This window comes from Methanolobus sp. WCC1 (assembly GCF_045690315.1).
In the GTDB taxonomy this organism is placed as follows: Archaea; Halobacteriota; Methanosarcinia; order Methanosarcinales; family Methanosarcinaceae; genus Methanolobus; species Methanolobus tindarius.
On sequence record NZ_CP146979.1, the window covers coordinates 2,187,446 to 2,302,788 of the forward strand.

Consider the following 115,343-nt stretch of genomic DNA (forward strand, 5'->3'; position numbering starts at 1 on the left):
CGTGAAAGGATTAAGCTGGAGCATGAGGAGAACATCAGAGCCTTTGAGGCGACCTTTGAGGAGAGAAAGGCTGCGATTGATGCCGAGCGTGAAGAACTCAGGTTAAAGCATGAAGAAAATGTCAGGGCTCATGAAGAGAAGGAGCGTGCTTTCCAGGAAGATATGAATGCTCTTGAAGCTAAGAAAGCTGAGATTAAAGCTGAAAGCGAGAATATTGACCAGAAGCGTGAGGAGAATTCAAAGTTTGAAGCTGAGATGGAAAAAATGCTTGCTGAGATGGAAGATAAAAGAAAAGAACTTGATGAAATGATCGAGAAAACAAACAGTGAGATCGGAAATCATGTTACTATTCATCGTCAGAACCTTGACATTAAGAAGCTTAACAATAAGCTGGAACAGCAGACAATCTACATACAGAGTCTTGAATCATCTGTTGCGGAACTTAAAAGAAACCTTGAGGAAGCAAGGTGTGATGTTAAAAAGAACGAAGTATTCTCACAGATACTTAAAACCAATATGGAACTGATGGACAAACCACAGTCCATATGATGCCACATTTGATGCTATATTATATGTGTGCCTCAGAACTCATAGGGTTCATCACAAATCAGATGTGATTTATCATCATCGGCACACTATATAATTAGTATACTATTTTAATATAAAAAAGAAGTTCAGATGAATTCTTTCATCTCATCAACTAACTTTTTTGCAGCCATTGCAGGATCTTCGGCCTGGTAGATTGCTCTGCCGACTATTACCCAGTCAGCTCCTGCTTTAATGACATCTGAAGCTGAACCACCCTGTGCACCTACACCTGGTGAGATTATTGAAAGATCGTTTCCGATTATCTTTCTTATCTCTGCAACCCTTTCAGGACGTGTTGCCGGAGCTACCACACCTGATGCTTTTGCATCTGCTGCCATCTTTGCGATTCCTTCTCCGACCTGCTGCATGAAATCAAGTGCACCCGGATGGCTCATTTCAGTGACCACATAAATGTCCTTGTTCTCTTCCTTTGCAAGTTTTACAGCAGCTTCAAGACTGTCATGTCCGGTGAATCCCTGGACGATAACTGCATCTGCTCCTGCCTTGAAAACCTGTTCACATATCAGGCGGTTTGTATTAGGGATGTCTGCTACCTTAAAGTCAGCGATTATAGGAGCGAATTTTGAAAGCTGGCTTATCATATCCATTCCGGTTGAAAGTACGAGTGGATAGCCGATTTTGATTGCATCAACATAGCCCGCAACCTTTTCAGATATTTCCACTGCCTCAAGCCTGTCAGTTACATCAAGTGCCAGTATAAGTCCTGTCTTTCTTTCCATGTGATTTTCTCCCTGAAATTTACATTTTTGCAAGTCTGCTCCTTGCTGCTGCAACCATTATCGGAAGTGTGATGGTGGCATCAGAGTGGACTGTTACTGAGCGTGCTGTTTCGCTGACCTTACCCCATGAACGTGCTTCATCAAGTGTTGCACCACTAAGACCTCCTGTTTCAGGAGTGTCCATTGTAAGCTGGATTGCGTATTCGAATTCCTGGTGTGTTATGAGCATAGACTGGAAGATGTAGTTCTTTGGAACTCCGCCGCCGATAAGAACTGCTCCAGGGTCTTTTGCCTCGTAGCAGATATCGATTATCTCTTTCATGTCTGCAAAGGCATCAACGTTGAGCGGGTTGCTCTGTTTGTAGAGCCATGCCTGAAGTCCGATCATTGAGTCCTGGATTGCAGGACAGTAGACCGGTACGTTCATGTCTGCTGCTGCTTTTAAGATTGAGTCCCTGTCCTCTATGTTATTTCCAAGGTGTGTCATGAATTCCCTGATGGATATGGTGTCAGTTCCAACATCTGAGAGTATGGCTTTGAGTTTTTCCTCGAAGTCTACAAAATAAGGTTCGGGAAGGTAGACATCGTATATCCTGTTTATCTCATCGTGTTTGAGTTCGATGTCGTCACATTCTGCACAGCCTTTGTAGTGGTGCAGCCCCATGGATTCCACGATTTCGTGAACCATGTTTGCACCGGTTGTGACCAGCACATCGATGTAGCCGTCATATATGAGATCGGTTACTATCTGACGCATTCCTGCCGGAACCATGGCACCGGCAAGTCCGAAGAAACTGGTTGACCCGTTTGCAAGCATCTCAGTGTAGATGTCAACGGCGTCTGCAAGTTTTCCTGCACCAAAAGCACACCCATCGATTGCATGTACCAGTTCATCAACGCCCATATTCTCTGTGATCTTCGCCTGTCTGATAGGATTTTTCAGTTTTTCTCCATGTGAATGACAATGTTCCATTTGAAAGCCTCTTTAATATAAGCAGAGTTACAGCAACAATATTGATTAAGGTTTCTTAGGCAATCTTTGATTTGATGTGCATAGTACTATTTTAAAAAAGATTTTGTACGTTTTTTGTAGGGATTATATCTTTTTAGTAATGGTATGCATAAATAGATCATCCTCTTCTTCATTTTCTTTTTTCAATTTAGATACCATAATTAATTCAGGATCATCTGGTAACTCTTCACCACAATAAGGACAGATGACCCAATCTGCTTGATAATTCTTAAGTTCTTTATCACAATTTTGGCATACTATTGTGGTTTGAAACTTGGATTGGCAATAAGGACAATAATTAAAATCGGATTGAACCATTTTTTCACAAACACCACACTGAATGTGGACAACAGACTCTTCATCGCCATTGTCTTTTTGCAACCATTCAGATAGTTGGACATAACCTCGGTTTTTTCTAAATCTCAAATCTCTTCCTAATACTGAATTTAATGACGTTTCTGGACTAATTCCCTGTGACACATATCCAACATCTTGTTCCATTATTTTCCATATGTCCTTGTAAAACATTTCTTCTTTACTAATTTTCAATATCTCATAAGCAATATCGGCCATAGATTGGTTTTTATCTATATTCTTGTAGGCTTTCATGTTATCCTCCTTGTACCAAAATGTCAATTACATATATGCATATATGAATATATGCATATGAATATTTTGCAGGACATAATAGAGTAGTTCAATTAAATTTACAACCACATTTTTATAGAGATTACATGAAAAAACATATAATTCTTTTAGCATTCTCAAAATACCTAAAAATTGGCAAATTTTTAAATGAACTGACGATTGATAACAATATTACTCAAAAAAAAAACATCGCAAAAATCTATTTATTTCAATGTCTTACAACTAACGACATATACAAAATTTACTAACCAAGGCATCTACAATGCGAACACCAAAAAAGCGAAGCCGTGAAATTCCAACAATACTAATTAAAAAGATAGCAAGAGATGCATCTAACAATGCAATAATGAATTCGTTTAATTGCGGATTGCCTGTTGCAAGAATGCAAGGCAATGACATTGTTAAAGTTTATCCTGATGGAACTACCGAATTTATCAAAAGACTTGAAAATAGCTCGATCAAACCGGAAAAGAGACGATATCGTATCTAACATAAAACTAATGAGAACATCATAGGAAACTCAAACATGGATTAAACAGAACTGTTCGACCGGCTGGAAGAGCTTGAGTGGGAAGATTTTGAAGTAAAAGAGGCGAAGTCCTCTATTCCTAAGAGCAGTTTTGAAACGGTGAGTGCATTTTCCAATACTAATGGTGGTTGGCTTGTTTTTGGAGTAAAGCAAACGAAGAAGACTTTTGAGATTACAGGTGTTACAGACGCCGAAAAGATCGAGCAGGATTTTACCACCACTCTTCGTGGGGACAAGTTCAACCAGAAAATCAGGGTAAGAAGTATAAAGTATGATTTTGATGGAAAAATCGTGCTTGCTTTTTATGTTCCTGCTTCCGGGTAGAAGCCAGTCTATTTCAATTCGAGGAAAAATACGTTCATACGAACCGGCAGCGGAGACCAGAGAGCAACAGATGCTGAGATCGATGCTATGTATAGAGATTCTTCCTTCGGTTTGAAGGATAAGGAACTTACTGAGTTTACCATTGATGACCTGGATGAGAGGACGATCTCTGATTACAAGACTTATCTTGAGAATGTAAACCCTGAGCACAGATATAACAAATTATCAACGGAACAATTGCTGGAGAAATTACAGGTTGTAGTCAATGGAAAAGTAACAATCGGCGGTCTACTGGTCTTTGGCAATGAAGACAACATAAACCGTATGCTTACTGATTTTAGAATTGATTACCTTGAGATTATGGGTACATCTTATTCGGATGCTCCTACAAGATATAATTACAGGCTTTCTGAGGAAGAGAATCTCTTCCGGTTCTATTTCAGCATTTTTGAACGTCTTATCAAAAAGATAGACCTGCCATTCACATTGCGAGCTGATGGCTTTGCCACTGACAACCAGCCCCAGCTTGTTGCTATTCGTGAAGCTCTGGTGAATCTGCTGATGCACTGCGATTATTTCAGCCTAATGAAACCACGGATAAGAGTTTTTCTCGACAGAATAGAATTCTTAAATCCCGGCAGCCTTCCAAAAGATATCGAATCCATCATAAAAGAAGATTTCACGATGCCAAGAAACCCTATTATCGCTAAAATATTCAGGGTCATCAAACTCTCCGAAAACGCAGGCTCAGGCTTTGACAAAATGTTTAGCGGCTGGAAGTCGTATTATGAGATTGAACCTGAGGTTGCAAGCGATATAGATCATTATAAGATCACTTTCCCACTGGAAAAAGATGTCATTCCTGAAAAAGTGTCGGAGAAAACGTCGGAGAAAACGTCGGAGAAAACGTCGGAGAAAATATTACATGAAGTTCAGAAGAATCAGCATGTCACAATTGCCGAGCTTTCCGAAATAATAGGAGTTACTCCACGTTCCATAGAGCGTAACATTCAGAAGCTTCAGGGTGAAGAAATGCTTAAGCGGGTGGGCCCGGATAAGGGCGGCCACTGGGAAGTTATTGATAAGTGATATTTAAGAACAAAACCAATTAAATCTCATCCACTACTCTTGAATCTTCAAGAATACAATCATAAAGCTCTTTTGTCCAGTCAACTGCGCTCTGGCCTTTGCACAACATGAATTTGTAATCGAAATCGCCTTTTTTATTAAACGCACTTATTACAGAATGGACACTGTCAAATGTGAAATATATAAATTTCATCTCTTTAGTGTAAACATACATGTGGAAAAATTTGTTGTTAATAAAACCTGCAAACTCTTTTTGATATTCTGTTTTTAGCTTGTTGAGTAACTCTTGCGAAACAATGTAATGGAAATTGACATTATTCACAAGAAGCTCTGCGATTATCGAATCGAAATCAGGGTAAAGGATAGTAGTAACCACATAGACATGCGAAGATACATTATAATCAACATTGAAAGATTTATGCATCGAAAATAACTCTGTGATAGGGGGATTTATTATTTCATAATCTTTAAGCTGACCTATTTTATCTAGCAAGTTAGATGGGATGAAATCAAGATTCCGGCTTCCCCAGTAATCAATATCAAGATCTATAATATTGGTTTTTTCCAGTAAAGGGATCATATTGTCAACAACAAGTTTTCCAATGGTTGTTAACTCATAAGTGTCATTGTAGTGCTTAATAAGATAATGCGCTTCCAGAATCTTCATTTGAGGAAGCAATGAATTCCTGTTCGTGTTTATTAATTCCAGAAGAGTAGCCATTTCTTTTGCCCCGTCCTGTAGAGATAATAATACATTCATTCTCTTTTCAGAAGCAAATGCTACATCAAGTAAACGTTTTTTCAGTTAATTCACATCCCATGAAAAAGTATTAAGCATAATCTTATTTGATGCACACTTATGTATCAATTTTATTTAAATAAATCAGTGAATAGTACTTCCGCCTGTTTGCATAATATGAAATTATAAAAAGTATGTATATATATGCCAGATATCCAATTTTCCTAACATTAATCTTCAAACTAAACAGCCTAGCACTTTTAGGATTAGTTGTTGCATATCTCAAACTGCATCCTCAACGCTCTCATCTGCCACAACCCCACATTCATTCCTTTTCTCACTAACAGAACTATAGATATTCATAATTCCCTTGAACACAGAATGACCCTTTGAGGTGATAATGTAATCTCCCCTTTCGTTTCTCTGGAGGATCATTCCTTTGTCTACAAGTTTTTGCAGATGGAACAGGAGATTTCCGCCTCGCAGACCGGTTAGCTTTGAAAGGTCAGTGAAGCTTCTTGAATCAAGAACTAAAGCTTTCATTATTGTAAGACGCTGTTTGTTTGCAAAGGGTTCACAGATATCATCGACAACTTCCTCCATGCTGACATCTGGCAGGTTTTCCACAAAAGTGCCTTCTTTATCATATATCCTGAGTGATGACAGGACATCTATTTGTTTCTGGAAGATGCGGGAAACTTCCTTAAAACAAAGGTCGCAGTCTTCAAAGTGTACGAGTTTGCGGATCTCTTCTAGCTTATTCCAGTATTCATCGATGGTTTCTTTCTCAACCCGTTCTTTATCTATGAGCTGCACGGTCTCGTTCAAAAACTCGGTGAAAGCACCTTTACAGAAATCACGCATATCACAACAGGAGGCAATATTGCTTTCAATGTCCTGGTCGATGCGTTCCTGGATATTGCCAATCATGGTCCGGGAGAAATTATTCCTTATCTCAGAAGAGAGAAGCTCATAACATCTCTGGTTGCTCTGCTCCTGAAACAACTGCATATCTGCCTGTAATTTACGAATACTTTCCTCGATCTGATCCAGTTTTTTAGGATTTATGTTACATGTTTGCTGTGGATGCATCATGTTTCTTCACTTCTTTGATGTCAACGTGTAGTCACTGTGTAATAATGTATTTAATAGTTAGTCAGATGTACAAAACTAAATCTTTGTGTATTCCAATGACGCTAAAGTATATATCAATACCTGACCAATTCAAAATTAGAAAGAAAAAGGCATCAGTTTCAGACGACACATAAAAATGCCTGACAAATGGTCCGTGGGGATTACAGGTCAGGAAGCCTGAAATGGGGGATACCACCATGAGCATAAAAGGCAAAACAATATGGTATATGAGTGTGGACCCTTCAGGGGACAAGAGCAGAACATGTATAGACGAAGGCTATGCCACATTTGACATAGACATTCATCTAATGGAAGAACTCGGTGGCGAATTACAGGAATTCAGTATGTCATTCCGGGAACACAAAAAAGAAGAAGCTCTCAAAGAGATCTATCAGGAATTCGACAGGGATTTCCGGGGAGATCTGGGGCGCGAATTCAAAAAACTCGGAAAAGGTCTTGATTCTAAAGAAGGCTTCCAGAAGATAGTTCGTCTCAACAAAAAGGTTGTAGATTTTACAACCAGGATGAAGAACCTTGACGAGCTCATGAAAGACTTCGATGAATTCGAGCGTCAGGAACACTTCAAAAAGATAATAGTCGACCGTCTAATGACCATCGAAAGTTCCAGGCTCATGAACTGGTATGATGATGTGCTGAGATTTATGAATGAAGTTGAGATTGGAGACATGGTAATTATGCCTCTGAAAGAACGCGGCTCCTTTGCAGTGGGAAAAATAAAAGGAGAATACGAGTTCAAAAATATCGCCCCCGGCATAAAGCATGTGAGAAAAGCCAGATGGAAAAAGCGTATGATCTTCTCCGAAGATCTTTATTCCAGACTTCCACCCATGCAGAATGTTTTCAAGCTGAGTACAGATGCAGAAGCACTGGCACTTAAACTCATCCACGAACAGTGGTTCATTGACAGGGCAGAGTGAGGAGGTCAAAAATGCACTACGGACTTGGAATAGATGCAGGAGGAACATACACCGATGCTGTTATACTGAGAGGAAGTGACGGGAAAATAGTTGATTCCCACAAATCATTCACAACATATCCTGAACTGGAACATGGAATCAAAAATGTACTTGACCATCTTGACCCTGAATATCTCAAACAGGTAAACCTTGTTTCAGTATCAACAACACTCTCAACGAACTCACTTCTTGAAGGAACAGGAACACCGGTAGGACTTGTAGTTGTAGGAGAACACCCACATGAAGAACCATATCCTACAGAAAATATGATAGAAATCGAAGGTGGGCACGACCCCAGGGGCACTGAGGAATATGAGCTTGACCTTTCAAGACTCACACATTTTGCCCGCAGCACAATGGACAATGTATCAGCCTACGCAGTATCAGCTATTTTCAGCACACGTAATCCCGAACATGAGTTACGTGTCAAGGAATTCCTCAAGCGCGAAACCGGACTCCCGGTTGTCTGCGGTCACGAACTGACGCAGGCTCTTGGAGCTTATGAGAGAAGTGTGACTGCAGTGCTGAATGCACAATTAATTCCCATAACATACAAATTTGTCAATTCCGTTGCCATGGACCTTCAAAAAAGAGGAATCCACGCAAGAATTCTTATGCTCAAGGGAGATGGCTCAGTGTACAACATAGAAGATGCACTGGAAAAGCCAGTAGAAACCATATTCTCAGGACCTGCTGCAAGTCTTCTTGGTGCATCCTATCTCGCAAAAGAAGATACTTGTGCTGTAATTGATGTTGGCGGTACAAGCACCGATGTTGCAATGCTAAAAGAAGGACTGCCAGAGATAAGTGAATCGGGTTCCGTTGTAGGTGGCTGGAAAACAAGAGTAAGGGCGATGAAAATGGAGACCTTTGCCAACGGCGGTGACAGTCACATCTGGGTAAAGGACAAGAAGGTAAACATTGGTCCAAGAAGGGTTATCCCGCTTTGTGTTGCTGCCGAAAAATACCCGGATTTCATCAGGAGCCTGAAAAGAAACAGGATACTTTCTCGCCAGATGATGGACAGGCATTATCAGCCAACAACATTCTTTGTCAGGACTGACTATCCTGCAAGAGGACTTTCCGAACAGGAAGCAGAGCTTCTGACTTACATTAATTATGAACCTGTATCCATTAACGATCTTTCAGATACTTCCAATGTACCACCTTCAAACAAGATGCTGGATTCGCTTATACAGAAAAGACTGGTCCAGGCAATCGGATTCACACCAACCGATGCACTTCATGTACTGAAAGTCTACAACCAGTGGAATTCACATGCATCTGACATTGGAGCATTCTATCTGTCCAAATTCAGTCAGATGGGTAAATTCGAATTCTGCTCACTCGTAAGAAGAATGCTTGCACAGAATATGGGTTACGGACTGATGTCCTTTGTTTATCCACATCACCCGAAAGAAGTAATCATGGATGGAGTAAGCGGTGAATATCCGGCAGGATACAGAATGGGAGTACCAACGGTACTACTTGGTGGCCCTGTTAAAAGTTATACTGAAGATTTCACATCCATAATAGGTGGCGAAGTAATTGTCCCGGAACATGCCGAGGTTGGTAACGCTATCGGCGCACTTGTAGGAAAAGGTGTTAAGAAAGTTGAAATGCTTATACGGGCTCAGTCCCCGGACGAACTTGACAGGAATTTCTATGTATTCTCACCCCTGGGAAGACATGGAGTAATAACATATTCTGAAGCAATCGAATGTGCCATCGAGGTTGGCAGGGATATAGTTCTTGACTATGTCGAAAGATGCGGAGTCAGCCGCCGGGAAACCGAAATTAATGTCACAACCAGAACTGCTTCACCGCCGGACTGGACCCATGCCCCCCTCCAGACTACCATCACTGTGATGGGTGTGGGAAATCCATTGATGGTCTTGAAGGAATGAAGGTGATAATATGAAGAAAGATGACGAGTTCTCCGATGAGTATCGGGAGCAGCTCCGGATTCTCTATGAAGAAAACAAGGAAACCATACATTACATGGCTAAATCCGGCACTCTCCGCAGAAAAACCGAAGCTCTTGAGCTTCTGAATATCCTTGGAATCGAACCTTGAAATCACTATATAAATAGTGAAAATTGAATATCAAAAAACGTCAAAACAATAATTCCATCAGCAACTCCCAGGCTGCATAATATAATAATAGATAAATGTCATATTATCTTTAATGAGTGCCATATTTGAAAAGATAATTCCAAAGCAGCGGAAAATGTCAACCAGAATTGGAGGACTGCTGATAATAGTAGGAGAAACTATGTTTCTTTTTTCCCTGCTCAACTTCCTGATGATCACAAGGTTGCAGTATTACAGTTCAGGTGACAGCTTCATGAGGGTTCTCTTTCCTCACTACCTGCTGTTCCTTGCAGCACTTTTTGTTGTGGCGTTTATAGGCATGTGGCTAACCTATGTGTATGTGTTCCCCAGTAAACAGCGCTTTTCTCAGGAGCAGGCGATAAAAGACGACAGAAGTCCCATGTACAATAAGATCCTCGACCTTGAGGATGACATTGATGAACTGAAAAAAGTTGTCTTTGATATGTCAGAGAAAATCGACCGCATGAATCAAAAGGACAATATCCAGTGATAACATCTAGTTTGAGATTTTAAAACCCGGAAAAATGACCATCCAGATAGATCCTATTATTGATGAACCTGCACTTGTGGTAAGCAGCGAAACAAAGTCACTTGTAGTTGCCGATATCCACCTTGGAATCGAATGGGATCTTTACAGAAGCGGATTTTCAATCCCAAGTCGTATGAAATACGGTCTTGAAAGGATGATGGGTTATATCAGTCAGGTTTCTCCTGACAGAATAATTTTGCTTGGAGATGTGAAACACAATGTTCCACAAATTTCATGGCAGGAGAGAGATGAGATTCCACATTTCCTTTCGGTCCTTTCTGACCATGCAGATGTGGAAATATTCCCCGGAAACCACGACGGAGGCATCGAGTACTTGCTGCCTGAAAGGGAGAACATAACAGTACATCCTGCAAGAGGAGCTATTATTGAAGAAGTGGGTTATTTTCACGGGCATACATGGCCTGACCCTGAAATGCTAAAAGCACAGTACATTATTACCGCACACAATCACCCAACTATCCGCCTTACCGATTCACTTGGGTATGCTATGGTAGAACAAAGCTGGATAAGAACTCGTCTGAATCTCCCTGTACTTCAGGAACATTTCAACAGTCTTGAACTTGAAAATGATAGTGATAACTGGAACGACCCTGAGATGATAATTGTACCTTCATTCAATGAACTTTGTGGAGGTGTTGCTTTTAATGAATCACTACATGACGATCTTCTCGGACCATTATTTTCATCACGAGGTGTTGACATCGATAATGCACAGGCATATCTGCTTGATGGGACTCAACTTGGAAAACTAAAAAACATAAGAAAGCTCGAGGAAAGTAAGGTTCGGCCAAGAATGAAACGTAAAGCTGGAAAGAAAGGAGAACAGAAAAGGAGCAGAAAATGAGTTTTGGTAACATCTTCGATTCATTTGATCCGAGAATTCAGGGTGCTCTGGAAAAACAGGGATTTAAGGCTCCAACCGAACCACAGGAGAGAGTATTCCCATACATCTTAAATGGAAATCACACATTCCTGATTGCTCCCACAGGTTCAGGAAAGACAGAATCTGCAGTTCTTCCCATATTCCATGCAATTCTTGCTAAAACCCAGGAGCAGAGAGTCGGAATATCAGCACTTTATATCACACCCTTGAGGGCACTTAACCGCGATATGCTTTCCCGAATACAATGGTGGGGAAAGGAACTTGGTATTGATGTGCAGGTCAGGCATGGTGATACTTCCCAGTATGAAAGACAAAAACAGTCACGCAAACCGCCTGATTTTTTGATTACAACACCTGAGACTTTGCAGGCAATGTTCACCGGGTCACGCCTTAGGAAAAACCTGTCATACGTTACTCATGTTGTCGTGGATGAGATACATGAAATGGCATCTTCAAAGAGAGGAACTCAACTTTCAGTTGGCCTTGAAAGACTTGTGGAACTTTCAGGAGAGTTCCAGAGAATAGGGCTTTCAGCCACTGTTGGTAATCCTGAAGAAGTGGCAAAGTTCCTTGCTGGTTCACAAAGAGAGGTTTCTATTATTTCCGTATCCCTGCTCAAACTTCTTGATTTCAGTGTGGTTTGCCCGCAGGTTACGGATGATGACATAACGCTCTCAAAAAAACTGGCATGCGATGTTAATTTTGCAGCACATATACGATGCGTAAGGGACATTGTTCTGGAAAATGTATCCACACTTGTATTTGTAAACACCAGACAGAGTGCCGAAGCACTTGCTGCCGGATTCAATATGCTGGAACTGCCAATTGGAGTCCATCACGGTTCACTGTCCGTTGATTCACGTATCGAGGCAGAGGAATCATTCAAAAACGGAGACCTACAGGGACTTATTTGTACTTCATCAATGGAGCTTGGAATTGATATTGGTAACGTGGACCATGTTGTACAGTATGGTTCTCCGAGACAGGTTTCAAGACTCCTGCAACGTGTCGGACGTGCAGGACACAGGATACATGAGGTTTCCAGAGGTACTATCATTGCCATGGATGCCGATGATGTGGCTGAGAGCATGGCAATTTGCAAACTTGCGACTGAAGGAAAGGTTGAATCCATTTCTCCTCACATGAATTCACTTGATGTTGTGGCAAATCAGCTTGCAGGAATTGTTCTTGATTTCGGAGATATCGGAATTGAGAAAATATACAGTATTCTGAAGCGAGCATATCCTTTCAGGAATCTTCGAATTGAAGTTCTCAGGAAAGTAATAGCCCAGATCAAAGATTACCGTATGGTATGGCAGGAGGAAGGATCTGATAATATCAGCCGCCGTAGAAAAAGCTGGCAATATTATTATGATAATCTCTCCATGATTCCGGATGAGAAAAAATACGAGATTTATGATATTGTCACCGGCAGACCGGTCGGAGTTCTGGACGAAGCTTTCGTTATTAACTTTGCTACACCTGGTGCGGTTTTCATCACAAAAGGTGACATGTGGCGTGTCATTGAAATGATAAGCGACCGCAACCGGATAAAAGTAGAACCTGTTAGAGGCATGGGAGAAATACCAAGCTGGACCGGGGAAGAAATTCCTGTTCCTTTTGAGGTTGCACAGGAAGTTGCAAACATACGCTCTGTTATTGCAGGTATGATTATTGAAGAAAAGGAAGACAATGAAATTGCCTCTGAGCTGGCTGCTTTGTATCCGATTGATCCAGAAAGCCTTACAGAACTGCTTTCAATACTCAGGGAACATGTTGAAGGAGGATATCCGCTTCCAGACAAAAATTTGTTTGTTATTGAGAATGACGGCGATGCAGTGCTGATAAACACATGCATTGGACACAATGCCAACGAAACACTTGCAAAAGTGCTGACATCACTTCTTGCAGCAAGATATGGAAGCAGTGTGGCTCAGGAAATAGATCCTTACAGGATAAAAATGACATTGCCACGCAGGATAAGAGCTAAGGAAATAGAGACTCTGTTGCAGGGTATTCAGCCGGAACATATTGAACCTATTATAGAGATGACCCTGAAGAACACTTCGCTGATGAAGTGGAAAATGGTACATGTTGCCAGAAAATTCGGTGCTTTGAGCAAGGATATTGATTATGACAGGATAAGCATGAAGAAGTTGCTTGAAATTTATCGTGATACTGCAATGTATGATGAAGTTATCAGGGAAATATTCCATGATATGCTGGATGTCAAAAGGGTCACGGAAATACTTACGAGAATGGCTGAAGGCGAGATCCGGCTTGTGGTAAGCAGGTCAACACCAATCGGCAGTTCGGGATTCTCCATGAAACGTGATCTTGTGGCTCCTGAAAAAGCTGACAGGTCCATTGTTATGGCTTTGAAGGAACGTATTATGAATGACAGAGTGATCCTTTTCTGCGTTCATTGTAAGAAATGGACATCAAGAAGGCAGGTGAAAAATGTACCTGATGAGATTATATGTCCTGTTTGTGATTCCGGGATGGTGGCAGCACTCAAGCCATGGGAAGATGAGGAAATCAAACTTGTGAGAAAGCAGGATAAGGTAACTGCAAAAGAGGATATTAAACGTATACGCAGGGTTTACAGGAATGCTAATATCGTTATGACCCATGGAAAGATGGCAGTTATAGCACTTGCAAGTAGAGGTGTTGGTCCTGAGATGGCAACCCGTGTTATACAGAAAATGAGGCATGATGAGGAAGCATTCTATCGCGATATACTGGTTGCCGAAAGGAATTATGCTAAAAACAAGAGATTCTGGAGCTGAATTGCTTTTACGTGTAAGGTAGCTAGTATAGACAATCTTAATATAAATACAGTACAAATTTAATATGGTTGAAGATTAATGATCTTAAGCCGGGAGGAATATAATGCAATCTTTTATCGTAGAGCACTATTTACAAAAGAAGATCGACATTTACTGTGGTGGTCCTGACAGGTTTTATGGAGTTGTTGAAGCATGCGCAGATGGTGTACTGACCATCAAGGATGAAAACAAATACACACATATTGCTATTGATAAGATAATTGCCATATGGAGCGATGAGAAGAAATAAGCAGATTTAATTCTGAATGGCAGTTTTATTAGAGTTTTTCTTTTCTTATTTTTAATAAATCTGTTGTATTTCGATGACATTTGTTTACTAAATTTCTTATTTGTTAATGGTTATTAATTCGAATTATTTTTCATTTTCTGCATCCCCTGCTTTAATCCAATAGTTTTATATCTGATGTAACGCAAATCAAGGTGACTAAAATCTACTCAACAGAGAAGGATTCATTATGAACATGAAAGAAAGATTACTCAAAGCATTAAAAGGTGAAGAAGTAGACAAAGTACCTGTGTGCACAGTAACACAGTCCGCTATTGTTGAGCTCATGGACCAGACAGGTGCAGCATGGCCAGAGGCACACACCGACGCACAGAAGATGGCAGACCTTGCAGTCGCATCATACGAAGTATGTGGTCTTGAAGGTGTAAGAGCTCCATACTGTCTTACAGTACTTGCAGAAGCAATGGGCTGTGAAATTAACATGGGTACAAAGAACAGACAGCCTTCAGTCACAGGTCACCCATACCCAAAGGGTGTTGAAGACCTTGCTATGCCAGAGGATCTCCTTAGCATAGGCAGAATTCCTGCTGTAATGGAAGCAATGAAGATCATCAGAGAGAAGGTAGGAGACGACGTACCAATCATCGCAGGTATGGAAGGTCCAGTTACCCTCGCATCTGACCTTGCAAGTGTAAAGAAGTTCATGAAATGGTCCATCAAAAAGCCAGAAGACTTCGAAAAGATCCTCGACTTCGCATGTGAGGCATGTACTGCATACGCAAACGCACTCTTCGACGCAGGAGTAGACGTAATCAGTGTACCAGACCCAGTAGCATCCCCAGACCTTATGGCTCCTGACACATTCGACAAGATGCTCAAGCCAGTTCTCCAGAAATTTGCTGACGGTGTAAAGGGACCAATGATTCTCCACGTTTGTGGTGACGTATCCCCAATCATCGAAATGATGGCAGACTGCCACTTCGAGTCCATCAGTATCGAAGAGAAGGTAAAGGACCTTGCAGGCGCAAAGGCAAAGGTAGGAGACAAGGTCACTATCTGCGGTAACGTATCCAGTCCTTTCGTACTTCTTGCAGGCGACGAAGCAGCTGTCAAGGAAGCAGCAAAGACCGCTCTTGACAACGGAATCGATGTCCTCGCACCAGGCTGTGGAATTGCACCTGACACACCAGTTGCAAACCTTAAGGCAATGGTCGAAGCAAGAGACGAATACTACGCATAAATTCTTTAACAAAGCATGCCATAGTTTACTATGGTCATGCACTATTCTTTTTTTGCATAATTTAAACTGATTTTGCGTTCATTGCTTTCGTTTTTAGTCTTCGGCGTTAACATAACTCTTTAATATAACCTGAGCACATCTTTTATTGATCAAAGGTTATTTGCACATTTCATACGTCTTTTCAAATTTAACTTTGGTTCCTTTGCATTGTAAAACAGGAGATATATTATGCACTATAGTCTAGGAATTGATGCTGGTGGCACGTATACTGATGCGATTCTTGTAAGAGATTCAGATGGAACGGTAGTAGGTTCAGGGAAAGCACTTACAACATACCCGGATCTTGTTGAAGGAATAAAAAATGCCATTGATACCCTCGATTCTGAATATGTAAAAAAAGTAAATCTGGTGTCAGTTTCAACAACTCTTGCTACCAATACAGTACTTGAAGGTACAGGAAGTCCTGTTGCTCTTATTCTTGTGGGCGAACATCCTGTAAAAGGAGATTTTCCTGCAAAACATGTGCTTTCAATCTCCGGAGGGCATAGTTACAATGGAGAAGAAATTCAAAAACCAGATATCGCTGCAGTAAAAGAGTTTGCTGAAAAGTATAAGGATGATGTTTCAGCTTTTGCTGTATCTTCATTTTTCAGCATAAGAAATCCGGAACATGAACTTGAAATTACCGATGTTCTACACAAAATTACAGGACTGCCTGTGGTCTGCGGTCATGAACTCTCACAGGATCTTGGAGCATATGAACGTGCTGTTACAGCATCCCTTAATGCGCAACTTCTTCCAATATCCCATAAATTTATCCTTTCTGTAATAGACGAAATAAAAAGAAGAGAAATAGATGCACGTCTATTAATGTTGAAATGTGACGGAACAGTTGTTGGTTTAAAAGATGCGCTGGAAAAACCAGTTGAAACGATATTCTCAGGTCCCGCTGCAAGTCTTGTGGGAGCTTCCTTCCTTTCTGGATTTGACACATGTGCAGTTGTAGATGTTGGTGGAACCAGTACTGATGTATCTGCCATTAAAGACGGTATTCCTGAACTTTCAGACACGGGTGCAGTCGTAGGAGGATGGAAAACCCGTGTCCGTGCAACCAGGATGGAGACATCTGCCATGGGTGGCGACAGTCATGTCTGGACACGCAACAAAGTAATCCATATCGGACCACGAAGAGTAATTCCTCTCTGCCTTGCATCATCTAAATTTCCGGGATTTCTGGATAAACTTAAAAGAAATCTTATTCCTAAGAGAAGTACTCTTGACAGAAATATCCAGCCTACAAAGTTTTTCATGAGATCCGGTTTTGAACCTAAAGGACTTGAAGATTCTGAAGCTGAAGTCCTCAAAGCTATTGCTAATGAACCAATGAGTCTGGATGAAATTGCTGCAATTTCAACTCGCTATCCTTCTACTGTTATACTGGACTCACTTATACAGAAAAGGCTAATTCAGGCTATTGGATTTACACCATCGGACGCACTTCATGTTTTAGGAGAGTACAACTCATGGGATACAAAAGCATCAGTAATTGGGGCTGAAAAACTTGGAAAACTGAATAAAATGACTGACGTTGAATTCAGCACAAAAGTAAAGGAAATAGTTGCAAAGAACATGGCTTTCAACCTGATGACTTACATCTTGCCTGATATAGAGATAAATGGCATTAAGAAAATTGTTGATGGAAAATTCAATGCCAGATTTAAAGTGGACATTCCGGTTGTTCTTCTTGGTGGTCCCGTTGTAGCGTATAAAGAAATTATGGAAGGCATAATTGATGCGGAAATTGCTGTCCCTGAACATGCCCAGGTTGGCAATGCTGCCGGAGCTCTGTTTGGGAAAGGAATCCGAAGGATAGAACTTATCGTAAGACCGGTATCAATCAACGATCTTGATGCAGGGTATTATGTATTCTCTCCTGAAGGAAGAAATAGTTTTTCAGATTATCGTGAAGCTGTGGAATATGCGGAAATGCATGGAAAGAATATGGTTGTTGAATACATGGGAGAATGCGGAGTCAGCAGAGACAACCTTGATATAAACATGACAAAAAAAACATTTTCTCCAGAGGACTGGAAACATGATCCTGTTGAAACAGTGATACAGATAACGGGCATAGGTTATCCCAAGAGATTCATAAAATAACCCATTTATTTTTTATATTAAATTGGATTTGAGATACTAATTTCAGAATTGATTCGTACTATAACTAGTTTCAAAATTCTAAAAATAAAATATACTTAACAGTAAGTGAAACTCAAACAACTAAAAAAAGAAAAAAGGAACAAGTTCCTTAAGAACTTGTTTCGCTTTTAGACTTAGAACTTGTAGTTGTCGTCTGGTCTGAATACAGCGACTTCTGCCTTGTACTTCTCGAGGCTGTCACTCATGAAGGTGTCAGCTTCGTCAGTCATTGCGTCAAGTGCTGCCTTTGCATCGTTGAGTGCACCGATCTCGAACTTGGACATGACAAGTTTCTTGCTGTCAGCATCGTTCAGGATGTCACAGCATGAGATTGCTGCGTTCTTTGCACGGAGGTAAAGGTCGTCTCCGTCCTTTGCGATTGATTCAGCTACCTTGTATGCGTTGTCGTATGCGAGGACGTATCCCTGTGGGTCTCTGTACTTGTCAGAGAGTACGAGGATGTCACGGAGCATCTTTGCGTTTCCGGTCTCGGTTGCTACGTTGAGCATTGCTGCATCGTAGTTAAGGGACTCGGACCAGCACTGTACTGAGGTACCACCGAATTCACCGTGGTATTCTACAGACTCGTTTGACCAGAGGTCACAGCACTGCATGACAAGGTTACCCATTACATCAGCGTGTGCACAGGTTGAGGTCTTTCCTTCCTGAGCGATTGGGCATCCGGTGATTGCTTTTACGATTGTGTTCTCGTATCCACAGTCCTTTCCTGGACCCTGAGCACCTGCTTCATATCCTGCAAGTGTCCTTGGTGCGGAAATTGCTCTTGCGATGATTGCAATGGTGTGTGCAAGGTTCTTGTCAAGGAGACCACCTGCTATGAACATAGCGGTGTTTGCCTGTGAACAGTCTGTGTCACCAGCTGCAATTCTTCCCTTCTTGTCTGCGATCTTCCTGATGTCTTCCCAGATCATGGTCATGTCAATTGAACCGAGGCAGCCAATTGCATATACGAGACCAGGAATATCGTTCCTGAGGATTGCGTAGTCGAGAATTTCCTTACCGCCCATTGTTTCGATGGACAGGAAGTCTGCTCCTGCATCTGCTACAGCTTCGAATGACTCCATAAGGGTGTCATACTTTGCGCCGATAAGTGCAAGAAGGTCACGGTTCTCACGGATGTCACCAGGTGTGTGTCTGAGACCACATTTGATTCCGTATTCTTCGTGGTATTCTTCGAGGATTGTCTTCTGGACGTGAGCGATTTCTCCTCCCCAGTCTGGGTTGTTGGTCATCTGCTCGACGTGTTCTGTCTCGAGTGAGACTGCAGGGAAACCGATCTGGACTGCTCTTGCCATAATGTCGGTTGTGAGTCTGCGGTATTCAGAAACAAGTTTCTCCTTGGAGACACCAGCTTCTGGTCTTGGTGCATAGTTAACTTCTGCTGTAACGTATCCAGCACCTACTTCTAATCCGAGCTCTGCTTTTACTGGGTAGACTGACTTACCGAAGATCATGTCGTCAGCTGCTTTGTATGCAAGTGATGTGTATCTTTTTACCATTTCTGTCACCTCTGTTTAGTGTTTGTGGAACTGCTCCTTAAGCTGTGCAAGACCCTTTCCTGAAAGGATTGCGTCTGCCATCTTTGGTGCGTCTGCTGCCTCTTCACCATAGATTCCGAGCTCGTACTGTGTTACGAAGTCCTGGTTTACTGCTCCGCCACCGCACTGGAATGGTATCTTGATACCGGACTCGAGGAGTCTGTCGTTGACTTCCTTGAATGCGTACATGGTTGTGGTCATCAATGCTGTACCGGTAAGCATCATTGGGCTTTCCTTCTTTACAGCTGCGATAACTTCGTCGACTGGTACATCACGGCCAAGGTCAACTACTTCGTAACCAGCTGCTCTGAGGAGTGCTGCTACAATTGACTTACCGATGTCGTGTACGTCACCTTCTGCTACGTGGCAAACAACCTTTCCTTTTGGTTTTGGTGCTGCGCCACCCTGTTCCTTACAGAATTCGATACCTTCAAGCATTGCATCTGCTGACATCATTACGTTTGGCAGGAAGATGACACCCTGGTCGTATAAGTCTGTGACGATCTTCATTCCTACCATAAGCACGTCGTCGATGAGTGCTACTGGATCTGCTCCGCCCTCGATTGCCTTCTCAAGACCTTCGATTACGTCGTCTTCTTCTCCATCAAAGATTGCTGCACAAATTGTCTTTCCAGGCTCTGCGCTTGGATACATCTCAGCTGCCATCTCTTCAGGTGTCTGTGCTTTTTCTTTAGCAACATTGTACCTAACTAATATTTTGCTTGGGTCTACATCCATCTAATTCTACCTCCTTAGATCTAGATTGACTTCCTGCTGCAACGCTGGCATACATTCAAACGAATTATGCTTTTGTAAACAGCAGATGGATATCTGTTGACATATGACATTTTTACATTCAGCAAAAGTCTCCACAACCATTTGCTAATATGTTTTAGTCATTTGTTAACTTCATCTTTCCACATAACCACGTATTCTAGATAGCTATATAAACCTAGCGGTTTCGGACATTTATAATAATAAAACAATATCAAAACAAAGCATAATTTTACACAGTACCACTAGATTTCATTTTTTATGACTAATGCATCACAAAGTGCCTGATTATATTTAGAATGTAAACCGAGTTTTTTATGATTTTATTTACATTAATATAAAAGTAAATAAGAGAGTGACAGTTAACTTTAAATAGGACCGCACATTTTTTCCAATTTTGCAGACATAACTAAAGTTTCCTTGTCGAAATTGAATTTGTTAATCATCTAAATATAAAAAAGTAAAAAACTATTTTATTTAATATGTGTGCCTTTTTGCCCAATAAATTTTAGTTGCATAAATAATTATTTTAGACAATTAATTCAATATAGATTTTTGTTACTAATTGTTAACCGTTCGATTTAAGTATCGTCAAAAGTCGAAGTGTACAAAGACTCGATATAGAAATATTAGAACAGTTCACAAAAATGCATGTAATGCGTTATACTTATATATTACATATTTTAGGACAGAGGTCCTACGAAAGAAACAAAGAAAATGAAGAACACAAAACACAGATTCAAAATGAAATGGTAACAACAAAACTGAATATACTCCTAAAAAAGATAGCAGCAAAGATAATTGCTGCAATAATCACTCATAATCAATTGTTATTGACTAAATCTATTGGTTTGATATGCCCATGATCATGATCATGATCATGAGGCTTGTTGTGCTTGAAAACTATATTCTGGTCGCCCAGTTTTTCAGAAATAGTATCATTTACTATATTCACAAGCTTGTCACGGTCAATACTTGAAACTGCCGAGAGAACCTTTAGTCTTGGCACTTGCCCGGTCTCCGTATCAATGACTTCCATGGTAATATCCTGATCATATGCCGTAAGATTAGTCTTTACAGTATTAGAACCGGATTCAATGAAGAGCTTAATGTGCCCCACAAATTCAGGACTGAGCTCTATAACCTTAGATTTTAGAGCTGTCATAATATCCCTGGCTGTTGCCTGTGCGACATCTGTGGCAATGCGACCATCCAGTACAAACTCAGTAGCATAACTGGCTATACCTGAAGCCTCAATGGAATCCATTGTCTGCTCTACAGGCTTCCCTGTTGCCTCATCAATGACCTCAGTATCCGCACTTGTGGTCTTTAACTCATGATGACCATGCTGACTGGGAGCATCGCCCATTGCAAGTTCGACAAATTCAAACCAGTGTTCATCTTCCCGGGAGGATGAAAGGAGGAGCACTTTTGCCTTTGGATTTAATTGCTGCACAGAGGCTTCAAGAATAGGCAAACGTATATCGTCAACAAGATCGATCTTATTAATACATAAGATTTCAGCATCAATTATCTGACGCATTGCAAAATTCTTTGCTTCCTTCATCAGTTGCTTAAACCTGCTACCATCAATCAGTGTTACAAGAGGTTGAACTGTGGTATTCTTCAGGTCCATCAGATCTATTTCATTCTTGATTATCTGTGGGAATGCAATTCCTGTTGGCTCTATTAATATGACATCAGGCTGGTAATCCCTGTTAAGAATGGTCAAAGTTGTTTTCATATTAACTTTAAGAGAACAGCAAATGCAACCACTTGTAAGCTCAGTCATATCAAGACCATATTTGGAAATGACATCACCATCAAGACCTACTTCACCAATTTCATTGACAATAACTGCAACCTTCTGGCCGGCTTCACTAAATTCTTTTCCTAAACGAATAATGGTGGATGTTTTTCCACTACCTAAAAATCCACCAACAACGAGTATTTTCATAAATTATTCCTTCTAAAAATTGAAAGAAGAGAAAGCAAATTAAGCATTCTCCATTACAACCAGATTCTCCCACCTGAATGTTTCCTTGGGGCAGGCATTAATGCATCTCTTACAGTTTGCACCATCACATAGATCTGAACTGATCATGACAACGCCTTCATCATCAATGGTGATCGCGTCATTTGGACAAACTTTGATACATTTTGGACATTCTGGACAGTCGACCTTCATTGTAAGATATGTACCGACCTGTTCAATGACCTGAAGTCCTTCCGGACCGAGTACTGGGATATCTTTTTCAACAACCTTGGTGACAGTTGTTTCTTTCTCAGGAAGGTCAATCTTTGGAAGTCCCTTCTTCTTGAGGAATTTCTTAAGCATCTTGAATGGCATTCCTTCTGTCCAGTATGATATCTCCTGGATGTATGCTTCCTTAAATGCCGGATCTGTTGCAAACATTACGTGATTGCTGACAATCTTTGCTGCAATGTCCTGGAGTTCCCAGAGCCTGTCCTCTGAAAGAAGGATTTCCCTTGCAACAATAAGTGAAGTGTTACCTATCTGGATAACTTCGTCAACATCAAATGGAACCATACCGACCTGGTGTGCCTTGACAGCGTCCATGTAAGTACCTGCAGCACCGGACATGTATGCCTTCTTGACATCAGAAACCTCAACACCTGCTGCATTACAGAGTGCAAGGTGACCTGCACGGATAGCACCGATTGCAAGACCCGCTGCTTCGACATCGCTCTCAAAGAACTTGATTTTGTCCTGGAGATAGAGGATGTGGTCCGGTGTGTTGATCTTTGGAAGTGTGATAATTCCATCCTTCATTCCTGCTTCAATTATTGCAATAACACCTGTTCCGGTAATTCCCTTTGCCTTAATGGAATCCTCTTCAATGATATCCCCATTGTTAGGGTTGATCAACTGTGCCTTGACAGTATTCATTTCGTCGTCAAGTACATAGTTACGCATGTTTTTACCTTCAAATTCAACATCCGAAATTACAAATGGAGATGCAAGGTTACCGTATTTGATCTGCTGACCTTCAAGAGCAGGACCTGCTGCGGCGGAGCCTGTATAGATGGTACCTTCATGGATAAGAGCCATTTCAGCATTTGTTCCGTAGTCTGTTGCAATTGCAGTTTCCTTTGTATCAAGGAATCCTGATTTGATAATAAGTGCAAGAGCATCGGCACCAACTTCATGCCTGATTGCAGGTGGAACAACAAGCTGTGCGTTTGGATATACATCCAGCCCCTTGATTTCTGAACAATCAATGATCCTGGCACTTCTGTCTGATTCCTGAATGTTCAGTCTTTCCTTCTTCCTTTCTCCTGCATATGCAAGGTCATCGATTGGGATTCCCTGGAAAATTGAAAGCTGTATAGGGTTTCCACAAATGGACATTCTTTCAAGTTCTTCCGGTTTAACTCCCAATGTCTCTATAACATGCTTTACAGCATTGACGTGCAGACCCTGAGCAAGATCAAGACCATAAGTGATGGCAAAGTCCAGGTGGTCCATAACGTTTGCCCCAGGGAGCGGGTTACGGAGAGTTATAACTGTCTTCTGGATATCACCAGTGTCAAGATCTATTTTCTGTGCTCTGATACCACTGGTACCTATGTCTATTGCAACTCCAAGTTTCATTTGAATCCCTTTTAATTCCTTTTTAAATTTAATAACGTAGTATCTGTGTCCGAACTTAAAAATATATGTTGCGGTATTTTTTGTGTCTGTTTGGCATTATTTAAACTGATTGAAGTACATCTTAAAACCGCTGAGATTTAACAGTACCGTAGAATATCCATACATGAAAATAAAACCACATGAATAATAGTGATGATTGAAATATTCAGGTTTTGCATTTCCACAAACACAAAAAATAATAAAATATGACCTATAGATGCTGTTTTATTAGTTACGGCAGATCCGCTTGCCTTTATCAGTCAACTGATATGCCTTTGAGCCTGAAATATCATCATTATCAGAACAGGAAGATGCCGCAGTGCATGAACAGCATGCAGAAGACTTTGGAATGGAATTATTACATATCTCCCGTACATACCCCATATGTTGCAGCATGAGAAGCCGGTCCCTTATGTCATTCTGTTTAACGCCTAATTTGTCCGCAGCTTCCTGGAGAGTGCAATTGTCTATGAACAGCACCTTCAGCGTTTCCTTAATCATTTTAAATCCACCCTGATATTAGTTCCCGGAACTGGTTCAAAAATATCCTTCCATTTAATATATGCAAAAAGCGGCAGAATTGCAAGATATATACCAGGCCTCATATCGCTGAGAGGCGTCCATCCTTCAAATTCCTCATTCATAAGAAGATGAGTCTCAAGCAAATTACCCGTGCACACAAGCAAATATATGAACGCAAATATGAGGGCAAGAAGAATTCCCACATAAGCATAGGATATACCTTCATAGACTCCTGAACGCATTTCCAGTACACCGTAGATAAAGACAGTTCCAATAAGTAACAGAACAAAAGAGCCAATAATATCCGCCGGCACAAAAAGAACGTTGCTAAGTGGAATTGAAAATTCAGAACCAAGTATTATCTTACCGGTTCCAGCTGCCAGCTGCAGCAGTCCCATTATAATATAAAGTGAACCGCAGATAACTGAAAAAATCATCGGAACTTTTGTATCCGGCTTTTCTTCCATTACTGAATTAATATCCAAGCAGAACACCTCCCTGATATATTACAAATGCAGTGATCCATGCAACAATAATTCCGTAAAAAATTGCAAATATAGTCCATTTCCATGAACCGGTCTCTTTTCTGATAACCCCTACAGTTGCCACACATGGCATATACAACAAACTGAAAGCCATAAGACTGAGGGAATTCAAAGCAGTTAAACCGGAATCTGCAAGTAATCTGTCACTAAGCACATCTGAATTGTCACCGGCTCCGTAAAGAACACCCATTGAAGCAACAACTATTTCCTTGGCAACAAGTCCGAATATTAATGCAACTGAAATTTTCCAGTCAAAACCAAGGGGCTTAAGAATGGGTTCTACTGCATGACCGAGTGAGCCTACATAACTATCCTCACTTCCATATTGCACGCCCCATGGAAACGATGCAAGTGCCCAGATTACCACAACACCTACTAGTATAATAGTACCGGCTTTCTTGATGTACATGAACCCATTGTCCCACATGTGTATAAGACTTGTTTTCAAAGTCGGGACTCTGTAAGGGGGAAGCTCCATGATAAATGGCGCAGGTTTGCCTTTAACAACTGTTGCCCTGAGTAACTTGGCAGATATTATGGCAATAATAATCCCCAGTACATACATACCAAATATCACAGTGCCTGCCTGCCTGCCAAAGAAAGTTCCTGCAAACAATACATATATAGGAAGTCTGGCTCCGCATGAAACAAATGGCACTACTAATATAGTGATAAGTCTGTCCTTTTCATCCTCTATGCTCCTTGCAGCCATTATAGCAGGCACGTTACATCCGAATCCCATAAGCATCGGGATGAATGACTTGCCATGCATGCCTATCTTATACATCAGCTTGTCCATAATAAACGCTGCTCTGGCAAGATAACCGCTTCCTTCCAGAAGTGATAGCAGGAAGAACAATATGAAGATATTTGGCACAAATACAAGTACAGCACCCACACCACCGATGATACCGTCACCTACAAGGGATGCGAGCCATGCAGGTTGAAGACTTGATGACACATAATCTGCAAACCATGTTGATGCAATGTCAATCATATCCATAAAAGGGGTTGCAAAGGCAAATGTCAGCTCAAATGCACCCCACATAAGTGCTAAAAATATTGGAATACCAAGGTACTTGTTGGTAAGCACCCTGTCAATCATATCAGATTTTGTAAGTTTGTCGTTGGCACGGGTACACATCTGAGGAAAGACAGTATTGATTGCAAGATAGCGCTTATCAGCGATTTCAGCTTCATATTCCTCCTGATCAATGGAATCGATTATCTGCATTACCCGATCATAAACAGGACTTTGTGAGATCTTCCCAGCAACATTACTATCTCCCTCAAGAAGGCGTATGCTTAACCATCTGAGTGGATATCTGATGTCTCGCGTTTCATCCTCAGCAAGTACTTTCTCTATCTCAAGGATTTTGTCCTCAATCTCATTTCCATATCCTATTTCGTGACCATGATGTTGCTGGATCTCTTTTTGTTCAATAACCTTATCCAGAAGATCGCAGATACCTTTTTTCTGGCTGGCAACAGTCCTTATCACAGGAGTTGCAAGAAGCTCTTCCATCTTATCTATATAGATACGGTCGCCTCTTTCCTCTGCAATATCACACATATTGAGTACAATGAGAATTTCAGAACCAAGCTCCATGAGCTGGGTTGTAAGATAGAGATTCCTTTCTAGATTGGATGCATCCACTACCTGAATGACAATATCCGGTTTCTCCTCAATGATAAAATCACGGGCAACTATCTCATCCATTGAATAAGCAGTAAGGCTGTAAGTGCCCGGCAGGTCTATGACTTCGATGTCATAATCTTTGTACGAGACCCTGCCACTCTTTTTTTCCACGGTGACACCAGGCCAGTTACCCACATGCTGCCTGGAACCTGTCAGCGCATTAAATAGCGTAGTCTTACCTACATTAGGGTTTCCTGTTAATGCTATCTTTATTTTCCTGCCTTCCATGAAATATCCCCAGGAACTGTTATACTATAAGTTACAATATACAATAATGACACAAAACATCTAAAAGGTTTGGAAAATAGCCAGTTCAGAGCTTGGTAATGAATATCTGTTTTGCTTCTTCTTTACGGATAGACAGGTGGTAACCTTTTATATTATAATCCATGGGATCTCCAAGAGGAGCATTCCTGACAAGTTCAATCTCAGTTCCTGCAACCATTCCCATATCCATGAGTTTTCGCCTTGCAGTGCCTTTGACCCTTACCTTTGTTATACTGGCTTTCTCTCCGGGTTTTAGCGTATCCAGTGTGGTCTCCTGATCTTCGTTCAAGTCATTACCTGTCCTTTTTAATGGTAGCTCTAACCTGTTTTTTGTATATAGCAATTTCGCATTACCTAAATTGTTTCAGTATACAAAAAACAAAAGATATTCACATTTATAATAACAACCATTAGAACACTACAGAGAAATATAATAAAAAAAGAAAATGATAAAAGAATTTCAATAGCAAATTACCGGAATTTATCACTTGTCATGAGTTTTACCATGAATGGGGCAGGTATCTTTTGCAGATGGACTGCAATCAATGTACTTGCCTGTTTCACAATAATAGTTGAAATGGTCCAGCCAGTATGGCCATTCATCCTTCATATTCATAAACTCTACGAACTTGGTGAGCGTTTCAAATGTTTCCGGTGCCAGTACATGCTCTATCTTACAGGCATCCTGATCTGCAATTTCCTTATCCAGACCCAAAATGAGTAAAAAGTCTTTAATGACACCGTGCTTCTCCATGGTGCATTTTGCTATTTTTTCACCTTCAGAAGTAAGTGTGACACCACCGTATTTCTCATAATTGATGTAACCCATCTTGGTAAGCTTCTTGAACATTCCGGTGACACTCGGAGAACTAATATCAAGTTCCCTTGAAACATCCTTGACCTGTGCATAGCCTTTTCTTTCAATTATCTTCTCGATGACCTTCAGATAATCTTCAGTTCTCTCAGTTGTCATTTCAAAACTACCCATGGATTTTGTAAACAGGTTGCCCTTCAATCTAATAATTGTAGGTTATAATTTTGTATACTACAGGTAGTATTTTAAGTTTACCAATTAAACCTACAAAAAATAGTTAATATAAAAATAAGTACCGGATAAAAAAGGATAGAAATACAGAACGATGCTGTATTAACATCGTTCTTTATTCAGGTATTTTTCAAGCCTGTCCATACCTTCCTTTATGTTCCCGAGGCTGTTAGCATAGGAAAAACGTAAATGTCCTTCGCCACCCTGACCAAAATCAATACCAGGAGTAACGGCAACCCCAATATCCTCAAGTATCTGCCTGCTAAGTGCAAGTGAATCCTCACTGAACTTACGAGCATCTGCAAGAACATAATAAGCGCCTTTGGGCTCGACCTTTATATCAAAACCAATCCCCCTGAGCCTCTTAATAAGATAAAGACGTCTCTCGTTGTATGTCTTTACCATCTCCAGCGTCTGCTCCTGCGGACCTTCTAGAGCGGCAACACCTGCATGCTGGACAAATGCATTTGTGGAAATGAAAAGGTTCTGCTGCACTTTCTGCAAGGTTCTGACATACTGCTTCGGTGAAATCAGATAGCCAAGCCGCCAGCCGGTCATGGCATACAACTTGGAAAAACCATTAAGAACAAAGGCATTATCAGTATACTCTAATATAGTATGATCCTCACCTTCATAGACAAGTCCCTGATAAATTTCATCAGATATAACTGGGACATCGCCTGCAACCTTTGCAATCCTCTGCAGAGTTTCTGCGGGCAGCACCTGTCCAGTAGGATTAGATGGGGAATTGATAAGAATCGCTTTTGTTTTAGGATTGATATGTGTGGCAAGCTCGTCCGGCTGTAACATGAAACCATTGTCCTCATTAGTGTAAATGAAATCAGGCACTCCACCAGCAGTTGTTACAAAATTCGGATAACATGCATAATGCGGATTTGACATTATAATCTCATCACCCTGATCAATAAGTGCAAGGAAAAGCAAGAGCATCGCAGGACTTGTACCTGAAGTTACAATTATCTGCCCGGGATCAATATCCACATCAAACCTGTCTTTATAGTTCTTTGCAATAGCCTGCCGCAGTTCTATAAGCCCCTGGCTGTGTGTGTATCTTGTATTACCTGCGCACATTGCAGCCTTTGCAGCATCACAGATATGCGAAGCTGTTGGAAAATCAGGTTCACCTATCTCAAGGTGGATTATGCTTCTTCCCTCTTCTTCAAGCTGTTGTGCCCTTTCCAGTACCTCCATTACGTAAAATGGAGGAATGTTTGCGACTTTTTCAGATAACATGTTACTCATCGTCCGCGCAAGCTATGTGCGCATTACAGAAAATAAACAGATTCAGGATTGGAACAGAACAATAAAAGATTTTTGTTTCAAAAGCTTGCACAGAATGCCTCAGCCTTTGGTGATGCATTCATATTTTACATCAGCCCTCTGGATATCAGGCACATCTCCCCAGAAACCCATGAACTCACCCTGAATAACAATTGCTCCTTTTATTCCTTCGACATTCTTTACAACATCAAATGAATCTTCAACTGCATCCCTCCCGACATCAGTAGCATTTCCAAGAGCAGTTGCCGCAGCATCTGCAAGGGATACGTCATCTGAAAATACAACCGCAGCATCCGCCATTCCGAAACTTATGGAAGGACCAACACTACCGGAAGATGTGCATACACCTGTGATTAAGTCTCTTGCTTCCATTACAAAACCAAGATTCTTTAGAGCGGAATTACCTGCATAAATACCCATAAGTACAGGCCGATCGTTGATAATAGCAATGTCACCGCCGTTATCCACAATAGCAAACTTAGCCCCGGCATCAACCATAGCTTCCACCGCAATGGCAGATATCGTGCCTGCCACGGCACTCATTGGTCCGATACCCATGGCATTTCCTGCGTTTATCAGCCTGCTGACAACTTCAGGAAAATCACCATTGTGGTCATAAGGCTCAAGAGTACTCTGGAAAAAAGGGTCATATGCAATAAATGATTCAAGTTCCCTGCGATTTTTCCTTATTGATTCACGGGCAACTTCAATATATACTTCTGAGTCTGCCTGAATTGTAACAATGGTCTCCTTCAGCCTGAAATACTCTTTCATAACAATGCATCCGGTAAAAGAATAAAAAAAGAATGTATCACTTGTTATTGCCAAGTGATAAAGCGTTGTGGGGACACATATCTACGCATGTTCCACACTGGATGCATTTTTTATCATCTACAACCAGACTGAAATCTTCTGCAAGAGAGAAAACCTTTGTCGGACAGACAGAAACACATGCACTGCACTCAACGCACTCATCCTCATCCCATTTGATAGGTATATCCAGCTTTATGACCATTGCACCTTTATTTGTCAGTGCCTTACACATTTCATCAAACCTATCCGATTCAACATCCGCAACGACTTCGCCGTGGGAACGGTCAAAATGTGCCTGGGAGATGTTCAGCAGTACACCAGTTTCCAGTATAGCTTCCGCCATTATTGGTTTTGTGAGTATATCACTTGAAATATTGATCTTGATCTTCAAATCTATGACCTCCTGGCATACAATTTGCTGATATCGTCACTTGTAATCATACCTATGACATGTCCGTCTTTATTAATTACAGGCATTGCGGAAACCTCATTCAGATCGAGCCGCCTTGCAACTACCGCCACCTGTTCATCCACATTTGCAGTTATGACCTTGCGGGTCATTATATCTTCCACAAGATCGAATTTGTTGAGAGAAACCGCCTTTGCGATATCCCATGCAGTAATAATTCCTGCCAGAGTCCTGTCATCATTCAGCACAGGGAGATGGTTAAATGAAGTATCCTGTATAATCTTTGCCGCATCATAGACACTGGCATCCTTGTTTATGGTCACCACATTTACAGCCATAATATCGGAAACAATAGCAATACCTTCTGTCTGCTTCATTGGTTTTGCAGATATGTGTTTTGGAAGCCGCTCAACAGGTATTGATACGAAAAACTCCCCTTTTGCTATCCAGTCTTTAAGTTCATTTGCAATTATCCTGGATTTCTTGAAACTTGAAAGCGAAGATGTCGGAACTTCCTTTCCATTGATATCTACAAAGCCACTGCGAAGTTCCTCATAGGTCACATCCCGTATTGCCGGCCTGTCCCTGCTTGGGATACCATAATCCAGAATTTTGGTAGTTACACCCGCATCACTCACCGCAGTTGCCTGGGCTATCTGCTCATTCAGTATTGGAATTGGAACACCCATTCCAACGTAAAGTGAAGTACCGTAACCGGTGAAATTTGCAGCCCTGATATAATCGGTACTCATTTTCTTAAGGTCACCCTGAACCATTAGCGTACCAAAACCTCCGCCGGATGAATGCTGGGTTCCTTCTCCGACTATGTAACCCTGGGCACCTCCGAGGAATATTCTTGTGCCGGTACCGATGGTCATGTAATCCGGATCATTTGATAATGGTGAAAGAACACCGGCACCTGAGTAAGTGACGTTTCCAAATGAAGGGAGTAAGGATCCCATATAAGTGTGAATTGTGCTCCGGGTACTGTTTGTCGCAGCATTATATTTCTGATATGCATTACGAGGGTTCATCATGATGGCCTGGTTCATATCATCAAGGGAAAGTGTGGTATCAAGAACCTTTCTGGGATAACAGTCCGTTCCATGGGACATTGAATGAAGATGCACGGACTTACCGCTTATCAGGTCTTCAATTACATGGGCGCCACCGTAATCCATGCCAAGTGTTTCAGAGATCTGTGTTGCACCGATAAAAGCGTCAACTGCCGCAACACCAGTATACGCCTCCACGTCATTGAGGAAGACCTTTTGCATCTTGATAGGTGGTTCTGAGTGACCGAAGTTCAGCCAGACACCCGATGAACACATAGCACCAAATGTCCCGGTAGTTACAACATCAACTTCCTTTGCAGCCCCTTCTGCACCAAGTTCACCTACAATGTGAACCATTTCCTCGGCAGTGACCACATTGACACTTCCATCTCTGATCTTGCTATTGATCTCGTGAATTGTTTTCTTAACCATGCCATATACCTCTAAAGCATAACAGTAATTTTTTGATACCTATATATTACTTATGGTAATTAGTAATCATAGATACCATTCAGGAACAAATAATGAGATTTAATTTATCTGCGCAATTCCTAATTAAAGTTATGACTCAGACATACCGGCAACAGTAACAGTAAACCAGAAAGTAGTGCCGACACCGGTGCAATTGTCTTCAACATGAATATCCTCACCATGACATTTCAATGCCATGCGGGAAATTGCAAGGCCAAGGCCATGACCACTTTTATGCGAAGTGTCAGCTCGTCTGAACCTGTCAAATATCTTAATTTTATCCTCATCAGAGATTCCAGGCCCTTCGTCGGATATGCTTACTTTCCATTTGCTGACTTCCTGTTTAATAGCCACATTAATTGTACCGCTGTCAGGAGAATATTTTATAGCGTTTGAAAGCAGGTTGTAGAAAACTTCCTCGATAATTGGATTAATATGTGCATCACACTGCCTGGGACAGTCAAACTCGACATTGATAGCTTTTTCAGATACTTTTGATAACAGCCGTTCAAGGGCACTATAATAAAGCAAACGAAGATCAAGTTCTTCAATACTCATATCTGAAGCACAATTCAGTTTTGCAAAAACAGCTGCAGAGTCTATTGTCTTTTTCAATTTGGCCGTACTGCTTACAACATGCCCCAGAAGATGCTTTTTTTCATCGTCAGTTTCCAGTTCCTCAAGATAAGCTGCAAATCCTTCTATCAGAGAGATGGAACCAATAAGATCATGACTTGTAACATCTGCAAACATATTTTTGATCTCGTTGGAGTATTCAAGCTGCTTTGCACGTTCTTTTATTGCGTGTTCAAGTATGCGGCGTTCACTGATGTCACGACCGATTAGCACAATATAAGCAATACCTTCATCTTCAACAAACGAGAAGCTTATCTCGACAGGAATTAGCAAGCCATTCTTTGCCAATAATTCAAATTCAACTACAAGATCACCATCCTCAGCCACGTTACCGATAAGTTCATGCATATCATGCCCATTTATAAAGCAACCTGGATCAAAGATATCCTGATCTAGCATCTCAGCTTCCGTGAAACCAAGGTCCTGAAACACCTTGTCACTAACATAAATGAACTTCTTTGTGACAGCATTGAGCACCATTATGTAATCACTGGACTGGTTTATCAGATTCCTGTAAAGTTCCAGCGACTTAAAAGAATCCCTGAGTTTGATTTTTTCAGCAAGGATATTAGCAACAGATTGCAGGAAGTTTACATCATGTTCAGTGAATTTCCGTTGTTTATCAGTGTGGACGCACATCACACCATACATATAACTCCTGTCGCCGATAATAACAGTGACACTGCTCACAATATTGTGTTCATGAAGAAAACGAGGAATGAAGAACCTATCCTCTGTTCGCATATCATCTACTACAAGTGGTTTTCCGATTAAAGCCGTATATCCTGAAGGAGAGCCCAGATCTTTATCCACGAGTGCGGAACCCACACACCACTCGCTAAAACCGTATCCATACCTCATCAGGAATTTTCCATCCTGAAGTAGTTCCATAATAAGAGAGTATTTTACATTCAGGGCTTGTGCTGCTGTTTTTAATGCATAATCCATTAATATGTTGATATTATTGCATGAGAGAGCTTTTTCTCCGAGTTTTGAAAGCACTTTCTCCCTGAGATACATATTTTCAATTTTGTCTTCATCGAATGAATAATCATTTTCATAAGTATACTGTGATGCATCGGCTCGTATAATGCAAATTTTTCCACATTTGCTTTTACATTTATCAGGGAACGAAAATACGTCACACATCAAACATTTGAGATTTCCATGTTTATCTGCCAGTCTGAATTTGCGTGACTTTCCGTTTTTGCCCAAAGGTTGAGATGATAAAAAGAAATCACGGAGAGAAGCCTAATCTTCCCTGGAGCTTAAGTCTGGCTCAGTATGTTCCGGACTTAAAATATCTTCTGCCGTGAAACCCGTAAGGTCACTCAGCACTTTGTTGGAACAAAGCACCCTGTTATGCTCATCCAGATAGATTACCCCAATATTTAATCTGGTGAACAGATCCTGATCGGTATTCTGCAACAATAACGGCACAACCGAGTCATTTATGTTTTCTGAACTCGCAGACATTTACATCCCATTTATTATATTTCAGCAGACTAACTAGTGTACACGCGTAGCTCATAAATACATTGTGGTCAACGATTACAAAAAAAGAGATAAAGCCAGATAGCTTTAATCAATATGCACAGAGCGGGAAATGCCCAGTTCTTTCATTTCCATTATTACTTCAAGGACACCATTATGATATCTTGCTTTTGCAGAGTCAGGATCAACACTTGAAGGAAGATCTATACTTTCTTCATACACCACATCTTCGTTTTCCGCACTGATCTCAAGTGATGTTTCAGTAACATTAAGATTGATATCCTCTTTCCTAACATCCTGAAGCTCAATCATGACATGTACTTTTTCGTCTATCTCAAATACGTCCATGAGTGGCTTTCTTTCATTTACCTTAAACTGCTGAATAATGGATTCTTCATCATCGTCCTCATCTTCATCATCTGAGAAGATGTTTCCAAATTCCCTGATCTCAGGCTCCTCACCAGGATGACGGGATACTGAAAAACCATAGAAGAAGGGCTGCTTTTCAAAATCTTCGAAGTTAAGACCGAACTTTTCCATCATCTGATCGATGATGTCTTCTATATCGGTAAAACTGCCTTCGTTAAAGATATCGTCAAAAAAACCTCTCTTTTTTCTTTTATCAGCCATAGGTATACTCCGCTTTGCTAGGTAGATAGAAGTCGCACTATTTATTCTTTGGGAACTATTTCTTTCTTTTGGAAGGGGAAGTTTCAGGCATAGTATATAAAAAACAGTAATCAATACTTATATTAACCGTGTCAATATAATTTGTAAATGTAAGAGAACAGGGAGAGGAACCAGATGGAAGACAAATCAAAAATTCAACCTTTTATTGTCGAACATTTACTTGGGAAAGATGTCATAGTATATTGTGGCGGCATTCTCACATTCCGTGGAAATGTTAAAGCATGTAGTGACGGAGTCCTTACCCTTGAGATAACTAAAGACCGGTATTCCCATGTTTCTGTGGACAGTATAATTACAATAAAGTACGATGAAGATTCCTGAATCTTAATTGCTGTTTTTTGAGAGAAAAATTATAATCTTAAGTAAGTCTATTTTAATTAGACTAGTTACTGGAGTCATGATAATGGACATGGATTACGATGCTTTTATAGTTGGTACCGGAGTTGCAGGCTCTTCACTCGCATACAAACTTAAGACGGCAGGGATGAAAGTTGCCATTGCAGATAAAGCAGGCTTTGGCGGCATATGTGCTTTTCACGGATGTATTCCAAAGAAGATACTCAGTGGCGCAGCCGAAATCGTAGACAGTGGAAGACGCATGCACGATAAAGGTGTTAACTGTAACTCTAAACTTCAGTGGAGTGACATTATCCGTTTCAAGGATGAGCTTGTCCATTCATATACCGATCCTAAAGAAGCAGCTTTCAAAAAGGCAGGTATTGATACATATCATGGCACGGTAAGCTTCCATGACCACAATATCTTACTTGTGGGTGAAAAACTCCTGTCTGCAAAGTATATATTACTGACAGTCGGTGCAACCTCAAGAAAAATAGACATAACCGGTGCAGAATACCTGACCACAAGTGATGAGTTTCTTGATCTGGAATCTTTGCCTGAAAAAATAATCTTTGCTGGAGGAGGATATATTTCATTTGAATTTGCACACATAGCTGCAAGAGCAGGAGCAGATGTAACTATAATTCACAGAGGAGAAAATCTGCTCAAGAACTTCGATCAGGATCTCGTCAACATACTGGTGGATGCATCAGAAAAAGTTGGTATTAAAGTAATAACCGGACAGGAACTCAGGGAGATCAGAAAACATCAAAACAAAACTGAAAATATTGAAAATACTGAATCAAACGATATTAATTCCAAATTGGAACTGGTCACCTTTGATAAAAAATCCAAAAAAGAAGTCACTCACAAATGCGACATGGTGGTCCATGGCCTTGGACGGGTTCCTGACATTGAAGGACTTGAAACTGAAAAAGGCGGCGTGAAACTTGAACATGGTGCAATTGCAGTGAATGAGTACCTGCAGAGTATTTCAAATCCAGCAGTTTATGCTGCAGGAGATTGTATTTTACCTGGACCTGCGCTGACTCCGACTGCAAGTCTTCAGGCAAATGTGGTTGCTTCTAACATAATAGACGGCAACAAACATACAGCAGACTATACAGGCATTGCATCTGCCGTTTTTACAATTCCAACTCTTGCAGCAGTTGGGTTGTCACAGAAGAATCTCACAGAAAAACATAAAGTACTCTCCAGCGATCTCAGTAAATTCTATTCTGCAAGAAGGACAAATCTGGGATACTCTTATTCCAAAGTAATTATTGAAAAGGATACGGAAAAGATAGTTGGCGCACATCTTATCGGACCTGCGGCAGATGATGTTATTAATATCTTTACCCTGGCAATTAAAGCAGGACTTACACTTCCAGATGTAAGAGAAGCAATGTATGCATATCCTGCCAGCAGTTATGATGTGAAATACATGCTCAGATGAACACTGGATTCTTTTCCAGGTTATTTTTTCTTCTAAGATTTTACTCCTGAATAGCAGGCACATCAAATGAACGCAGGCGCGTGGACAGAATTACTACACAGGCAATTATGGCTGCCGTCAGAAGGAAAGACCATATTCCTACAAGTTCGTAAATAAAACCTCCACCTATCAGACCGAAAATACCGGCAAAGCTCATTACACTGCCTGAAACTCCCTGTACCAGTCCCTGATTATCTTTTCCTGCTAGTCTTGCAAGCATTGATTGTATGGAAGGCCACATCAAGCCGTTACCCAGAGCCAGTAATACTGCTGCCACATAGGTGAAGAAGGTATTTCCCAATAGCAGTACCACAAAGTTCAGGCCGAGAATAAAACTACCCCCGAATATCATAGTGGAATCTCTTGCTCTTTTTGACACATATGAAAGAACAGGCCCTTCAACAATTACAAGCACGATACTCAGGAATGAAAAAAAGAAACCCAGCTCTGCAATACTCCATTGAAGATAATTTGCCGCATGGACAGGGAATGCAGTATAAAAGGTATTGAAGCCCAGAAAGAGCAGGAAATAAATTATGAACATCAAGCGTAGAGACTGCATTTTCCAGACATCCCTGATGCCTTGTTTATGATTTTCACTTACATTATTCCCACCAATTGATTCAGGATTGAAAGTTACATTACTGTTATTTGTATCCTGCATATTGCTACGTGTTTCCGGAATATACAGCGCTATCATTATCAGTCCTGCAAGAGCTATTAAAATTGCAGCCATAACCGGGAGAGCTTCACCATATATCGTCACGCTCAAAAGACCTGCAAGCGCCGGACCCAGAATAAAACCAAGATTTGTAGAAACCGATAGTTTGCCGAAATTACTGCTGCGGTCGCTATCAGTACTGATATCGGCAATATAGGCGTTTGACACGGAAACGTTGCCACCGGTCAGGCCATCCAGACCTCTTGCAAAAAAGAGTATAAGCAGAGGTATGGTAATCATGAATTTTCCAAGAAGATCCGAGTCAACGTTAGTCAGTATTGTTACCGGAACAAAAAGTGCAATGAAAAACAAAATCCACGAGAACAGGGTTCCCGCCTGGCTGACAAACAGGACTTTTTTCCTGCCATAAATATCAGACCATTTACCAAGAAGAGGCGAACCTATCAATTGAAAAAACGGATACATTGAAGAAAGAAGGCCATATACCAGAGCATTACCTCCAAATCTTTCAACCAGAAAAATAAGGAAGGGAAGAACTAGACTTACCCCCATGGTACCAATAAAATTCACCATGAGAAGAGGATACAGAGATATTTTGTCTTTATTCTCATCCGGCATTTGTTAATATTTTTAGGGTGCGGCTAGTATATGATTTTTTTGTAATCCGAAAGAAAAAGCAAAAAATTAATTTTGATTAGTTGCTTTTAATGTATCCATGGAAGAACTATACCTTACTGATTGTTACCTGAAAGAGTTTGATGCAACTGTTGAAAGTGTAAAGGATGACAAATTTGTGGTTCTGGATAAGACTGCATTTTATCCTAAATCCGGCGGACAGCCGAATGATACAGGAAAACTTGTCAGGAAAGATGGAACTGAATTTCCTGTAATCTTTGCCGGTAAATTTGGAACAGATATCAGCCATGAGGTTTCAAATCCAGGACTTAAAGCTGGAGATAAGGTAAAGGGAATAATTGACTGGGACAGAAGATACCGTTTCATGCAGTATCATACTGCGTGTCACATTCTTAGCGCAATTATTCATAGTGAGACTGGTGCCATGATAACCGGAAACCAGCTTGGAGAGGATAAGACTCGTGTGGATTTCAATCTGGAAGACTTTGACCGCGAGCAGATAGCATCATATGAAAGCAAAGTCAATGAGATTATTGACCGCAATATCCCTGTTAGTATTGATATTATGCCACGCGAAGAAGCTTTCAGCATTCCTTCAGTTGTCAAACTCAAGGATGCATTCCCTCCTGAGATTGAAGAAATAAGAATAATCAGCATCCCTGATGTTGATGTGCAGGCATGCGGAGGAACACACATTGCAAATACCGGAGATATTCCACACATATCAATCATAAAAGCTGAAAATAAAGGAAAGAACAACAGAAGAGTATATTTCAAATTTGCAGATGAGTGAGAACTCATTCAGAATCGTGGATGTCAGGATTAAACAGGGGAATGGTGATGTGCACTGTTGTCCCCACTCCTTCTTCACTTTCAATTTCTATTGCTCCGGAATGCAACTCCACAATATTTTTTGAAAGATAAAGACCAAGGCCATTTCCGCCATAAATACGAGTGGCTGACCCGTCTACCTGATAAAACCTGTCAAATATCCTATCCATACATGAGCCGGGGATACCTATTCCATGGTCAGTTACAGCTATATGAGCATCTGCCTCTGATTCAGTTATCTTAATGATGACTTTAGACCCTTTTGAAGAGAATTTGACAGCATTGTCGAGAATGTAAACAAAAAGGTATTTCAGGAATTCACAATTTCCGTAAACAAGATGCATGTCAGCCGGACAGTCTTTAATGATACTGATCTCTTTTTCCTCAGTTTTCATTGAAAGGCTTGTAATTGCATTTTCCATGACATCTTTCAGGTATATAGGTGACAGCACATGATATTTTTCAAAATACAGGGAATTCATATTAAGTAATGATTCTATCAGCCTTTCCAGACGTTCGGAATTGGAAACAATAATCTTCATACACTGCTTCTGCTTGTCTTCCAGCTCACCCAGAAGACCCTCATATATTACTTCACTATATCCTTTTATGGATATGAGAGGAGTTTTTAGTTCATGAGTAATATTGGCAACAAACTCATCTTTCATCCTGTCAAGTGATTTCAATTCCTCATAGGCGTTGCGAGTCTCGTTAAGAAGACGTATATTCTCCACAGTTATACCTATCTGGCGACCCACATTACCCAGTATGTTAAGATCAGATTTTGAGATAACAGTATCCTGATCAGGCAGTAATAAAATAACACCTACAAGGTTCTCACGGGCCATAATAGGGATATAAACCAGTTTGCCGATACATTCGGAATTGATGATCCATTTCAGGCATCCCTCTATCTCATCAACTTTTCCCGTAATCCATGTTTTCTTGGCGTCCGGAATCAGTTTGAACAGAGGATCATCTTCCTTTAAGCAATCTAATCTTTCTACAATCTTATCCCTGAAACCTGTAGAAGAGCATAGATTAAAACTGTGCTCAGTGGAATTAAAAAGATAAACAGAACCTGCAGAACATCCAACGTATGAGTTTATTTCTTTAAGAATATCCCTGAGGAAATCCTCCATTTCCATTGAACTTGCAGCTATCATGGCTGTGGACTGGAGTATCACAAGATTACGATTCTTTCTTTGTAAATCCTCATGGGCAAGAGATATTTCTGTTATGTCCTGGGTTGTTCCCTGGAAAAGCATTTGCCTACCCTCACTGTCCCATGTAACCTCACCAAGAGAATGAAGGATACAGATGCTTCCATTTTTTTTTATAAACCTGGTTTTAATGTCAAATTTGTATCCGGGTATGGAAAGTGCCAGTTCTACGCATGAAGTGAAAGCTTCCCTGTCTTCCGGGTGCATTCTTTCATAATAGTGTTCTCTTCCAATGTTTATTTCATCAGGAGAGTAACCCATTAAGTGATACATTTCTTCCGACCAGAAATGTTTCTTTGTACGCATGTCTACCTCCCAGCTTCCCACATGCGAAATTTCCTGAGCCCTTGACAGCCTTTCACGATGCATAAGTATAGATTCTTCTGCTTTTTTTCGTTCGATACTGTCGATAAAAATATCCCCGACAACTCTCATGAGCTTTATATAATTCTGTGGCCATTGTTTTTTTCGCCCAATGGTATCAAATCCAAGAAAACCAATCATTTTCCCATCTGACTGTAAAGGTATGGAAAGTACGGATTCTATGCATTCCTCCTGCAATACTGTTTTTTCCTTACTGGCAGAAGGTGGTAATTTAGATGTATCGGGTATATGGACAATCTCCGGACTGGCCATTTTTTCCATCCACCATGGGAAATCGCGACCAGGGTAATTGTAAATTTTTCTGTTGTCATCATTATTAGTGTGCCATTGATATACCATATCATTGGAGTCCGGTTCCTGGGACAGTAATATTAGATAACTGCGATCAGCATCTGCAAAGTCTGCCATTTTTTTAAGTGACTGCTTAATAGCATTATCAATATCTTCTGATTTCTTTCCAATGAAGTTTGAAGAAATCTCTGCAACAAGGTTTTCAAACCTTAACTGGGACAGGAGTTCATTTTCTGCAAAATGACATTTCTGAGCCATTTTTGAAACTGTCATCCCAAAAAGAAGAAAACCAAGGAATACAAAGGATCTGACGTAAAAGTCATAAAAAGTCTCTTTTTCTTCAATTGAAAAAGGCAGTATATTCACGGAAAAGAGTAGATGGGCTATGTAAGTATCTGCAATTAAAAATGTCAGACCGAAACATATTGAAATCAGGATTATACTTACGTCTTTTCTCATATACGTTCCTACTACAGAAAGAAAAATTCATTTCAGCATGATTCATGCTTTAATTCTTTTTCAAGGGCATTTAGGCTTACATAAGGCAAATATAGAATATTTTATATATAGCTTCCTATTTAATCCCGATTAAAAAAATAAGCAGTGTGAGTAACAAATAAAAAATATGACGGAGTAAAAAGAGAGACCATTAATTACATTGAACTGATTTTAGTCACAAAGTGCATATTTCTTTACAATTCTTCTTTATATTATTACGCACTTAAATTCTTAAAGAGACAAGTATATGTAAAATGGCGCATTTACAAAGTAGGTTAAAATAGGTTGAGGTCACTTGAACGAAATAAAACCTTAAGGACATTATGTAGAAAAAGATATAATTGCATTTGTCCTTTAAACCTATAAAATCAAAATGCGCAATAATTATTGCACTTATCTGCGGAGATAGACAAAATGAAAGTACTAGTCAGTGATCCATTATCAGAACAGGGATTAACAATACTTCAGCAGCATTTCACAGTTGATGTTATTACAAAACTTTCCGAAGAGGAACTTGTTGAGAAAATACCGGAATATGACGCGCTTGTCATAAGAAGCGGAACACAGGTTACAAGAAAGGTCATCGAGGCTGCCGACAAGATGAAGATAGTAGGCAGGGCAGGCGTTGGTGTAGACAATGTTGATGTAGAAGCAGCAACAGAGAAGGGAATTATAGTAGTCAATGCGCCTGAAGGTAACATGCTTTCTGCCGCAGAGCATACCATTGCCATGATGATGGCACTTGCAAGGAATGTGCCACAGGCTGATGCATCCCTCAAATCCAAAAAGTGGGAACGCAGCAAATTCATGGGAGTTGAAGTCAATGGAAAGACCCTTGGTGTAATCGGACTTGGACGTATTGGTGCTGAGGTTGCCAAAAGAGCACAGGGAATGAATATGAATATCCTTGCATACGATCCTTTTGTCTCAGATGAGAGAGCAAAGGAGATGGGTGTAAAGATGATGTCCGTTCAGGAAATCGCAAAAGAAGCTGATTTCATTACAGTTCACACACCACTTACAAAAGATACCAGAAATATCATCGATACTGAAGAATTTGGCATGATGAAAATCAACGCAAGAATCATCAATTGTGCGCGTGGAGGTATCATTAATGAAGAAGCTCTTGCAGAAGCTCTTAACAGTGAGAGAATAGCAGGTGCAGCAATAGATGTTTTCACCAGTGAACCACCGTTTGACGGACCACTTATTGACTGTAAGAACATTATAGTTACTCCGCATCTGGGCGCTTCAACTAAGGAAGCACAGATAAATGTGGCTGTTTCCGTTGCAGAAGAAGTTGTGGCTGTACTTAACGGAGGAACTGCAAAGAATGCAATTAACATTCCTTCCGTAAAACCAGAACTTATGACAATGCTTGCTCCTTATATCCAGCTTGCTGAGACAATGAGCAATGCATGTGCGCAACTCCTCGGTAAAAACTACGAGAAGATTTCAATATCATATAACGGCGACATTGCTGAGAAAGATACAAGACCTGTAACTGTGGCTGCTATTAAAGGAATGCTTCAGGTTGCACTCGGTTCTGCAGTAAACTATGTGAACGCAGGTGCCCTTGCCAAGTCCAGGAAAGTTGAAGTTATTGAAAGCAAATCCGAAACCACAGAAGAGTTCAGCTCCACAATAAAGATAGAAGTCACTATGGGTGATGAGAAAGTATCTATTGGTGGTACTGTTGTTGGTGGTAAAGGAAAGATTATCATTGTCAATGGAGAGCATGTAGATATTGTGCCGGCAGGACATATGATTGTTGCAAAACACGTTAACAAACCAAATGTCATCGGACCATGCTGCCTTGTACTTGGAAAGAATGACATTAATATATCCGGTATGCAGGTAGGAAGAGCTGAAATAGGAGGAACTACCATAATGGTGCTTAATGTTGATTCAGAAGTACCTGAGGGTATATTGAAAGAGATGAGAGCGGTTGAAGGAATTATCGATGCTAAGCTCATCAAATTATAAGAATTGAATCCAGAAATTATTATAAACTAAAAGGATGGTAGCAGTTAAAAATGATGCGAAAGCGAATATATCATCGATTTCCGCACAGGACTGTGGAGTTTGAACAAAAATACCGCTACCATTCGGACCTTCCTTTTTTTGTGAAAGTGATGGCAAATATGGATGGTAAGTTCGGTATGTTCGTTACCGAATCAGTAACCAAGAGAGGACACCGTATCCAGGCTAAAAGGGAGATAGGTGTGGAAATTGTTGCAAATGGAATAGACTTCTCGCCTCTCAATTATGATACTGTTGAAGGAGTGCTTGATACACTTGACCCTGAAGGTATTGTGGATTTCAGAATTCACCTGAGATACAGCTACCTTGATGGAAAGTACAACCGCGTACCTTTCCGGGGAGATATCTATCTTGTAAGGGCCATTCTTGAGCATGAACTGCTTGTCCTGCAGATAAATCACATAGACGGTCCGAAGAGAACTGAATGCGGCAGAGTTGCTGATACCATTATTGATGAACTTCGCAGAGGTTCCTGATGGACGAGCTGATGCTTGTTGCAGCAACCCCTTTCAAAAGAAATAATAAAAAATCCCTGTCAATTAAGGATTTTGAATTCGTGCTGTCCTTTGATATGAAATGGATGGCACCTGACGCTGCATCTAAAATAAGGGATAAAGCAATAGGGGCACACTTACTAAAGTTTGAAGGGGCAGAACTGATTCCTGCATTTGATATTTCAAAAATAGAGATACCTCATGGATTCAAACCTTCTGGTTCTTTGTTTCAGGAAAGATCAATAATAGAAGACATTATTGCCATGATCGTTGCCAGCTGCGGAAAGAATACTAAAGACACTATAGTAATGATCAATAAGAAGCAGGAGGAGCTTGGAGACCTTGTTGACATAGAGGTAGCAGGACTTCTGGTTGCAAGAGAAATTGGATGCAATATTGATTCTATTTATGACCGTGTTTTTGATAAAGTATTTAGAACCGGGGAAAAATCCACATAATCTTTATGTACTATTAATGTTATTCAGACACCAGTCTGAGTTTACAGACCCTATGTTCTTACTTAACTGACACCTAACGGATGTTCGAACGCACATCGTGCGTGAGTGAGACAAACTCTTGCGGAGGAACATTATGAGCAAGACTACAAACGTAAAAATCCAAAGAAAGACAAACCCTCGTACTCCTGTGCTCATTGCAGCACTGAAGGAAGGGTCACGCCTGAACGAAGTCGCAATCTGGAGAGATGTGGCTAAGAGGCTGGAAAAACCTGGCAAGAATTATGCACAGGTAAACCTCAGTAAGATCAACAGGTACGCAAAGGATGGAGAAACTGTCCTTATTGCAGGAAAAGTACTTGGTGCAGGACTCCTTGAAAAGGAAGTCACCGTTGTTGCATACAACTTCAGCGCAACTGCAATGGACAAGATCGCAGAGGTTGGCGGCAAATGCCTGACCATTGAACAGATCATGGAAGAGAACCCAAAGGGTTCAGGTATCAAGATCTTGCAGTAGGTGAAGAAGATGACAATTATCGATGCAGAAGGACTTATTATGGGCAGGCTTGCAAGTACTGTTGCAAAAAAGCTGCTTGCTGGTGAGAAGGTCGAGATCGTCAATGCTGAAAAGGCAGTAATCTCTGGATCAAAGTACACCACAATGAGAGAGTACGATGAAACACTGAGAAGAGGAAAGCCTGAATTCGGTCCTTATTTCCCAAAGAGACCAGACCGCATTCTTAAGAGAACAGTAAGAGGTATGCTCCCTTACAAACGTGCAAGGGGAAGAGCAGCAATGGCTAACCTTAAGGTATACGTTGGCATTCCAGTGGAACTCGAAAACAAGGAATGTATAAAGATTGAAGAGGCAAACATGGACCGTCTCAGTTCAAACAAGTACCTCAAACTCGGCGACCTCAGTAAGAAACTCGGTGCTAAGTTCTAAGAAGGAGGAAGATCATAATGACTACTAAAGTTATAACCTCATCAGGTAAAAAGAAGACAGCTATTGCACGCGCAACAGTGAAGAAGGGAACCGGAAAGGTGCGCATCAACAAGAAGCCACTGGAAATCTTTGACCCGGAATTTGCAAAACTCAAGATCACAGAAGCGGTTATGCTTGCAGGCGAGACTGCTGAAAGCGTGGACATAGATGTAATAGTAAAAGGCGGCGGAATTATCGGTCAGGCAAGTGCTGCAAGAACTGCAATTGCAAGAGGCATTGTAGACTGGACCAATGATACAGCCCTCAGAGATACTTACATGGCATACGACCGTAATCTCCTGGTTAACGACTCCAGACAGAAGGAAACCAAGAAGTTTGGTGGACCAGGTGCACGTGCCAAATATCAGAAATCATACAGGTAGGCGAAAAGATGTTACCAGTTCGATGTTTCAGCTGTGGAAAAGTTGTCTCAAACGTTTGGGAAGAATACAAACAGCGTGTTGCTGAAGGTGAAGACGCGGCTGCTGTACTGGATGACCTTGGTGTTGTTCGTTACTGCTGCAGAAGGATGATCCTTTCACACGTCGAGCTAGTAGATACACTTGCCCCATACCAGTAAGAGGGGACCACAAGGTTGCCTGGACCATCATACGACGTATGGGACACATGTATTTGCTACGCAAAAATACGTCGGAAACTGAGAAAAAATCTCAGTGGTCCATGCCCTTCAATAAACCATACTGGTTTGATCTGAAACAATATATGACCACATTCGGAGGGATTCCGAATAAAATTTATTTATCAGGGTTATCATTGACCGCATTAATGGCTATTCATACAGGAACACTTTTTGGAAGCAATAGGGGTAGCTATCTATAAATGGGCTGTTGATATTTCTATATGTATTTTGATCAGGTGATCTATTGACTACTGAACACTACACCAGGTATGAAAAGGCAAGAATCGTTGGTGCGAGAGCACTTCAGATTTCAATGGGAGCTCCGGTGCTCATCGATGATCCAAGCATGAACTCATTATTCCTTGCCAAGAGAGAATACGAACTTGGGGTAATCCCAATTACTGTTAAGAGAGAGATTTAATTTTCAAATTTATTAAGGTGATTTTATGGATTCAATTGAAGAAACTACAACTAATGAAGTTACTACTGAAGAAACAATAACCGAGGCAGGAGAGGAAGCGAAAACAACTTCCCTTGTACCTATAGACGAGTACCTTGCAGCAGGCGTACACATCGGTACCCAGCAGAAGACCGAGAACATGATGAAATTCGTGTACCGTGTCAGAACAGATGGTCTTTACGTACTTGATATTCAGGCAACCGACGAGAGAATAAAACTTGCAGCTGCATTCCTTGCAAATTACGACCCACAGAGAATACTTGTGGTTTCCGCAAGACAGTATGGCCAGTTCCCTGCAAAGATGTTCGCAAAAGCAATCGGTGCGAAGTCAATGGTAGGAAGATTCATACCAGGAACACTTACAAACCCTAAGGTCGAAAACTTCTACGAACCTGATGTAGTAATCGTAACCGACCCAACCGGTGACGCACAGGTAATCAAGGAAACTGTAAATGTAGGAATTCCTGTTGTCGCACTCTGTGACACTAACAACATGACATCAAACGTTGACCTTGTAATCCCAACAAACAACAAGGGTAGAAAGGCACTTTCACTTGTTTACTGGCTGCTTGCAAGAGAGATTGCAAAGTCCAATGACTCAATGTTCACTTATGAACTTGAAGACTTTGAAGCAGGAGTCTGAACTGACAACTTGTTAAAAGCATACTACATATAATCAAAAACCCTTATAGAATAATATAGGGTGATCAGTAGTATGAGACAAACAACCGTTGCCGGTCAATTCTACCCGCAAAATCCGAAGAGTCTGAAAAAGGAACTTAGCAGATGCTTTAAGGATGTGGCCATCTCAGAGGAGCCCATCCTTGGTGCTGTCGTACCTCATGCCGGATATATCTATTCCGGAGAAGTGGCAGCGCATGCATATGCCCGGCTTCCAAAAGCAGACACATACGTCCTGTTTGGTCCGAATCATACAGGATATGGGTCTGCAGTAGCTCTTTCCCAGGACAGCTGGACAACTCCCCTTGGAGTTATCGAAACAGACAGGGAGATAGGAAAGCAGCTAGCCGGATCCATAATAGACTTTGATGAGCTTGCACATCATTTTGAGCATTCCATAGAAGTGCAGATACCATTTTTGCAATATCGTTTTGGCAATGACTTTTCAATACTTCCAATATGCATGGGACTTCAGGACGAAGAAACTGCAATGGAAGTAGGAGTAGAAGTTGCCCGTGCAGTAAAAGCTACCGGAAAGAAAGTGGTTTTTATAGCATCCAGTGACTTTACACACTATCAGCCGGATTCTGTTGCAAAAGAACAGGACACTTACCTGATAGAAGCCATACTGGATATGGATATTCCTGAGTTTTATAGGCGCAGGGAAGAAAGGAGTATTTCTGCATGTGGGTTTGGACCGATAGCGTCCATGCTTGCAGCTACAAAAGAGCTGGGTGCAAGCAAAGCCTCACTTATCAAATATGCAACCAGCGGCGATGTAAGCGGGGATACATCAGGAGTTGTCGGATACGCAGCAATCACTATTGAATAAGGTTGTCAAGGCTTGTATTCATAAACTAGATCATAACAGTAAATAAAGGATCAGGAAACCTATGATCACATGCTCAGCACCCGGAAAAGTTTATCTTTTTGGTGAACACGCAGTAGTATATGGAGAAAGCGCGATCTGCTGCGCTGTTGAGCTTCGCACAAAAGTAAGTGTGGAAAAATCTGATGAAAATGAAATAATTATCGAATCTATTCTGGGACGAACTGGACTTGACCATGATACCCATCCTTATGTTTCTTATGTCATCGAAAAAATGCGCAGGTTTGCAGATATAAAAGGTGTACGGATAATTATAGAATCAGAACTTCCAGTAGGATCGGGCCTGGGATCATCTGCAGCAGTCACTGTTGCAAGTATCCAGGCATTGAATCACCTTTATGAATGCGGTCTTTCCCTTGAAGACATAGCAAAAACAGCACATGAAATTGAAAAAATGGTTCAGGGCAATGCAAGTCCTACTGATACATACGTCAGTACCATGGGCGGCGTTGTAATGATTCCACAGAGGAAAAAACTGGATCTTATCAATTGTCCTATTGTTGTAGGTAACACCCACAAATTTTCTTCTACAAAAGAACTTGTAGGCAATGTTGCAAAACTACGCAGCGATTTCCCTTCTGTTATTGAACCAATACTTTCCAATATAGGACAGATGTCCATACTGGCTGAAAAACTGGTTTCTGAAGGCGACTACAAAACTATTGGAAAACTCATGAATATAAATCAAGGGCTTCTGGATGCCATTGGTGTTGGAAGTGCAGAGTTATCCTCACTGGTATATGCTGCCCGTGGAAGCGGTGCCATCAGTGCCAAAATAACAGGTGCCGGCGGAGGAGGGTGCATGGTTGCACTTGCAGGAGAAAATAATGCGGAAGATATCGCAAGAGCAATTGAGAATGCCGGCGGAGAAGCCATAATTACAAACAATACAAAAGAAGGCGTGCGATTGGAGTCATTGCATGGATAACAATAATATTACTATCCTGAAGATAGGCGGTAGTGTCATCACAGATAAAAGTGCTGATGATGGTACTGCAAGATTAAGTGAAATAGAAAGAATAGCAGCTGAGATCTCAGGTTTTGAAGGAAAACTTATCATTGTGCATGGTGCAGGATCATTCGGACATCCGCAGGTCAAACGTTTCGGACTTACCGGTAAATTTGACCATGAAGGTTCCATAATTACACACATGTCAGTAAGGAAACTCAACACAATGGTTGTTGAAACCTTAAACTCTGCAGGAATTAACGCATTGCCAGTACATCCTATGGCATGTGCAATATCAAGCAACAGCCGCATAAAGAGTATGTTCCTTGAACAAATAGAGGAAATGCTTGCTAATGGATTTGTACCCGTTCTTCATGGCGACATGGTAATGGACACCGACCTTGGGACTTCGGTCCTGTCCGGTGATCAGATTGTTCCGTATCTTGCAATACAGATGAAAGCATCAAGAATCGGAATTGGAAGTGCAGAAGAAGGTGTGCTTGATGACAAAGGAGGAGTAATACCCCTAATCAACAACGAAAATTTTGATGAAATTAAGGCATATCTCGGTGGTTCTGCTAACACCGATGTTACCGGCGGAATGCTGGGAAAAGTACTTGAGCTTTTAGAACTAAGTGAGCAGTCAAACAGCACTTCTTATATATTTAATGCAGGCAATACAGGAAACATATCAGATTTCCTCAGTGGTAAGAATATTGGTACCGCAATAGGAGCCGGGACTATATAAAAAAGGCATTTTATATACATATTATAAAGGTATTAATCATGAGCACATCCAGAAGAAAGATCGAGCATCTAGAACTATGCGCTGCAAGTCCGGTAGAATCAAGGAAAACAGGAGCAGGGTTTGATGATGTAATGCTTGTTCACAGGGCACTACCCGAAATGAACATGGATGACATTGATACATCGATCCGTTTTCTGGAAAAGGAAATGAACGCACCTTTCATGATAGCCTCCATTACAGGAGGACATCCTGAAACTACCGCAGTTAATGCCGCTCTTGCTGAAGCAGTTGAAGAACTCGGACTGGGAATAGGTGTTGGCAGTCAGCGTGCTGCCATTGAAGATCCATCCCAGGAAGAATCATTCAGTATTGTAAGAGATAAAGCACCCAGTGCATTTGTTTATGGTAACATCGGTGCAGCCCAGATAAGAGAATACGGCGTTGAAGGTGTTGAAAAGATAATAGAAATGATAGATGCGGATGCTATTGCAGTTCACCTGAATTTCCTTCAGGAAGCAATCCAGCCAGAAGGTGACAGGGACGCATCAGGTGCTCTTGAAGTAATAAAGGATATTTGTTCACTGGCAGTACCGGTCATAATTAAAGAAACCGGTGCAGGCATTTCACATGAGGACGCATTCATACTAAAAGAAGCGGGAGTTGCTGCCATTGATGTTGGCGGTGTCGGAGGCACAAGCTGGTCAGGAGTAGAAGTATATCGTGCCAGGGAAAGAAAAGACACAGAATCTGAAATGCTTGGAGAATTATTCTGGGATTTCGGAATACCCACTGTTCCAAGCATAGTGGAATGTAGTGTTTCACTCCCGGTAATAGCAACCGGAGGCTTAAGAACTGGACTTGATATTGCAAAATCACTCGCTCTTGGGGCTTCAGTTGCAAGTGCTGCCCTTCCTTTTGTCGGACCAGCCTTACAGGGAAAGGATGCAGTAGTTAAAAACATAGAACATATGCTCAAAGAAATGGAAGTTGCAATGTTCCTTTGCGGATGCAGGGATCTTAAGGATCTGCATCTTGCACCGACAGTTATCAGTGGCTGGACACACGAGTATCTGGAACTGCGTGGTTTTAATGTAAAGGACTTTGCTCTGCGCTCAACTAACAAGGATTTCCAGAGAGTTTAACATTCATCAATTTACAGGGAAAATTTAAATAAATTGAATTTAATAATTAGAGGTTAATATATATGACAGAAATCGGAATTATTGCAGTCGGCGGATACAATGAAATGGGCCGTAACATGACTGCCATCAGGATCGACGAAGATATTATCATCGTCGATATGGGTCTTCGTCTTGACCGGGTTCAGATACATGAAGATGTTGAAACAGATAAAATGCATTCACTTGAACTTATCGAGATGGGAGCCATACCAGATGATACCATCATGAAAGAAGTGAACGGTAATGTACGTGCAATAGTCTGTACACACGGACACCTTGATCACATTGGTGCTATCCCAAAGCTGGCACACAGGTATACTGCACCTATAATCGGAACCCCATACACAACAACACTCATAAAGCATCAGATAGAGTCTGAGAGAAAATTCGGAGTAAAGAACAATATCGTATCTCTGGACGCAGGTGAATCACTGGAGATTACAAAAGAAATTTCCATTGAATTTGTTAACACACAGCATAGTATAATAGACACGATTTTCCTCGTAATCCACACCGTAAGCGGATCAATCGTCTATGCATGTGACTTCAAGCTTGACAGGACTCCGACACTTGGAGAAGCTCCTGACTTTAACAGGCTCAAGGAACTTGGGGAAGAAGGTGTTATAGCATTGATTACAGAGAGCACAAACGCAGGACGCAATGGAAAAGCACCTTCCGAGATGATCGCACATTCCATGCTCAGAGATGTACTCCTTGAGACGGAAGAATCCGATGTCGGCATGATTGTTACTACTTTTGCATCACATGTTGCCCGTGTTAACTCCATTGTCAAGTTCGCTCAGGAAATGGGAAGAATCCCGGTCCTTATGGGAAGTTCCATGGAGAGATATATCGCAACTGCTCACCAGATGGGTTACATTGAACTTCCGGAGAATGTCGAAATATACGGAAACCGCAGGGAAATAGACAAAGCTTTTGCAAGGATAATGGAAAAGGGCAAGAACAAATACCTTCCAGTGGTCACAGGCCATCAGGGTGAACCAGGTGCTGTGCTTGGAAGAATCGCAGCAGGCGAGACACCTTTCAAAATTGACAGGGGAGACCGCATTATTTTCTCTGCAAATATTATTCCAAATCCAATGACACAGGCAAACCGCTATGCTCTTGAGACAAAATTGAAGATGCGCGGAGCCAGGATTTACGATAATGTCCATGTTTCAGGGCACGCATACCGTGAGGATCACTGGGAACTTCTCAGGATGCTTAAACCAGAGCATGTTATCCCTGCACATGGAACTATACAGATGCACAGCGAGTACATCCAGATGGCAGAGGATGCCGGATACGTGCTCGGTGACACTCTTCACCTTCTGAGGAATGGAGAAGAGCTCTACATAGATGAAGAGTAAACTAAAAATAGGGATGTTTATGGATCTTATTGAAGAGATTAAAAAACGTTCATCACATGTCGATAAAGGAATAGAGGAATACCTTCCTATTGACAAGCCGTATGAACTTTACAAGGCAGCAAGATATCTCCCTGATGCAGGTGGTAAAAGACTGCGCCCTGCAACAGTGATACTTGCAGCAGAAGCTGTTGGTTCAGATCTTGAAACAGTTCTTCCTGCAGCAGTGGCAGTCGAGCTGGTCCACAATTTCACACTTGTCCATGATGATATCATGGACAGAGACGATATTCGTCGTGGAATGCCGGCAGTCCATGTAAAATGGGGAGAAGCAGGAGCCATCCTCGCAGGAGATACTCTTTATTCAAAGGCTTTCGAAATACTTACCCATGCACCGGCAGAAGCACCTGAACGCAACCTTAAATGTATTGACATTCTTTCCAAGGCTTGCAGGGATATCTGTGAAGGTCAGTGGATGGATGTTGAGTTTGAGAACCGTGACGATGTCACAAAGGAAGAATACCTTGAGATGATCGAGAAGAAGACCGGTGTACTCTACGCAGCTTCCATGCAGATAGGAGCAATTCTTGGGGGAGCACCCGAGGAAGTATCAGATGCATTCTATGAATGTGGAAGGCTCATAGGTATTGCATTCCAGATCTATGATGATGTCATTGACATGACTACTCCTGAGGAAGTTCTGGGTAAGGTAAGAGGCAGTGACCTTATGGAAGGCAAGAAGACCCTTATTGCCATACATGCACTTAACAAGGGTGTTGAGCTTAAGATATTCGGCAAGGGAGAAGCTACAACAGAAGAGATCAATGAAGCAGTGCACCAGCTTGAGGAAGCGGGCTCCATTGATTATGTAAGAGACCTTGCACTTGACTACATTGCAAGGGGCAAGGAACTTCTTAACGTTGTTGAAGATTCTGAATCTAAAACAATACTCAAAGCAATTGCAGATTATATGATCACAAGATCATACTAATCTGTCCTTCTTTTTTTCTATTCTCATTTTTTTTGCATAGCTGTGGCAATGTCTGGAGAAACAATAATGATTAAAATAATAGCAATCGCAAAAAGCAAAATAAGAAATTGAAACAAAAATAAAAAAAGAGAATTGAAATCAGGATTAATTATCCTGCTTTTCAATTACTGCCTGTGCTGCTGCAAGTCTTGCAATTGGCACACGGAAAGGTGAACAGCTTACATAGTTCAGTCCGATGTTGTATCCGAACTTAACAGAGCTTGGTTCTCCACCATGTTCACCACAGATTCCAATTTTAATATCAGGTTTTGTGGAACGTCCTTTATCAATACCTATTTTCACAAGTTCACCAACGCCTTCCTGATCAAGGACTGCGAATGGATCGCCTGGAAGAATGGAGTTCTCAATGTAGAACGGAAGGAACTTGCCTGCATCATCCCTGCTGAAACCAAATGTAGTCTGAGTGAGATCATTAGTTCCGAATGAAAAGAATTCTGCTTCCTGTGCAATCTTGTCTGCTGTGAGTGCTGCCCTTGGAAGCTCTATCATGGTACCTACCATGTACTCAAGTTTGCAGCCTTTTTCAGTCATTACAGATTCTGCAACTTCCACAAGGTCTTTCTTTGTGGAACTGAGTTCATTTACATGTGAAATAAGTGGAATCATAATTTCAGGAACTATATCCATTCCGCCTGCCTTAAGCTCACATGCTGCCTCGATAATTGCTTTGACCTGCATTGCGTAAATTTCAGGATATGTGATTCCAAGACGGCATCCACGATGTCCCAGCATAGGGTTTGTCTCTTCCATGGACTCTACACGTTCCAGAATCTTGTGAATACGCTCGATCTCTGATTCACTTGCACCTTCTGTTTCAAGGGATGCAAGTTTCTCTGCAATCTCATCATGTTTTGGAAGGAACTCGTGAAGTGGTGGGTCAAGAAGACGGATTGTGACCGGGAAACCTTCCATAACCTTAAAGATTCCAATAAAGTCCTCTTTCTGCATTGGAAGGAGCTTTTCAAGAGCTGCTTTCCTGGTTTCTGTATCTTCTGCAAGGATCATTTCCCTTACTGCAGGAATACGGTCTTCTCCAAAGAACATGTGCTCTGTCCTGCAAAGACCGATACCTTCTGCACCGAAGTCTCTTGCTACCTGAGCGTCATGAGGTGTGTCCGCATTTGTTCTGACACCCATTTCCCTTACCTCATCTGCCCATGCAAGAAGCGTATCAAGTTCACCGCTTACACCAGGAGTTACAAGCTCAACCTCACCGAGAATGAGACCACCTGTACTTCCGTCAATGGTCACATAGTCCCCTTCGTTGATTGTGACATCACAAACAGAGAATGAACAGCTTGCCATATCGATGCTTACTGAGCCACATCCTGCAACACATGGCTTACCCATACCTCTTGCAACTACTGCTGCGTGTGAGGTCATTCCACCTCTTACGGTAAGGATTCCCTGTGCTGCATCCATGCCGCCAATGTCCTCTGGTGAAGTTTCAGTACGTACCAGAATTACTTTTTCATTGGCTTTTGCCATTTCTTCGGCATGCTCTGCAGTGAAAACAACTTTACCCACGGCAGCGCCGGGGGATGCTGGAAGGCCGGTTGCAACAACTTCATATTCGGCCTGAGAATCAATTGTAGGATGTAGAAGACGATCGATCTGTTCGGGGGAGACTCTTGTAACTGCTGTTCGTTTGTCAATGAGACCTTCATTGACCATTTCAACAGCAATTTTTAACGCCGCCGCCGCCGTTCTTTTACCAGTACGGGTCTGCAGCATGTATAATCTGCCTTCCTCAATGGTAAATTCGATATCCTGCATGTCCTTGAAGTGATCTTCCAGTTTCATGTAGATCTCTTCAAGTTGAGCGTATGCATCAGGCATGTTATCCCTGAGAGTGGATATTGGTTCCGGGGTCCTTATACCTGCAACAACATCCTCACCCTGTGCATTCATTAGATATTCACCAAAGAAGCGCTTATCCCCGGTTGCCGGATCTCTTGTGAATGCCACACCGGTCCCTGATGTTTCGCCCATGTTACCGTAAACCATAGACTGCACGTTAACGGCTGTACCCCATTCACCTGGAATGTTGTTAAGACGCCTGTAAGTTATGGCACGCTGGTTGTTCCATGAATTGAAAACCGCATCGATTGCCATCTGAAGCTGCTCGCGTGGATCCTGTGGAAAATCGTTTCCGGTTTCCTTCCTGATAATTCCCTTGAACTCTTCTGCAAGTTCATTTAGGGCAGCTGCATTCAGATCAGTGTCTAGTTCAACACCAAGGTTCTTCTTCTTAGCGCTGAGAGCAGATTCGAATTTCTCATGCTCAATGTCAAGTACGACATCACCAAACATGGTGAGGAACCTGCGGTAACTGTCATAGGCAAACCTTTCATTACCTGTCTTCTTAGACAGGGCTGTGACGGTATCATCATTTAAACCAAGGTTCAGAACAGTGTCCATCATTCCTGGCATGGATACTCTTGCACCGGATCTGACAGATAGAAGTAAAGGATTCTCGTTGTCCCCAAATTTCTTGCCAGTTGCCTTTTCGAGCTTTATTATTGCTTTGTTTATCTGGTCTATAACCTCTTCAGGATAAACCCCTTTTTCAAGATAAAGTAAACAAACTTCTGTTGTTATAGTAAATCCTGGAGGGACAGGGATTCCCAGATTGGCCATCTCTGCCAGGTTAGCCCCTTTGCCACCCAGCAGATCTTTCATACTATTTTTACCTTCAGTTTCTTCGTTTCCGAAAAAATATACGAATTTGTTATCTGCCACCGAATTTCCTCCATGCATAAGAATATGATGGACATTCATTACTATTATTAAGTCGATGCCCCAATTGTTCTTTTACAACTTTAAGGTTGTGGTCTGTGATTAAGTGACATAGTCATCACATAATTATTTAAACGAGAACATAAAAACGACATTGGAGTCATTAAACACAAACTATGATCAAAATCCTGTATCAGGAGCATATTGACTCTGTTCAGGCATAATCTGGAGGATTATAGATATGTTTTTGTACTAAAAAAACTGATATTAAAATGCTTACGATATCTTTATATACTATGAATAGAACATATAGTACAAAAACCTAAATACAATAAACGAAAGCATATGAAAAGATTAGGTCAGATCCTGCATATTTCTAAGCAGAATGAAATCGTCGTCAGAGGCGATGAAAAACAGTTTTCCGGGTCAATGAAGGACTTGCCGCGAATAAACTCTTTTGTTCTTGACAAATCCATAAAACCCATCGGAAAGGTTTCCGGCATATTTGGTCCAGTGGATCAGCCTTATTTTACTCTGAAGCCTGACAAGCGAATTGTAGCTTCCGGATTGGAACGACTTGTAAATGAACGAGTATACGTTCAATGAAGGATTGCAGGTTATATGATATATTACTTATGCTGTGAGCTGTGAATGATTGAGGATACACATATCAAATATATTTTCATGAGAGATTCTTTAAAGGTGAAATGAATGGTCGAAGTAGAAAGGGTACGATATTCCGATACTTCCGAAAGGGAGAAGATACGTGCAATGATTAAAGCACGTAAAGAGAAAGATAAGAGTGCTGAAGTCGAAAAAGCAAAAGTTCAGTGTCCTGAGTGTGGCAGCCGCAACCTCGTACAGGACTACGAGAGAGCTGAACTCGTGTGTTCTGACTGTGGACTCGTAGTTGACGCAGAATTTGTTGACGAAGGACCTGAATGGCGTGCTTTCGATCATGACCAGAGGATGAAACGTTCCCGTGTGGGCGCACCAATGACCTACACCATCCACGACAAAGGTCTGTCCACAATGATCGACTGGAGAAATCGTGACTCATACGGTAAATCCATTTCATCAAAGAACAGGGCACAGCTTTACAGGTTGAGAAAATGGCAACGTAGGATAAGAGTAAGTAACGCTACGGAAAGGAACCTTGCGTTCGCTCTGTCCGAACTTGACCGTATGGCATCAGCTCTTGGTCTGCCAAGAACTGTGCGTGAAACCGCTGCTGTAGTTTACAGAAAAGCAGTTGACAAGAACCTCATCCGTGGAAGAAGTATTGAAGGTGTTGCAGCAGCAGCACTTTATGCAGCATGCCGCCAGTGCAGTGTTCCAAGAACACTTGACGAGATAGGAGAAGTATCAAGGGTAAGCAGGAAAGAGATTGGAAGAACATACCGTTTCATCTCAAGAGAACTTTCACTGAAACTTATGCCAACCTCACCAATAGACTATGTACCAAGGTTCTGTTCAGGACTTAACCTCAAAGGTGAAGTACAGTCCAGAGGTGTGGAGATTCTCAGGCAGGCTTCCGAAAAGGAACTTACCAGTGGCCGTGGCCCAACTGGCGTGGCAGCAGCAGCAATTTACATTGCTTCAATCCTTTGTGGCGAGCGCCGTACTCAGCGTGAAGTCGCTGATGTTGCAGGTGTAACAGAAGTCACTATCCGTAACAGGTACAAGGAACTTGCCGAAGAGCTTGACATAGAGATTATTCTCTAAAACAAATAATAATTTGATAGTCGACAGAGGAAGACTGTACAACCTCTTCCTTTGTTACATACACTTTTTTACAAATCTTTTTTAACATTTAACTGACTTAAGCAGTGTAGACTATGTTAGAACTGCTGGAAATGCTGACAATAGGATTTGTCCTAGGACTTACAGGTGCACTTGTACCAGGACCCATGCTTTTTGTGACAATAGATACATCCCTGAAAAGAGGATGGAAAGCAGGTCCCAAAATCTTTGTAGGTCATGCAATCCTTGAGTTCATGGTATGCGTTCTGATAATCTACGGTATTACAGCAGTGAGTGACAGCACTGTAATGGCAATATCATTACTTGGTGGAGCCACCCTTGTGATATTTGGCCTGATGACAATGAGAAGTGCAAAAGGAGCAGCAGATTCCATGCATGAACACGACAAAGGCACCTCTAAACCTGTACTTGCAGGAGTTGTCACATCAGCATCAAATCCTTATTTCTGGATATGGTGGCTGGCAGCGGGAAGTGCACTTGTGCTCCGGGGAATGGAGATCGGTCTGATAGCAGTTGTGATGTTTATGGCAGGACACTGGCTCGCTGACCTTGGATATTTCACTGTTGTTTCCGCATCTTTCAGCAAGGGAAAGAAACTCATGTCACCAAAGATTTATGAAAGGGTACTGCTATCTTGCGGACTGTTCCTTGTCCTGTTTGGATCATGGTTTATCATAGGTACATAATATGAATAGAAGTTGCATTAAAGTTCTGAAGAAAAAAGGCGAGCCAATACGCAGGTTACTGCTGGAAATGGACCTGCTGGACAATTCCGCACGAATTAGTTCAAAAGAAGATTACCTTTTGCTTCCACTCACACGAAAACCAGAAGAAGTAGAGCTAAAGGAATTACCCGGAGAGTTTGAACTTACCGAGCATGAGTTTGAGGAGCAGAAAGGCCAGCTTAAACTTGAAGAACTGCTGGACGTTGTACCTCACTTTGAAATAGTCGGAGATATTGCGCTTATTGAGGATGACGTTGCTGAACCTGAGAAGGTTGCAGATGCAATCATGAAAGTGAAGAAAAACGTCAAGACTGTACTTGCAGCCCAGAGTCCTGTTGAGGGAGAGTTCAGAACCCGCAGGTTCAGGACTGTTGCAGGGGAGGAGAGGACATCAACAATTCACAAGGAATACGGTTCACGATTTTACATCGACCTTGAAAGAGCTTATTTCACACCACGCCTTGCAACTGAGCGTTCACGCATCCTTGACCAAGTTAAAGAAGGCGAAACCGTTGTAGACATGTTTGCAGGTGTTGGCCCATATAGCATTATGTTCGCCAGGAAAAGCCCTAACATTCGCGTGATTGCAATAGACAAGAACCCGGATGCTGTTGAGTTCCTGCGCCACAATGTTGAACTTAATTCAGTTCCAAACGTGGAAGCCATAGAAGGCGATACGAACCTTGAAGCTGAAAAATATGCCGGTATTGCAGATCATGTGATTATGAACCTGCCTCACAATGCTAATGATTTCCTTGACGCTGCTGTGAAACTTTGTGCTCCAAACGGTATTATTCACTATTACGATATTACTCCAGAGGACGACCTTTTTGAGAGTTCCCTGAAACTTATCGATGAAGCAGCAAAAAGAGCAGGAAGAACTACTGAACTTGTAGAGTCACGAGTCGTCCGGTCCTATGCTCCCCACCAGTTCAATGTCTGCATTGAAGTGAGAGTGCTCTAGCTGATATTAGTAAAGCTTAAGCGAAATTATTAAATCATTATATAGAATTATACTGTCGTTCAGTTTTGCCTCTGTGGCTTAGCGGTATAGCGGCTGATTCGTAATCAGCAGGCCGAGGGTTCGAATCTCTCCAGGGGCTTGAAATCACGGGGTTAAAAGCCCCAACTTCTTATACCTTTTAATTACAACTCAATAGTTGTATAAAACTAATTTGTGCGAGGGTTACCCAGCTTGGCCAAAGGCGATGGGCTTAGGACCCATTCTCGTGGGAGTCCGTGAGTTCGAATCTCACCTCCAACACTTGATTTATCTTAGTACACTATTCTTAAAAATGGATATTTTGAATATTGTATTCTTGATATTTAGTTCAAATTAAGACTTATTCAAAAGCATAGGAATATTCAGGATATCCAAATATATCCATAATATCAATCTTACTAAAATCAATTGTTTCAATAGCACAACTTGTAGTAACTGAATAATCTACTTTTCTTTGATTAATCATTAGAGATGTAAGTTGCCAACAAATTTTAATTATCTTATAACTTCTCTCATATGAGTATTGTTTAGGAACAATCCTGGGAGTTTCTTGATTTTTAGTATTTAAATATACAAAACCGGGGACAATATCAACAATCTTTTCAATTCCTTCTTTTTCATTGACTAAGTTTAATCTAAGATCACCACTAATAAGCCTTAATCCATGCTTATATGAATTATATTCATCCTTGTCAAGCATTTCATTTGCACATAATATCAGAATTTTTGATATTGTTTGAATAGCTTCTCTTACCTGAGTTTGCTCTACGAATTCATCTGGACAGTTTTTGAAAAATAAAAATTTAATTGTTTCAAATTCATCCATTTCAGAGGCCACTGAGATATCAGCTTCGGCGACCTTAGCAACCATTTCATTAAATTTTGGAAATTTGTAGTTAGTAAGCCAAACCCATACATTGTCTGGTTGCTTAATTAAGGCAAAAATTAGAGCAAATATTGATTCAAGAGCATGAAACATAGAAAAATGAATTTCTGCCTTTAAGTGTGCTCTGATAGCCTCGTAATTGCTAAACTGGACACCATCATTCCCTTGAACAATATCAAACACAGGAACATGGTTATCTATAATTCCTTTTAACAATGTTGCTTTTTCAAAAATGTAGCTATGTTGGAAAGATGTAAAGAGTAATTTATCATAAGTGTCTTGTGTCATTTTTTCATCCATTATTTAAACATTCGAACAATAGTACCTGCAATTGAAAAGAACACAAAAGCAACTACAATAACATATGTTACTGACTCTATAAAGGTTAAAACTAGCCAAGTAGTGAAGCCTCCTATCATATCTAGGAAACAGTTAATTATACTTCCAATAGAACCATGCCCCGTTTCATTTGCATACTCAGCTACTATTAAAAGGAAAATTTGTGTTGAAGTTGGGACTAGAAGGAGGATAAATCCTACAAGAAAACCTATTAAAAGTGAAGGATTATCCAATAAATCATCAAAGTTTACCATTACAACCTCTAATAGTTACATATTCATTTTTTGTATCCTATCATTCAAAGTCCTTTTTGAACATCCTCTTTTTTCTCAACCTACTAAAAATATACCATTTATTCAATTTCTTCTTGAGATTCTGAATTTTGTTCAATGAGTTTAATGTTGAATTTATGAGCAAGTCGTTTTAGAACTTCTTTTCTGTTTTCATCATCTTGAGCTTCATACATATTTATAAGTGGTTCTGATTCAGTCTTAGAGATATAATCATCTGGAATAAAACTCTCATTTTCATCATTTCTTAGAATTATATCTATTATTTCTAAACAATCAAAATTACCATTTTCTTCAATTGCATCTGCAAATGAAGTTTGTAGTTTTGCTTTTTCGTTTATAAGCAAGGTATGATAATTCAAAAAGCTATGATTACATTCACAGAATTCTTTTGTAACAATAAAATCAGCATCTAGCAACAGTTTAGTGAGTTTATCCTTGTAACGTTTTTGAAAACTTTCTCCCAGAAGATTCACAAGACTAATCCATTTTCCTTTTTGCCAATCATCCGCTCTGTTTTCGTCTTTACTCCACTGTTGAGCAAAGTCAAAAAGTGCATCTAAATAGGTATTTTCAAGTGAAAAGTCTGATTTTTTATTTTTAAGTTCTAAAGCCAGTAATATAGGATTTCTGTTATCAATAAAACAGGTATCCCACTTGTCTTTATCTACCTTTCTTATCAGTATTGTAAGGATACGAATCATATCATTGTTTTTTGATTTTCTCAAAATTGCAAGAAGTGCTTCAGAATACTTAAAAACATCTAAATTAGAAGTGATTTTTACTTCTTTTTCTATCGCCGAATGCTTAAGGAATTGTGCTACTATTTTGTCCTGCATATCAGAATCTTTTATAATTTCTATGGCGAATTGCAATTTTTCAAGTACTTCAGTACATGTGAATAATTCTGATATGTCTTCTTCGAGGGCTAATTCAATAATTGCGATGACAAGTTGATTTTCTTTCTTTTCAGCCATATCCCATACAAGATTGAGCTGATCATATTCATTGAGAAGTCTTAGCATTTCGATTGCATTGGCTTTATCATTTGTTAGCCATATAGCCCTCATTGATTGCAATCCATTCTCAGAATTCACAATTGGTGGAACAATTTTAATGTCATGTAATTCGTTTCCAAAGTAATGTGCCATTAGTAAAGCTGAAGATAATTTTACTTCAGTGTTTTGTTGTGTGTGTACAAAATTATGGAATTGACCATTTCGAAGGATCATCTCTATTACTGTACGAGAAGCTTTGTCATGTGTAGTGAGCAATAACAAAATATCGGGTATTTCCTTTGAAGTTTCATCATTAATAGAACCATTATTTTGTGATAGATGTTTTTCACATACATTAGCAAGTTCTTCCCAACCAGTAATTCCTGAGTGAATACAATATGATAATAGTTCTTTTGTTCCAGATAATACCGTACCATTAGCTGTTTTAATTTCCTTTGATATCACTTTAGAAGGTATTAGCCACAGATATGCATTTATTCCTTCTGTTTTAGCTGCTTGGGCCCATTTAATCCAGTTATCAACGCTAATTTTAGAGGATGTATATGCTTTTGTAATATCTCCTAGGTTTTCAGCGATATTTTTCAGGAATTTTACATTATCTTCAAAACTAAAATTTTCTTCTTCTTCAATTTTTGATTCTAGGGTTGTTAGAACAATATTCCATATATTTTCAAGAAATACAGTATCTGTACTCATTTTTATGATAGGCAAATAGTCTTCAATATTTCCATCTTTTGGAAGGGATGGTATATTTTTTGAAAAACCTTCCTTTATTTTCAATATAAATTTGCCACAGTGTGTTTTCTCTTCTTCCCATAATCCACTATAAACTGCTTTCGAATAATTGAACGAATCACTTGTTACAGTGGTATTGTTTATGTGATAATCAAATACCGGCCAAAATCCTTCTTTGTGAACTTCCACTAAATGCGTTAATTCACTTCCAGCTGCATTTAGCAAGGCTTTTTCAATTTCTGGTTCCAGAAGTAGTTGGTGTCCTTTATCAGGTTTCACTCCATAAATAATCCCTGCCATATGTTTATTACACTCAGGCGGTAAAAAATCTTTATCTTTAAATATAGGTAATTCAGCATTTATCAGCATGGTTTTAATTGACTGAGTTGAGAAACCTTTTATGTACTTGTACATTGCATAATATGCAATGCTTTTTACTGGAATTTCGTTACTTACATGCAATTTAAGTATCCCTACTTGGTTGATGTAGTTTTTAATTTCACGAGGTGTTGGTGTGTCAGTAAGATTTTCACGTGTTAATTTTAATACCTCTAACACGTTTTCTTTTTCGCTGCTATCCCAAGTTTCAAATGCCAGATTCAGCATTTCATTTGTAAACTTTTCCCACCCTGTAAAGATTGGTTCAGGAACCTCTACACGAATTTGGAAACATTTACCGAAAAATGATTTTGCACATGCTCCCAAATTGGGCTCAGGAGAACCAGCTTCTAATATTCTTCCATTTTCCCAGAGCTTAGAAAGTCCATACATATCATAAGGTACAATTATCCAAATATTCTTATAGAAATCGCAATCTGATTTTGTAGGGTTTCTTTGTTGAAGAAATGTTTGAAGGGTTGACCAGATTTTTAATGAATCTTCTGCATCAATACGATCAAGATTATCAACAACAATTAGCAGTTTACTATTATTTTTTTCATGGAAAATTTCAGTTAATATATTGGCAAAATAACGCTCAAATTCAACTGAAGAACGCTCTTCTTCTTCTGATATTTCTTGTGTTGTAATGATATCACTATTGCTTTCTAAAAAAGCCCAGTTTTCGTCTTTAAAAATACATTTCCCTTTGTCTTTAAAAATCACTTTCCATGTGATTTTATCGCGCTTTTTCAAATGAATTGCATACCCTGCAAGTACCCACAATGGCATAAGCGATAAGGCTGCTCCTAGCAAAAAAATCCATTGTATATTTCCATTCAAATTCAATGATAGTTGTAATGTATCTGCTCCTGAAACAAGACCTGCACCCAACGGGACAAAAAGGACAGCACCTGCGAGCAATTTCCCCAATGTTGTTCCGTATTGTTTAGTAGTAGTTTCAGTCGTACGCTTACGATTTGAAATTTCCTTTTCTAAATCTTTAAGCTTCTGCGATTTAGTATTGAGTTGTGAAATAAAAGATTCCAAAAATATCCTTCTTAAATGGTCGCCTTCATGTGCCCATGCGTCAAAATAAAAATAGTGGAATAATTCAGGTTCTTCTTCAATTTTTCTTTTTAGTATTGAAATAACAGTAGATTTTCCCGACCCCCATGATCCTTCAACTCCGATTGTAAATCCCCTATCATTATTTTTTATTAATTTGTACAATGTTTTAGCTACATTTTCATGAGTTTTATCTTCAAAAAAATCGGTGTCAACAACTTCATCTTCAAGCAAATTGAAATCATAATTTTTTGTTTCCATGTCAGTCATCTTTTATCCCTTGATTGTTCCGATTTTTTGAAAGGTAGCAATACAAATCAATGTTTTAAGGAACTCATTTTCTACTTTATGTCAATTCAATATTTTATACAGTATTTCTTGTAATATTATTTTTTCGATAAGATATTGCTATGAATATCAAACATTTTTCCAAACATACATATTAAAATCATGCAACTGGTATGTATGTAATCGGGCTCAATCGCTTATTAATTACTCCAAACACCCATAAAAGAAGTAAAGTAACAATTATCCTTAGGATAGGGCACATAGACGGTTTCCGTCCTCGCTGCTCCTGCTGTACTGCTGCGGGCGGAGCACCGCCTTGCATTGGTATTTGACGCATTGTCGTCCTGTGCTCCTGTTGGTGCTCGGACCACAGTGCTTCAAGATGGCTGGTGCACCGATGCTCTCAGGTTCGCATCCGTGCAAAAAGCAATTAAAAATAGGCGATGATTATTTTCTAGAAACAAATCTTATCAGACACTCTCACCCTTCTCACTCATCCTTAATATTCTCCAGAATATCCTTTTCCATCTCCTCCAGAGTATCACCGGAATCCCACAGGAAATTAGGATTACGCTGGGACATTCTCTCTACCTGTTGTTTTCTGAAATGTTCGCCACTGGCATTAACAAAACCTAGCAGTATTCCAAGTCCTATGAAAACGTAGATAATGGTGAATATTTTACCAATATCAGTTGCTGGGGCTAAATCTCCGAAGCCTATTGTTGTCAGGGTTATCACAGAGAAATATAGGGAATCAAGCCAGGTCCATCCTTCTATTGAATGATAGGTTACAGTTCCCAGAGTCAGGGTAAATATAACAAGCGTGAAAATGCTTCGAAATTCAGGCTCCTTGAACATATTGAAGAGCGAACGAATGAATATAAAGAATGTCAGAACAAATGATAGCATGATTCTCTATTACTCATTCTTTTTTCCTGTCCAAATACTATTCGCTGTTTCTTTTAAATTATGTCAATCGGTGAATCATGTAAACATGAACTATTTATAATTTTACAGCTTACTTTCTCTGGGAGTTACAAACACTTCTCTGCAAGTGGTTATTGAACAAAATATTTAACATGTTTATTAATTTCAGAACATATGACAACGTCTTATAATACCTATTCAGGAGGTAAATTGCATTATGGTTTTGATAAAGCAGTTGAAACTATCAATAAAGCCATAAGCGATAATGTCCCTGAAAAAAAGCTTAATATTGCGATACTGTCCTTACCCTACGGAGGAAAATCCCAGCTTGTGGAAGATATAATTCAAACCTATCCTAGTCAGACAACGAGGACTACTTTTTCATCGGTTCCCAAAAACAAATCAGATATTCCCCTTCCTGATAAAAAAGAAAGGATAATGATATTTGATAACTGTCATTACCTGTACACAAGAAAGATAGGCGGCTTTGATACAATAGAGGAATTCCTAAACAAAATGCTGTTACAGGACAACGGAATTTGTATCACCACATGGAACATACATTCATGGAACTATCTCGACCAGGTACTAAACATAAGCAAATATTTCTCTGTTAAGATCACAATTCCTTCACTTGAAAAAGAGGAAATGAAAGACTTTTTACTTCAGGATAATAGTGATATCGAATTTGTAGATGATACTCAGAAAGAAGAAAAAAACGTTATTGAAATAGCCAGAAAACCGGTACTTGAAAAGATAACAAAAAGCAAATTACATTTGTATAGTGTACACATCAATTATTCTTACCTGCTCTCTTTGCTACAGAGAAATAATGATGAAAGTCCGGAATCGGTAATACTCAGAGAAATAACAAAAATATCTTATGGTAATCCGGGACTTGCAAAGAAAATATGGACCAAATGGCTTGACAATAACCAGATAAAAGTGAGCAGCACCACAGATGCCCATATTGACATTGATCTTGACAATACCGGGCAGTTCATTCTGGCCCTGATAATCTCATACGGCCATATCACAAAAGATGAAATCGCAGACTCAATAAGCTGGGATTGCAGTGGAAATTCCACGGAAATAAACAAAGTTTTCTTCCAGTTGTCAGATATGGATCTCATTGTCAAAGATGATAACTATTACAGCATAAAGCCTGAGAAAATGTATTCTGCAATTAGTTATCTGGAAAAAATAAGGCAGGTGTGGTAATGGCAGAATCCAACATCGAATTATTAATTGAAAATTTTCAGGGAATTGACTTTACTTCCATATTACTTTCAGTTGCCATATTTTTCATTGCGTTTCTAATTACAAAGATAGTCGCATCCCTTCTCAGCTACATCTCTGAAAAAATATGGAGACACAGGCTTCATCTAAAAACAATAATCCCCATAATTAAAGTCTTCATTTACCTCTTCGCTATCTATTATATTCTTACAGCAGTCTTTGCATTCTCAGTAAGTCAGGTAATGATATTGATGGCACTTCTTGGTGCAGCAATAGGTTTAGCACTAAGGGATTATTTAGCGGATCTTGCAGCTGGTTTTGTCATAGTAATGGAAAAACCATATCAGGTAGGGGACAGAATTGAAATAGGAGAATATTATGGTGAGGTAACTGACATAGGTTTAAGATCCACCAGACTTGTAACTCCCTATGACAATACTGTCTCAGCTCCTAATAACCTGATATTTACAGAATGTGTGGCAAGTGGCAATGCAGGCAGTTCGGAAATGATGGCCGAACTTAACGTGTATATTAACAACAACTCTGATGCTGATCTGGCCATTAAGATATTAAGAGAAGCAGTTGTCACTTCCCGTTTTGTTTACATCTCATCTTCAAGACCTGTCATAATGCTCCTTAACGACCATCCGTTTTACAAAATCATCACAGCAAAGGCTTATGTAAATGACCTTCGGGATGAATTTGTTTACAGATCGGATGTAACAAGAAGAGCATGGAATGAGTTCCATAAAGCCGGGATTAAAGCTCCTGAGTTAAATATATTGGGATATGAAAATCGTGACTTAAAATTAAATAACCGGAGAGTCCATAGAGACAGTAATTGAGATGACAGCTATTGAACAGACAAACAACTCATACCATCACCCTGAAGCGACATTCTTCATCTCCGGCAAGTACGGTTTTCTCCATAACAATTTCAACATCCCTGTCAAGTCCAAGCCTGAACTTCTTTTTGAGATTTCCCATTGTACAATAGCAGAGTGTCTTAGAAGCACCTTCCGGATTTTCATTTACAAGCGGACAGTAGCATTTGTCAAAAACCACATACACATTTCCATTTTCAAATATTACGCGCCACTCTTTTGAGAGGTTTTGGAGAAACTCAGATTCATCCCCTGACGATTTTTTTATTTCCAATAGTTTTTCATCATTAAGGTGGGTGAAAGGACAGTCCGCTCCACATGCTTCCATTATTTTGATCTTTGTTGCTTCATCCAGTTTTTCGTCCAGAGTTACAAGTAAATTCTTAATCCAGCTATCCATTGAGATTCTCCGAAATTTCAATAATATCATGAAAACTAAATGTCAATTTTAATTCAATTTTAATTAAAGACTACATATTAAAAAGATTTATAATATCTGCCTGTATTTTTATAAATGGTGGTATAGATTGAATTCCAATACAAAGATAGCGTTAGTTATCTCATCATATCTACTGATGATGCTGGTTATTGCCCTGTTGGCGGGTTTTAGTTCACTTTGACATCTAAATAAGTCCTTGCAGACTTTTAGATGGAAATCCGTATGATTAACATGTGTTTCGGATTCTTCACATTTTCCGGAAACAATGCGGACACTAGCTATATTCAAATAAGACAGTGATAAAAAATACTTTTTTAATTAAAAATATGAACGGTACTGATAAGAAAATCAATATCTGGGCAATTAAATCAGTAAATTAATATAATTGAGAGTTCAAATGTAATAATGGATATGGAAAGTCCGGCAGGAAAATTTAACTCTGCGGATCGTTGAAATAGTGTAAGACGTGATCAGTTTATTAATTGTGGGTTGGAATTCTGTAAAAAGAAGATATATTAGCAAAGCTGATGTCATTATTTGGACTCCTGAAACTGGTTTTACATGGTTATGAAAAACGAAATAGTTGGAAACATGAGCAATCGTAAACACTGGTAAATATACATGAAAACAGATTTGTCAGGATACAGGACATTATTTGAAAAAAACCATACTCCGATGCTGCTGGTAGATCCGGACAGTATGGACATAATTGATGCAAACAGTGCAGCCTGCCAATACTATGAGTCATCCGCTGAAGAGCTGAGCCGGATGAAAATATTTGAAATAGTTTCTCATTCCGGGGAGAAATGCAGTCATTTTATCAACAAAGCACTCAACGGACAGCAGGACCAGTTCATCTGTACTTGCCGAATCCCATTTAAAGAAAAACATGATGTTGAAATTTCTACAATACCAATTAAAATAGAAAACAAATACATTCTCTGCTTCAGTATTACTGATATAACAAGAACAAAAGAAGCAGAAAAAGAGCTTCATATAACAGAAAAAAGGCTAAAAAGCCTTGTAGAAATCCTGCAATCAAAACATGAATCCATCCATGAAGCACTGGACTTTGCACTTGAAGAAGCTATAAAATTAACAGAAAGTGAAATCGGTTACATTTTCTATTATAGTGAAAAAGAGAAGCTATTCACTGTAAACTCATGGTCTGAGAAGGCAATAGATGGTTGTGACGTTGAAGAGATAAAAACTGTTTACAAGCTGGAAGATACAGGAATCTGGGGGGAGCCGGTAAGACAACGCAAACCTATTATTGTAAATGACTTCCACAAACCTAATCCCCTTATTAAAGGATATCCGCAAGGTCATGTCAGAGTTAATAAATTTATGAGTGTACCCATTTTCAGGAATGGAAAAATCGTTGCTGTAATAGGAGTTGCCAACAAAAAATCCGATTATACAGAAAATAACATTCTCCAGCTTACTCTTCTCATGGATTCTGTTTGGAAGGTCATAGGACAGATAGGTGCAGAAAAAGCCCTGAGAGAGAGTGAAAAGAAGTACCGTGGTCTTTTTGAGAATAACATCAGTGGTGTAGTCATTACTAAAGCAATTACAGATGAAACAGGTCATCCTGTTGATTTTGTTTTTCTTGAAGTAAATGAAATATTTGAAAAAGATACCGGGCTTAACGCCGAAAAAATAATAGGAAAACGTGTAAGTGATGTCTTTTCTAATATTGACAAAGGAGAAAACAGCACTTTTGGCCTGCACGTGAAAGTCGCACTTACCGGACTTGCCGACAGTACAGAAACGTATTCTACGGATTTAAAAAAATACTTCAATGTAAATGCATACAGTATCGAAAAAAATGTTGTTGTAGGAGTATTTCAGGACATCACAGAACGTAAAGAAATGCAGCAAGAACTTGCAGAGAGCAAGGAAAAGTACCAGATGCTCTCAGACCTGACCTACGAAGGTATTGCTATTCATGAGAATGGGATTGTTCTTGAGGCAAATGAGGCTATACATCGCCTGACAGGATATACAAATGAAGAACTTATAGGCAGGAATCTTCTGGAATTACTTGCTCATCCTGATGATATTGACAAAATAAAACAGCAGATGAAAAAGAATTCTACTAAGCCTTATGAGGTTCGCACTATCAGAAAAGATGGAACTGTAATCATAACTGAAATTGAATCCCATACTATTACATACAAAGGAAAGAAGGTCAGGGTAGCTGCGGCAAGAGACATAACCGAACGTAAGACTGCTGAGAACAAGCTGTTTGAGAGTGAGGAAAAACTAAGGTTGTTCATAGAACATGCACCTGCTGCATTGGTCATGTTAGATCGCGATATGCGACATATAGCTGTTAGTCGCCGATGGGCTGACTTGGTAGGTCTTAGCACTGAGGAAATTATTGGGACACATCATTACGACCTGTTACCTCATCTACCGGAATACTATAAGGAAGCACATCGTTGTGCATTAAAGGGAGAGAACATTCGCAGAGATGATGATCGCGTAGAGATGCCTGATGGATCAATCCATTGGAGTTCTTGGGAAGTGAGACCATGGAAAACAGCTGATGGCACAATAGGTGGCATAATTATCTTTTCAGAAGACGTTACCGATAGAAAAGAAACTGAAATCGCACTCAGGGAAAATGAAGCTATTCTCAGTGAAGTCAGCAAAATAGGAAAAATCGGTGGATGGGAACTGGATGTTGAATCAAATAAAGTCAAATGGACTAAAGAAATTGAGGTAATCCATGGAAAAGAAGATGCTTCCGACCCTGCAGAAAGCCTGAAACTTTTCCTGCCTGAATCCAGAAATATACTGGAAAAAGCGCTTAATGATGCTATTGAAAATGCTGAACCATATGATCTTGATCTGGAAATGATTTCTGGAAAAGGCGAATACAAATGGGTAAGAGCAATTGGAAAAACTGTAATAGAAGGTAACAGGGTTGTAAAATTAACAGGCACATTGCAGGATATAACCACACTTAAAGAAGCCGAATTAAAACTGCTTGAAAGCGAAGAAAAGTTGAAACTTTTCATTGAGCATGCTCCTGCTTCCCTTGCAATGTTTGACAGGGATATGAGATATATATCTGTTAGCCGCCGTTGGAGGAATGACTTTTCTCTTAATGACCGGGAGGTTATCGGAATATCACACTACGAAATATTCCCTGAAATCAAAGAGGAACTGAAAAAGATCCATCAGCGAGTCATAGAAGGAGAAATCATTAGTGATGAGGGTAGTCGTTTCCAACGTGGAGACGGAACCATACAGTGGATACGATGGGAAGCAAGGCCATGGAAATCAACTAATGGCAACATTGGTGGCATTGTAATATTCTCAGAAGATATCACAGAGAGGAAAGAAATAGAGCAGGAACTTAAAGAAAGTGAAGAACGGTTTAAATCCCTGCATAATGCTTCCTTTGGTGGAATAACCATTCACGATAAAGGAGTGATACTTGATTGCAATCAGGGTCTTTCAGATATAACAGGCTATTCACATGAAGAACTCATCGGAATGGACGAGCTATTTTTGATAGCCGAAAGCCACAGAGATATGGTCATGTCCAAGATCCTTGCAGGCTACGAGAAACCTTATGAAGCAATGGGACTTCGAAAAGATGGAACTGAGTATTTCCTAAGACTTGAAGCAAGGAATATACCCTACAAAGGAAAACAAGCAAGGGTTGCCGAGTTCAGGGACATTACAGAGCAGAAACTGGCTGAAAAGGCTTTGATTGAGAAAACCGAAGAACTTGAAGTATATTTCACATCCAGTCTTGACCTCCTGTGCATTGTTAACACAAAAGGACAATTCATCCGTCTGAATCCTGAATGGGAAAATGTACTTGGATATCCCATCAGCGAACTGGAAGGTCGTTACTTCATAGACTTTGTACATCCTGATGACAAAGAAACTACCATTGGAGTTCTTACTGATCAGGCCAGCCAGGGAACAAAGGTTCAAAGCTTTGAGAACCGCTACCGTGCCAGGGATGGAACCTACCGCTGGATAGAATGGCGCTCTGCCCCGATAGGAGAACTAATCTACGCAGTAGCAAGAGATATTACAAAGCGGAAAAAAGCAGAAGAAAAACTGCAAGAGAGTGAAGAAAAGCTTAGACTGTTCATTGAACACGCACCTGCAGCCCTGACAATGCTTGACTGTGATATGCGGCACATAGCCGTGAGCCAGAGATGGCTTGAAGATTTTTCCCTTGACATGGACATTATAGGTAAACATCACTATGAAGTAATGCCTTATATCAAGGAAAAATGGAAAGAAGCACATCAAAAAGCGCTGAACGGAGAAGTGGTACGCAGTAATGAGGACTTTTATATCAGAGATGATGGTCGTATGCGTTGGCTTCGCTGGGAGCTCAGGCCATGGAAAGCAGCCGACGGCTCGATTGGTGGCATTATAATCTTTGCAGAAGACATCACTGAACGTAAGGAATACGAAGAAAAGCTTCGGGAAAGAGAATCACTTCTTACCAGAATGGGAAATATTGCAAAGATAGGCGGATGGGAGCTTGATTTGCTTACCAACAAACCCAGCTGGACACCTGAAGTTGCAAAGATACACGAACTGGACGTAGATTCAGTAGCAAGTACTGACATGGGATTGTCTTATTATCCTGAAAAATCAAGGGAGATACTTGAGAAATCATTTAATAAACTCATCAAGGAAAGTGAACCTTATGAACTCGAACTTGAATTTATAACAGCTAAAGGAAACCACAAATGGGTCAGAACAAGTGGTTTTCCGAAAATCGTAGATGGGAAGGTTGTGAAAGTAACCGGAATATTGCAGGACATTACAGAACGTAAGAGTGCAGAGAAAAAACTGCTGGAATATGCCGAGGAACTGGAAGATAAGAATATAGAACTTGACAAAGCCCTTGTAAAGGCGGAAGAAGCCACCAGAGCTAAAAGTGCTTTCCTGGCTAATATGTCCCATGAAATACGCACACCAATGAATGGAGTCATAGGAATGACAAACCTTCTGCTCACTACAAAACTGAATGAAGAGCAGAGACACTATATTGATACTGTAAAGAAAAGCGGGGAATCCCTTCTTGAACTTATCAATGATATTCTTGATATCTCCAAAATAGAAGCCGGAAAACTGGAAATCGATGTAATCGATACTAACCTTCAGGAAATACTGGAAGATGTAGCATCAATTCTGTCTGTAAAAGCAAATAGCAAAGGACTCGAATTTATATGTATAGCTGACCCTGATGTGCCGGTAAATATCAAAGCAGACCCTGCAAGACTGAAGCAGATACTGATAAATCTTGGTGGAAATGCAATAAAATTCACACATGAAGGTGAAGTTGTCATCAGGGTCAGCCTTGAATCTGAAAGTGAAGATGCAGAAACACTACGTTTTTCTGTCAGGGATACAGGTATTGGAATTCCTGATGAGAAAAAGGACCTCCTTTTCCAGAAATTCAGCCAGATAGATGCTTCAACAACACGTTATTACGGAGGCACAGGACTTGGCCTTGCGATTTCCAGGGAACTTGTGGAACTGATGAACGGTGAAATAGGTTTTGAAAGTAAGGAAGGTAAAGGTTCGGAGTTCTGGTTCAAACTAAATGTTGAGAAATCTCCTGCAGCTGAAATACAAGACAGATACTATTCGGGAATTGAAGATATTAGTGTCCTGGTAGTTGATGATAATAAGACTAACCGTGAAGTCCTGGTAAAGCTGCTTGATTCGTGGAATATGAAAGTAGATGAAGCAGAGAATGGGCCTTCAGCAATTGAGAAGCTTTTTAAAGCACATGAAAAAGGAGAAGATTTCCACATAGCTATACTGGATATGCAAATGCCGGGTATGGATGGAGTTCTGCTTGGACGTATTATTAAATCAGACAAGGATTTGAATGGGACATCATTAATAATGTTAAGCTCTGCAGGACAAATGCCTGATAACTGGGAGCAAAATAAAAGTAATTTTGCAGCCTGTCTTTCAAAACCCGTTAAATCTTCAGTTCTGTTTACAAAATTGTCTTCGCTGTTATCTGAAGACAATAAAGGAGAAAAAGACAACATTGTTAAAAACTGGGAGAATAGTGAAAAATCCAGTATAGATAGCAGCAAAGCAAGGATACTGCTTGTGGAAGACAATGTGATTAACCAGCATGTTGCCCAGAGTATGCTCCGCAAACTTGGCATTACAGCAGATGTTGCAAATAACGGGCTGGAAGCCATCGAAGCCCTGGAAACAATACCTTATGACCTTGTTTTTATGGACATACAAATGCCTGAAATGGATGGACTGGAAGCGAGTAAGCACATCCGTAATAAGCATTCCTCGGTCATCAACCATGATGTTCCTATCATTGCCATGACAGCACATGCAATGAAAGGAGATGACGAAAAATGCATAGAAGCAGGCATGAATGATTATATGTCAAAACCTATTAATCTGGAATTGCTTGCAGCAAAGATAGACAAATGGCTGGATAATGAACCGGAAAAGGATGATGTAAACAATTCCCCGGATGAGCAAAAAGAAGAACCAAAGATATTTGACTACGATCTCTTTATGGAAAATATCATGGATGATATGGTCATTGCCAGGGGAATCATTGATATCTTTAATAGAAATGCTCCTCGCCAGCTTGAGGAACTGAAGAAAGCCATTGATGAAGAGGAAATTGAAACTATCGTCAATAGTGCACATTCACTAAAAGGAGCATCGGCAAGTGTTGGAGGAATGGCACTTAGTGACATATCTTCCAGAATAGAGATGCAGGCAGGTACCGGTGAGATGGGTATGATCCTGAAAATGCTACCGGAACTGGAAAAGAGTTATGATCTTCTTGTTCAGGAATTGGAAAAAATATAAACCTGTACAAGCTATTTTAAATTCAGTTTTAAAAAAGAATCTACAAACAACAACTCAAGCTGAGCTGTCGTTTGTGTTTATTTCTGTTGTTTGTATTCTTACACGGGATTAGACAAATGCATTTTCCGGGAATGAGGCAAACATGTCATTTGCTTCCGGAGAATCATCAAAATCTAAATCCTCTGTTATTGTTGTCTTCGTTGAAGCAGTAGTACATGACGCATCTATACGGAACTTGGAAACTACAGACTGCATGTTGGAAGCAACATTTGCAAGACCTTCTGCGGCTTTAGCAAGCTCATGCATGGAAGCCGTCTGTTCCTGGACTGAAGCGGAAGCTTCCTGTGCTCCTGCTGCAGACTCTTCTGAAATGGCAGATACTTCTTCAACAGAACTTGTAACCTCCTCTATGGAAGCAGACTGTTCTTCTGCAGCCGCTGCAATTTCCTGAACCATTCTCACAATGGTGTTTCCGGCTTCAACAACATCACCAATTGCAGCCACAGACTCATCCAGAGACTCTGCTCCTGTATCGACTTCCTCTGCACCCTTTTTCATGGATGAAACTGCTTCATGGGTTCCGGTCTGCATCTGGCCGATGAGTTCTGCAATTTGTTTGGCAGCATTACCTGAGTCTTCAGCAAGCTTTCTAACTTCATCAGCCACAACAGCAAATCCTTTTCCGTGTTCTCCTGCCCTTGCAGCCTCAATGGCAGCATTCAAAGCAAGCAGATTTGTCTGGTCTGCAATGTTAGTGATGAGGTTGACAATTTCCCCAATCTGTTTGGACTTTTCATCAAGTTCATTGATTACATTTGAAGAATCACCAACAGCGGATTTTATGCCTGTCATCTTTAACTTGAGATCCTCAGACATCTTACCCAGGTTTTGTATCAGGTTGTTAGACTGTACAGCACTTTCTGCAGCACTGCTTGAATTGCAAGCAACTTCCTGAACAGTGCGGCTCATGTCAGCCATCGCCTGGGAAACCTCTTCAGCCTTACCGGACTGAACCTGTGTTCCCTTTGAGATCTCAGTCACTGTTGTTGTTAATTGTTCCGCAGTAGCTGTTAACTGTTCGCTGGATGAGGACATCTGCTGTGCTGTAGCAGAAATATTTTCTGCATTTGAAGCCACAAGTGAAACAACTTCATTCAGGGATACTCTGCAATTCTCCACACCATCGGTCAACTGTACAAAGTCACCGACTCCCCTTACTTTTACTTTTCTTGTAAGGTCGTTGGAGGCCATTGATTCCAGAACATCACATGAGTCTCTTATAATGGACTGCAAGGAATCACCAAATCCATCAAGTGTATCACTTAACTGTTTGAAATCTCCCTTTGCATCAATTGATACCCTGGTATCAAGATCACCATCTGCATAAGCATTGATAACCCTTGCAGTTTCATTGACAGGGCCAACAACCGCATCAAGACAATTATTGACACCTTCAACAATCCTGCGATAATCACCCTGATGCATGGATGCATCGGCACGGGTACTAAGTTCACCATTGACTCCTGCTTCTGCAAGCATATTGGCATCCATTACAAGAGCATTGATGGCGTCGATACACTGGTTAAGATTGTTCTTGATAGTGTTGAAATCACCATTATAGTTGTCAGTAATCCTATCGGGGATTGCGCCGCTGGATATGAAATCAACATAATCGGCAGCAACATTGAGAGGACCAATAACAGCATCAAGAGTGCGGTTTACACCTTCAACAATAGCACGATAATCACCCTGATGCATGGAAGCATCGGCACGGGTTTCAAGTTTACCCTGAACAGCAGCCTCTGCAAGCATATTAGCATCGGATATCAGCGCGTTGATGGCATCGATACACTGGTTAAGATTGTTCTTGATGGCGTTAAAATCACCATTGTAATCATCAGTGATCTTCTCAGGAATATCTCCCTTGGATATACGGTCAATGTATTCGGCAGAAACATTAAGAGGACCGATGACAGCATCAAGAGTGTCATTGACACCTTCTATTATCTTTCTGAAATCACCATGATGTCTTGAAGCATCAGCACGGGTATCAAGCTTTCCTTCAATGGCAGCTTCTGACAGCATATTGGCATCAGCAATCAAAGCCTTGAGATTGCCTCTTACTTCTTCAACCGTGTCGTTTATGAAAGCTTTCTTACCAGGGAATTGTTCAAGCGGAGCTTCAAAGTTTCCTTCTCCGAACTCTTTTACACATGCCATTGCCTTTTTCTTCACAGAAATGTGGCCTGCGACCATATCATTGACACCTTTTGCCATGCTGGCATAAACTCCTTGGAACTCGTTAACAGGCATTTCAATATCAATATCCCCGGCATCGTGCTCACTACTCATACGAGACATTTCAGCTACGAACATATTGAGTTCATTAATCAATTGGTTAAGGTTGTCCTTGATCTCACTGAAGTCACCATTGTAATCATCGGTAATCTGCTCAGGAATATTTCCGTGTGCTATACTGTCAACATATTCAGCAGCAACATTAAGTGGGCCGATGACAGCATCAAGAGTGTCATTGACACCTTCAACGATTGCACGATAATCGCCACCATGTCTTGAAGCATCGGCACGGGTATCAAGTCTTCCTTCTACCGCTGCTTTTGAAAGCATGTTAGCATCGGAAACAAGGGCATTGACTGCATCGATACATTGGTTTAGATTGTCCTTGATCTCATTGAAATCTCCATAGTATTCATCGGTGATCTTTTCAGGAATATCTCCCTTGGAGATGCGGTCGATGTATTCGGCTGAAACGTTGAGCGGACCAATTACAGCATCAAGAGTGTCATTAACACCCTGGACTATTGCAAGGTAGTCACCCTGGTGTTTGCTGGCATCGGCACGGGCATCAAGCTGACCTCTGACAGCAGCAGCAGAAAGCATATTAGCATCTGAAACAAGAGCATTGATAGAGTCGATACACATATTCAGATTGTCTTTTATTTCGTTGAAATCACCGCGATATTCATCTGTGATCTTTTCAGGAATTTCTCCTTTGGAAATGCGGTCGATGTATTCAGCTGAAACGTTAAGAGGACCGATGACAGCATCGAGAGTGTCATTGACACCATCAATAATACGTTTGAAATCCCCATTATGCTTTGATGCATCGGCACGGATGTCGAGCTGACCTTCAACAGCAGCAGCAGAAAGCATATTAGCATCTGAAATGAGTTCATTTACAGAATCGATACACATATTAAGATTATCTTTTATTTCGTTGAAATCACCGCGATATTCGTCTGTAATCTTTTCTGGAATATCTCCTTTGGAAATGCGGTCAATATATTCGGCTGATACGTTAAGAGGACCGATGACAGCGTCAAGGGTATCGTTTACACCATCGATTATAGCCTTGAAATCTCCCTGGTGTCTTGAAGCATCGGCACGGGTGTCGAGCTGGCCTTGAACAGCAGCAGCAGAAAGCATATTGGCATCATCAACCAGTGCATGTACTGAATCAATACACTGGTTAAGATTGTTCTTTATTTCATTGAAATCGCCTTTGTATTCATCAGTAATAGGTGCAGGAATATCACCTTTGGATATCCTGTCAATATATTCGGCGGCAACATTGAGAGGACCGATAACAGCATCCAGAACCATGTTGAAACCTTTTGGAATATCGATAAAGTCAACACCTACATTGGTTTTTGCCCTTTTGTCAAGCTTACCGTCAAGGGTGTCCTGTGTCAATTTCTTAAAGTCGTCTACTATGTCATTGATGGACTTTGATATAAGTCTTGAAATGAAAAGTGACATTATAATACCAATCAGAATCGCCAGGAATACCATACTTATTACTGTGGTAACAGCACTGTTCATTTCACTTTCCATCTTTTCTTTCTGGTCAGCACGGGCCTGGGTTGTTATTGTTTCAACGGCAGCCGCACTCTGTACCATACTTGTCCTTGCTACTTCCTGTTCCTGGGCATAGGAAACATAGGCATTGAAATCAGTTTTATATTCAGCTGCTGCTGCGGCTATTGCCTGGGCAGCTTCTTTGTCAGCAGTGTTCTGGAAACGTGAATCAAGAGTATTTGCTGTGACAATAATCTCGTCCATTATATTGTTGACATTTGTCACATATTGATCTTCAAGGTGAACCATGAAACGTAATCTTTCACCACGTGATTCAAGGTTTAACTGGATAATCTCATTGATGTATTCTATATTTTCAAATTCTTCCGTGAGAACTGCAGCTCCGGCGTTCTGTTCCAGTGCCTGGACATAATCCGCATCCTGACTTTCCATCAGGTTAACTGCCATTTCGTCAAGAAGCAGACCCTGCTGAACTAAAACACTTTCAGCTTCTGTCTTCTGGTTTTCAAGTGCTACATAATTGTTGAATGCGGTATCGTATGCAAGAGCAGCTGTTTGCACATCGTCCATTTGCTGATCATTAACGGGGTCAGCAAATATCTCTTTTGAAGCTTCAGTCTGTGCTACAATTTCCTCAACATGTGCATCTACTTCTACAACATAGGCCGGATCCTGTGTAAGTTGATAGTTTTGCTCAGATATACGGGCATCTTTCATGAATTTGACAAGCCGGTTCATGTCGTCCGCCTTGACAACCCTGTCATCTACATTCATCATTCCATTATAACCACTGTATCCCACTATAGCGGTTAATATTAATAAAACTGCAAAACTCCCTATAAGGAGATTATTTATTTTTATATTCTCAAACATGTTGCCTCACCAAATACCAACAGATGATTTTGATTTGTACCGAAATTCAGTGTTAACTCAGTAAATATTTAATGTACATAAGTTCAACTGTTAATCAGTTAAGATATGTATCCAACTAAAAATATATAAATGTTGCAGTATGAAAATAAAACTATATAACTCACAAATTTTAGAATATACCAAAAGCACATCAAAAGAGAATTACTGTCAAAACACATCAGTACCATTCAAGCTGTATCAGAAAATCTACACATAAATTATACTATTATATAGTACACATACTTCTATAGAGAATATACAACATAAGTATAAGTTCGATCTGAACCTCCATTCATTCATGGAGATATGCAACAAAGGAAAGGAGTTTGTACACTGTAACAGTAAAAATTTTATCCGTATAAACTCTTATTCTGATAAGTGGTTACGTATCATGAAATGCAATCGTCACACCGGGGAGGATGTCTTTATGTATTTCTCACTGGACGAAATGGCATTCATTCAGAAAGCTACTGCGTCTTTTCTGGATGAAGAAAGCAGGACAGGAAATCCTGAATAAAAAAAGTTGTTAAAGAGATAAGCATAATGCTTATGCTCTCGTTATTTTCTATTATATATTACTCTGAGATTTAGTCAATCTTATCAAATTTGGATGCAGGTGCACCGCAGACAGGACAGTTATCTTCAGGTTTGCCTTCGTGGGTATGTCCGCAGACGCTGCAAACGTAGTAATCTGTTTCTTCGTTGCTGCCAAGTTCTTTAAGGGCTTTTTCGTAAAGAGCTGCGTGGGTTTTTTCCACTTCGTTTGCGACCTTGAAACTCCAGAGAGCCTTGTCATCGCCTTCCTTTTCTGCTTCTTCAATAAAGGAAGGGTACATACTCTCAAATTCATAAGTTTCGCCATTGATAGCCTCTTTCAGGTTATCCTCTGTTGAACCGATGCCACCCATACGTTTGAGGTGATTTAGTGCATGGATTGTTTCAGCAGCTGCTGCAGCCCTGAAAAGTTTAGCTACCTGAGTGTATCCTTCTGCATCAGCTTTTGCTGCAAAGGCCAGGTATGTCCTGTTTGCCATTGATTCACCGGTAAATGCTGCTTTAAGGTTATCTTTGGAACTCATAATTATCTCCTTTAATGTTTCTCAGCCTGATTAGGTGTTCCCGCATATATCAGATTAACGCTGTGACAGAGTAAAAATAGGAAAAGGCATTAAAAGTGATTCAGCAAGATAATTTCAATAATGAATTTATTGCCTGACTATTATATGCCGCAACTCATCAAATAAGGAAAGATAATAATAGAGAAGAAAATTACAGTCAGTATATAATGTGTCTTAATAAAAAAATGGGATTAAATGCTGAGCATGTATCATCCACATTTATTTAAAATAATAGTAGAAATATATGAAATCTTTTTGCTTACTGTACAGCAAAATCTGATTTTATAGACAAATATATATAAAATAAAATCGCATCATAATGTGATTGGGACTAGTGTGCAACAAAAACACATGACATGGTAAATAGTCACTTAATAGTGTTTCTTGTGTTAGAAAAGACAAATATCTAATATATTATTAGATATACTTCTGACAACAATAATCAGGAGTATAATATGAATTCGGTGGGTATTACAGAGGGTGGATTTGAATCTTCCCATTACATAGTAGGCATAGGAGCATCAGCAGGTGGCCTTGAAGCCATTGAAGAAGTATTCAACAGCATGCCTTCCAATACTGGAATGGCATTTGTGATAATACAACACCTTTCACCTGATTATAAGAGCCTGATGGTGGAACTACTATCTAAAAGGACAAAGATGGAAGTGTTAAGGGCAGAAGAAGGGATGCTTGTAGAACCAAACAAGATATATCTTATTCCTCCAAAGAACAATCTCACTATTTTTCACGGCAAACTACTCTTAAGCGAGCACGATAATCACAGGGTTCCGAATTTCCCAATTGACATATTTTTAGAATCGCTGGCTGAAGACCAGGGAAATAAAGCCATTGGCATAATCCTCTCGGGAACCGGCAGTGATGGTATGCGGGGAATAAAAGCCATCAAGGAAAAAGGTGGCATGGTGATGGTCCAGAGAGAAGATTCCGCTAAATTTGACGGTATGCCAAAGAGTGCTATATCTACTGGAATCGTAGACTACGTACTGACAACAAGGGAAATGCCTGAACAACTCATCTCCTTTATTGAGCATCCCTATGCAAGCAACCCTGCAGAGACGAATGTACTTCTTTCAGATCAGAAAAGCATGGGCAAGCTCTTTTCCCTTTTAAGAAAAAAACACAAAGTTGACTTTACACATTATAAGATGAACACGGTTGTCAGAAGGGTAGAACGCAGAATGGTTGTAAACCATATTTCCGAATTCAGGGATTATGTGGGATATCTGGAAAACAATCCACAGGAGATAACAAATCTTTACAAGGAACTGCTTATAGGAGTAACTCATTTTTTCAGAGACAAAGATGCTTTTGATTACATAGCCCAGAAATCTATTATTGACATTATTAACAAGTCCGGCGAAAAAGAGATCCGCATCTGGGTGGCAGGATGCTCCACCGGTGAGGAGGCTTACAGCCTTGCAATTATCCTGAAAGAAACAATGGAAATGATTGGCAAACACATCTATGTTAAGATTTTTGCAACTGATGTTGACGAAGATGCAATTCTTAAAGCAGCCAGCGGTCGTTATCCTGAAGCAATAGTTTCTGACGTAAATCCTGAAAGACTCCACAAATATTTTATTGCAACTGATAATGAATTCCGTATAAGTAAAGAAATAAGGGAAATGATAGTTTTTGCAAAACACGATGTTCTTATGGATCCTCCTTTCCCGAATATTGATCTTATAAGCTGCAGGAACCTGCTCATATATCTCCAGCCTGTGCTTCAATCCAGAGTACTTGAACTTTTCAATTATTCACTAAAGCCCGGTGGAATACTATTCCTGGGACCCAGCGAAACCACAGGTGATATGTCTGATAACTTTGAGCCTATGAACCATAAATGGAAAATATATCGTTCAAGAGGAAAGGCAAAGACCCTTGATATCCAGAAGATCCGCAATATAACGATGGATGTTTCCAGAGCTAAAAATGAATACGTTCCGCAAACCAGAACATGGAAACAAACACAGGATGAAAAGTTGCTTGAAAGGATCATGGATACTATACAGGATGAATATCTTCCTGTGACCATCATAGCAAATGAAAGCATGGAGATCGTATACACAATAGGCGACACAGAAGGATATTTCAAGGTCCCTTCCGGAAAAATGGTATTCACTATTTCAAGAATGGCATCAAATGACCTGTCCATACCTATTACCACTGGTCTTCAGAAAGTATTCAACACCAAAGAAGAAGTCAGATATAAAAATGTAAAGGCAAGCATAAAGGGAGAAAAAAAGAAACTCGATATTGAGATTAAACTCCTCCCTTCCCGAAATAACCAGACTCCTCTTGCTGCAATTATACTGAAGGAGAATATAATTCCTGTACAGGATCAAAACCCTGATCAAAATGAATATGATATGGAAGAGATCGTTGAGCAGCGTATATCAGACCTTGAACAGGAATTACAGTTTACCCGCGAGAACCTGCAGGCAACCATAGAGGAACTCGAAACATCAAATGAAGAGCTTCAGGCAACAAACGAGGAACTTTTTGCAAGTAACGAAGAACTTCAGGCTACAAACGAAGAACTTCAGTCTGTTAATGAAGAACTGCACACTGTAAATTCAGAGTTCCAGGCTAAGATAATAGAACTTACTGAACTAAATCAGGATATGGAGAATCTCATGGCAAATACTCAAATAGGAACATTATTCCTTGATGAGAATCTTGAGATCCGTAAATATACCACCATGATCGAAAAGATCTTCCACCTGGTAGACAACGATATTGGAAGGCCACTGGAAGGAATCGCCAATAAAGTAGTTGATATTGATCTAATCACCATTATAAAGGATGTACATGAGAACAACAGAAGTTATGAGAATGAAGTTCACACAAAGGATGACAGATGGTATTTCCTAAAAGTTCTTCCATACTTTATATCAAATGACAAATATTCCGGTATAGTTCTTACAGTAATAGACATAACCACTCTCAAAAAAACGCAGCGTACCCTTGAAAAGAAAGAAATGTGGCAAGAAGAAGCCGCATCTATCGCTAAAGTAGGAGGGTGGGAGATCGATACATCTACAATGAAAACAATCTGGACTGAAGAAGTTTACAGAATACACGAAGTAGAACCTGATTTTGATCATGATGTCCACAATGGAATTGATTTCTACCATCCTGATGACAGGCCTATAATTGAAAACGCAGTTAAAAATGCCCTTGAAAAAGGGAAGCCTTTTGATCTTAAGCTGCGTCTCATAACCAATAAGGGAAAGATAAAATGGGTCAGAGCAATAGGAAAAGCAGAAAAAAATGAAAATAAAATCGTCAGGGTTTACGGGGCTTTTCAGGATATCACAGAACAATCAAATATGATATCGGAGCTTGAAAATGCAAGAAATAAGTATGATGTACTTTATGAAATGATAACAAGCCCGGCAATTGTCTGCAATTGTGAATCTACCGGTAAATGTGATATCAAGGAAATTAATTGTGCCGCAGAAAATATCTTTTCCGTTAAGCGAGAGAATGTAGTTGGGAACAAACTGTTTGAATTGCTACCGGATAAGGATGGGACCTTAGAGGAATTGATTCTCAGTGTAAAGAAAAATGGATTGCCTTCTCACATTGACTCATATACATTTGATGTTGAAAATACCAACGGAAAGTATGAAATTTATATGTACATGCTTCCCAATGGAGAAATTGTAATTATATTCTATAGTATAGATTAGGGAAAAGACAGTTGTACAAATATGATGAAAATCTGAAAATTGATAATCGAAATGGGGCACTTATATGGATAAGAGCTTAGAGGATTTGAAAAAAGAAGCACACACAAGACTTAACGAGCTGGAAAAGGAGGAAAATGTAAAAGAAAATCCTGATGAAAACATACAGGCAATCCTTCATGAACTACGTGTGCACCAGATAGAACTGGAACTTCAGAATGAGGAACTGAAAAGATCACAGGAGGAACTTGTTCTCCAGAGAGAGAGTTATTACCAATTGTTCCATCGGGCCCCCATTGGCTATGCACTACTGGATGAGAACGGAATGATCCGAAAGGCTAACCAGTTGCTTTGCGAGCTTATCGATCTTTCACAATGTGAGAATATGTGTAATCCCCTTTCAAAGTATATTGTAGAGGAAGACAGGTCTGCATATATGTCCCGTTTTAAGGCTTTTTTTAAAAAACCTGAAGATAAAACGCTGGAACTGCGTTTTAAAGGCAGGGAGGGAAATATACTTTACATGGAGATGAGAGGGAGAAAAGAGATCAAGGAACACTTTGGATTCTTCAGCATTTATGAACAAACTCCTATGATACTCATAACGTTCAATGACATAACAGAGCGCAAAAATGCAGAAAAGGCTATTGTCAATGCAATGAAAGCAGCAGAGGAAGCAAACAATACTAAAAGCTGGTTCCTTGCAAATATGAGTCATGAGCTGCGAACGCCTCTTACTTCCATAATAGGATTTTCTGAAGCAATGGAAAGGGGAGAGACCGGCGAATTGAATGAAGAGCAAAGGCGCTATATGGGGTATATAGAAGAAAGTGGTAAACATCTGCTTAATCTTATAAATGACTTACTTGATATTTCTAAAGTGGAAGCCGGAAAGATGGAACTTAGTCTCGAACAGGTCAATATGAACGAACTATTAAAAGAAATAGAACACATGGTATATCCTATAGCCTCGTACAAAGAGATTAATCTGAATTTTAAACAGGAAGAAAACAACATCACTTTTGAGGGAGATATGTGTAAGCTAAAACAAATTATGTTGAACCTCATTAGCAATGCCCTGAAATTTACTCCCGAGCAAGGAGCAGTAGATGTCACCGGGAAATCAGTTGATCATAAAATAGAGATATCGATAGAGGATACAGGTATCGGAATTCCATCTGAATGCCACGAAAAAATATTTGACCCTTTCTCACAGCTAAATTCTTCCTTAAGTAAAGACCAGAAAGGTACAGGCCTTGGTCTTGCTCTTGTAAAAAAATTAGTAGAACTACACGATGGCACAATTAAGCTTGAAAGCGAAGTTTCCAAAGGAAGTAAGTTTACATTTTCAATTCCAAAAACCGGTAAACTGTTTAATGAATTTGAATGAATTCTCTTTCATAAGAGATTTATTTAGGGAATGCGATCTGTTTTTGTGAATATTCCTGTACCTGTAATCTTATTTTTTCTACGTCCTTTTCTATCTTATATGCATTTGATCGAAAAGTTATTGTAAATTAATTTACATCAAATATTATTAATTTTAGATATATTTCATCATTTCAAGAATAAATAATTGGGAAGAAAATTATGAAACTTAATCAAAAAGCTGTAAATTCAATAATGAAATGGCTAATTCTGGCATTAGTTGTGCTGATAGTAATTCCTTTCACATTTAAAATTGGCCAATTGCTCTGGGGGATAATACTATTGTTTTTTGCGTTCTGGGTGAATATGCTTGTTGATTGCCTGCAGAGAAATGAAACTGAATTTCCCGTGAAAGGGCAGAATGAAAAACTAATCTGGTCAATGGTCCTGATATTTCTTAACCTGATAGGAGCATTTCTTTATTTTGCACTTGTATTCACAAAATACAATGAAACTGCTGACCCCAAAAACAGTAAAAATGTGAATTGATTATGCGAAGAAATAAGACTTGACTGTCCATACAACTCCGATAAGCACCATGAACATTCCGGTCAGCCCCACATTGAAAATGACAGATGGAAGCGTATGAGGATTTCCGGTTGGATTTCCTGCTGCATCACATGCACTTTCAGTAAGGTCAATTCCTGCAATATTGCACATTGACAATATGCCCGCAACAAGAAAGATAATAACGAGCCCTGCTGCTACCATGTACATTGGCGTTTTTAATTTCATCTGCCCCGTAATGGTATTCAAATAATATAACTCTTTACAAGTACATCCGGAAGTTGTTTTTACCGAATACCAAATATTACAGATTACAAAGAATACAGGAAAAGGGTATCGTATGTGGGGGTGTATGTTGTTATGATCCTAATCTCACCGTTCCATGTATTCGATCGGGAGGCAGACCACCTTTTAAGATTGAATCTATTGAGGTGATCTGCCCTGATGAGACCACCCCCACGTCTGATACATATAGTTCAAACCATTCTCTATATAAAGTTTATGAAATCTTCCGCAGGGGGTCAGCCAGAATTTTTAAGCCCGTAAGTAGAAATTACTAAATTAATGTGGAAATATGCAATCAAATATAGATATGTTGTAACTAATAATCATTATATACTTTTGAAGCCTATAATTATAATTGATAGTGGCTGGAGATTAACAATGAATAACGATGCAATCATCAGTGCCAAAAAGGTAGGACTGATGTTCTTCCTGTACACACTCATGCTGATGGCAGTAGTCGTAATAGCAGGACTTGTCAATACCTGACATCTTACGACTTAAATAAAAAGTATGCACCCAATCAATTGAGTGCTAACTGGAAACTTTTTATGATTTTAATTTACTCATGCAGTTGGAACTACGTAAGGAATTTCCTCATAAGGCTGGATTACCACAAAACCCTGTCCTTTGAAAGCCATCTGTATACTTTCACCACTTGACCTTCCAACCAGTGTTTTCAGGGAAATATCCGTTTTTATATCAGGCTGCAGGTTTCCTGACCATGCAACCGTTGCATTCGGATCGGTAAATACCGGCCTGTCAGGAGTTACCATTAATGTCAACGGGTCGTAGTGTGTTGTAATAGCAACCATTCCGGTTCCTTCAAGCCTTACGTTGAAAAGTCCGCCGGCCATCATTCCAGCCACCTTTTTCATCATTTTGATGTCCCAGTTGATACTTTCTTCAAAAGCCAGAAGGTCATTTCCATTCACATAAATTGCCTCGCCTTTGAGGTTGAGTATGGATATTTTCTTACCGCCGTCTGCAAGGTAAACTTTACCGGCACCCTCGGCTTTTGTAAGGGAAACACCCTCACCGGTAACCGCTTTTTTCATCATCTTTCCAAGGCCATGTTCCAGCACACCTTCGCGGGTAAATTTTACATCACCAAGGTAAGCAACCATTGAACCTCTTTTGATCCATACACGACCATCAAGGTTCACTTCAAGCATCCTGTCACGTTCAAGTTCAAACTTGCCCTGTCCAAGATCTTTCTGACCTGTATTCTTTACAAACTCATCGATGGAATATCTTGATATATCAATCCCTCCATCATTGAAAATATTGTTTATTAGTGATATACTTTTTCAAATGAAAATTTATAGATTCAAGCTTCAACAGTAAGTTAACAGCGATAATTAACTTTTTACAGTCATTAATTTGATATACTCTCCTAACTAATAGATTAATAACCAATACAAGGAGTGTGGAAAATATGGTTAAAGTTACTTTAGTACATTCGGAATGGTGTCATTTTTGTCCTACTGCAAAAAAAATATGGCGCGAACTTAAGGAACAGTGTGATTTTGAGTACGAGGAAGTAGAACTGGACACTCCTGAGGGAAAAGAACTTGCAAAGAAGTTCAAGATCCGCTCAATACCTACAACAATCATTGATGATAAGGTTGCATTTGTAGGAGTTCCTGACAAAGCCCAGGCAAGCAATGTTTGTGATGCTAGCTGATCAATATGTATGATCTTGTGATTATTGGCGGAGGGCCTGCGGGAATGACAGCAGGCATCTATGCCGTGCGCTACGGTCTGGATACCCTTGTGCTGGAAAAGAACGTTGTCCCCGGCCAGATAGCAACCGCTGACAGGGTTGAGAATTACCCCGGTTTTCCTTCCATATCAGGAATGGAACTCATGAACAAGTTCAGGGAGCATGCAGAGCAAACTGGTGTCAAAACCCAAAGTGCAGATGTAAAAACCGTCAAAGATGAAGGTGACAAAAAGATTATTGTCACTGACAACGGCGATTTTGAAGCTCTGGCAGTAATCGTTGCAACAGGAGCAAATCCAAGACGACTTGGTGTTCCCGGTGAAGATGAATTCCTGACAAAAGGTGTTTCCTATTGCGCCACATGTGACGGTCCTTTTTACTCGGGACTAAATGTCATCGTAGTAGGTGGAGGAGAGTCTGCAGTTACCGATGCACTCATACTTTCCGATATTGCCGAGAAAGTCTATGTGGTTCACAGGCGTGATGAACTTAGAGCCTGTTCTCTTCTTCAGAAAAGAGCTTTTGATAAAGAGAATATCACATTCATCTGGGACACAGTTGTTCAGGAGATAAAGGGCAGCGACCTTGTTGAAAAAGTGGTCCTCAGGAATACAAAAACAGATGAACTGACTGAAATGGAAATTGATGGCCTTTTCATCTATGTTGGTATTAACCCAAACACATCTATGGTGGATGTAGAAAAGAAAGGTGCAGGTTTCATTGTAACCGATGATAAAATGGAATCCTCTGTTTCCGGCATTTTTGCAGCAGGTGACTGTCGCAGGACTTCCATGTGGCAGGTTGTTACAGCAGTCTCAGATGGTGCGGTTGCAGCCATATCGGCACATGAATACATTACAGCTGTTAAATATGAAAATTAGGTTCTTTCCACAAAATAGAAGGTGAGTAAAATGACATGCGGTGAAGAATTAAATGGTTCGATTTGCCTGAATATATGCCCGGATTCCACGGCTGATGATCTGGAGCCCATAGCAACTGCTGTACACGCCCTGATAGGCATACCGACTACGATTCGCAGTCTCAATTGCAAGGGAATTCGTATGGAAAGAGGTATGATAATTGATAGAGACTACACAGGTCCGGTACTAGAAGAGGTCATGAGGATAAACCAGAGTATCAGGACAGTACCAAAAGAAGGTGTTTACAAGGGTAAGTCGGTCATGGTTGCTCCGATAAGAACACTCGGCGGGGATGCCATTGGTGCTATAGGTGTTGTTGATCTTGTTGCAGCCCTTGACATACTGGTGATGTTCAGGGAATATCCAGGTATAATTGACGAAGTGGAAGAATCAAGAAAAAGAATTCAGTAAGAAATTATTGCCTTCATTCTTTATCTTGGTTTCTTTTTTATACATTTTTGCTGCTTTTTGATTATCCGTGCTGGTAGCTAATCTTCTGAGTTTTGACTTTGATGAAATCAAATCCGATTCAAATATTCCTGTTTCCTGCCGTATTTAAATCTAAAAGAATATCAGTTTTACAATAGGTACCTTCACAAATATTAGGCATACCAAAATAAATAAATACTCACAACACCTAGTAGGGGTTGCTACCATACAACATAACACCTGCCAATAAACAAAAATTGGTTATCTATTGCAACCAGATTGGTCATTTTCCTTAAGCAGAACACTCTTCTCCAGGTGTTGTATGGTAGCCTTCAAACACAAAAAAAATAAATAATAAATAAAATTTCAGAAACAGTCTAAAAGGAGTAAAATTATGGATTGGAGACTGCCAAGAAGAACACAGCAACGTTTCAGACATTTCAGAGTATGGCATGATGCAGAATATTACTCAGGTTCTGAAAAGTGAATAACTTGCATCTGAAAGAAACGGATAAACAGTATCAAAAACAAGAGGTGTATTCAAGTGAAAAAGGTAAGTGATGATTTTTTAAATTCGTACATGCGTGGCAACATGCAAGTTTTACGCCATCATATCTATGAATACCAGAAAGGTCTGAGGCATTTGATATTACATACTTCTACCACAGACTTAGAAAATGAGATAACTGACCTGCTTGAAAAAAAGAATGTCAACTATCATATCCAGAAAGCTTCGGATAAAAAGATCAATGTCTTTTTTGGTGATAGGAGATGTATCAGTGTTCTCAAAAAGATAGGGAATAAAAGTCTTTCAGATTACACTCCTGAGGAAGACTTTATACTTGGAACAATGCTGGGTTATGATAGAATACAGCAATGTGACCGATACCTCAAAAGAAAAAGCAAAAGTCAAAGTGCAGGAGTCTATTTTACTTGCGATCATCGGCATGTATCAGCAAGCTGTCAGCAGGAAATCCAGATTTGATCATTGAATACGTTGAACCTGAATAATAGTTCAATCAGTTCAATCAAAACTTTTTCATATTCTGGAACTTGATTGCCCTGCTTATTACAAAAGCTACGATGGATATTGCTATTGAAAGAATTACAACCATCAGTACGTTCCCGTTTTCTGCTGCCTTCATGAGACTATAGAAAAGAAACGCACTCAAAACCATACCAACAACCAGCAGTACCGCTGCCGGCATACCGTATATCTTACCAAGTGGCCCTTCCATAGTCAGAACAACATTTTATCCATATTATAGTTTTCTATTTATTGCGAATCCATGATGATTATGATATAGTCTATTTAGGAATAATCATCTGAATTTAGCATAAGTATTTATACGTACAATTTTATTAAACTTAAAATGACTAATTAGTCAATTAATGAAAAACAGCGGATGAAATGAAATTGGGAAGAAACTGCAATGAGAAAAAGTACCTACCTAAAACTTGCTACTAATATCCTGGTACATAGTAAGATCAGAAGCTGGCTCACCATAATAGGTATTGTAATAGGCGTTGGATCAGTTGTTACCATAATGGCACTAAGTGACAGTATGGAAGCAGACATGGAAGAGAGATTAGCTGATCTGGATCTTACACTTATCACAGTGACCCCGGGTTACACGCAGGCAATGTCAGGTTTTAGAGGCGGAGGAGGTGGCTTTGGAAGCAGCACTTCATCCTCGGATGCAGAACTTACAGATAAGGATATAATGGCGATAAAGCTGGTAGAGAACATTGATTACATCTATGGCCAGATAGCAGACAGTGGTCTGGAAGTCTACTTCATGGGTGAAACTGCAGACCTTTCTGTAACAGGAGTTGATCCTCAGGTCTGGCAATATACTGTGACTTATGAGCTGGAATCCGGAAGATTGCTTGAAGCCACCGATAATAACGTTGTAGTCATAGGTTACAGGATAGCTCATGAGATGTATGACCAGGAGATTGGCCTTAACCGCTTGCTTGCTATTGAAGGAAGGTCCTACAGAGTTGTAGGAATACTGGCAGAAGGGGAAAGTGATAGTGCTATCATTATGCCCATAGATTCTGCAGTAGATATCATCGATGATGCTGAAACGGACGTATTTGACAGTATTGTTGTAAAAGCTGATGATGTGGATAATGTTGAAACGGTTGTAGAGGACATCGAAGAGAAACTCATGATCTCAAGGCATGTTATGAATGATGATGACCGTGATTTCAGTGTGTCAGATTCATTATCAATGGCAGAATCCTTCAGTGAGATGATGGCATCGTTTACAATATTTTTGGGAGCCATAGCAGGTGTATCACTTGTAGTAGGTTCTGTGGGTATTGCAAATACAATGTTTACATCCGTACTGGAAAGGACAAAAGAAATAGGAACCATGAAGGCTATTGGTGCAAAAAATAGTGATATTATGATGATATTCCTCTTCAACTCCGCACTTGTGGGCTTTGTGGGAGGAGTACTTGGTATTGTTTTAAGTCTGATACTGACATCATTTTTCCCTTACCTCGGACTTCCAATGACACGTTCATCCACAGGAATGACAGTTGCTCCTGACCTGATGCTGCTTGGCATCGGTCTTGCAATGTTTATAGGAATTATTTCAGGAATTATACCTGCATATAATGCATCAAAAATGAAACCAGTGGACGCATTGAGGTACGAATAATTAAAAGTCAATCAGATGAACAAAGATATACAAAAAGTATTTATAGAACAAATCATTTTTATTAACATAAAATGACTAATTAGTCAACTCCAGAGATTATCCATGAAAAAACAGGTTGAAGACAAAAAAGCAGCTCTTTTAGAAGCTGCCCTGAAGCTCTTTACTGAAAGAGGCTTCCATGGTACATCCACAGCCCAGATCTCAAAAGAGGCAGGAGTAGCCACAGGCACTTTATTCAACTATTTCCCTACAAAAGAAGATCTCATCAACGGCCTGTATTTTGAGGTTAAAGGTGAACTAAGCCGTGAAATGGGAAAAGATGTCCATATACAGGAAAACTATAAGGAAAAACTAAGGAAAATGTGGTATAACCTGGTAGAATGGGGGCTGGAAAACCAGAATGAATTCCTTTTTGTAGGACAGTTCTGTTCTTCTCCTTACATCACAAACCATACCCGTGAAGTAGTTATGGAAGAGTATATTTTCTTCCATGATCTTGTGAAAGAAGGATTAGCAAATGGTGAGCTGGGAGATTACCCTGAAGGAATGATAATTTCAATGTTCTATCAGTCAAGCAGGACAATAGTAGAATTTATTCTTTTTTCAGAACCACAGGATAAGAATAAAGCTATTGAAGATGGATTTCAAGTTGTATGGAATGGGATTGCCAAAAAATAATATTTTTTTCTCCACATATATGAGTGACCGGTCACTCATATAACATTAAGAAGCATACACTTTCATAAAAATCATTGAAAATTTGCACATATAGAAAGGAGAGTTAATGAAAATGAGAAAGCAGACTACTATTTTGCTTGTTTCCATTCTGATGTTTTCTTTAATTGCGGGATGCATCACAGATGACAGCGCATCAGAAACTGATTCGGAAAGACTGGAAGCCGATAGCAACAATCCAGGAGAAAATTCTCAGATGACAACTGCTAAGGATAACATGTCAACTGAAGTTCCTAAAGTCTATATGACCACTGACATCAGTCCGGAAGGCTTAATTGCAGTTTATGAAGCAATGAACCGTGATCTTACCGGAAATGTTGCAGTCAAGCTTCATAGTGGGGAACCAGGCAGTGAAGATAACAATTATCTCAGACCTGAATTTATAAAAGATCTGGTTCAGTTAGTGAACGGTACTATTGTTGAAGCCAATACTGCTTACGGTGGCGGTAGGGCTGAAACAGCAATGCATAAACAAGTTATGATAGATCATGGATTCACAGCTATTGCTCCAACAGACATAATGGATGAAGAAGGTGAAATGTCGCTTCCGGTAAGTAATGGAAAACACCTTGACGAATTCATTGTTGGTTCACATTACTCAAATTATGACTCATGGTTAATTCTTTCTCACTTTAAAGGTCATGCAATGGGCGGTTTTGGAGGTGCCCTAAAGAATGTGGCAATAGGTATTGCATCAGCTAATGGAAAGACAAGTGTACATGGTGCAGGAAATTATGACGATGTTAGTCAGATCTGGGATGCCTTCAGAGAAACACCACAGGACGATTTTTTGGAATCGATGGCAGAAGCCAATGGTGCATTCATGGATGATGTTGGAGATAACGTAGCCTACATAAATGTCTTAAACAGGATCTCTGTTGATTGTGATTGTGTTGCCAGTCCGGCTGAACCAACTATGGAAGACATAGGAATCATGGCGTCCCTTGATCCTGTAGCTCTTGATCAGGCTAGTGTTGACCAGATTTACACAGCACCTGACGGAGAACATGTAATTGAGAGGATTGAGTCAAGAAACGGTACACATATCCTTGACTATGCAGCAGGAATTGGCATAGGTAGTCAGGAATATGAATTGGTGAATCTGGATGCTTGACATACTTCAGAGAGAAGTCATATATCTCTGGTATTATTCCAGCGTCCTGTTCAACCAGATAGCAATATACTGGGTCTTCGGTATTATCCTGGGCTCAGTAATTTCCGTATTTGGGAAAGAGAAAATCCACAGATTGTTCGTTTCCATACAGAACAAACGCCTTGGATTATTCGGAGTGATTCCGGCAAGTCTGCTGGGAATCGCCTCCCCTCTTTGTATGTTTGGTACTATTCCTATTGCAGCTTCATTCTCTGAAAAAGGAATGAGAGATGACTGGCTTGCTGCATTCATGATGAGCTCTATTTTGCTCAATCCTCAACTGCTCATTTACAGTGCCGCTCTTGGGAAAACTGTTTTTTCCATACGTTTAGTTTCATGCATTATTTGTGGAATTCTGGCCGGTCTCTTTGTCAGGTTATTTTTCCGTGAAAAAGGATTTTTCAATTTTTCAACTCTTGTGCTGCCGGAAAACAGGGATATCGACCCCAATATGCTGATGCGACTGATAAAAAATATCTGGAGAAATATCAGGGCAACAGGAGCTTATTTTTTTCTGGGTATCTTGCTTTCAGCAATGTTTCAGCGTTATGTATCCCCTGATGCATTTGCCAGCCTTTTCGGGAGCCAGCAGGGATTTGGAGTATTGCTGGCAGCAACCATAGGAGTACCCTTATACGTATGCGGCGGAGGTACTATTCCTTTACTACTGGAATGGCTGCAACATGGAATGAGTCTGGGTGCTGCTGCAGCTTTTATGGTAACAGGGCCTGCAACGAAAATTACGAATCTTGGTGCTGTGAAAATAGTACTGGGTAAAAGGCAATTCAGTATCTATCTGGCATATACGATTTTGTTTGCAATTATAACAGGAATTATTATAGATATTGTTCTGTAATATCCTATAGTGGAGAATAAAAACAAGGTGTTAAAGAAATTGGTGTTCTTGTGATTCAAAAAATAAAAAAGATCAAACTCAAAAAGGTCGTATTACATTCATTCCTGCTTTTGCTTCTGTTTTTTGCCGGAATAATAGTATTCATGAATGTAGCTCCGGCTTTTGGAGGAGATCCAACATCAGAGCAAAAAGAAGCATATCAACAATTAAGTAACTATGCCGACGGACATTTTGTAAACGAATTACCAACAAGTGTATTCGTAGATTCGCCAGATACATCATCAAATGATTCTTCAGGTTCCGAAGTCGTAAACCGTGATCCTGCAAATCCAATCCCTGTTTCTGCGATAGACTGGAATCAGGTGAACAGTAAAAACGATAGTCTGACCTGGTTGGGACACTCCGCTTACCTGCTGAGTATTGATGACAAAAAAATATTGCTCGATCCTATGCTGAGTCCTGTTGCTTCACCGGTTTCGTTTGTGGGAATTAACAGATATGAATACACCGAAGATATCATGATGAATATCATTGATGAAATGCCACCAATTGATGCAGTACTCATAACACACGATCATTACGATCACATGGATTACCAATCCATTGTAAAATTAAACAGCAAAGTATCTCACTTCTTTGTTCCTCTTGGATGTGGTGCTCATCTGATAAGATGGGGTATCCCGGAGGAAAAAATCACAGAACTCAACTGGTGGGAAGAAGCGGAGTATCAGGGTTTGACTGTTGCTCTTACACCATCAAGACATGGCTCAGGAAGAGATCTATTCAGCATTGATACTACTTTATGGGGTGGATGGGTAATTCTGGGAAGTAAAAACCGGGTATATACCAGCGGAGATGGAGGATACGGTCCGCACTTTGAGGAAATTGGAAACAAATACGGACCTTTTGACATCACCCTGATGGAAGGTGCCCAATATGACCGGAGATGGGCTGAAATTCATATGGTGCCGGAACAAGCAGTACAGGCTCATCTGGATGTCAACGGTGAAACCATGATGCTGATGCATTGGGGAGCATTTACACTGGCTAATCATGCCTGGAATGAACCAATAGAAAGGGCAATTGAAGAAGCAAACAAAAAAGAAGTGGACATAATTGCTCCGATGATCGGTGAGACAGTTTTGTTAGATTCAGAGATGGAAACATCTCCAGCTTCGTGGTGGGATTTCTGAAACGATACAGGTTTCTCCCGATGTACCGATAAGTTGAGACCGATAAAATGTATTATGAAATTTTATTGTTTTTCAAGTATATTCTTAAAAACCATCGGACCAATGAAAGCAAATCCGATTCCTATTAGAATTCCACTACGTATTCCACTTGCTAAATCATGAGAAAAGTATCCTACCACTGCACATACAGTTAGGATTAGAATGAAATACATTATTTTTTCTTTCGTTCGATATATATTCATTTAAGAAACCCCATACATCACAAGATAATTTTAATTTTATCCTTTTTATGTAAGAATGATAATTTCCTTACTATAAAGAAGTAGTGGCAACATTATCCTGACAAAACCACTGAATTTATCTTTGAGTCTATTTCAATATGTTCCTTAAAACATTTTCTAACGTAGTAGAAGGTATGAACTATCCAATAAATACACTATTTTTCGGACAAAGCATCCAATATGCTTATCTTTATATACCAGCAAACATAATATACTAATGACTGATTAGTCACTCGTGGTTTGCTTATTATTCAGCTACCGGCATCCACATACACATGACTGATTGCTCAATCACATGGGTGGTGAATATGATGCAGGTTCTGAAAAAAGCTAGAAACGAAAATGATGTTCCAAATTACAAAGTAGAGAAGAGGAGTTAAAATATGGCAGAAAATATTCAATCAAAGGGTTATGCTGGAAAAGATGATTCAGGAAAATTGTCCCCCTGGTCTTTTGAAAGAAGACCTGTAGGCGATAGTGACATACTGATAGACATTAAATACTGTGGTGTTTGTCATTCAGACATCCACCAGATCAAAGGACACTGGGGACCACAACAATATCCACAGGTACCAGGCCATGAAATTGTGGGTATTGTTGCTGCTGTCGGGAAGAACGTAAAAAATTTCAAAGTAGGTGACCGTGCAGGTGTCGGATGTATGGTTGACAGTTGTATGGACTGTGAAAGCTGCAACAATGGTGAAGAACATCATTGCGACAAGGGTGAAACTATAATGACCTATGGTTATCTGGAAGAATCATCACCGACCGGAATAAGCCAGGGAGGATATTCCCAGAATATTGTTGTCACCGAGCATTTTGCAATAAAGATACCTGATTCTATTAAACTTGAGGAGGCTGCTCCATTACTGTGTGCTGGTATTACTACTTATTCACCTTTAATGAAAGCTAGTATCAAAAAAGGAGATAAAGTAGGAGTTGTAGGAATTGGTGGACTGGGACACGTAGCTATTAAATTAGCAGTATCAAAAGGTGCCGAAGTTTATGCCTTTACAACTAGCGAAAGCAAAAAAGAAGATTGTCTTGCATTCGGAGCAACAGACGTTATCGTTGTAAACTCACCAGAAGACATGCAGCCATTAAGGGGTAAACTGGATTACATGATATCCACAGTTCCGTATGCTTACGATATGTCATCATACATTGACTGCGTAAAGCCATACGGATACTTCACTCAGGTAGGACAACCAATTGGCGGAGAACTCACGATTAACAACTTCAATATGATCTTCAACAGAGTGAACTTCAATGGATCACTTATTGGTGGAATCCCGGAAACTCAGGAAGTAGTTGATTATTGTGCTGAAAACAAGATCTATCCTGAAATTCAGATGATAGAGCCTGAAATGATCAATGAGGTATGGGAGAAGGTCGTAAATAAGGAAGCTCGCTATCGATATGTAATTGACATGTCAACCTTATAATAGGACCACACCAGGTCCTTGCTTTTTTTACCATGAAAGGATGATAATTTCAGTGTAAAGATTTTTCCTGAATTATCCAACAATAAAAGTGAGGTTTAATAATGAGTTTAAGTGAAACAGCAAAAAAGAATCTGGAAGAATTATTCCCTGAAAATAAGTCGGATTTGAATGCAACCGATCCGGAACTTATGGAAGTTTTCAATAATTTTACATTTGACGAAGTTATCAGCTATGGGAATTTGGATACAAAGACCAGGATGATGGTAATTCTGAGCTCCATGATAGCAAGCCAGACCTTGAGTGAATATAAAGTAATGCTCGAAGGTGCGCTTAACATTGGTGTAACTCCAATAGAGGTTAAGGAGATTGTATATCAATCCATACCATATGTGGGATTTGCAAAAGCAGTTGACTTTGTCCATGCCAGCAATGAAATACTGAAAAACAGAGGGATTGAACTGCCATTAGAAGGTCAGTCCACGACTTCACCTGAAACACGGTTTGAAAAGGGACTGGAAGTACAGAAGCAGATATTTGGCCCTATTATCGATCAAATGTATGAAGCAGCACCGAAAAATCAGATCCACATTCAAAAATATCTGTCTGCGAATTGTTTTGGTGATTACTACACCAGAAAGGGTCTGGATGTAAAAATGAGAGAACTCCTTACCTTTTCCATGCTCCTGTCGCTGGGAGGATGTGAGCCTCAATTAAAAGGACATATTATGGGTAATCTGAATGTAGGAAATGATAAGGAAACACTCCTCAGCACAGTCACACAGCTTTTGCCATATATCGGATACCCACGAACATTGAATGCTATTGCAGCTTTGAACGAGCTGATACCGGAATAAATTTCATGACAAATTATGGAGAAAGTTTAATGGATGAAAAAAAGTTGAATAAAGACATTTTTGAACGTGACAGGTCAGGAGAAACAGTTTCTATAGATGACCCTGAATTTCCAAAGTTAAAGGAAGTTATGCTTCGAACTGCAGAACTAACGACCAGACTTAACACTTCATATCATGATGAGGATGGAGCTAGAAGTCTGATAAGTGAAATAATAGGTTCAAAGGTTGACGAATCAACCAGAGTAACTCCTCCATTCTATACCGATTTCGGACGGAATATCAAGCTCGGTAAAAATGTGTTTGTCAACCATGCATGTACCTTTATGGATAGGGGAGGGATAACTATCGAGGACGACACCAAAATAGGACCAAAAGCCAATCTTCTTACATCCAATCATCCATTGGATCCGGCACATAGAAAAGAATTGGTATCCACTCCCATATGGATCAAAAAGAATGTATGGATCGGTGCTGCTGCAACTATCTTACCAGGTGTGACAATCGGAGAGAACTCCGTAGTAGCCGCTGCAGCTGTAGTTACACAGGATGTGCCTCCTAACACTGTTGTAGCTGGTGTACCGGCAAAAGTAATCAGAACATTGTAATGCTTAGTATTATATACTAGTATTGAATATATGATTTTGACTGATTAGTCACTCCACGATATACATATTAGTTTATCTTATACTAAAAACGATGACTGATTACTCAATCACACACAAAAATAGAGAGATAACAAAATGACAAAAAATACAAAAACCAGATTACTTATGCTGAGTTTTTCTTTGATGTTCATTTTTGCTACAGGATGCATAAGTGATTCTGATAGTGAACTTGAAGATGACACAATATTCCCAAGAGGAAATAATGTTGCCGGAAGTCCACTTGAAGACAGTTTTACAGGAGACGTATGGGTGGAAATGCTTGTGACTGACGATACTTACAACTCTCCTTCATATAACGTGATATTTTCAAAAGGGGCAAGGACCGACTGGCATTCCCATCCAGGAGGACAGCTTCTGTTTGTTACCAGCGGAGAAGGTTATTACCAGGAAGAAGGTGAACCGGCAAGATTACTGAAATCTGGTGATGTTGTGGAAATTCCACCAGATATCGTACACTGGCACGGTGCAACAGCAGATAGTACATTTGAACATGTCGGAGTAACCACCAATCCAGGTGCAGGTGCTGCAGAATGGTTTGGAGACGTTACAGATGAACAATACAATAATTTAGTAATTACTACAGAACAAAATTCAGAGGAAGATAACATGGTAGAAAATAACGAACAGGGAAGATATGATCCTGGAGATCTTACATTCGAACTAAGTGAAAACGTAATTTTAGAAGAAGTCAGATTCAAAAACAAATTTGGAGCTGAGGTTTCGGGACACTTATACGTGCCGGTAGACATAAACAGGTCAGAAAAATATCCTGCAATTATTGTCGGAACACCTTACGGTGGAGTAAAGGAACAGGGAGCAGGACTCTATGCCCAGGAACTGGCACAGAGAGGCTTTGTTGCCATGGCCTTCGATGAATCCTATAATGGTGACAGTGGTGGAGAACCAAGACATATCTCATCCCCGGACCTATTTGTTGAGGATTTCAGTGCAGCGGTTGACTTCATCGGTACAAGAGACTTTGTAGACAGAGAAAAGATCGGAGTTATTGGAATTTGTGGCAGTGGAGGATTTGCACTTACTGCAGCTCAGGTTGACCCACGTATAAAAGCAGTTGCTACTGCAAGCATGTACGATATTAGCAGCATGTTCAGAGATGGATTTGCATATTCATTGACCGATGATCAGCGTGCTGCATCTTTAGCCCAGATGGCTGAGCAGAGATGGGTAGACTTTGAGAACGGAAGCCCATTGGTTCCTGTTGGATTCCCTCGTGAACCAGCAACAGAAATCCCAGAAGGAATGGATCCTGTTACAAGTGAATTCTTTGAATACTATGCTATGGAAAGAGGATTCCATCCAAATGCAGGAGCATCATTTACTGCAACAAGCGGTATGTCCTTCATGAACTTCCCTCTGATGAACTACATTGAGACAATTTCCCCAAGACCAATTCTTTTCATCATGGGAGAGAATGCTCATTCCAGATACTATACTGAAGAAGCATATGAAAAAGCAGCCGAACCAAAAGAGCTTGTAATCGTACCAGGTGCAAGACACATCGATCTGTACGATGGCGGAGACAATGACTATATTCCATTTGACAAGCTGGAATCATTCTTCAAAGAAAACCTGAACTAAAAGCATATGGAAAAATAGAAAATCATTTTCCTATTTTTCCAAATTTTATTTTTCTATTATACTAACAAGTGAGGATCTGGATATGACAAATCGCGAAATAAAAAACGGAACTAAAATCAACATGCATTTTGGTAGCACAATCATTCCTGGAATACTAAATGATAGTGAACCTTCCAGGGAACTCATCAGCAGACTACCATATACAATCCATGCCAGCAGATATGAATTTGATGTTTGTGGTGTAATGGATGAACCATTGTCATTCAATGATGAAGACCTGATCCCCGGATGGAAAAATGGTGATATTGACTTTACTACCCAGGGAGATTATTTTACAATTTTGTTTGATAATGAAGAAAATTGCTATGGTGAATTTGTAAATCTTGGTGTTATTGACTGTGAACCTTCTACCATGGATTCATTAAATGGCAGCTTTGATATTTTAATAGAACTGGCCTGATAAATTACTTAGACATAATAGCTACAATTAGAACTAGTGAGGAATAAACAATGAAATACATGAATAAAGAAGAATTTGAAAAGGCAAATATGTTTGGAACAGGCGTGCCTAATGAGATGTTTGCACAATATTTTATAGGAGATTCCTTCCTGAATCCGTTGACAAAACCCGGAGAAACTCCAGTGTTTTTAGCAAATGTAACCTTTGAACCTGGATGTCGCAATAACTGGCACATACACCATGCTGAAAGTGGTGGTGGACAGATGCTTATTTGCACTGCCGGAGAAGGCTGGTACCAGGAAGAAGGAAAAGAAGCAGTTAGTCTGCATGAAGGTTCTGTAGTTTATATTCCGGCAGGAGTGAAGCATTGGCATGGTGCAAAGGCCGACAGTTGGTTCTCCCATATTGCTTTTGAACTACCGGGAGAAAACACCCGGAACGAATGGTTAGAGACTGTTAGTGATGAAGAGTTTAGTAAACTATAGTACTCTTTATTATCTCATCCTTTCAGTAGTCTTTAGAATATAGTGGAAGTCGTGAATACTTTAACCAGCCCGGGGAGTACGGCGAAGCCGGCACTTCCAAAAAAATGCTATGAATAGATGCATAAAAAATGTATTCACTTCACCTCTTTTTCTGCATACCGACAATTTGGCATAGAAGTTCAAAGTAGTATCCCAACATAGCTCGTTTTCACTAATTTTCAATAACTGTATTATTTTAGTTATCTTTAGAAATGTGGAGTCGAAAAGTTCCGCCTGCGGTGGGTGGTTGTATTGTTTTGTTTTCTACAACACCTAAAATGTAAAAAAGGGACATGCCTTTGCAGACATGTCACTAAACACTAACACATTACTTATCTATATCATCAGGGACAGCATGCACAAAAGGCTGGCCTTTCATTGCAGATTCTATTTCACTCTGGAGCTCATGCACGTAGTGCTGGCCTCTCATTGCAGACAACAGAGCTGCTATTGCTGAAAGGAATGCACCTATGATGAAGGATACTCTGAGTGCTGGCATGAAAGCCTGTTGCAGAGTCTCCGGGAACCAGTAGTTGCTGGTCAATGTATCGACCACTGATTGTGGTATGGATGCTACTACACTGCTGTCCATTACGTTCAGAATGGTACCCATTGGATTGTATCCAAGGAAAGCTGAGAATAATGCATTGGTTGGGGATATCTCTGATATCTGCTCTGCAAGATTCTGCATAACCGGTGCAGTCTGTGTTGATGCAAAACTTGTGAATGACTCATGTATTGCATTAGGGAACGTTCCCTGGAGACCTACAATTACGATAGTGAAGAAGAGTCCCATGCTCAGTACCATAGCTGAGTTCATCAGGGTCGACATCATACCTGAAGCAACTCCCCTGTCCTCGGCGGGTACCGAGTTCATAATGGATGAACTGTTTGGTGAACTGAACATGCCGTTACCTATTCCCATAAGGAAAATGAGGATTCCAAGCTCCCAGTAGTCGAAATTGTAAGGCAGCATTGCAAGACCCAGAAATACAACTGCAACAAGTGCCATTCCGCCAGTAGCTATCCATCGGGGTCCGTATTTGTCCGAAAGCATTCCTGATATCGGACCCATTATGATAAAACCGATGGTCAGCGGAAGCATGTAGATGCCAGCCCAGAGAGGAGTGTCCTCAAAACTATAACCCTGAAGTGGCAGCCATATTCCCTGAAGCAACAGTATCAGCATGAACATTATGCCACCTCGTGCAATGGCAGCCATGAAATTTGCAAGGTTTGAAAAAGCAAAAGCCCTTATCTTGAAGAATTCGAAGCGGAACATTGGGTTCTCTGCTCTGCGCTCTACGAATGGGAACGCAAGAAGCAATATAATTCCTATTGCAGAAGTAATGTGCACAAGCGGACTGTTCCATCCCATTGCATCCATAATTCCATCATGTTCGTAAGGCATCAGACCATAGGTGATACCCACAAGAAGTGATGTCAACCCACCGATGAAGAATACGTTTCCAAGTATGTCTACGCTGGTCTTCTTTGCCTTGAAGGAAAGCTCTTCCATTTTCCAGTATGCCCAAATAGTTCCGATCAGGGCAAATGGGATATTCACAAGGAAAACATAGCGCCAGTTATAGGTTACAAGTATGCCTCCAAGCAGGAGTCCGATAAACTGGCCTGACATGAGAGCTACTGTATTGATACCAAGTGCTTTTCCCCTTTCACTGCTGGGAAATACATCGGTGATTATGGCAGGACCGTTAGCCATGGTCAGTGCGCCTCCTACCGCCTGCACAAACCTGAAGAGTATAAGTTCTATCGCTCCGGTACTACCGGTTCCGGGTGTTAGATAGAGCATAACCGAACCGATCATGAATATGAAAAATCCAAGTCTGAAGAGTCTTACTCTCCCATAAATATCAGCTAGTCTTCCGATACTGAGAAGGATCGTAGCCGTTACAAGTCCATATCCCATCAGTATCCATAACAAGTATTGGAATGCATCCGGTTGCATAGGATCGAGATGGATTCCATTAAATATCGCAGGAAGCGAGATGAGTATAATACTACTGTTGATAGTAGCCATAAATGATGCAAGTAACACGGTAAGTAATGCCGTCCACTTGTATGAGATACCATGTCCCTTTTTATGAAAGATAGTCTCTGTTTTTGCATTGTTTTTGTTTTCCAAACTATTACCTTCTGTAAATCAAAATATTATTCAGAAAATCGTTATCGAATCATCTATAACTGTAGTTGCTTTTTTAAGAACATACCACTATCCGGATTATTCGCAGTCTCCTTCTGTGATGTTATCGATAAGCATGGATATTTCATTGAGAAGATCAGCTTTTTTCCGGGCCATTTCTTCCAATGCCACTGACCCTTCAGGTGTGATCGTATAGACTTTCTTACGATCAATTTCCTCACTCATGACAAATCCTTCTGATACCAGATAATCCAATATCGGATAGATCGAGCCCGTGCTTGGCTTCCATCTTCCTTTAGAACAAGTTTCTATGGTTTTGATTATCTCATAACCATGGGTGCTTTCCTTACTTATCACAGTCAAGACAATGTATTTCAGAAATGCCCTTCTGATGTCGTTATCCATATTATCATCCATATAGTCTATAGTAGTCGTCTGCCGCTATATCGGTACACGATATATCGTCATATGATATCCAACTGTACAATATAGAATATAAATATTGCGGACATGAGTGAGCAGTCAATCATAACCTATATATATGCAAAGTCCCAATGTAAGACTGACTGTTCAGTCAGTCATGGACTGTGATTTTCAAAATAACTCTAATCAATAGCAGGGAAAAAAGGTAAAAACATGAGTCAAAAAACTAGTGAATTTAAGGACTTGATACTGGATGAAGAGCGTGCTCTGTATGCCATACAGAACGCTACGATCTCTCACTGTACCTTTGATGGTCCTGCAGATGGCGAGTCTGCTTTGAAGGAAAGCGCAAACATATGCGTTTCGGATTGTGACTTCAGACTCCGTTATCCATTCTGGCATGTGAAAAATGCTCAGGTAGAAAATATACGGATGACAGATACATGCCGTGCTGCACTATGGTACAGCGAACAGGTGACAATAAAAGATAGTCATATGGGAGGCATCAAAGCTGTACGGGAATGTAAGGATATAACTATTGAAAACTCAACTATTGTTTCACCGGAGTTTGGATGGTTATCACACGGACTCGTAATAAAGGATTCAGAGCTTGAGTCTGAATATCCATTCTTCTACAGCACAGATATCCTTCTTGATAACTTTGCATTAAGTGGTAAATACTCATTTCAGTATGTGGAAAATGTTGAAATCAGAAATTCCCGTCTGGATACAAAAGATGCTTTCTGGCATAGCAAAAATGTCACTGTTTCAGACAGTATTGTAAAAGGAGAATATCTTGGCTGGTACTCTGAAAATCTCAAACTTGTCCGATGCAAAATTATCGGAACCCAACCTCTTTGTTATGCAAAAGGTTTGGTTCTTGAAGATTGCGAGATGATAGATTGTGATCTTTCGTTTGAATACAGCGATGTTCATGCTACAATCACAGGTTCGATTACAAGTGTAAAAAATCCACATAGCGGGCATATCATTGCAAATTCTATTGGCAAAGTGATACTGGATGATAATCAACTGACAGACGATTCATGTGCTATCGAGGTCCGGGAAAAACTGAATAATGAAGAAACTCAAAATTCAGATAACTGTGATGAAATATATATTAAACAATGCAAATGCGCCTGTTCAGGAAATGTAACAAATTGAGGATTTATCTATGAAAATTACTCCGGAACAAAATGAAAGAAAAAAAAAGATCTTGATTTATTCAGGAGTATTTTTGCTGATGATTTTAGCAATTGGATGTGTTGAACAAAATAACATGGATCAAAGCACCATTGATAATCAATCAGAAGAGGAGCAGGATGAAATTATCCATGAAGAGGAGGAAACAAAAATGCAGATAAGTGTCCAGGCAAATGGAGAAACAACGATCTTTGAGCTTAATGATGGAAAAGCTGCAAAAGATCTCTATGAACAATTACCCTTAACCATCGATGTTGAAGATTTCAGCAATAATGAAAAGATATTCTATCCACCCAAAAAACTCGAAACAACTGACACACCCATGGCAAATGCAAAAGCAGGAACTCTTGCATATTATGCTCCATGGGGAAATGTTGTAATGTTCTATGAGAAATTCGGCTCTGCTGGTGGTTTGTACGAGTTAGGCAAAGCCGTATCAGGTGGCGAACATATCAAGAATATGTCAGGAACGATTGTCATAGAGAAAGCGTAAACGAATAAAGGATTTCTTAAAATAATACAGTAAATAGAGAGGACAATTTTAGTGACTACAAAAGAGTGTACATGTTTTGATAAAAACACAAAGAAAATTCGCATAGGTACTTTTTCGCATTCAAGCGATATACGTAAGATTGCAAGTCTGATCAATGAAAAGGTGTTCAGGAAATCTGAATAAAATTTATTTTTCACAATAAAATGAGTGATTGAACAATCAAAGCAAATATATACTAATAAAGCCAAACATGACTGACTATTCAGTCAACAGACATTCATGTCGCAAAATATAACTGAAAGTCAAAGATTCGGGAGAACTAAAGATGTTATACAGGAAAATGCCAAAGAACGGAGATGAGCTTTCGATACTGGGATTCGGATGCATGCGTCTTGCTTCAAAAGAAGATGGCAGTATAGATGAAGACAGAGCCACCAAACAGGTACGCGATGCAATCGACCAGGGAGTGAACTATGTTGATACAGCCTGGCCATATCACATGGGAGCAAGCGAACCTTTCCTGGGTCGTGCTCTTGCTGATGGATACCGTGAAAAAGTGAAGATCGCAACAAAACTTCCATCATGGCTTATAGAGAAACGTGAGGATATGGATTACTATCTGAACGCCCAGCTTGAGAAGTTAAACACCGACCATATAGACTATTACCTCATACACGCCCTTGTTGGTGACCTGTGGGACGATATTGAAAAATTAGGTATCGTTGATTTTCTTGACAAGGCCAAAGCTGATGGTCGTATCATTAATGCAGGTTTTTCGTTCCACGGAGCATCAGAGGATTTCAACCGCATAGTTGATGCTTATGATTGGGACTTCTGCCAGATCCAGTACAATTATCTGGATGAAAAGAACCAGGCAGGTAAAGCCGGATTGGAATACGCAGCTTCTAAAGACCTTGGAGTTGTCATAATGGAGCCTCTTCGTGGAGGAAGCCTTACAAAAACTGTACCGCAGGCTGTGGATGAGATATGGAACGAGGCATCAATAAAGAGGACACCTGCAGAATGGGCTCTGCGCTGGGTATGGAACCATCCTGAAGTTACAGTGGTTCTTTCAGGTATGAGCGAGGAAGCTCATGTTGAAGAGAATCTCAGGGTTGCAGGGGAAGCACATGCAAACTCACTTACAGAAGAAGAAATGCAACTTGTGAAGAAAGTGGAAAACAAATACCGTGAGCTGATGAAGGTAGAGTGTACCGGTTGCCAGTACTGCATGCCCTGTCCGGCAGGTGTGAATATTCCACTTTGTTTTGAGATGTATAACAATCTTTACCTGGAGGAGGATACTGACACAGTAAAATTCATGTATGCTGCACGTACAGGCGGTGCTGTTGGTACAGGTGGAGGCGAGTTTGCATCTCTATGTATCCAGTGCGGACAGTGTCTTGAGAAATGTCCACAGCACATTGACATACCAGATGTTCTTGATTCTGTGGTAAACGAACTTGAAGGAAACGACCTTGAGCAGAGAGTTTCAATGGCAAAGGAGATGTTCAAGCAGGTATGAAAGCGGAGATAGTTCGAAATATCAAAAACCAAAATGAGATATTGTTCAAACCTACTTTAATAAGCTGATAGGACAATATCTCTATTTTCTTTGCTGATTCTCAAATTCAGTTATATATTAATAATCCAAAATAGGAGTGAATATAAATGGATCTCAAAAGCATATTGAACAAGCTGAAAAATAACGAGATGGATCTCGAAACTGCAGAATCCGATATCCGCTCCATGGGCTATGTCCCGGTCACAGACATTGCCAAAATAGATATTTTCCGCAAGCATCGCACAGGCATAATGGAAGCAATCCTTGCAGAAGGCAAAGACCCTGCAGATGTTGTGCAAATTGCAAAAGCACAGGTGGATGCAAGTGGAAGAGTTCTCATTACAAGACTCAGTGGAAGCCACAGGGAAATGATTGAGGCAACGTTTGATTCCGAAAACCTTGAATGGGATCTCCATTCAAAAGGTGTAGTGGTCCACAATGGCACACCTGCACCTAGAACAGGAGGAGTTGTTGCAATAATAACAGCAGGAACTGCTGATATTGATGCAGCTGAAGAGGCAAGAATGGTAGCTCATGAGATGGGCTGTGAGACAGTAGCAATCTATGACGTAGGAGTTGCAGGATTTCACAGGTTAGTATCTGAAATGCAGATTCTCAAGGAGAAAAAACCGGATTCCATAGTAGTTGCAGCAGGAAGGGAAGGTACTCTGCCAACTGTAGTTTCAGGTCTTATGGATGTGCCGGTTATAGGTCTTCCGGTATCCACAGGTTACGGAGCCGGTGCAAAGGGAGAGGCTGCACTGCTTTCCATGTTGCAGTCATGTTCCGTACTTTCAGTTGTTAACATAGATGCAGGATTTGTGGCAGGTTCCTTTGCAGCAAGAATCGCCAACAGGGTTGCTGAAGCAAGACAAAGTAACGATAAAAAGTGACATTCCTGTTTAACGTTTATAATTTAAAACATACAACTTCAAACATATAATCCGGGAAAGATAATATGAAGTCCCTTATATTTGATCCGTTCTCAGGTGCAGCCGGTGACATGATACTTGGAAGTCTCATTGATCTTGGAGCAGATGCTGCAAAGATATGCGAGATAATTGAATCAGCAGTTGATGTAACCGTATCTGTTAACAGGGCTAATAAGCAAGGTATATCTGCCACCGACGTTAAGATCCATGTACCCCATGAGGAACATTCCAGACACTATCATGAACTTGTGGATATAATCAAGTCAGCAGGACTTCATCCTCAGGTTGAAAAAAGTGCACTTGATGTGTTTACTATTATGGCTGAAGCCGAATCAAAGGTACATGGTGAACCACTTGAAACAATTCATTTCCATGAAGTCGGGCAGAATGATGCCCTGGCAGATGTTATCGGCTCCTGTGCAGCAATCCATGAGATTGGCGCTGAAGCGATATTCTGCACACCTGTCAACGTTGGCGGCGGAAAGGTAAAGGCTGCACACGGACTTATGGCTGTTCCTGCACCTGCAACACTTGAAATCCTGTGTTCAGGAAATCTCTTATCTTATGGTTCCGGTAAAAGAGAACTTCTCACACCAACCGGTGCCGCTTTACTATCTTATTTTGCAAAACCCATTGAGAACTTACCAAAAGGAAAGGTTCTTTCAATTGGTTACGGTGCAGGTGATGCTGATACTGAAGACCCGAACGTCCTTAGAAGTATGCTTGTTGAAATGGATGACATTCTCACCAAAGACCAGATTGAAGTTCTGGAAACTAATGTTGACGATGTTACCGGAGAAGTTCTTGGAAACCTGTTCGACAAACTTCTCGCAGCAGGTGCAAGAGACGTTGCAATCACACCAACCATCATGAAGAAAGGCAGATCAGGCCATATTATAAAAGTTATCACAAAATCCCAGAACAGCGAACGTGTCGCCAGGGAAATCATGAAAGAGACCGGCACACTTGGAATTCGTGTAATCCCAACAGTACATCGTTTTGTAGCTGACCGCAGGATGGACGAAGTAAACATCCATCTCAAAGGTGAGGTATTTACCAGTGCGGTAAAAATCGCACAGGATAAAACCGGAGAAGTCCTGCATATTTCTGCGGAGTATGAGGACTGTCGGGAGATTGCTGATAAGGTAGGACTGCCGCTGAAAGAAGTTATTCGCAGGGTTGAAGAAGAGGCTTGGGGAAAGTTTGGATTATAACTTCACCCTTTCTTCAAAACGATATTTTGCGCAGACATATTATTCACTAAGTTTTTCTAAAGCAATAATCCATTCATTAAAGTGTCTACATTTATTTTGAAGAGTTGGCAATCCTATGTTTTCCACAACAATCGGACCAATTGTTGCTTTATCATATTCTGGTATTTCTTTTAGTATTCTTTTTGAAGGAGCCGTTGTTGCATTATCGTTAATTAATTCAGGGTTTCCATTATTTTCAGCCAACATCTTCTCTAAGTTCTCAATTTGACTTTCATGATCAAAATATTCAATATCAAGCATTTTAGGGCATGCAAAAATCAAAGTTTCAAATTCGTGAAGTTGAATATATGGTATAAATCTTTCATCAGCAATGTCTTCTTTGAATTTATCTTCTAGAATTCTAACTTTATCATACGGATCTCTTTCTTTTATTGCACTGTCATATCCAGGAAAATCTTTTGGCAAGGCATATAGATCAAACATGGTTGTAAATCTGCATTCTGGATTGTTATCTTCCCTTATCCATGATTTAATATCTTTTTTGACTTTATCATATTTTGATAGGCCACCACGATTGGTATAATTTGTTCTTTTATCTCTGCTTGTCATAACTGCCCGAGGAGCAGCTGAAATATTAAATTCAGACAAATGATTACTGAGTACATGTTTAACAAAATTCTCTTCAGTTTGCCCTTCTACAGTGATATTAAGCCGCACAAAATTCATGGACGACCACCAAGTACGTTTTTCTCCCACAGTTCAGAAAGACTATACCTTTCTATCCATTCTTGCAAAGAATCTTCATTCAGTCTTTTAAAAGTACTTCTTTGTTTTTTATCATCTCTTTCAATGATAACAATTTCACTGGAATTGAATTCATCCACAAGTTTTGGAGACTGAGTAGCAAGAATAATCTGACAGTTTTTTGATGCAATCCTTATCATTCCTGCGAGAGAAGAAATGGCATATGGATGAAGACCTAATTCTGGTTCATCAAGAATAATAACATTGGGTAATGTTTTTTCAGGTTGTAGCAATAATGCTGTTAAAGCCATAAAGCGCAAAGAACCATCTGAAAGTTGATGTGGTCCAAAACGATAGTTTTTTGTCCTTTCTTTCCAATCAAGCCTTATATAGTTTGCATTCATTTGCGATGGATTTAATAAAAAATCACCGAATTGTGGTAGTATTTTTTGAATATGCCTAACTATACGTTGATAGTATTTTTCTGTCATTTCATTGTTTTTCATGGCGTAAAGAAATGCTGCTAGATTTCCCGCATCGCTACGAAGAAATTGTTCATCTCCTACATATCCAGGATTACGTATTTTGGCTGTGCTGGAGGTATCATGGAATTGATATACCTGGCAAGAATAAAGTAAACTATGTATAAATTTACTGGTTTTCCAGTTCTTTTCCTTCTTTTTCGTATAATCTGCTAGTTTACTCTCATTGTGTCCTGCGCCCAAATCAATTTTAGCAGGGAATTTTTTACCTTTATTTTGCCAAGTAAGTGATTCTTCAGTAAAAATAAGAGTTCCACCACTTGCTTGTGATAATACAAAATCATATGTGTCTTTATCACTTTCTTTTTTTTCAAATGAAATTGAAGCTTGTAAACGTGGAGTTGTTTCTGAACCATAATACAAAAGAGAATCTGCATAGCCATGTTCCCCAATAAACTGTTGCAGACTACCAGTTGTCATATAATTAAGGAGCTTGAAAAATGAGATCAGATTACTTTTTCCTGCACCATTAGCACCAAGAAGGACCGTAATATCTCCAAAATCCATATTTATGCCTTCACCATCTATAGATTTGTAGCCTTTCAGTTCGAGAGTTTTCAATTTCATTTTTACTCCATTACCAGTGTTTTTCATTGTTTGCATTCCTCCTTGTTTTGTGTGTTTAACATAATAAAAGGTCTCATTTATTGTATATCTTGAAAGGCTTGTTTACGATTTCTAATTCATAATTTTTAAAAATGTATTAGGTTTTATTTATACTTTTTAACTACAAAGGTATAATGTTCTATCTATATGTATTCTAACCAGAAACTAGTATTTTAGTAGTAACATAGTTAACTATATTAAAACAAGCAAAACCAAGCAGTTCCAATCTAACCACAAACAATCTAAACCATCCCGGCAATTAGGAATTCAGATGATAGACGACGTTGTGAAGTTATTCAAGGAAATGGACAGCAAAGACCTGCGTATACTTGCAGGTATTGAAATAGGCATGAAGCACTTTGAATGGGTGCCTGCTGAAGATATAATGAAATACACTCGCCTTTCACACTCAGCACTTGAGTTCAAACTTAAAACACTCATCAAAAACAACATGGTAATCGCCACCTATCAGCCATATGAGGGGTACCAGATATACTTTGACGGTTATGATACATTGGCTCTTAACACACTTGTTAAAAGAGGGACTATCAGCGCCATTGGTGATGAGATTGGTGTCGGGAAAGAATCCGTTGTTCATGAAGCTGTAAAGGAACCGGAACTTGCATTTGGTGAAGCTCAGGGTGTTATTCTTAAATTCCATCGGGAAGGCAGAACCAGTTTCAAGAGTGTCAAAAGGACACGATCACACCTTGAAGGGAAGGAACACTTTTCATGGATTTATGCAGCCAGGCTTGCAGCAAAAAGGGAAGCTGCAATTATAAAAAAGCTTTATCCGGAAGTTTCCGTTCCAAAACTGCTGGACAACAATCGTCATGCACTTGTCATGGATGTGGCAAAGGGAACACTCCTTTTCAAAACAAAACTTGAAGACCCGGAGTGGTTCTTAAATGAAATACTCAGGCAGGTTTCCCTTGTTTATGAAAAAGGTTACATTCATTCTGATCTGAGTGAATACAATATTTTTGTCAACGAGAACGGGGTTCAGTTCATTGACTGGCCACAGTACGTAGAAATAAGTCACCCGCATGCTGAAGAACTTCTCGAAAGGGACGTAGCCAATGTCCTGAAACATTTCAAGCGAAAATACAGGATTGACAGGGATCCAAAAGAGATTGTTTTACAGATTATGCAGAGCTGAAGCTGGAAAAGTGCCAGTGGTCATTGATATATCCAAGTAGCAACATAAAATAAATTGTATGCAAAACGGGGTAATATACGGTATTGACATAGCCAGGGGATCCTCCCGAGCACAGGAAGCTCCCCGATATGCTGTTGCCGTACTAAGGGACGGGGAAATAAACCATTACACCATGGTCAGGCTTCACAGGATACTGCGGATGCTGAACAAGGACAGACCGGATTACATTGCAGTAGACAATATTTTTGAGCTTGCTCCGAACAAAAAAGCACTTATTCATTTACTTGAAAAGCTCCCTGATAACACCCGGCTTGTGCAGGTAACAGGTGGAATCCACCAGAAACCACTGCTTCGGCTTGCACAGGAACACGGACTTTCCCTGAACCAGTTCGATCCGATACAGGAAGCTGAAACCTGTGCAATACTTGCAAGTCTTGGTGTGGGCGAAGAAGTTTCTCTTTTTGAAGATATTACACGCATTAAAGTCAGTCGTGCCCGCTCCCTTGGAAGAGGAGGCTGGAGTCAGAACCGCTATCGAAGAAAGGTTCATGGAGCTGTCAGGGAAAAAAGCAGGGAAATAGAGAGCATCCTGCGTAAATTTTCCAGGGACACCGGATACAGGTACACCGAACGCATTACCGAAGGTTTTGGTGGGTATGTAAGGGCGGAATTTATAGTAAAAGCGCGTCGTGACAGGGTTCCCGTAAAACCATCTTCAAATGCCGATGTGCAGGTCACTGTCAAAAGTGTGGAACGAGACAAGATACAATACATACCCCTGAAGAAAGCCGGAAGGAAGTATACCATAGTTGGTATTGACCCCGGGACAACTGTGGGAATTGCAATCCTTTCACTTGACGGGGAACTTTTACTCTCAGAGAGTATTCGTGGGATCTCACATGATGAAGTTGTCAGGATGATAGCCGAATACGGAAAACCTGCCATCGTTGCCACAGATGTTTACCCAACACCTTCGGCCGTTGAAAAGATACGCCGCAGTTTCAATGCAGTGATATGGAGTCCGGGGGGAGAAATAAGAGCAGAGGACAAGATCGCTCTTGCAAGGACATATGGTTATTCCAACGACCATGAACGTGATTCACTTACAGCGGCAATTGCAACCTATAAATCTTACAAAAATGTCTTTTCCAGGGTTGAGAAAAGAGCACCTAAATATCTCAATATGGATAGCATCAAGTTCCATGTTATTAACGGAGATTCAATAGAGGAAGCTATTGAAAAAGTAGCTTCTGAATCTAAAATCCAGGTTCGTGTTAAACCGGAACCCGAACCTGTAAAGGAAGAACTTACAGATACAGATGAACTTGTGAAGAAGTTACGTGAGGAAATCCGGCAGAAGAATTCGCAGATAAAACAACTCAAAGACTATGTTTCTGAAATCAAGTATGAATCCGGGCAAAAAGAAAAAACAATAGAGAAACTTGAGATGCGTATCAATAAATTTAAGAATTCCATTTACAAGCAGGTAAAGAAGGAAAGGGAGATACAGATAAGGGATACTGAAATTGAGCGTCTCAATAAGGAACTTGCAAAAACCCGCAAGAATCTGAAAAACCAGCGCAGGCAGAACAAGCGTCTGAAGCAGATACGAAAAAAGGAAGTTAAAGGCGAAGGACTTCCTGTTAAAGTCATATCTGCTTTTACAAGGGAAGCTATACAGCATACGAAAGAACTCTATGGAATCAAAGAGAATGATGTTGTTTTCCTCAAAGACCCAAGCGGCGGCGGACCAGTAACTGCATCACTGCTTGCCGAATCAAAAGTAAAAGCTGTGCTGATTACCGAGGATATGCCACATGCTGCGCTTGAATCATTTTATGATAACGATGTGCCGGTGCTGAAAGATATCCAGCTACACCGTGTGGGAGACCTGGCTTCAGTGGATCCTGATATTCTTGACGAAGCAATTGAACTCTGGAAAGAAGGAGCTGAAAAGCGCCGCAATGAAAAAGAGCAGGAACAATTCCAGTCCATTCTTGATGAATACAGAAGTGAACGCAGAAGAGGTCTTGTATGATACGTTCATCACTTTTGCTTGCAGGCGGACTAGGTACCCGGATGAATGGCAGGGAAAAAGCCCTGATGATGCTTGAAGACAGCACTCTGCTGGAGCGATCACTTTCGGTTCTTGATGATGTATCAGATGAAGTAATTATTTCACTGCGCGATGAACAGCAGGTTCAGGAATTCTCACCTTATTTGCAGGGAAGAAAGATAGTTACAGACAGGATAAGAAATGCCGGGCCTCTTGCAGGAATGCTATCTGGTTTTGAAAGAGCAGAAGGCGA

The 115,343-nt window shown here is 40.2% G+C and carries 103 protein-coding genes and 2 tRNA genes (2 of these 105 running past the window's edge); 67 read left to right on the plus strand and 38 right to left on the minus strand.

The features are described 5' to 3' along the window. Positions 1 to 549, plus strand: the final stretch of a protein-coding gene (locus V7O61_RS10325; RefSeq protein WP_407281876.1) for a hypothetical protein. Its footprint begins 1,044 nt before the window's first position; only the last 549 of its 1,593 coding nucleotides appear in the window; its start codon lies beyond the left edge, outside the window; the stop codon is at positions 547 to 549. A 125-nt stretch (positions 550 to 674) separates the two neighbouring features. Here V7O61_RS10325 and pyrF read toward each other — a convergent pair whose 3' ends face one another. From pyrF to V7O61_RS10340, 3 genes are all read right to left on the minus strand, one after another. Beyond that, positions 675 to 1,328, minus strand: a complete 654-nt coding sequence (gene pyrF / locus V7O61_RS10330) for an orotidine-5'-phosphate decarboxylase (protein WP_023846081.1) — start codon at positions 1,326 to 1,328, stop codon at positions 675 to 677. A gap of 19 nt (positions 1,329 to 1,347) precedes the next feature. Further along, positions 1,348 to 2,301 carry a deoxyhypusine synthase gene (locus tag V7O61_RS10335; RefSeq protein WP_023846080.1) on the minus strand — a complete coding sequence of 318 codons (954 nt, stop codon included), beginning with the start codon at positions 2,299 to 2,301 and terminating at the stop codon, positions 1,348 to 1,350. Positions 2,302 to 2,424: 123 nt separating this feature from the next. Then, positions 2,425 to 2,949 carry an HTH domain-containing protein gene (locus V7O61_RS10340; RefSeq protein WP_407281875.1) on the minus strand — a complete coding sequence of 175 codons (525 nt, stop codon included), beginning with the start codon at positions 2,947 to 2,949 and terminating at the stop codon, positions 2,425 to 2,427. A gap of 301 nt (positions 2,950 to 3,250) precedes the next feature. Between V7O61_RS10340 and V7O61_RS10345 the strand changes: the two genes are divergently transcribed. From V7O61_RS10345 to V7O61_RS10355, 3 genes are all read left to right on the plus strand, one after another. Beyond that, positions 3,251 to 3,478 carry a hypothetical protein gene (locus V7O61_RS10345; RefSeq protein WP_407281874.1) on the plus strand — a complete coding sequence of 76 codons (228 nt, stop codon included), beginning with the start codon at positions 3,251 to 3,253 and terminating at the stop codon, positions 3,476 to 3,478. A 114-nt stretch (positions 3,479 to 3,592) separates the two neighbouring features. Beyond that, positions 3,593 to 3,841 carry a helix-turn-helix domain-containing protein gene (locus tag V7O61_RS10350; RefSeq protein ID WP_407347486.1) on the plus strand — a complete coding sequence of 83 codons (249 nt, stop codon included), beginning with the start codon at positions 3,593 to 3,595 and terminating at the stop codon, positions 3,839 to 3,841. An 87-nt stretch (positions 3,842 to 3,928) separates the two neighbouring features. Further along, positions 3,929 to 4,930, plus strand: coding sequence for an ATP-binding protein (locus tag V7O61_RS10355; protein WP_407281873.1), 1,002 nt, complete (start codon positions 3,929 to 3,931; stop codon positions 4,928 to 4,930). A 19-nt stretch (positions 4,931 to 4,949) separates the two neighbouring features. Here V7O61_RS10355 and V7O61_RS10360 read toward each other — a convergent pair whose 3' ends face one another. Together V7O61_RS10360 and V7O61_RS10365 are read right to left on the minus strand one after the other, a co-directional pair. Further along, positions 4,950 to 5,690, minus strand: a complete 741-nt coding sequence (locus V7O61_RS10360; protein WP_407281871.1) for a helix-turn-helix transcriptional regulator — start codon at positions 5,688 to 5,690, stop codon at positions 4,950 to 4,952. 261 nt (positions 5,691 to 5,951) lie between these two features. Beyond that, positions 5,952 to 6,764 (minus strand): winged helix-turn-helix domain-containing protein, encoded by an 813-nt coding sequence (locus tag V7O61_RS10365; protein WP_407281870.1) that lies wholly within the window; start codon positions 6,762 to 6,764, stop codon positions 5,952 to 5,954. Positions 6,765 to 7,000: 236 nt separating this feature from the next. Between V7O61_RS10365 and V7O61_RS10370 the strand changes: the two genes are divergently transcribed. The 9 genes from V7O61_RS10370 to V7O61_RS10410 all read left to right on the plus strand — a co-directional run bounded on the left by V7O61_RS10370 (position 7,001) and on the right by V7O61_RS10410 (position 17,803). Further along, positions 7,001 to 7,741 (plus strand): hypothetical protein, encoded by a 741-nt coding sequence (locus V7O61_RS10370; protein WP_407281869.1) that lies wholly within the window; start codon positions 7,001 to 7,003, stop codon positions 7,739 to 7,741. 11 nt (positions 7,742 to 7,752) lie between these two features. Then, positions 7,753 to 9,687, plus strand: coding sequence for a hydantoinase/oxoprolinase N-terminal domain-containing protein (locus V7O61_RS10375; RefSeq protein WP_023846074.1), 1,935 nt, complete (start codon positions 7,753 to 7,755; stop codon positions 9,685 to 9,687). A 10-nt stretch (positions 9,688 to 9,697) separates the two neighbouring features. Next, complete coding sequence (locus V7O61_RS10380) at positions 9,698 to 9,856, plus strand: hypothetical protein (protein WP_023846073.1); 159 nt, start codon at positions 9,698 to 9,700, stop codon at positions 9,854 to 9,856. A 112-nt stretch (positions 9,857 to 9,968) separates the two neighbouring features. Further along, positions 9,969 to 10,385: a hypothetical protein gene (locus tag V7O61_RS10385; protein ID WP_023846072.1), complete on the plus strand. Its 417-nt coding sequence runs from the start codon at positions 9,969 to 9,971 to the stop codon at positions 10,383 to 10,385. 34 nt (positions 10,386 to 10,419) lie between these two features. Beyond that, complete coding sequence (locus tag V7O61_RS10390; protein ID WP_407281868.1) at positions 10,420 to 11,289, plus strand: metallophosphoesterase; 870 nt, start codon at positions 10,420 to 10,422, stop codon at positions 11,287 to 11,289. Further along, positions 11,286 to 14,117, plus strand: a complete 2,832-nt coding sequence (locus V7O61_RS10395) for a DEAD/DEAH box helicase (protein ID WP_407281867.1) — start codon at positions 11,286 to 11,288, stop codon at positions 14,115 to 14,117. The genes V7O61_RS10390 and V7O61_RS10395 overlap by 4 nt, the downstream gene beginning before the upstream one ends. Positions 14,118 to 14,220: 103 nt before the next feature. Then, positions 14,221 to 14,406, plus strand: a complete 186-nt coding sequence (locus V7O61_RS10400; RefSeq protein WP_023846069.1) for an MM0924 family protein — start codon at positions 14,221 to 14,223, stop codon at positions 14,404 to 14,406. A 226-nt stretch (positions 14,407 to 14,632) separates the two neighbouring features. Continuing rightward, positions 14,633 to 15,643 carry a methylcobamide:CoM methyltransferase MtaA gene (gene mtaA / locus V7O61_RS10405; RefSeq protein WP_023846068.1) on the plus strand — a complete coding sequence of 337 codons (1,011 nt, stop codon included), beginning with the start codon at positions 14,633 to 14,635 and terminating at the stop codon, positions 15,641 to 15,643. A gap of 228 nt (positions 15,644 to 15,871) precedes the next feature. Beyond that, positions 15,872 to 17,803 carry a hydantoinase/oxoprolinase family protein gene (locus V7O61_RS10410; RefSeq protein WP_023846067.1) on the plus strand — a complete coding sequence of 644 codons (1,932 nt, stop codon included), beginning with the start codon at positions 15,872 to 15,874 and terminating at the stop codon, positions 17,801 to 17,803. Positions 17,804 to 17,976: 173 nt separating this feature from the next. Here the strand turns inward: V7O61_RS10410 and mtaB are convergent, their stop codons facing one another. From mtaB to V7O61_RS10490, 16 genes are all read right to left on the minus strand, one after another. Further along, complete coding sequence (gene mtaB, locus V7O61_RS10415) at positions 17,977 to 19,362, minus strand: methanol--corrinoid protein co-methyltransferase MtaB (RefSeq protein WP_023846066.1); 1,386 nt, start codon at positions 19,360 to 19,362, stop codon at positions 17,977 to 17,979. A gap of 15 nt (positions 19,363 to 19,377) precedes the next feature. Beyond that, on the minus strand, positions 19,378 to 20,139 hold the full coding sequence (gene mtaC / locus V7O61_RS10420; RefSeq protein WP_023846065.1) for a methanol--corrinoid protein MtaC: 762 nt from the start codon (positions 20,137 to 20,139) through the stop codon (positions 19,378 to 19,380). Between the two features lie 859 nt (positions 20,140 to 20,998). Continuing rightward, entirely contained in the window at positions 20,999 to 22,132 is a 1,134-nt protein-coding gene (locus V7O61_RS10425; RefSeq protein WP_023846063.1) for a GTP-binding protein, read from the minus strand. A gap of 39 nt (positions 22,133 to 22,171) precedes the next feature. After that, positions 22,172 to 23,791 (minus strand): methylamine methyltransferase corrinoid protein reductive activase, encoded by a 1,620-nt coding sequence (locus tag V7O61_RS10430; protein ID WP_023846062.1) that lies wholly within the window; start codon positions 23,789 to 23,791, stop codon positions 22,172 to 22,174. A gap of 267 nt (positions 23,792 to 24,058) precedes the next feature. Further along, positions 24,059 to 24,331, minus strand: a complete 273-nt coding sequence (locus tag V7O61_RS10435) for a hypothetical protein (protein WP_407281865.1) — start codon at positions 24,329 to 24,331, stop codon at positions 24,059 to 24,061. After that, positions 24,328 to 24,837: a hypothetical protein gene (locus V7O61_RS10440; protein WP_407281864.1), complete on the minus strand. Its 510-nt coding sequence runs from the start codon at positions 24,835 to 24,837 to the stop codon at positions 24,328 to 24,330. Before V7O61_RS10440 ends, V7O61_RS10435 begins: the two co-directional genes overlap by 4 nt. Beyond that, positions 24,827 to 26,824, minus strand: a complete 1,998-nt coding sequence (gene feoB / locus V7O61_RS10445; RefSeq protein WP_407281863.1) for a ferrous iron transport protein B — start codon at positions 26,822 to 26,824, stop codon at positions 24,827 to 24,829. Before feoB ends, V7O61_RS10440 begins: the two co-directional genes overlap by 11 nt. 85 nt (positions 26,825 to 26,909) lie before the next feature. Continuing rightward, complete coding sequence (locus V7O61_RS10450) at positions 26,910 to 27,152, minus strand: FeoA family protein (protein WP_048135435.1); 243 nt, start codon at positions 27,150 to 27,152, stop codon at positions 26,910 to 26,912. A 195-nt stretch (positions 27,153 to 27,347) separates the two neighbouring features. Continuing rightward, positions 27,348 to 27,836 carry a metal-dependent transcriptional regulator gene (locus tag V7O61_RS10455; protein WP_048135433.1) on the minus strand — a complete coding sequence of 163 codons (489 nt, stop codon included), beginning with the start codon at positions 27,834 to 27,836 and terminating at the stop codon, positions 27,348 to 27,350. Positions 27,837 to 28,010: 174 nt separating this feature from the next. Continuing rightward, positions 28,011 to 29,162 (minus strand): pyridoxal phosphate-dependent aminotransferase, encoded by a 1,152-nt coding sequence (locus tag V7O61_RS10460; RefSeq protein WP_407281862.1) that lies wholly within the window; start codon positions 29,160 to 29,162, stop codon positions 28,011 to 28,013. A 108-nt stretch (positions 29,163 to 29,270) separates the two neighbouring features. Continuing rightward, positions 29,271 to 29,984, minus strand: a complete 714-nt coding sequence (locus V7O61_RS10465) for a UPF0280 family protein (RefSeq protein WP_407283403.1) — start codon at positions 29,982 to 29,984, stop codon at positions 29,271 to 29,273. Between the two features lie 37 nt (positions 29,985 to 30,021). Beyond that, positions 30,022 to 30,414, minus strand: coding sequence for a 4Fe-4S binding protein (locus tag V7O61_RS10470; RefSeq protein ID WP_023846054.1), 393 nt, complete (start codon positions 30,412 to 30,414; stop codon positions 30,022 to 30,024). A gap of 2 nt (positions 30,415 to 30,416) precedes the next feature. Next, a complete protein-coding gene (locus V7O61_RS10475) occupies positions 30,417 to 31,919 on the minus strand; it encodes a homocysteine biosynthesis protein (RefSeq protein WP_407281861.1) in 1,503 nt (500 codons plus the stop codon). A gap of 129 nt (positions 31,920 to 32,048) precedes the next feature. Then, the gene (locus tag V7O61_RS10480; protein ID WP_407347384.1) at positions 32,049 to 33,809 is read right to left on the minus strand and encodes an ATP-binding protein; all 1,761 of its coding nucleotides are present in this window, start codon (positions 33,807 to 33,809) and stop codon (positions 32,049 to 32,051) included. A 36-nt stretch (positions 33,810 to 33,845) separates the two neighbouring features. Further along, positions 33,846 to 34,070, minus strand: coding sequence for a hypothetical protein (locus tag V7O61_RS10485; RefSeq protein ID WP_407281859.1), 225 nt, complete (start codon positions 34,068 to 34,070; stop codon positions 33,846 to 33,848). Positions 34,071 to 34,175: 105 nt separating this feature from the next. Next, complete coding sequence (locus V7O61_RS10490; RefSeq protein ID WP_407281858.1) at positions 34,176 to 34,718, minus strand: Hsp20/alpha crystallin family protein; 543 nt, start codon at positions 34,716 to 34,718, stop codon at positions 34,176 to 34,178. A 174-nt stretch (positions 34,719 to 34,892) separates the two neighbouring features. Between V7O61_RS10490 and V7O61_RS10495 the strand changes: the two genes are divergently transcribed. Both V7O61_RS10495 and V7O61_RS10500 read left to right on the plus strand, forming a co-directional pair. Next, a complete protein-coding gene (locus V7O61_RS10495) occupies positions 34,893 to 35,099 on the plus strand; it encodes an MM0924 family protein (RefSeq protein ID WP_023846050.1) in 207 nt (68 codons plus the stop codon). An 82-nt stretch (positions 35,100 to 35,181) separates the two neighbouring features. Continuing rightward, on the plus strand, positions 35,182 to 36,573 hold the full coding sequence (locus V7O61_RS10500) for a dihydrolipoyl dehydrogenase family protein (protein WP_407347386.1): 1,392 nt from the start codon (positions 35,182 to 35,184) through the stop codon (positions 36,571 to 36,573). A 40-nt stretch (positions 36,574 to 36,613) separates the two neighbouring features. Here V7O61_RS10500 and V7O61_RS10505 read toward each other — a convergent pair whose 3' ends face one another. Continuing rightward, positions 36,614 to 37,912, minus strand: coding sequence for an MFS transporter (locus V7O61_RS10505; protein WP_407281854.1), 1,299 nt, complete (start codon positions 37,910 to 37,912; stop codon positions 36,614 to 36,616). Positions 37,913 to 38,009: 97 nt separating this feature from the next. On the opposite strand from V7O61_RS10505, the gene alaXM reads away from it, so the two are divergent. After that, on the plus strand, positions 38,010 to 38,723 hold the full coding sequence (gene alaXM / locus V7O61_RS10510) for an alanyl-tRNA editing protein AlaXM (protein ID WP_023846047.1): 714 nt from the start codon (positions 38,010 to 38,012) through the stop codon (positions 38,721 to 38,723). Positions 38,724 to 38,727: 4 nt separating this feature from the next. On the opposite strand, the gene V7O61_RS10515 is transcribed toward alaXM, so the two are convergent. Then, on the minus strand, positions 38,728 to 41,118 hold the full coding sequence (locus V7O61_RS10515; protein WP_407281853.1) for an ATP-binding protein: 2,391 nt from the start codon (positions 41,116 to 41,118) through the stop codon (positions 38,728 to 38,730). Between the two features lie 453 nt (positions 41,119 to 41,571). Here V7O61_RS10515 and serA point away from each other — a divergent pair, with 453 nt between their 5' ends. From serA to V7O61_RS10590, 15 genes are all read left to right on the plus strand, one after another. Continuing rightward, complete coding sequence (gene serA / locus V7O61_RS10520) at positions 41,572 to 43,143, plus strand: phosphoglycerate dehydrogenase (protein ID WP_407281852.1); 1,572 nt, start codon at positions 41,572 to 41,574, stop codon at positions 43,141 to 43,143. A gap of 149 nt (positions 43,144 to 43,292) precedes the next feature. After that, positions 43,293 to 43,676, plus strand: a complete 384-nt coding sequence (locus V7O61_RS10525) for a hypothetical protein (RefSeq protein ID WP_407281851.1) — start codon at positions 43,293 to 43,295, stop codon at positions 43,674 to 43,676. Next, positions 43,676 to 44,152, plus strand: a complete 477-nt coding sequence (locus tag V7O61_RS10530) for a DUF2240 family protein (RefSeq protein WP_023846043.1) — start codon at positions 43,676 to 43,678, stop codon at positions 44,150 to 44,152. The genes V7O61_RS10525 and V7O61_RS10530 overlap by 1 nt, the downstream gene beginning before the upstream one ends. Positions 44,153 to 44,285: 133 nt before the next feature. Then, a complete protein-coding gene (locus V7O61_RS10535; protein WP_023846042.1) occupies positions 44,286 to 44,666 on the plus strand; it encodes a 50S ribosomal protein L18e in 381 nt (126 codons plus the stop codon). 9 nt (positions 44,667 to 44,675) lie between these two features. Beyond that, on the plus strand, positions 44,676 to 45,095 hold the full coding sequence (locus tag V7O61_RS10540; RefSeq protein WP_023846041.1) for a 50S ribosomal protein L13: 420 nt from the start codon (positions 44,676 to 44,678) through the stop codon (positions 45,093 to 45,095). A gap of 17 nt (positions 45,096 to 45,112) precedes the next feature. Beyond that, positions 45,113 to 45,517: a 30S ribosomal protein S9 gene (locus V7O61_RS10545; RefSeq protein WP_023846040.1), complete on the plus strand. Its 405-nt coding sequence runs from the start codon at positions 45,113 to 45,115 to the stop codon at positions 45,515 to 45,517. Positions 45,518 to 45,525: 8 nt separating this feature from the next. Beyond that, on the plus strand, positions 45,526 to 45,714 hold the full coding sequence (locus V7O61_RS10550; protein WP_023846039.1) for a DNA-directed RNA polymerase subunit N: 189 nt from the start codon (positions 45,526 to 45,528) through the stop codon (positions 45,712 to 45,714). A gap of 304 nt (positions 45,715 to 46,018) precedes the next feature. Continuing rightward, positions 46,019 to 46,195 (plus strand): DNA-directed RNA polymerase subunit K, encoded by a 177-nt coding sequence (locus V7O61_RS10555; RefSeq protein WP_023846038.1) that lies wholly within the window; start codon positions 46,019 to 46,021, stop codon positions 46,193 to 46,195. A 25-nt stretch (positions 46,196 to 46,220) separates the two neighbouring features. After that, entirely contained in the window at positions 46,221 to 46,877 is a 657-nt protein-coding gene (rpsB, locus tag V7O61_RS10560) for a 30S ribosomal protein S2 (RefSeq protein ID WP_023846037.1), read from the plus strand. A 72-nt stretch (positions 46,878 to 46,949) separates the two neighbouring features. Beyond that, entirely contained in the window at positions 46,950 to 47,747 is a 798-nt protein-coding gene (locus tag V7O61_RS10565) for an MEMO1 family protein (protein WP_407281850.1), read from the plus strand. Between the two features lie 61 nt (positions 47,748 to 47,808). After that, positions 47,809 to 48,732 (plus strand): mevalonate kinase, encoded by a 924-nt coding sequence (locus V7O61_RS10570; protein ID WP_407281849.1) that lies wholly within the window; start codon positions 47,809 to 47,811, stop codon positions 48,730 to 48,732. Further along, positions 48,725 to 49,501: an isopentenyl phosphate kinase gene (locus tag V7O61_RS10575; RefSeq protein ID WP_407281847.1), complete on the plus strand. Its 777-nt coding sequence runs from the start codon at positions 48,725 to 48,727 to the stop codon at positions 49,499 to 49,501. The genes V7O61_RS10570 and V7O61_RS10575 overlap by 8 nt, the downstream gene beginning before the upstream one ends. A 38-nt stretch (positions 49,502 to 49,539) precedes the next feature. Further along, positions 49,540 to 50,643 carry a type 2 isopentenyl-diphosphate Delta-isomerase gene (gene fni, locus V7O61_RS10580; protein ID WP_023846033.1) on the plus strand — a complete coding sequence of 368 codons (1,104 nt, stop codon included), beginning with the start codon at positions 49,540 to 49,542 and terminating at the stop codon, positions 50,641 to 50,643. A gap of 62 nt (positions 50,644 to 50,705) precedes the next feature. Beyond that, entirely contained in the window at positions 50,706 to 52,052 is a 1,347-nt protein-coding gene (locus V7O61_RS10585; RefSeq protein WP_023846032.1) for an RNase J family beta-CASP ribonuclease, read from the plus strand. A 19-nt stretch (positions 52,053 to 52,071) separates the two neighbouring features. Continuing rightward, the gene (locus V7O61_RS10590; RefSeq protein ID WP_023846031.1) at positions 52,072 to 53,040 is read left to right on the plus strand and encodes a polyprenyl synthetase family protein; all 969 of its coding nucleotides are present in this window, start codon (positions 52,072 to 52,074) and stop codon (positions 53,038 to 53,040) included. A 144-nt stretch (positions 53,041 to 53,184) separates the two neighbouring features. Here V7O61_RS10590 and ppdK read toward each other — a convergent pair whose 3' ends face one another. Then, a complete protein-coding gene (gene ppdK, locus V7O61_RS10595) occupies positions 53,185 to 55,842 on the minus strand; it encodes a pyruvate, phosphate dikinase (protein WP_407281845.1) in 2,658 nt (885 codons plus the stop codon). 342 nt (positions 55,843 to 56,184) lie between these two features. Here ppdK and V7O61_RS10600 point away from each other — a divergent pair, with 342 nt between their 5' ends. The 6 genes from V7O61_RS10600 to V7O61_RS10625 all read left to right on the plus strand — a co-directional run bounded on the left by V7O61_RS10600 (position 56,185) and on the right by V7O61_RS10625 (position 59,589). Further along, positions 56,185 to 56,445, plus strand: coding sequence for an H/ACA ribonucleoprotein complex subunit GAR1 (locus tag V7O61_RS10600; protein ID WP_407281844.1), 261 nt, complete (start codon positions 56,185 to 56,187; stop codon positions 56,443 to 56,445). A 105-nt stretch (positions 56,446 to 56,550) separates the two neighbouring features. After that, positions 56,551 to 57,564 carry a transcription initiation factor IIB gene (locus V7O61_RS10605; protein ID WP_023846028.1) on the plus strand — a complete coding sequence of 338 codons (1,014 nt, stop codon included), beginning with the start codon at positions 56,551 to 56,553 and terminating at the stop codon, positions 57,562 to 57,564. A gap of 113 nt (positions 57,565 to 57,677) precedes the next feature. Further along, the gene (locus V7O61_RS10610) at positions 57,678 to 58,289 is read left to right on the plus strand and encodes a LysE family transporter (RefSeq protein ID WP_288067907.1); all 612 of its coding nucleotides are present in this window, start codon (positions 57,678 to 57,680) and stop codon (positions 58,287 to 58,289) included. Position 58,290: 1 nt separating this feature from the next. Then, positions 58,291 to 59,292: a class I SAM-dependent methyltransferase gene (locus tag V7O61_RS10615; protein ID WP_407281843.1), complete on the plus strand. Its 1,002-nt coding sequence runs from the start codon at positions 58,291 to 58,293 to the stop codon at positions 59,290 to 59,292. 67 nt (positions 59,293 to 59,359) lie between these two features. Continuing rightward, positions 59,360 to 59,431, plus strand: a tRNA-Thr gene (locus V7O61_RS10620). A gap of 80 nt (positions 59,432 to 59,511) precedes the next feature. Next, positions 59,512 to 59,589 (plus strand) — tRNA-Leu (locus V7O61_RS10625). Positions 59,590 to 59,671: 82 nt separating this feature from the next. On the opposite strand, the gene V7O61_RS10630 is transcribed toward V7O61_RS10625, so the two are convergent. From V7O61_RS10630 to V7O61_RS10645, 4 genes are all read right to left on the minus strand, one after another. Beyond that, positions 59,672 to 60,517 (minus strand): hypothetical protein, encoded by an 846-nt coding sequence (locus tag V7O61_RS10630; RefSeq protein WP_407281842.1) that lies wholly within the window; start codon positions 60,515 to 60,517, stop codon positions 59,672 to 59,674. Continuing rightward, a complete protein-coding gene (locus V7O61_RS10635) occupies positions 60,517 to 60,810 on the minus strand; it encodes a hypothetical protein (RefSeq protein ID WP_407281841.1) in 294 nt (97 codons plus the stop codon). The genes V7O61_RS10630 and V7O61_RS10635 overlap by 1 nt, the downstream gene beginning before the upstream one ends. Before the next feature lie 98 nt (positions 60,811 to 60,908). Then, positions 60,909 to 64,316, minus strand: a complete 3,408-nt coding sequence (locus V7O61_RS10640; protein ID WP_407281840.1) for a P-loop NTPase fold protein — start codon at positions 64,314 to 64,316, stop codon at positions 60,909 to 60,911. 507 nt (positions 64,317 to 64,823) lie between these two features. Further along, positions 64,824 to 65,192 carry a potassium channel family protein gene (locus V7O61_RS10645; RefSeq protein WP_407281839.1) on the minus strand — a complete coding sequence of 123 codons (369 nt, stop codon included), beginning with the start codon at positions 65,190 to 65,192 and terminating at the stop codon, positions 64,824 to 64,826. Positions 65,193 to 65,435: 243 nt separating this feature from the next. On the opposite strand from V7O61_RS10645, the gene V7O61_RS10650 reads away from it, so the two are divergent. After that, a complete protein-coding gene (locus V7O61_RS10650; protein ID WP_407281838.1) occupies positions 65,436 to 66,482 on the plus strand; it encodes a hypothetical protein in 1,047 nt (348 codons plus the stop codon). Further along, positions 66,482 to 67,345 (plus strand): mechanosensitive ion channel family protein, encoded by an 864-nt coding sequence (locus V7O61_RS10655; protein ID WP_023845992.1) that lies wholly within the window; start codon positions 66,482 to 66,484, stop codon positions 67,343 to 67,345. The genes V7O61_RS10650 and V7O61_RS10655 overlap by 1 nt, the downstream gene beginning before the upstream one ends. A gap of 28 nt (positions 67,346 to 67,373) precedes the next feature. Here the strand turns inward: V7O61_RS10655 and V7O61_RS10660 are convergent, their stop codons facing one another. Then, complete coding sequence (locus tag V7O61_RS10660; RefSeq protein ID WP_407281837.1) at positions 67,374 to 67,784, minus strand: DUF6144 family protein; 411 nt, start codon at positions 67,782 to 67,784, stop codon at positions 67,374 to 67,376. 660 nt (positions 67,785 to 68,444) lie between these two features. Between V7O61_RS10660 and V7O61_RS10665 the strand changes: the two genes are divergently transcribed. Further along, a complete protein-coding gene (locus tag V7O61_RS10665) occupies positions 68,445 to 74,678 on the plus strand; it encodes a PAS domain S-box protein (RefSeq protein WP_407281836.1) in 6,234 nt (2,077 codons plus the stop codon). Between the two features lie 108 nt (positions 74,679 to 74,786). On the opposite strand, the gene V7O61_RS10670 is transcribed toward V7O61_RS10665, so the two are convergent. Next, positions 74,787 to 79,391: a methyl-accepting chemotaxis protein gene (locus V7O61_RS10670; protein ID WP_407281835.1), complete on the minus strand. Its 4,605-nt coding sequence runs from the start codon at positions 79,389 to 79,391 to the stop codon at positions 74,787 to 74,789. Between the two features lie 430 nt (positions 79,392 to 79,821). On the opposite strand from V7O61_RS10670, the gene V7O61_RS10675 reads away from it, so the two are divergent. After that, entirely contained in the window at positions 79,822 to 79,947 is a 126-nt protein-coding gene (locus tag V7O61_RS10675; RefSeq protein ID WP_281170045.1) for a hypothetical protein, read from the plus strand. Positions 79,948 to 80,017: 70 nt separating this feature from the next. Here the strand turns inward: V7O61_RS10675 and V7O61_RS10680 are convergent, their stop codons facing one another. Further along, positions 80,018 to 80,509, minus strand: a complete 492-nt coding sequence (locus V7O61_RS10680; RefSeq protein WP_023845987.1) for a rubrerythrin family protein — start codon at positions 80,507 to 80,509, stop codon at positions 80,018 to 80,020. A gap of 494 nt (positions 80,510 to 81,003) precedes the next feature. Here V7O61_RS10680 and V7O61_RS10685 point away from each other — a divergent pair, with 494 nt between their 5' ends. From V7O61_RS10685 to V7O61_RS10695, 3 genes are all read left to right on the plus strand, one after another. Continuing rightward, on the plus strand, positions 81,004 to 84,264 hold the full coding sequence (locus tag V7O61_RS10685) for a chemotaxis protein CheB (protein ID WP_407281833.1): 3,261 nt from the start codon (positions 81,004 to 81,006) through the stop codon (positions 84,262 to 84,264). A 64-nt stretch (positions 84,265 to 84,328) separates the two neighbouring features. Continuing rightward, positions 84,329 to 85,651, plus strand: a complete 1,323-nt coding sequence (locus V7O61_RS10690; protein WP_407281832.1) for an ATP-binding protein — start codon at positions 84,329 to 84,331, stop codon at positions 85,649 to 85,651. Between the two features lie 200 nt (positions 85,652 to 85,851). Further along, positions 85,852 to 86,178, plus strand: a complete 327-nt coding sequence (locus V7O61_RS10695; protein WP_407281831.1) for a PLDc N-terminal domain-containing protein — start codon at positions 85,852 to 85,854, stop codon at positions 86,176 to 86,178. Here the strand turns inward: V7O61_RS10695 and V7O61_RS10700 are convergent, their stop codons facing one another. Then, positions 86,179 to 86,424 carry a hypothetical protein gene (locus V7O61_RS10700; protein ID WP_023845983.1) on the minus strand — a complete coding sequence of 82 codons (246 nt, stop codon included), beginning with the start codon at positions 86,422 to 86,424 and terminating at the stop codon, positions 86,179 to 86,181. Positions 86,425 to 87,044: 620 nt separating this feature from the next. Then, positions 87,045 to 87,740, minus strand: coding sequence for an AIM24 family protein (locus V7O61_RS10705; protein WP_048135417.1), 696 nt, complete (start codon positions 87,738 to 87,740; stop codon positions 87,045 to 87,047). Between the two features lie 176 nt (positions 87,741 to 87,916). On the opposite strand from V7O61_RS10705, the gene V7O61_RS10710 reads away from it, so the two are divergent. The 4 genes from V7O61_RS10710 to V7O61_RS10725 all read left to right on the plus strand — a co-directional run bounded on the left by V7O61_RS10710 (position 87,917) and on the right by V7O61_RS10725 (position 90,538). Continuing rightward, positions 87,917 to 88,165: a thioredoxin family protein gene (locus V7O61_RS10710; protein ID WP_023845980.1), complete on the plus strand. Its 249-nt coding sequence runs from the start codon at positions 87,917 to 87,919 to the stop codon at positions 88,163 to 88,165. Positions 88,166 to 88,170: 5 nt separating this feature from the next. Next, positions 88,171 to 89,085 (plus strand): thioredoxin-disulfide reductase, encoded by a 915-nt coding sequence (trxB, locus tag V7O61_RS10715; protein WP_288067882.1) that lies wholly within the window; start codon positions 88,171 to 88,173, stop codon positions 89,083 to 89,085. Between the two features lie 30 nt (positions 89,086 to 89,115). Then, positions 89,116 to 89,535, plus strand: coding sequence for a DUF2111 domain-containing protein (locus tag V7O61_RS10720; RefSeq protein ID WP_023845978.1), 420 nt, complete (start codon positions 89,116 to 89,118; stop codon positions 89,533 to 89,535). Between the two features lie 610 nt (positions 89,536 to 90,145). After that, positions 90,146 to 90,538 (plus strand): DUF2023 family protein, encoded by a 393-nt coding sequence (locus V7O61_RS10725; protein ID WP_288067881.1) that lies wholly within the window; start codon positions 90,146 to 90,148, stop codon positions 90,536 to 90,538. Positions 90,539 to 90,581: 43 nt separating this feature from the next. Here V7O61_RS10725 and V7O61_RS10730 read toward each other — a convergent pair whose 3' ends face one another. Beyond that, positions 90,582 to 90,791: a hypothetical protein gene (locus tag V7O61_RS10730; RefSeq protein ID WP_407281828.1), complete on the minus strand. Its 210-nt coding sequence runs from the start codon at positions 90,789 to 90,791 to the stop codon at positions 90,582 to 90,584. A 195-nt stretch (positions 90,792 to 90,986) separates the two neighbouring features. Here V7O61_RS10730 and V7O61_RS10735 point away from each other — a divergent pair, with 195 nt between their 5' ends. The 11 genes from V7O61_RS10735 to V7O61_RS10785 all read left to right on the plus strand — a co-directional run bounded on the left by V7O61_RS10735 (position 90,987) and on the right by V7O61_RS10785 (position 101,951). Next, the gene (locus V7O61_RS10735; protein WP_288067878.1) at positions 90,987 to 92,225 is read left to right on the plus strand and encodes an ABC transporter permease; all 1,239 of its coding nucleotides are present in this window, start codon (positions 90,987 to 90,989) and stop codon (positions 92,223 to 92,225) included. A 102-nt stretch (positions 92,226 to 92,327) separates the two neighbouring features. Then, positions 92,328 to 92,903 carry a TetR/AcrR family transcriptional regulator gene (locus V7O61_RS10740; protein WP_288067876.1) on the plus strand — a complete coding sequence of 192 codons (576 nt, stop codon included), beginning with the start codon at positions 92,328 to 92,330 and terminating at the stop codon, positions 92,901 to 92,903. 106 nt (positions 92,904 to 93,009) lie between these two features. Next, positions 93,010 to 94,074 (plus strand): DUF362 domain-containing protein, encoded by a 1,065-nt coding sequence (locus V7O61_RS10745; RefSeq protein ID WP_407281826.1) that lies wholly within the window; start codon positions 93,010 to 93,012, stop codon positions 94,072 to 94,074. Continuing rightward, positions 94,067 to 94,969, plus strand: coding sequence for a permease (locus V7O61_RS10750; protein ID WP_407281824.1), 903 nt, complete (start codon positions 94,067 to 94,069; stop codon positions 94,967 to 94,969). The genes V7O61_RS10745 and V7O61_RS10750 overlap by 8 nt, the downstream gene beginning before the upstream one ends. 50 nt (positions 94,970 to 95,019) lie before the next feature. Next, on the plus strand, positions 95,020 to 96,162 hold the full coding sequence (locus V7O61_RS10755; protein WP_407281822.1) for an MBL fold metallo-hydrolase: 1,143 nt from the start codon (positions 95,020 to 95,022) through the stop codon (positions 96,160 to 96,162). Between the two features lie 664 nt (positions 96,163 to 96,826). Then, positions 96,827 to 97,888: an NAD(P)-dependent alcohol dehydrogenase gene (locus tag V7O61_RS10760; RefSeq protein WP_407281821.1), complete on the plus strand. Its 1,062-nt coding sequence runs from the start codon at positions 96,827 to 96,829 to the stop codon at positions 97,886 to 97,888. A 101-nt stretch (positions 97,889 to 97,989) separates the two neighbouring features. After that, the gene (locus V7O61_RS10765) at positions 97,990 to 98,742 is read left to right on the plus strand and encodes a carboxymuconolactone decarboxylase family protein (RefSeq protein ID WP_407281820.1); all 753 of its coding nucleotides are present in this window, start codon (positions 97,990 to 97,992) and stop codon (positions 98,740 to 98,742) included. A 29-nt stretch (positions 98,743 to 98,771) separates the two neighbouring features. After that, entirely contained in the window at positions 98,772 to 99,347 is a 576-nt protein-coding gene (locus V7O61_RS10770; RefSeq protein ID WP_023845967.1) for a sugar O-acetyltransferase, read from the plus strand. Between the two features lie 135 nt (positions 99,348 to 99,482). Further along, the gene (locus tag V7O61_RS10775) at positions 99,483 to 101,006 is read left to right on the plus strand and encodes a cupin domain-containing protein (RefSeq protein WP_407281819.1); all 1,524 of its coding nucleotides are present in this window, start codon (positions 99,483 to 99,485) and stop codon (positions 101,004 to 101,006) included. 82 nt (positions 101,007 to 101,088) lie between these two features. Beyond that, the gene (locus V7O61_RS10780; RefSeq protein ID WP_407281817.1) at positions 101,089 to 101,466 is read left to right on the plus strand and encodes a cyclophilin-like fold protein; all 378 of its coding nucleotides are present in this window, start codon (positions 101,089 to 101,091) and stop codon (positions 101,464 to 101,466) included. A gap of 50 nt (positions 101,467 to 101,516) precedes the next feature. Beyond that, on the plus strand, positions 101,517 to 101,951 hold the full coding sequence (locus V7O61_RS10785) for a cupin domain-containing protein (RefSeq protein ID WP_407281815.1): 435 nt from the start codon (positions 101,517 to 101,519) through the stop codon (positions 101,949 to 101,951). 367 nt (positions 101,952 to 102,318) lie between these two features. On the opposite strand, the gene V7O61_RS10790 is transcribed toward V7O61_RS10785, so the two are convergent. Continuing rightward, the gene (locus tag V7O61_RS10790) at positions 102,319 to 104,136 is read right to left on the minus strand and encodes an MFS transporter (protein ID WP_023845963.1); all 1,818 of its coding nucleotides are present in this window, start codon (positions 104,134 to 104,136) and stop codon (positions 102,319 to 102,321) included. Between the two features lie 96 nt (positions 104,137 to 104,232). Continuing rightward, complete coding sequence (locus tag V7O61_RS10795; protein WP_048135412.1) at positions 104,233 to 104,571, minus strand: PadR family transcriptional regulator; 339 nt, start codon at positions 104,569 to 104,571, stop codon at positions 104,233 to 104,235. 219 nt (positions 104,572 to 104,790) lie between these two features. Here V7O61_RS10795 and V7O61_RS10800 point away from each other — a divergent pair, with 219 nt between their 5' ends. The 5 genes from V7O61_RS10800 (at position 104,791) to larC (ending at position 109,983) form a co-directional block, all read left to right on the plus strand. Continuing rightward, positions 104,791 to 105,741 carry a DUF3737 family protein gene (locus V7O61_RS10800; RefSeq protein ID WP_407281813.1) on the plus strand — a complete coding sequence of 317 codons (951 nt, stop codon included), beginning with the start codon at positions 104,791 to 104,793 and terminating at the stop codon, positions 105,739 to 105,741. Between the two features lie 79 nt (positions 105,742 to 105,820). Then, positions 105,821 to 106,273: a cyclophilin-like fold protein gene (locus V7O61_RS10805; protein WP_407283402.1), complete on the plus strand. Its 453-nt coding sequence runs from the start codon at positions 105,821 to 105,823 to the stop codon at positions 106,271 to 106,273. Between the two features lie 325 nt (positions 106,274 to 106,598). Continuing rightward, positions 106,599 to 107,798, plus strand: coding sequence for an aldo/keto reductase (locus V7O61_RS10810; protein WP_407281811.1), 1,200 nt, complete (start codon positions 106,599 to 106,601; stop codon positions 107,796 to 107,798). A 146-nt stretch (positions 107,799 to 107,944) separates the two neighbouring features. Beyond that, positions 107,945 to 108,730, plus strand: a complete 786-nt coding sequence (gene larB, locus V7O61_RS10815; protein WP_407281809.1) for a nickel pincer cofactor biosynthesis protein LarB — start codon at positions 107,945 to 107,947, stop codon at positions 108,728 to 108,730. Between the two features lie 65 nt (positions 108,731 to 108,795). Next, positions 108,796 to 109,983 (plus strand): nickel pincer cofactor biosynthesis protein LarC, encoded by a 1,188-nt coding sequence (gene larC / locus V7O61_RS10820; RefSeq protein ID WP_407281807.1) that lies wholly within the window; start codon positions 108,796 to 108,798, stop codon positions 109,981 to 109,983. A gap of 39 nt (positions 109,984 to 110,022) precedes the next feature. Here the strand turns inward: larC and V7O61_RS10825 are convergent, their stop codons facing one another. Next, positions 110,023 to 110,709, minus strand: coding sequence for a DUF4276 family protein (locus tag V7O61_RS10825; protein ID WP_288067844.1), 687 nt, complete (start codon positions 110,707 to 110,709; stop codon positions 110,023 to 110,025). Next, positions 110,706 to 111,872: an AAA family ATPase gene (locus V7O61_RS10830; protein ID WP_407347388.1), complete on the minus strand. Its 1,167-nt coding sequence runs from the start codon at positions 111,870 to 111,872 to the stop codon at positions 110,706 to 110,708. Before V7O61_RS10830 ends, V7O61_RS10825 begins: the two co-directional genes overlap by 4 nt. 274 nt (positions 111,873 to 112,146) lie before the next feature. Here V7O61_RS10830 and V7O61_RS10835 point away from each other — a divergent pair, with 274 nt between their 5' ends. The 3 genes in view from V7O61_RS10835 to V7O61_RS10845 are tightly spaced (at most 58 nt apart) and all read left to right on the plus strand, a layout consistent with a single transcriptional unit that may run on beyond the window. Further along, complete coding sequence (locus tag V7O61_RS10835) at positions 112,147 to 113,034, plus strand: serine/threonine-protein kinase RIO2 (protein ID WP_407281805.1); 888 nt, start codon at positions 112,147 to 112,149, stop codon at positions 113,032 to 113,034. Positions 113,035 to 113,092: 58 nt separating this feature from the next. Next, complete coding sequence (locus V7O61_RS10840; protein ID WP_407281804.1) at positions 113,093 to 115,072, plus strand: DUF460 domain-containing protein; 1,980 nt, start codon at positions 113,093 to 113,095, stop codon at positions 115,070 to 115,072. Next, a protein-coding gene (locus tag V7O61_RS10845) for a molybdenum cofactor guanylyltransferase (RefSeq protein WP_407281802.1) crosses the window boundary here: on the plus strand, positions 115,069 to 115,343 show its start. 328 nt of this gene lie beyond the right edge of the window; 275 of the gene's 603 nt are visible here — the first part of the coding sequence; the start codon lies at positions 115,069 to 115,071; its stop codon lies beyond the right edge, outside the window. The genes V7O61_RS10840 and V7O61_RS10845 overlap by 4 nt, the downstream gene beginning before the upstream one ends.

What these genes read in the sequence shown, in the direction of transcription:
- V7O61_RS10740 (WP_288067876.1), top strand. Translation starts at nt 92,328, where the DNA reads ATGAAAAAACAGGTTGAAGACAAAAAAGCAGCTCTTTTAGAAGCTGCC.
- V7O61_RS10630 (WP_407281842.1), bottom strand. Translation starts at nt 60,517, where the DNA reads ATGGATGAAAAAATGACACAAGACACTTATGATAAATTACTCTTTACA.
- V7O61_RS10660 (WP_407281837.1), bottom strand. Translation starts at nt 67,784, where the DNA reads ATGGATAGCTGGATTAAGAATTTACTTGTAACTCTGGACGAAAAACTG.
- V7O61_RS10635 (WP_407281841.1), bottom strand. Translation starts at nt 60,810, where the DNA reads ATGGTAAACTTTGATGATTTATTGGATAATCCTTCACTTTTAATAGGT.
- V7O61_RS10775 (WP_407281819.1), top strand. Translation starts at nt 99,483, where the DNA reads ATGACAAAAAATACAAAAACCAGATTACTTATGCTGAGTTTTTCTTTG.
- V7O61_RS10640 (WP_407281840.1), bottom strand. Translation starts at nt 64,316, where the DNA reads ATGACTGACATGGAAACAAAAAATTATGATTTCAATTTGCTTGAAGAT.
- V7O61_RS10530 (WP_023846043.1), top strand. Translation starts at nt 43,676, where the DNA reads ATGGACGAGCTGATGCTTGTTGCAGCAACCCCTTTCAAAAGAAATAAT.
- V7O61_RS10570 (WP_407281849.1), top strand. Translation starts at nt 47,809, where the DNA reads ATGATCACATGCTCAGCACCCGGAAAAGTTTATCTTTTTGGTGAACAC.
- fni (WP_023846033.1), top strand. Translation starts at nt 49,540, where the DNA reads ATGAGCACATCCAGAAGAAAGATCGAGCATCTAGAACTATGCGCTGCA.
- V7O61_RS10680 (WP_023845987.1), bottom strand. Translation starts at nt 80,509, where the DNA reads ATGAGTTCCAAAGATAACCTTAAAGCAGCATTTACCGGTGAATCAATG.
- V7O61_RS10750 (WP_407281824.1), top strand. Translation starts at nt 94,067, where the DNA reads ATGCTTGACATACTTCAGAGAGAAGTCATATATCTCTGGTATTATTCC.
- V7O61_RS10365 (WP_407281870.1), bottom strand. Translation starts at nt 6,764, where the DNA reads ATGATGCATCCACAGCAAACATGTAACATAAATCCTAAAAAACTGGAT.
- V7O61_RS10825 (WP_288067844.1), bottom strand. Translation starts at nt 110,709, where the DNA reads ATGAATTTTGTGCGGCTTAATATCACTGTAGAAGGGCAAACTGAAGAG.
- V7O61_RS10765 (WP_407281820.1), top strand. Translation starts at nt 97,990, where the DNA reads ATGAGTTTAAGTGAAACAGCAAAAAAGAATCTGGAAGAATTATTCCCT.
- V7O61_RS10645 (WP_407281839.1), bottom strand. Translation starts at nt 65,192, where the DNA reads ATGTTCAAGGAGCCTGAATTTCGAAGCATTTTCACGCTTGTTATATTT.
- V7O61_RS10720 (WP_023845978.1), top strand. Translation starts at nt 89,116, where the DNA reads ATGACATGCGGTGAAGAATTAAATGGTTCGATTTGCCTGAATATATGC.
- feoB (WP_407281863.1), bottom strand. Translation starts at nt 26,824, where the DNA reads ATGGAAGGCAGGAAAATAAAGATAGCATTAACAGGAAACCCTAATGTA.
- V7O61_RS10710 (WP_023845980.1), top strand. Translation starts at nt 87,917, where the DNA reads ATGGTTAAAGTTACTTTAGTACATTCGGAATGGTGTCATTTTTGTCCT.
- V7O61_RS10760 (WP_407281821.1), top strand. Translation starts at nt 96,827, where the DNA reads ATGGCAGAAAATATTCAATCAAAGGGTTATGCTGGAAAAGATGATTCA.
- mtaB (WP_023846066.1), bottom strand. Translation starts at nt 19,362, where the DNA reads ATGGTAAAAAGATACACATCACTTGCATACAAAGCAGCTGACGACATG.
- V7O61_RS10585 (WP_023846032.1), top strand. Translation starts at nt 50,706, where the DNA reads ATGACAGAAATCGGAATTATTGCAGTCGGCGGATACAATGAAATGGGC.
- larB (WP_407281809.1), top strand. Translation starts at nt 107,945, where the DNA reads ATGGATCTCAAAAGCATATTGAACAAGCTGAAAAATAACGAGATGGAT.
- V7O61_RS10465 (WP_407283403.1), bottom strand. Translation starts at nt 29,984, where the DNA reads ATGAAAGAGTATTTCAGGCTGAAGGAGACCATTGTTACAATTCAGGCA.
- V7O61_RS10370 (WP_407281869.1), top strand. Translation starts at nt 7,001, where the DNA reads ATGAGCATAAAAGGCAAAACAATATGGTATATGAGTGTGGACCCTTCA.
- V7O61_RS10505 (WP_407281854.1), bottom strand. Translation starts at nt 37,912, where the DNA reads ATGCCGGATGAGAATAAAGACAAAATATCTCTGTATCCTCTTCTCATG.
- V7O61_RS10535 (WP_023846042.1), top strand. Translation starts at nt 44,286, where the DNA reads ATGAGCAAGACTACAAACGTAAAAATCCAAAGAAAGACAAACCCTCGT.
- V7O61_RS10360 (WP_407281871.1), bottom strand. Translation starts at nt 5,690, where the DNA reads ATGAATGTATTATTATCTCTACAGGACGGGGCAAAAGAAATGGCTACT.
- V7O61_RS10550 (WP_023846039.1), top strand. Translation starts at nt 45,526, where the DNA reads ATGTTACCAGTTCGATGTTTCAGCTGTGGAAAAGTTGTCTCAAACGTT.
- V7O61_RS10600 (WP_407281844.1), top strand. Translation starts at nt 56,185, where the DNA reads ATGAAAAGATTAGGTCAGATCCTGCATATTTCTAAGCAGAATGAAATC.
- V7O61_RS10840 (WP_407281804.1), top strand. Translation starts at nt 113,093, where the DNA reads ATGCAAAACGGGGTAATATACGGTATTGACATAGCCAGGGGATCCTCC.
- V7O61_RS10515 (WP_407281853.1), bottom strand. Translation starts at nt 41,118, where the DNA reads ATGAGAAAAGACGTAAGTATAATCCTGATTTCAATATGTTTCGGTCTG.
- V7O61_RS10605 (WP_023846028.1), top strand. Translation starts at nt 56,551, where the DNA reads ATGGTCGAAGTAGAAAGGGTACGATATTCCGATACTTCCGAAAGGGAG.
- V7O61_RS10835 (WP_407281805.1), top strand. Translation starts at nt 112,147, where the DNA reads ATGATAGACGACGTTGTGAAGTTATTCAAGGAAATGGACAGCAAAGAC.
- V7O61_RS10400 (WP_023846069.1), top strand. Translation starts at nt 14,221, where the DNA reads ATGCAATCTTTTATCGTAGAGCACTATTTACAAAAGAAGATCGACATT.
- V7O61_RS10650 (WP_407281838.1), top strand. Translation starts at nt 65,436, where the DNA reads ATGACAACGTCTTATAATACCTATTCAGGAGGTAAATTGCATTATGGT.
- V7O61_RS10675 (WP_281170045.1), top strand. Translation starts at nt 79,822, where the DNA reads ATGAAATGCAATCGTCACACCGGGGAGGATGTCTTTATGTATTTCTCA.
- V7O61_RS10610 (WP_288067907.1), top strand. Translation starts at nt 57,678, where the DNA reads ATGTTAGAACTGCTGGAAATGCTGACAATAGGATTTGTCCTAGGACTT.
- V7O61_RS10695 (WP_407281831.1), top strand. Translation starts at nt 85,852, where the DNA reads ATGAAACTTAATCAAAAAGCTGTAAATTCAATAATGAAATGGCTAATT.
- serA (WP_407281852.1), top strand. Translation starts at nt 41,572, where the DNA reads ATGAAAGTACTAGTCAGTGATCCATTATCAGAACAGGGATTAACAATA.
- V7O61_RS10345 (WP_407281874.1), top strand. Translation starts at nt 3,251, where the DNA reads ATGCGAACACCAAAAAAGCGAAGCCGTGAAATTCCAACAATACTAATT.
- V7O61_RS10355 (WP_407281873.1), top strand. Translation starts at nt 3,929, where the DNA reads ATGTATAGAGATTCTTCCTTCGGTTTGAAGGATAAGGAACTTACTGAG.
- V7O61_RS10475 (WP_407281861.1), bottom strand. Translation starts at nt 31,919, where the DNA reads ATGGTTAAGAAAACAATTCACGAGATCAATAGCAAGATCAGAGATGGA.
- V7O61_RS10525 (WP_407281851.1), top strand. Translation starts at nt 43,293, where the DNA reads ATGGCAAATATGGATGGTAAGTTCGGTATGTTCGTTACCGAATCAGTA.
- V7O61_RS10810 (WP_407281811.1), top strand. Translation starts at nt 106,599, where the DNA reads ATGTTATACAGGAAAATGCCAAAGAACGGAGATGAGCTTTCGATACTG.
- V7O61_RS10435 (WP_407281865.1), bottom strand. Translation starts at nt 24,331, where the DNA reads ATGATTAAGGAAACGCTGAAGGTGCTGTTCATAGACAATTGCACTCTC.
- V7O61_RS10575 (WP_407281847.1), top strand. Translation starts at nt 48,725, where the DNA reads ATGGATAACAATAATATTACTATCCTGAAGATAGGCGGTAGTGTCATC.
- larC (WP_407281807.1), top strand. Translation starts at nt 108,796, where the DNA reads ATGAAGTCCCTTATATTTGATCCGTTCTCAGGTGCAGCCGGTGACATG.
- V7O61_RS10495 (WP_023846050.1), top strand. Translation starts at nt 34,893, where the DNA reads ATGGAAGACAAATCAAAAATTCAACCTTTTATTGTCGAACATTTACTT.
- V7O61_RS10745 (WP_407281826.1), top strand. Translation starts at nt 93,010, where the DNA reads ATGAAAATGAGAAAGCAGACTACTATTTTGCTTGTTTCCATTCTGATG.
- V7O61_RS10385 (WP_023846072.1), top strand. Translation starts at nt 9,969, where the DNA reads ATGAGTGCCATATTTGAAAAGATAATTCCAAAGCAGCGGAAAATGTCA.
- V7O61_RS10460 (WP_407281862.1), bottom strand. Translation starts at nt 29,162, where the DNA reads ATGTTATCTGAAAAAGTCGCAAACATTCCTCCATTTTACGTAATGGAG.
- V7O61_RS10565 (WP_407281850.1), top strand. Translation starts at nt 46,950, where the DNA reads ATGAGACAAACAACCGTTGCCGGTCAATTCTACCCGCAAAATCCGAAG.
- V7O61_RS10770 (WP_023845967.1), top strand. Translation starts at nt 98,772, where the DNA reads ATGGATGAAAAAAAGTTGAATAAAGACATTTTTGAACGTGACAGGTCA.
- mtaC (WP_023846065.1), bottom strand. Translation starts at nt 20,139, where the DNA reads ATGGATGTAGACCCAAGCAAAATATTAGTTAGGTACAATGTTGCTAAA.
- pyrF (WP_023846081.1), bottom strand. Translation starts at nt 1,328, where the DNA reads ATGGAAAGAAAGACAGGACTTATACTGGCACTTGATGTAACTGACAGG.
- V7O61_RS10830 (WP_407347388.1), bottom strand. Translation starts at nt 111,872, where the DNA reads ATGCAAACAATGAAAAACACTGGTAATGGAGTAAAAATGAAATTGAAA.
- V7O61_RS10410 (WP_023846067.1), top strand. Translation starts at nt 15,872, where the DNA reads ATGCACTATAGTCTAGGAATTGATGCTGGTGGCACGTATACTGATGCG.
- V7O61_RS10590 (WP_023846031.1), top strand. Translation starts at nt 52,072, where the DNA reads ATGGATCTTATTGAAGAGATTAAAAAACGTTCATCACATGTCGATAAA.
- V7O61_RS10665 (WP_407281836.1), top strand. Translation starts at nt 68,445, where the DNA reads ATGAAAACAGATTTGTCAGGATACAGGACATTATTTGAAAAAAACCAT.
- V7O61_RS10780 (WP_407281817.1), top strand. Translation starts at nt 101,089, where the DNA reads ATGACAAATCGCGAAATAAAAAACGGAACTAAAATCAACATGCATTTT.
- V7O61_RS10800 (WP_407281813.1), top strand. Translation starts at nt 104,791, where the DNA reads ATGAGTCAAAAAACTAGTGAATTTAAGGACTTGATACTGGATGAAGAG.
- alaXM (WP_023846047.1), top strand. Translation starts at nt 38,010, where the DNA reads ATGGAAGAACTATACCTTACTGATTGTTACCTGAAAGAGTTTGATGCA.
- rpsB (WP_023846037.1), top strand. Translation starts at nt 46,221, where the DNA reads ATGGATTCAATTGAAGAAACTACAACTAATGAAGTTACTACTGAAGAA.
- V7O61_RS10395 (WP_407281867.1), top strand. Translation starts at nt 11,286, where the DNA reads ATGAGTTTTGGTAACATCTTCGATTCATTTGATCCGAGAATTCAGGGT.
- V7O61_RS10500 (WP_407347386.1), top strand. Translation starts at nt 35,182, where the DNA reads ATGGACATGGATTACGATGCTTTTATAGTTGGTACCGGAGTTGCAGGC.
- V7O61_RS10795 (WP_048135412.1), bottom strand. Translation starts at nt 104,571, where the DNA reads ATGGATGATAATATGGATAACGACATCAGAAGGGCATTTCTGAAATAC.
- V7O61_RS10700 (WP_023845983.1), bottom strand. Translation starts at nt 86,424, where the DNA reads ATGAAATTAAAAACGCCAATGTACATGGTAGCAGCAGGGCTCGTTATT.
- V7O61_RS10455 (WP_048135433.1), bottom strand. Translation starts at nt 27,836, where the DNA reads ATGACAACTGAGAGAACTGAAGATTATCTGAAGGTCATCGAGAAGATA.
- V7O61_RS10725 (WP_288067881.1), top strand. Translation starts at nt 90,146, where the DNA reads ATGCAAGTTTTACGCCATCATATCTATGAATACCAGAAAGGTCTGAGG.
- V7O61_RS10615 (WP_407281843.1), top strand. Translation starts at nt 58,291, where the DNA reads ATGAATAGAAGTTGCATTAAAGTTCTGAAGAAAAAAGGCGAGCCAATA.
- V7O61_RS10490 (WP_407281858.1), bottom strand. Translation starts at nt 34,718, where the DNA reads ATGGCTGATAAAAGAAAAAAGAGAGGTTTTTTTGACGATATCTTTAAC.
- V7O61_RS10485 (WP_407281859.1), bottom strand. Translation starts at nt 34,070, where the DNA reads ATGTCTGCGAGTTCAGAAAACATAAATGACTCGGTTGTGCCGTTATTG.
- V7O61_RS10380 (WP_023846073.1), top strand. Translation starts at nt 9,698, where the DNA reads ATGAAGAAAGATGACGAGTTCTCCGATGAGTATCGGGAGCAGCTCCGG.
- V7O61_RS10655 (WP_023845992.1), top strand. Translation starts at nt 66,482, where the DNA reads ATGGCAGAATCCAACATCGAATTATTAATTGAAAATTTTCAGGGAATT.
- V7O61_RS10335 (WP_023846080.1), bottom strand. Translation starts at nt 2,301, where the DNA reads ATGGAACATTGTCATTCACATGGAGAAAAACTGAAAAATCCTATCAGA.
- V7O61_RS10690 (WP_407281832.1), top strand. Translation starts at nt 84,329, where the DNA reads ATGGATAAGAGCTTAGAGGATTTGAAAAAAGAAGCACACACAAGACTT.
- V7O61_RS10670 (WP_407281835.1), bottom strand. Translation starts at nt 79,391, where the DNA reads ATGTTTGAGAATATAAAAATAAATAATCTCCTTATAGGGAGTTTTGCA.
- V7O61_RS10425 (WP_023846063.1), bottom strand. Translation starts at nt 22,132, where the DNA reads ATGAAAATACTCGTTGTTGGTGGATTTTTAGGTAGTGGAAAAACATCC.
- mtaA (WP_023846068.1), top strand. Translation starts at nt 14,633, where the DNA reads ATGAACATGAAAGAAAGATTACTCAAAGCATTAAAAGGTGAAGAAGTA.
- trxB (WP_288067882.1), top strand. Translation starts at nt 88,171, where the DNA reads ATGTATGATCTTGTGATTATTGGCGGAGGGCCTGCGGGAATGACAGCA.
- V7O61_RS10430 (WP_023846062.1), bottom strand. Translation starts at nt 23,791, where the DNA reads ATGAAACTTGGAGTTGCAATAGACATAGGTACCAGTGGTATCAGAGCA.
- V7O61_RS10375 (WP_023846074.1), top strand. Translation starts at nt 7,753, where the DNA reads ATGCACTACGGACTTGGAATAGATGCAGGAGGAACATACACCGATGCT.
- V7O61_RS10805 (WP_407283402.1), top strand. Translation starts at nt 105,821, where the DNA reads ATGATTTTAGCAATTGGATGTGTTGAACAAAATAACATGGATCAAAGC.
- V7O61_RS10685 (WP_407281833.1), top strand. Translation starts at nt 81,004, where the DNA reads ATGAATTCGGTGGGTATTACAGAGGGTGGATTTGAATCTTCCCATTAC.
- V7O61_RS10390 (WP_407281868.1), top strand. Translation starts at nt 10,420, where the DNA reads ATGACCATCCAGATAGATCCTATTATTGATGAACCTGCACTTGTGGTA.
- V7O61_RS10545 (WP_023846040.1), top strand. Translation starts at nt 45,113, where the DNA reads ATGACTACTAAAGTTATAACCTCATCAGGTAAAAAGAAGACAGCTATT.
- V7O61_RS10340 (WP_407281875.1), bottom strand. Translation starts at nt 2,949, where the DNA reads ATGAAAGCCTACAAGAATATAGATAAAAACCAATCTATGGCCGATATT.
- V7O61_RS10730 (WP_407281828.1), bottom strand. Translation starts at nt 90,791, where the DNA reads ATGGAAGGGCCACTTGGTAAGATATACGGTATGCCGGCAGCGGTACTG.
- V7O61_RS10785 (WP_407281815.1), top strand. Translation starts at nt 101,517, where the DNA reads ATGAAATACATGAATAAAGAAGAATTTGAAAAGGCAAATATGTTTGGA.
- V7O61_RS10735 (WP_288067878.1), top strand. Translation starts at nt 90,987, where the DNA reads ATGAGAAAAAGTACCTACCTAAAACTTGCTACTAATATCCTGGTACAT.
- V7O61_RS10540 (WP_023846041.1), top strand. Translation starts at nt 44,676, where the DNA reads ATGACAATTATCGATGCAGAAGGACTTATTATGGGCAGGCTTGCAAGT.